Raw genomic sequence first — 85,366 nt, forward strand, 5'->3', positions numbered from 1 at the left:
CGTTGATCGAGGCGTACGACCTCGACGACGTGGTGCTGGTGGGCCACAGCTACGCCGGGCAGGTGGTCACCGGGGTCGCCGACCGCATACCGCACCGTCTGACCGGCCGGGTGTATCTGGACGCCTTCGTGGGCCGCGACGGGGACGCCGCGATCGACCTGCTGCCGGAGACGGTGGCCGGGCACTACCGGGAGTCGGTCGCCGACCCCGGGTTCGGCTGGCTCATCCCCGTGCGCTCGCTGACCGTGCTCGGTGTGACGGACGAGGCGGACCTGGACTGGCTGGCTCCGCGCCTGACCCCGCATCCGTGGCTCAGCTACACCGAACCCCTGCGGCTCACCGGTGCCTGCGAGCAGGTCCCCGCTACCTATGTCGAGTGCACCGACTGGATGCGGGTGTTCCAACCCCACGCGGAGAAGGCGGCAGACCTCGGCTGGCCGGTGCACCACATCGCCACCGGTCACGAGGCGATGGTCACCGCGCCCAAGGAGCTCGCGGAGCTGCTGCTCACCATCGTCGCGTCCTGAGGAGAGAATCCATGGAATTCCTGGTCCGCACGCAGAACCTGATGCCGCCCGACACCCCGGACGACATCCGTGAGCAGCTCCGCAAGACCGAACGGGAGCGCGCCATGGAGCTGCGCGAGGCGGGGATCCTCAAGCGGCTGTGGCGGGTCCCCGGCCGTAACGCCACCATCGGCCTTTACGAGGCCGAAGACCCGGCCGCGCTGCATGACGCGCTGGCCTCACTGCCCATGTGGAAGTGGATGGACGTGACCGTCGAGGCACTCGCCACGCATCCCCAGGAGCAGAAGAGGTAGCGCCCGCCTGGACCGCGCACCGTCGGCGTGGAGGTCACGTCGGCGGTGCGTTTCATACCGCTTCTCGCAGAAATGTCTTGGCTCTTGCAGACGGTGGGACCGCTATGAACGAACACCCCGCAGCTCTCGTCCACCCAGCCGTCGCACGGCCCGACATCGGCCCGATGCGCGTGATGGGGATGTCAACGCGACCCCCGACTCGTTCTGGTCGGGCAGCAGGTTCGACACGACCGAGCGCGCGATCGCGGCCGGTCGACGGATGTTCGAGGAGGGGGCGTGGGCGGTGGACGTCGGCGGGGAGTCGACGCGTCCGGGCGCCGTACCGGTCTCGTCCGAAGCGGAACTCGCCAGGGTCGTACCAGTGGTGGCCCGCCTGGCGGAAGTGGGCCGCGTCTCGGTCGACACCCGTCACCCCGATGTGGCCCAGGAAGCGGTGCGGGTGGGCGCGTCCATCATCAACGACGTGTCCGGCACCCTGTACAAACTCGCCGGCCGCCTCGAAGTCGGCTATGTCGGCATGCACGCCCACACCGTGCCCGTCGCTCCCGGAACGAGTCCCGTCTACGCAGACGTCCAAGCCGACATCGCCTCTTACCTCCAGGCACTGGCGCGCGCCGCCGCGACAGGCGGTGTGCAGGAGACGTGGATCGATCCCGGGATCGGCTTCGGTAAGAGCACCGCCGACAACCTGGCGCTTCTGCGCCACTTGCCGACCCTCTGCTCGCTCGGTGTCCCCGTGCTCCTCGGCGTCAGCCGGAAGTCTTTCCTCGGCGACGTGACCGGCCGCAGGGTCGGCGACCGTCTGGCGGGCTCGCTGGCCGCCATTGCTCCCGCCTGGTGCGCGGGTGTCGACGTCATCCGAGTCCACGATGTGACCGAGACACTGGACACGATCGCCCTGCTGGAGGCGATTTGGGGACGGGCGCGCTGAGGGACGCGCCCACCGGCGTCTCTCAGCAAAGAAGCGCGGCTTCTGGCAATGGGCCGCAAGCCGTCGGGGACATGCTTCGTGGCGATCTCGGATCAGAACCGAACGGCGCATGCGTTCGGGTCAGCCAGCACGTGGGGACGGCCCGTGTCTGACCTCCATGTGGATCTGGAATTGTTCCTGCCCATCGAGAGGCTCGCTGAACAACGTCCCCGCCGTAAAGATCGAACCCTGGCTGCGGCCCCGACCCCTGCGGCACTGGGTGCCCACGGGCCCAGTCCCGTTCAACACTCGATCACGGTAAGACGATGACTCATGACCAACGCAGCTAGTTATAAGGACGGTGTGCGCTCGATGTTCAAGAAGGACTCGGTGCGGGGAGTCCGGCGGCGGTGGGCGGTTGCCGTTGCCGCGGTGGCGCTGACCGGGGTGGAGTTGGCCGGAGCGGGAGCGGCGGTTGCGCGTCCCGTCCCGGTGGTGGTCCGAAGCGGCATCCATTCGGCCAACTACACGGGCACGAACGGCGAAGCCAAGATCCGAAACGACATCAACCAGCAGTGCAAGCGGATCGACGCCCGCTCCACCGGTGGGAACTTCCACTACGCATCGGCAGTGATTTCTCCGCCGGCTCCGGCGACTGCGTTCGCTGACGTCGTCAACCACTGAGGTTGCGGGGGTTCAGCACAGGCGCTCCCCCGCTCCCTCTGCCGGTGTGTCCGCTGGGCGGCAACTGCAGCCGGGCCGCCACGACCAGTACCCCGACCGCCGTTGCCGCCGACGCCGGGATCTGATGACGGGTATCAGTGCATCAGCCCGCCACCGTCGCAGACCAGTGTCTGTCCGGTGACCAACGCTGCGTCCGGCGACGCCAGGTAGGAGACCAGCCCGGCGAAGTTCTCGGGCGTTACGAACTCCTGGATCGCCTGGCGGCGCATTGTCTCGGCGAACACCTCTTCCCCTGAGTGCGCCCTGGTGCCGGGGGTGGCGACCTGTGCGGGAGCAACCGCGTTGACTGTGATCCGGTGCTCGCCCAGCTCACGAGCCATCACCCGGGTCATCCCGATGAGCGCGCCCTTACTGGCGACATAGGCGATCTGGCCCGGCGCCCCCGTGAAGAAGGTGCGCGAGGCGACGTTGATCACGCGTCCGCGATACGCGCTCTCCTTGAGCAAGGGCAGACACGCCTGGACCATGAGCAGCGGACCGACAGCGTTGACGTCGAAGAAGCGGTGGAGCTCCGCGGGTGTGGTCTCCAGCAAACTAGAGCGGCCGGACAGCAGCCCGGCGTTGTTGACGAGGACGTCGACTGCGCCATACGCCTCGCCGATCTCCTGGACCGTGCGGCGTGTCGCCACGGGATCGCTGACATCGCATAGCCAGCGCCGCACGCCGGCGGACTCGCCCGAGGCCTCGGTGCCGACAGTGTCGGCGATGTCCAGGGCTGCGACGGTGAACCCGTCACCCGCCAACCGGCGCACGATGGCGGCACCGAGACCACCACCTGCACCTGTGACCACGGCGACGCGCGTGCTGTGGCCGTCCAAAACGATCATGTCGTCTTCTCCTGCTGAGGCGTGGTCGATCGACAACGGGTACGGCCACGCTATGCGCCGGGAAGCACCGGGATCATCGGACAGATGACTTCCCTGGGCCGGCGCGTTGTCGTGATCCCAACTCGTCATCCGTCCCGCTCAGGCGGCAGCTCCTGTTCGGCCCAGATGCACTTTCCGTCACCGAGGAACCTGGTTCCCCACCGCTGGGAGACGGCCGCCACCAGCTGCAGGCCGCGGCCGCCTTCATCGCCAGCGCCCGCGCGCCGGATGCGCGGGGACGTGAGGCTGCCGTCGTAGACCTCGCATATCAGTGAACGGCTGCGCAGCAGACGCAGCCGTATCGGGCCCTTGGCGTGTCTGACGACGTTGCCGACCAGCTCGCTCGCCACCAGTTCCGTGGTCATGACGAGATCGTCCAGATCCCAGAGTGCGAGCTGCCTGCGAATGTACTCGCGGGCCTCAGCGGCCGCCCGTGGATCCTCCGCTAGCTGAAGTGAGGCGACGTCGCCGGCAGGTGTGCTCCGCGTGTGAACGACGAGAAGTGCCGCGTCGTCCGTGGTCTGGTCGCTGTCGGGCAGCAGGGCGGAGACGACAGCGTCGCACAGGCTGTCGAGGCGGTTGGCGCCGCCGTCCGACCGTTCGCAGGAGAAGTACGACATGCGGGTCACCGTGTCGGCCAGGGCGTGCCGCAGCTCGGTCAGTCCCTGGTCGATGTCGCGGGTGGCGGATTCGACGAGGCCGTCCGTGCAGAACACGAGCAGGCTCTCCTCCGGGAGCTGCAACTCATAAGTGTCGAAAGGCGGTTCGGCGGCGCCGAGCGGTGGGTTGACGGTCACGTCAGGGCAGCGGACCGTGCCGTCGGGGTGAACGACCAACGGCGGTGGATGACCCGCCACCGAGAAAGAGCAGATACGTGTCACCGGATCGAAGACGGCGTACAGGCAGGTGGCGTAGTAGTCGTACCCGAGATCAGCGACCAGGCCATTGAGTTGGCCGAGCAGTTCCTCGGGATCCATGTCCAGGTCGGCGAGGGTCCGTACCGCCGTTCGCAGCCGTCCCATGGTGGCGGCTTCGGTGATGCCGTGCCCCATCACATCGCCGATGACCATGGCGACACGACCGCACGACAAGGTGATCACGTCGTACCAGTCACCCCCCACCTCATCGCCGCTGCCTGCGGGCAGGTAGCGGGCCGAGGCGGAGACTGACGGCAGGGGCGGCAGGGATCTGGGCAGCAGGCCGCGCTGCAGTCCCTGCGCCCGCGAGTGCTCCGCGTCGTACAGGCGTGCCCTCTCGAGCGCCTGGGCCACCAGACCACTGAGTGCGGTGAGCAGGACGCGTTCCTCCTCGCTGAAGGAGTGCGGCTGGGAGAAGGAGACGACACCGCACCCAATGAGGTGTCCGGAGGCGATGAACGGCAGGAACGCCCACGCGTTCTTGGGTGACAGCGTCGCCAGATGCTTCACGTCGGGATAGATACGGACGAACTCTTCAGGTGACTCGACGAACCGCGGGGTGCGGGTACGAAGCACGTCGGTGGCCGCGCTATTGGCGCTGAGGGGAATCCTGTCGATGTGGCGCAGGAATTCCTCGTCGTACCCCACAGCGTCGACCACCCGTATGTGTCCGCCCTCGATCGCCTCCACCGCCAGTCCGTCGGCACCGAACGTCGGCAGGACATGATCTGCGACGGCCCGTACGACGTCCTTCGAGGTCACCGCCTCGGACAGGGCCATGGTCAGCTCGCTCATCCGGCTGGCCAGCTCGGCTTCCGTCTGCCCTGTGGTCGCTCTCTGCGCCTCCTCCTGCCGCTGGTTGGTGACGTCGGAGAACGCGACCGTCAGCCCGCCGTTGCCGACAGGAACGGCACGCACCCGCCAATGACGTCTGTCGCCCGGCCAATGACGATCGAACCCGACGGCCCTGTTCTCTGCGGACGCCCGTCGGCACTGGCCTTCGAGTCCTGGGACGCGCGCTGCAGAAACGTCCCAGAGGCCACGGCCGAGCAGTGGACCGCCAGAGGCGAGGAGTCGCTCGGCTCCCTCATCGGCGTATGAGATCCGCCAAGCGTCGTCGACGACCAGGAAGGCGTCACTCACCGCGTGCACCAGGACCAGCGCCGCCTCGTAACCGGCGTCCGTGGCGGGAGTGGTGTCGCGTTCCAGGCGCCCACCCGCCCACTCGGCTACCGACCCAAGGAAGGTCTTTTGCGCGGTGCTCGGCTCGCTGTGCCCCGCCGTGATCACGGACAGCGCGCCGACGGGGCCGCGGTCCCCGGGGAGCGGCACAGCGGCCACGCCGGCAACCCCAACCGTCCTACCTTCGCCCGGAGCCCAGACGAAGCCGCCTAGGCTCACGGCCCGGGCAGGCGCCGCGGACCCGTCCTCCAAGAGTACGGCCCATGGGTCGCAGGCCGTAGGCGCAAGCCCACACGTTGTGACGAGATGCAGCAGACCGGAGCGAGGATCACGCCAGTGGGCAAGGCCACCGAGCCCGCCCAGTTCCGCTGTGGCCTGCTGAAGTGCCAACACCAACGCTTGGACACCGGACAGCTCTTGGCCGGCGGACGTCAGAAGCCCGAGCCGCCGCGGCCCGAGCGCGTCGGCGCCCTCCTCAGGCACCGCATGTCCGATGACCACCCTGCCTCCTGCTCGTACGCAGGTCTGCGTCGGCCGCCCGGCGCTCGGTGCGACCCGAGCGACGATGGCGAACGCCGGCTCCGATGCAGTCCACCGCCACCTCCACACTAGTACTCCAGCAGGATTTCGCTGCCTGACCTGGTCTTTTCGCCGGGTGGCGGAGTGTAGGGGACTTCGATCGTGCGGGGGTGGTCTCACGGAGAGCACCCCTCGATCATGCGACAGCGCCGCAGGTAGTGACAGCGGCGGGCGACTGCTTGGCGTCGGCGGCGCCAGTTCGACCAGCTCAGCGCGTGGTGTCGTCCCTGATGTCCGCTCAGGTGCGGGGGCCGGGCACGACAAGCTGCCAGGAGTCGCCGAACCTCCGCCACTGTGAGCCCGATGGCCCCGGGGGTCTCACCTGTTCCGCCCCTTTTTCCCAGGGCTGGTGTGCCGTAGCGGCCAGGAAAGCGTGAGCGAGCATGGCCAGAGTGATGTGCCGATACCAGCCCACGTAGCGGCGGAGCGGCCTGGTCGGGTAGGACCGCCGCATTGCTGCGGCGGTCCCCCCTCAGAACCGTGCGGGCCCGTTGTCCGAGCACACGGCTCAAGCAAGCCCTGATGGCTCGCGGGCGTATGCAGGTGCTGGGTTGTGTTTGCGACGTCGTTCGGCCCAATAGTCGACAAGGGCTGGGTCGTCGACGGACGCGTGATGGAAATCAATGGCGGTCGAACGCCTGAACAGTCGCCTGTCGCCGGGTTCGCCAGCCTGGCCCGGTGACGATAATGGGCGGCGCGCAGGGGCCGTGCCGACCGCGCCGACCGCGAGAAAGGGGCGCAGGTCGGTGTCCGGGTCGACACCCTCGCGCTCGGCGAGCTTGCGCGCGAGACGGTCCTCGATCGACAGGGCGCGCTGGAGGTAGGCGGCCAGCAGCGGCGGGGAGTTCTCCAGCAGCCACACGATGCGCGTCAGCATCTCTGAGCTCGACCCGTCACACACATGCTCGTGGCGTTCATCGACGAGCACAGGGGCCGCATCGGCGGCGTCGAGCCGATCTGCCGCGTGCTGACCGCACACGAATGCTGGATCGCCCCGTCCACATGAACGCCCACAAGCGCCAGGTGATGTCGGCCGCCCGCACCGTCCGCGACAGCGACAGCGAGTCAAGACCGCAGCACCGAAGTCGCTCCTGGTGATGGTCGATCGGCTCGGCGTCCTCCGCCGATCGGCGGAGGCGGTCCGGAAGCTTGGCAGAGGCGTCAGGGCGTCCGGACCGGCGACGTTGGGCGCATGACTCAGATCGAGATCTCACACGAAACGTCACCTCCGCGGCACGGGGCACCGGCTGAGCCCGCCGCCGTGGTCGAACAGCAGCCGTCGGTGGGGCGGTTGGTCGGGGTGGACCTGGCCCGTGCGCTGGCGGTGTTCGGCATGTTCGCGGTACACGTCGCCCCACCTGCCGAGGACGTGGGTGGCTTCGGCGGCTGGCTGCTGGAACTGACCGAGGGCCGGTCGTCGATCCTGTTCGCCACCCTGGCCGGGTTCTCGCTGATGCTGATCGCCGGCCGTCGGGAGCCGAAGACCGGCCTGGCCGGCCGGCAGGCGAAGGTCCGGATCGTGATCCGGGCTGTGGTCCTGCTGGCACTGGGCACCGCGCTGACGATGCTCAAGACCGGGATCCTGGTGATTCTCGCCTTCTACGGGGTGTACTTCCTGCTGGCACTGCCCCTGATACGGCTGCGGGCCAGGACCCTCGCGATCATCGCGGCCGTGCTCGCGGTCGTTGGGCCGCAGGCGGCGTTCGGCCTGAGGTGGCTGCTGGGGGAGTCGACGGCGAAGAGCATCAACACCTACGACCCGATCGCCCGGCTCGGCGGCGACGGACTGCTGGGCCTGCTGCTCGACGGTTACTACCCCGCGATCACCTGGATGCCGTTCGTGATCGCCGGCATGGCACTGGCCCGGCTCGACCTGGCCGCCGGCGTGGTGCAACGCCGACTGGCCGCGCTCGGCCCCGCGCTGATGACGCTCGGATACGGCACCGCCTGGCTGACGGCAAGGCTGTACCCGCCCACTCAGGCAGACAAGTCCGCTCTGAAGGAAGCCTTCGCGAACGTGGATCCGAAGTCGATCGAATCCCTGCGACCGGGATCGCCGGCCTTCGACTACATCAACAACAAGGTTACGGACAGCGCGAACATGGCCCAGTCGCTGCTGGGAGCCGAGCCGCACAGCGGTACGACCTTCGAGATCATCGGCGGCCTCGGCGTGGCGATCACCGTGCTCATCTGCGCGACCGTGGCCATGGCCCGGTTGGCGTGGCTGCGCCGGCTGGCGAGCCCGCTCATCGCCGTGGGCACCATGTCCCTGACGCTCTACGTCGCCCACGTCGCTGCCTACGCCATGCTGCCCGATGAGACCACCGGCACCTTTGTGCCACTGCTCGGGTTCATCGCCGGGGCCATCCTGTTCGCCACCGTTTGGTCGCGCTTCTTCAGCCGCGGACCGCTGGAGTACCTGCTCAACAGCACCACCAAACTGGCGAAGTTCGTCCGGTGAGACGCGGCGTGTCAGGGCACGTTCGCCCTTCGCTCGAACGAGGTCGGCCCTGGCTGAGCCCGGATACGATGACCACGGCCCCCGTCCTCGGGTACGGTCGGCGCCCATCACGGGCTGCCAATCATCACTGCACTGCTGTGGCTGGTGACCCCGGCCAGCGTGGCCCGGACGCGGCTGCGCTCACCGGTCGGGCGACCGCCCGGCTCGGCGGCCACCGTCATCGTCGTGGAGGTGCCGTGGCTCGTTGGGCGAAACTCGCCGAGGTCGTCACCGCCGAGGCGGTGACGACCTGGCAGCACCTGGCACGACAGGGCAGGTTGCTGTTGGCATGGTGGTTGTTCCTGCCTGCCACGGCGATCGTCACGGCCGTCATCAACGTGCCCGGGCAGCCCGCAACGGCGATCGGCCTGCTGGCCGCCGCTGTTGCCCTGCTCTGCCGATTCACCTGGCCGATCACCTCGCTGCTGGCCGGGACCGTCGTCGCGGCAGTGGCGTTGATCTTGCCGAGCACGACTTTGTCGGTTTTTCTCTGGCCGGTGAGCGTGATGCTCGCCTATGCGGTGGGCCGCCAGGTACCGGACACCCGCCGCGCCGTGGCCGCCTTGGCGCTCGCCACCGGCGTGCAATCCGCGGCCAACCTCGTCGACCTAGCCGGGCTGACGGTTGACCTAGAGGATGTCGGCCGCATCGTCGTCATCAATGTGCTCCTGGTGGTGCTGCCGGGCGCCATCGGCATGCGGCAGGGGGAGCGAGCCCGGGCCATGGATGCCCTGCACGAACGCAACGCCCTGCTGGAACGCGCCAACCTGCTCGGCGAGTCGCAGGCCCGGATGCAGGAAAGGGCGCGCATCGCCGGCGAGATGCACGATCTGCTCGGGCACCGGCTCAGCCTGATCGTCCTGTACGCCGGGGCCCTGGAGATGCGCACCCGCACCGCGGCCCCCGAGATCAACGAGCAGGCCGACCTGCTACAGACCACCTCCCGGACCGCACTCGAGGAGCTTCGCACCGTGCTGGGCATCCTGCGCCTCGACGGCGCCGAACCACCGGACGGCACCGAATCGGTGGTCGGCACGCGCGAGGATGTCAGCAACCTGGTCGCCGAAGCCCAGCATGCGGGCCTGCCCATCACCCTGTCCTGGCGCGGCGGCGACCTCACCGACGCCGGCATCGGCATCCGCCGAGCGGTGAACCGCATCGTGCGCGAAGCCCTCACCAACGTGCACAAGCACGCCCCGGGTGCGCCCACGCGGCTCACCGTCACCGTCCACACCGACAAACTCACCATCAGCGTACGCAACGCCGCACGCCCGCCCGCCGTCCCGCCCCCCAGCAGCGGCCTGGGACTGGCAGGCCTGCGCGAACGCGCCCGCCTGGCCGGTGGGGACTTCACCGCCGGCACCGACCCGATCACTGGCGACCACGCCCTCACCGCCGAGCTTCCCCTGCGCCATTGAAGCCCGGGCACAATGAGCCCCACCATCGATCAACCCGCCCTGGCCGACGCGCAGATGCTCCCCTCCCGTGCCCGGGCCGAAGACGGGCCCTTCCACGACGCATCACGAAGGAAGACCAAGACGGCCTTCATCGCCCTCGCCGGAGTCGCCATCGTGGTCTGCGGCGGCCTCGGCTCAGCGTCTGCTACTACTTCGAGTTTGGCGTCTCGCCACAGACCTACCAGCAAAGCAAGATCGGCGACACCCAGGACAGGGTGCGCGAGCTGACCGGCGGCGACAGCATGACCGCCCGCACAGCGGGCCAGGCTGAACAGCCGACGGCGCCGGCCGGCACCACGTGCGACTACGCGCTGGCCGAGGGCTTCGGGCACGTGTTCCGGTTCTGCTTCAACGACGCCAAGCTCGCGCAGAAGGTCGAGATCCGGACGCCGTAGGCGGAACCCGGCAAGCCGACGCTTCGCGTGGGCTCGACGAGGCGGATCAGGAACGGCTGCCTGGCGGAAGAACTCCGGCGTCGTGCGCCAGGATCGCCGCCTGAACCCGGTTGGTGCAGCCAAGGACGGAGAGGATGCGACTGACGTGAGACTTGGCGGTGCCTTCGCTCATCAGCAGCGCCTTGGCGATCTCAGCGTTCGAGCAGCCCTCACGCAGCAGGCACAGCACGTCGCGCTCACGGTCGGTCAGAGCCGCGACACGGCGCCGCGCCTCGTCGGCCTGGCTCACGTCGCGGTTGACGTGGCGATCGATCAGCTGCCTGGTGACCCGAGGCGAGAGGATGGGATCACCAGCGGCCGCCACCCGGACAGCCCTGATCAGATCGTCGGGCGGGGTGTCCTTGAGCAGAAACCCCGCAGCGCCACAGCGCAGCGCCCGGGTGACGTACTCTTCCTCACCGAAGGTGGTCAGCATGACCACACTTGTCCGCGGTGCCACCTTCCCTATCTCGACGGCCGCGGCCAGCCCGTCGACACCGGGCATGCGAATGTCCAGCAGCGCCACGTCAACGAGGTGTTTGCGAGCGAGCTCGACGGCGCCGGCACCGTTGTCCGCCTCGGCCACGATCTCGATGTCATCGGCGACCTCAAGCACGAACCGGATCCCGGCGCGGATCAACGCCTCGTCGTCTGCCAACAGCACCCGAATCACCCTGCCACCCCACTCAGTCAGCCGCGACGCCCCTGACGGCCAACGCGCGAGCCGACTCCGGTCAGCACGCGGCGAGTCCCGCGGACGTTGGCGCCTCAATTATCAACGGACGGCATGGCGGCGCACACCGAACGGTAAGGTGAGGCGTTTCAGGCTGGTCTGACGGTAATTTCCCCGCCTCCGGGTCACGGTCAGCCCGGGTGGCTGATGTCGAGTCGGTCACCCGGAACGTGATGATTGCCCCCGGAGCGGCGTGCGGCCGCCGTTGGTGGCCGAAGCGGCGGAATCGGCGCTGGTGAAGATGACTGCTGCCGCTGGCGGCAGGGACGGTGTGGGTCGAACGCTGTCAGGCAGCCAGCAGGTAGCGCACCGCTGTCTCTGCCGGATCGGCGGTGAAGGCGTCGTCATCGACGGGTACCGGCCTGGCGAATCGTGGACCGTATGCGACACGGATGACCGATGCGGCGAGGACGGTGCTGAAGCAGTGGCGAACCGCGGTCTCGGCGTCCGGGAGCATGATGGCGTCCACCGCCCTCAGGACCACCCCCTGGCGCGACAGCCAAGCCCGATCAAACGGACAACGGAGAATCAAACGCTCACTCAAGTCCTGGCTCATCTTCCGCAGAGCACGGTGCAGCCCGAACCGATTGTCGCCCAGCGCCGCAGCGATCCTCACGCTGGAGTAGCAATTGAAAGAGCGCGGTCAGTAAGTTCCTGCCCTGGCATGGTCGGCATGCTGGTTGGCGCGCACGGCCAGGTAGACGGCGTGCACCGCGAGAGTCCGTTCGACTTCGTCGATGATCGGGGCGAAGAAATCCTGTCGATGGTTGGCGTCGGTCATCGAGGTGATGGCGAAGAACATGCCGCCGAAGGCGGCGAAGAGCGTCGCGTTGCGCAAGAGAGCAATCGGAACGCCAGGGAGAACGACCGAGACTGCGGGCGTACTCCCGATCCACTGTTTCGCTGTTTCCGGTGTGACCACTATCAGGCCCAGGACGAGGAAGAACGTGAACAGCGCGAAACCGAACACCATCGCCTGAACCAATTGGCGGACGGCGAACAGCAGCAACAGGTTGCGCACCTGACGCCTGTTCAGGGACACAGGTGCAAGTGAACAGCGGTGTGTCAGCTCGCCGATGTCCACAACTTCCAGGGGTGTGCCTCGGCATGCCGACGACAACAGGGACGGTGTGAGGTCCTGCTCGACCCGCCCGATCTCGTCGTGAAGACGACCGGCTGCCGCAAACACGGTGACTCCCACGAAAAGTGCGACGAACAGGGCGACCCTCCACGACGAGAGCCTGTTCATCACCTGCCACAACTCGCTGGTGAAGAAGAGGAAGAGGGTGACGAACAACATGGGCGGCAGCGCCCGGCCGAGTACGAGCGGGCTGTTGCGCAGGTCGTGGACGGCGTGTCCGATCGCGCGGCGCATCAGTTCACCGAAGCCGTATGTCGTGGCTACGAGCGCGATGACGAAGACAACGGCGAAGAGCACGGCGGATGCCAGGAGGCCGATGACGTATGCGCCGACAGGTGTGACGGGATCCTCGACGGCGAGTTGCAGCTCAGGTGTCACAACAAAAATCACGGCAAAGCCGGTGAGGAGCGCGACGGCGGCCGGCGGCGGGAAGCGGCGTAGCCGCCGGACAAACACTCTGATAGTTGTCCAGACGGCCAGTGTCGCCACGAGCACCGCGCCGAGCAGGACCCATTGCAGCAAGCCCGCTTCCAGCGGTACCAGCCAGGTGAGGCTGGCCATGCTCACGAAGGACAGTGTAGGCAGCATCCGGGGCAGGACATTCCTTATGACGCCGTATCCCTCGATCATCGTGGGGGTGCCCTGACGGATGAACCAACGTTCCGTCCGGCGCAGGACGACTGATGAGGCAGTGATTCGCATACGGTGATGACGCCTCGCGATCGAGTTCGAGTAGACAGCGATTCGGAATCGCCACAATGTGAACAGAAATCTCCCCGCCACGTCGCCGTGGCCGGGGAGGCGGGCGGCCGGGCATGCCCGGCCGCCCGAGCCGGTCAGTTGCCGGGGACTGCGGTGTGCGGTGCCCGTACGCCGTCCGGGACCGCGGTCTCGGGTGCGGCGGAGGTGCCGCCCGAGGTGGCGCGGGTGAACGCAGCGGTGCCGCCGAGAAGCGGGACGTGAACTGACGTACGGGCCAGGTCCAGGGTGAGCGTCGGGGTGGTGGACGGTGGGTCGATGAGGTTCTTGTCCGTGCCCGCGACGATCAGGGTCAGGCGGTGGCCCTTGGGGACGACGTGGTCGGTGGCCGCGAGGTCGAGCGTGATGGTGTAGGCCTTGCCCGGGGTGAGCGGGACTCCCTTGTGGTCGGAGGCGTGGTTGCCGAGGTCGGCCCACCCGCGGCTGAACACGGTGTAGTCGACGGACTTCTTCTTCACCCGCGTGGCCTTGAAGCAGGCGCTGTCCCGCTTGGTGCTGCTGCCCCAACAGGTGCGGTTGGTGAGGGTGGTGATGCCCTCGGCCTTGTGGGCATAGTCCCGGATGGTGGCGGGGCCGAGGTCGACGAGGACGGCGGACAGGTGGGCCGTCGACGTGGTCGGGGTGGCGGTGACGGTGACCTTGGTGGAGCCGGACAGACGCAGGTCGCTGGTGAGCGGCTTGGTCAGGAAGCCGGCCTTCTCGGGCGTCGTGCTGCCGATCCGCGCCGCCCAGTCGGTTTCGCTGCGCGCCCGGTTGTCGGTGAACCTCTCGGTGCCGGTGCCCTTGCTCAGGCCGAGGGTCCCCACGCCCGGCCGATTTCCGGTGGCCGGGTGGAGGGTGGTGGTGTGCGTGGCGCGCGGCGGCCAGAGCTTCGAGGTGACCCACTGGTCGGGGTGGCGCTCGATGTCGGCCATGGGCTCGCGGTCGATGCCGTTGGCGTAGCCGAGGAGTTCGTGGTCGAACCAGCGGTGCAGGGTACGGACCCAGTCGGCGCGCCGGAAGTCGAAGGGGTCGACGTGACCGGTCTGGGAGAGCCAGACCTTGCGCTCGACACCGTGCTTCGCGAGTGCGTCCCACCACTGGCCGACGTGCTTGGCGCGGACGTTGAGGTCCTGCATCCCGTGCACGAGGAACACGCTCGCGCGGACCTTCGCCGCGTCCTTGACGTAGTCGCGCTCGCTCCACAGAGGCGTCCAGTCACCGCTGCGCGGAGCTCCGTCGATGAGCTTGCGTTCCATGGCCGCACAGTGCCTGGAGGCGTCGTCGCTCTGCACCGCCCAGGACAGCCAGTCGGGGCCGAACTCGGAGAACGGAGCGCCCTTGGCGAAGTAGTAGTCGTACCAGGAGGAGATCGCGCTGATCGGAACGATCGTCTTCAGGCCCTTGACGCCGGTGGCGGCGACGCCGCCCGCGATGGTGCCGTCCCAGCTCTTGCCGATCATGCCCGTGCGGCCGTTGGTCCAGGTCGCCTTGACGGCGGTGCCGCCGCGGCGGCTGGTGTAGGCCCTGGCGCGGCCGTTCAGCCAGTCGATGACGGCCTTCGCGGACCGGATGTCGTTGCGGCCGCCGACATCGACGCAGCCGTCGGAGCGGTTGGTGCCGGCGAGGTCGACGCCGACGAAGGCGTAGCCGCGGGGAACGAAGTAGTTGTCGTAGAACAGCGGCATCCGGCTGACGCGACCGCGCGTGTCGTACGTCTTCTTCTGGTCTTCGTTGCCGCGCCCGCAGCAGGAGTAGTACGGGCTGGCGTCCATGATGACGGGGACCTTGCGGCCCTGCCGGGCAGGTTCGCGGGGCCGGACGATGTCGGCGGCGACGCGGTCGTTCTTCCCGTCACGGTCGCTGTCGAGGCCGGTGTCCACCCAGACGGACTCACGGACGGCATGGGCGTAGGAGTAGACCGGTTGGCTTTCCTTCGGGGCGGGGCGGCCTGGGCCGCCGCCGGGGTGAGGAAGGCAGCCAGCAGGGTGGCCACGGAGGCGGTCGCGTACGTTCTGTAGATCGTGAAGCGCGTGCGTTTCTGTATACGCGGAGGCGGCCCAACGACTGCGGGCACGGTCGCGATGATCGCGTGCCGTGGAGGTGGCGTTTCGTGCGAGAACTCTGTCTGAGTCATGCGCACAACGTCGCCGGTCCGGACGCCCTGACGCCTCTGCCAAGCTTCCGGACCACCCCCGCCGAATGGCAGAGGACGCCGAGCCGATCGACCATCGCCGGGAGCGACTCCGGTGTCGCAACGGGAACCGAGATGAGCCTGCATCGTGTCCCTGCAGCTCTCCGTCCGGGCCGCGTTCTACTTGAGGATCAGGGGGTCTGTCAAACGATTTACAGTCCTGCGGAACGGCATCTCCGGCCGGCCTCCCGGTCCGCGACCAGCACGGGCATGCCTATGCCAACCTCGCGACAGACGACAAGCCGGGCTTGTGCCGCTGACCTCCACATCCGTCTACGCGAGGCTGATCCACAAGCGAGTGGCCCGCGGGCAGCGCAAGGTGGTGGCGGCCAGTCGGATCGTCCGTGGCCGCTCCATTCGAGGCGTATGGGTTTGGGTTTGGTGGTCAGGGCGATGCCTGCGGCGTTGTCGTGGGCGGAGGCGGGCAGGACGACGCAGTCGATGACGAGGCCCAACATGTCCACGGCCAGGCATCTCTTCCTGCCCGGTACCGCGGCGTCCCGGCCCGTCGTCGCGGCCGGGACTCCGACGGAGGCGTGGATGCTCTGCGTGTCCAGGACCACCAGGCTCGGGTCGGTTAATCGTTTCCGTTTCTCCCGCAGCTGCCAGCGCAGCAGGTCGTGGATGTCCTCTGTCCCCTCGTCGCGCCAGAGGTAGAAGTAGTACTTCACCGCTCCGGGCGGGGGCATGTCGTGGGGCAGGAACTCCCACTGACAACCCGTGCGGTTCTGGTAGAGGATCGCGTTCACGATCTCCCGCATCGCGTACGTCCCCTGATGGCCGCTGACCGGCGGATGCCGGGCCTTCCATGCCGTGATCACGGGCTGCACAAGCCCCCACTGCTCGTCGGTGAGATCGCTCGGGTACGGCTTGCGCATGTCCATGCCACATCCCCGCGAACCCCGAACGCCCGACCGGCAGCGATGCCCCAACGTCACACCATCGAGCGATGACAAGGCCGACGGAACGCCACATCCCGCACTCTCACGATCGAGTCCCGCTGGCACCGACCGTGTCATGGGACTGAAACAGCCTCACTGACCCCATCGAGCGGTGATGGCCGATCGGCTCGGCGTCCTCTGCCATTCGGCGGGGGCGGGTCCGGAAGCTCGGCAGACGCGTCAGGGCGTGCGGACCACGCATGATCCCATCAACAACACAACGCCCTTGGAGGCACCATGCGCACTCGCACAGCCGCCTGCGTCGTACTGCTCGCCCTCACCGCCTTCACCACCGGCTGCGGAAGCTCCGAGAGCACCAGCAAGCCGAGCAAGTCCAGCAGCCCCCCGACCACCGCCGGCACCACACCGGCAGCCGCCAGCGCCGAAGACCTGAAGGCCTGTACGAAGGCCCTTAAGGCCGCAGTCGATGCGGACTCCGAGGACGAGGAGTTGAAGAAGACCGCCGAGTGCGACGGCCTCAGTGAGAGCGACTACGAGAAGGCGGCGGCTGGAGTCCTCGAGGACCTGAAAGGCTGAGACGCACTGCAGGACGCCATCGGCGAAGCCTCCCCGACCGCCCCAGCTCTGGCCGACCCCGACGAGGCCGTGCACGAGCCGGACCGACCGTCGCGGGCTGAAGGCCCCTGCGTCGCCCACACCTTCCGTTCTAGTGGTCGTCGCAACACCCCAGTTCAGGGGATGCGATGAACTTCGAGATTCGGAAGGTACGGAGCCCTCAGGGCCGCAAGAAGCTCTCTGCTGAGCGAGCTGCATACGTCCAGCTCATGCGGCAGGGTGTGAGCAACGAGGACGCGTGCCGAATCGTCGGGGTGAACTCGAAGACCGGCAGGCGCTGGCGCAATGGACGCAGACCGTCCGGCCGGAACAAGGCGGCATCACCGGTTCGTCCGGTGGTGCCGCCGTCCGCTTCTTCGTCCCGCCGAGGCCGAAGACCGGGCCGTCCCCGGCCACTGGGAGGGTGATCTCATCATCGGCAAGGACGGCGCTTCGGCGATCGTCACTCTCGTCGAACGCGCCACCCGCTACGTGATGCTCCTGCACCTGCCCGACGGCCGCAGCGCCGAACACGTCCAGGACGCCCTGGTGGACACCGTCCGGACGCTGCCCGAACACCTGGTCCGCTCTCTCACCTGGGACCAGGGCGCGGAGATGGCCACCCACAAGAGCTTCAGCACGGCCAATGCGGACGCCCGGCGACACCGTCCAGCAGGGCGATGCCTGCGGCGTTGTCGTGGGCGGAGGCGAGCAGGACGACGCAGTCGATGACGAGGCCCAACACGTCCACGGCCAGGCCACACCGCAGCCCAGGCCCCCGCCCCCTCCGGACGCTGTTGGCACGATGAGTTCCCTCGGCTCAGGAAGCGGTGAAGTCCTGCGGCTCAAAGCGACCGACCTCGGCGCGAAGCCGGTCGGTGGACCAAGGCCAGCTGAAACTGTTGCGGCCGTTGGCGTCGAGGTAGTAGCTCCTGCACCCACCGGCGTTGTAGACGGTGCCGGCCAGCGCGGTCTGGAGCCGGGCGTTGTACGCGGCCTGCACGTCGCCGCGTACCTCCAGCACCGCCCAACTCTCCTCCCGTGCGGCCTTGATGGCGCCCAGGACGAGGTCGAGCTGTGCCTCCAGAATGGCGAACGCCGACGAGTGCCCGGTGCCCAGGCCGGGGCCGAGGAGCAGGAAGGCGTTGGGGAAGCCCGTGACGACGGTGCCGAGGTACGCCTCGGGGGAGCCCTGCCAGCGGTCGGCGAGCGAGTGGCCGGCTCCGTCTCGGACGAGGCCCGCGAGCGGCATGTCGAGGATGTGGAAGCCGGTGCCGAGGATGATCGCGTCCACCTCGGCGGCGCTGCCGTCGGCGCCGTGCACGGTGTTGCCTTCGACGGCGTGCACCGCGGCGGCGTGCACGTCGACATTCGGTCGCCTCAGCGCGGGGTAGTAGTGGTTGGAGAACAGGATGCGCTTGCAGCCGATGGTGTAGTCGGGGGTCAGCTTGCGGCGCAGTTCGGCGTCGCGGACCGTGGCCCGCAGGTGGGCCCGTGCGATGGCCTGGACGCCACGCATCAGCCCGGGGCGCCGGAATCCACGTCCGAGCGTCTCCATGGCCCGGTACTCCAGCCCTGCCACCGCGGCTCGCGCGCCCGGCAGGTGGCGCATCGCCCACCGTTCGGCCTTCGGTATGTGATGGTCCAGCTTGGGCAGCACCCACTGGGCGGTGCGCTGGAACACATGCAAGCAGGCGACGTCGGGTGCGATCGCCGGGACGAACTGCACGGCCGAGGCGCCGGTGCCGAGCACCGCGACGCGCTTGCCGCGCAGGTCGTAGTCGTGGTTCCAGCGCGCGGAGTGGAACACCTCGCCGGGGAAACCGTCGAGGCCGGGGACGTCCGGGACGAGGGGCTCGTTCCACGGGCCGGCGCCGGCGATCAGGAATCGGGCTGTGAACTCACCGGCGTCGGTACGGACGAGCCAGCGGGCCTGGCCGGGCTGCCATCGCGCTTGGGTCATACGCACCCCGAACCGGGTGTGTTCGCGCAGCCGGTACGTGTCGGCGACCCGCCTCACGTACGTGAGGATCTCCGGCTGATGCGCGTACACCCGCGTCCAGTCCGGGTTCGGAGCGAAGGAGTAGCTGTAGAGGCGGGACGGTACGTCGCACTGGCAGCCGGGATAGGTGTTCGCCCGCCACGTGCCGCCGAAGTCGTCGGCCGCCTCGATGATCAGGAAGTCGCGGATACCGGCGCCGCGGAGTCTGGCCCCGGCGCCAACCCCGGAGATGCCGGCGCCGACGACGATGACCTCGACGTGTGTGCTCATGCCGCGATGCTCCTGTCGATGGCTCGCTTGACGCGGTCGGGTGCGGTGCGCAGGGAGACGTCGAGCGTGGCCGTACGCCGCCGTGGGTCCATGAAGTTGGCCCCCATCACGGCCAGTTCCTCCACCCCGGGCTCGATCCGGACGACGCGGCATCCCGCCGCACGCAAGAGGCGTTCTTCGGCGTCGACGGTCCGGGTCATCCAGCGGCGCAGGATCCGTTCGAGACGGCTCAGGCCGGTGGCGGGTGCGCCCCCGGAGGTCGACATGGGAGCGACGATCACCACCTCGTCCAGCCCCAGGGGTACGAGGAGGTCCGCCGAGGTCGGGGACACGGCGCCGCCGTCGAGGTAGGTCCGCCCGTCGATCCGCACCGGCGGGAACCAGCCCGGGATCGCCCAGGACGCGGCGATCGCGCTGCCCAGGTCCGTGGCCGGAGCTCCCGGCGCGCCGAACGCGACCCGCCGGCCCGAGCGCGCGTCGGCCGCAACCAGCCAGGTGTGCGTGGAATCCGGCCACGGGCGGCCCTCCGCCAGCGCGGCACCGAATCGGTGCAGCCAACGCGCATCACCCCGGCCGCGCGGCAGCAGCCCGACCAGTCCCGACCCCGGCGAGACCTGGCCGCGTACGGCAGCGGTCACCAGCCCCGACCCCGGCAGCCCGGGCCACGGGAGGGGAGGCAGTGCACCCGGGTGGGCGTGGACGTGTCCGAGGAGCACCGGGTCCGCGCCAGTCTCTCCCCGTGCCGCCGCGAGCAGGTCGGACACGGACCGCCCGGAGCCGAGAGCGGACACGACTTCCGCCCCGGCGGACGTCCCCACCGACACCTCGGCGGTCCGCACGTCCCAGTCCAGCTCCGCTTCCACTGCGGTGAGCGCGGCGACCGTCCAGGCGAAGCCGAGCGTGCCGCCGCACCCGACCACCAGTGCACGCCGTGGAGCCACAGATCCCCCTGGAATTCAGATACCAATGAAATCCGGAAGCTAGCGGTATTCTGCGGGCGTGGCAAGACTTACCCGGGCCGAGAGCCAGGCCCGCACCCGCGAACACGTCCTCGACACCGCGCACGACCTCTTCCTGCACGATGGCTTCACGAAGACATCCATCGAGCGGGTCGCGGAGGCCGCCGGCTACTCGAAGGGCGCGGTGTACTCGAACTTCGCGACCAAGAACGAGCTTTGCCTGGCCGTCCTGGACCGCATTGCCCTGCAGCAAGTGGCGTACATCGCCGCCGAGATGGGAGACGCGCCCCGCCTGGAGGACAGGCTCGCGGGTTTCGCCCGGTGGGCCGAGCAGCACATAGGCGACAGCTTGTGGACCGCGCTGGAAGTCGAGTTCGCCACCGCCAACCGCCGCGACGCACACGTCTGCGAACAACTCGCCCACCGACGGCGCGCCGTCACCGAGGCCCTCGCGGACCTCATCCGGGCTCAGATGCAGGAACTGGGCGTCACGCCCCACATGCCCGCGGACACCGCCGCCTTCGTCCTTCTCAGTCTCGGGATCGGCATCGGCGTCCAGCGCGCGTTCGACCCCACCGTTCCCGTACAGCCGCTCGTGGACCTGCTCCGTCAGGTCATGACCGACTGACCCCGCCCCGGATCGCATCAGGCACCCGCGCTCGCGCCGGGTGCCTGATGGGAGCGTGCGCCGAGACAGCGGACTCATGTCCTCAGTCCGTGGCGAGTCCCGCGACCTCGGTGTGGCGCATGATCTTGCCGCCTGCTCCCCAGGTCCGGTCCGGCTGCTCATGGATGAGCACCCGCACCCGGAGCGCCTGGTCCGCGCCGAGCCCCGCGGCGGCCGGCACCAGTTCCGTCGCCTCTCCGACCAGAAGCGCGGGCGTCATCGGCTGCGGTGACCAGCGCCCCAGCAGGCAGCACATGCAGGTAGGACCACAGCAGGGAACGGAATGTCTCCCGGTCGGGTGCGCCCTCCCCACGTGAGCAGGGCACGCGCCAGGTCCCGTTGGATGCTCGCCGCGCCTTCCTCGGTCAGCGCACCCACGGGCACAGTGAGATCGACCTGGGACATAGCCCTTGCTCTCTCTTCCGCCAGGTCCTCGGCGAGACGAGCCTGGTCACCTGTCGACGCCGCACCCCGGCCCAGGGCACCTCCAAGCGGATGTGTTGGCCCGCCTAGGTGCTACGGCGTAGTGGGCCGGTGTGGGGAGCGGAGCACGAGCAGGGTGATCTCGCCGGGGGCGAAGACGCGGAACGGCGGGCCCCAGAAACCGGTGTGCCGCGGCTGGTGTAGAGAAGGGTGCGGGTGCCGTGGTGACGGAGACCGGCGAGGGCGGGCTGGTCGAGGCGGACCAAGTGGTGGAAGGGCCAGATCTGGCCGCCGTGGGTGTGGCCGGAGAGCTGGAGGTCGATGCCGGCGGCTGCCGCCCGGTCGATGAACTTGGGCTGGTGTGCCAGGAGCAGGACGGGTAGGTCGGGGTCGGCGCCGTCCAGGGCTCCGGCGAGGTGGGCGCCATGGCCTGCCAGGCCGGGGGACTCGGCGGTGACGTCGTCCACGCCGGCGACCACGAGGGTGTCGCCCCCGCGTTCGAGCAGCAGATGACGGTTGCGGAGCGGCTCCCAGCCCAGCTCGTCCATCAGGTCGACCCAGCCTTGGGCTTCGCTGTAGTACTCGTGGTTGCCGGTGACGTAGACACGGCCATGGGTGGCCTGCACGGTTGCGAGTGGGGTGGCCTGGGCGCGGCGGCGTTCGGCCGTGCCGTCCGCGATGTCGCCGGTGTGGCAGACCAGGTCGGCTTTCAGGGTGTTCACCGTCTCGCATACGCGTGCCGACCAGCGGGCGCGATCGAGCGGGCCGTAGTGGGTGTCGGTGATGAGGTGCCCAGGAGCGCGCCTGCCAGCCTGGGATTCGCCGAACCAGCTTCCTGGGCCAACCGTTCAGCGAGGCGAACTCGCGCCCTGACCTGCCCTGCGGGCATGTGACTTGCTGATCGGTGGGCCGACCGGGAAACGACATCGACGGCTTCCGCCGCAGCCGCCTGGACCCCACCCAGCGCATGCTCACTCCTGCATGCCGATGCCGAGACCCGCCAGACCTTGGACACCTACCTCCGTGAGCAATGCAGCACCACGCGCACCGCCGAGCGGCTCTTCACTCACCGCAACACCGTGCTGCGCCGCCTGCCCCCCGCCGACGACCTGCTGCCCCGCCCCCTCGCCGACAACGTCACCGCCGTCGCCGCCCCGAAGTGATCCGCTGGCGCGGTTGACCGGGTGCGTCGTCGGCGAGGGTCGGGAAAGCATCGGCGTGCTCAGAGATAGAGACGTTCGTTGATCTTCAGACCGTTCTCCCGGCAGTAGCTCTCGTAGTGATCGATGAACCAGAACACGTCCACCGTCTCCATCACACGGTCCTCCTCGTCGAGGAACTCCAGCGGACCGTTGAGCCAGAACATCGTCTTCATCCCGTGCTCGGAGTAGAGGGTATGGCTGCGCCCCGGGCTCTCCCGGACGAAGTCCCCGGGCTTCCCGACCCAGTCGTACTCCAGGTAGCGCCAGCTGCCTTCGAGGACGTAGCCGGAGACCGGGCCACGATGCCGGTGGCGGCCCAGCGTGCCGCCCTCCTGCACCCACAGCACGTTGGCGGCGCTGCTGCCGCGGACATCAAAGGTGAGGTGCTTGATGAACACGTTAGGCACGAACGGCACCCACGGGCTGCTGTCCTCGCTGATGTACCCCTCCTCCAAGGCGTACTTGTCCCGCATGCGGTCCACGCGCGCCTCGGTCGCGACGTACTGCGCCATGATCTCTTCGGACGTAGTCATGTCACCTTGCCTCATTGCCTAGGTGGGTGTGTGGGTGCGAACGTACGGGCCGACCTGCGGCGGGGGCTTGACTGAGGCCGCACGGTTACTTGAATCTGAGCGCACCCACGACCGGGTCCCCGGAAGGTGCGAAGCAAGGTGGCACCGGTATGACGCTCGACTTCTCCACTGCGCCGCTCGAAGGCCGAGCTCGGCTCGACTACTGGCGCGAGGTGGTCTGTACGACGTTCGTCGAGTACGAGATGGACGTGCCGCAGCCCACGTCCGCCGGGTTCCGGGGCAGGGTCACGGCCCAGACGCTCGGCGACCTGGGCGTCGCGAGGGTGGTCTCCGACCCTCACACGGTGTTCCGGTCCCCGACGCTGATCCGGAGATCGGGCGAGGACGACCTCCTGGTCAACCTGGCCGTCCAGGGCTGTGTGACGGTCTCCCAGCAGGAGCGGGACGCGGTCTTGCGCCCGGGCGACTTCACCGTCTACGACAGTGCCCGGCCCTGCCGTATCGTCTGCGCCGACCCGTTCGAACTGCTGGTGCTGAAGGTGCCCAGGCCGCTGTTCGACGCGCACTGCCCGCTGGCGCGGGATGCGATGGCGACCCCAGTGCCGGGCGACCACGGTGTGGGCGCGCTCTTCGCGCCCTTCCTGCACGCACTGACCGTTCACGCTCGGGGTCTGGCTCCCGACACAAGTGCCCGGATCGGCGGCACGCTGCTGGAGCTGCTGGCCACGGCCCTGTCCGACCGGACCGCCGTCGACAGCCGACTCAAAGCTCCCGGCACGGTCCACATGGTCCGCGCCCGCCGGTACATCGACGACCACATCGCCGATCCCGACCTGTCACCGCCTGTGATCGCCCAGGCGCTGGGCATCTCCGTCCGCTACCTCCACGCGATCTTCCGAGCCGAGGACACCTCCCCGTCGCGCTGGATCCTGCGTCGGCGCGTCCACAGGGCCGCCGGGCTGCTCGCCGACCCGGCCCGGGCAGACCGGAGCGTCACGGACATCGCCTACGCGGTCGGCTTCAAGGATGCCTCGCATTTCACCCGCGCCTTCAAGAGCCACCATGGCGTCAGCCCGCGCGGGTACCGCAGCAACCACACCGCTGCTGCCCAGGGGCCTGCCGCATAGCTCTTGAGAGTCCTTCCTGTCGCAACAGACCTTGCCGTGGCTGGTGAAGACGGTGGCGCCGCACGGATCTTCCGGCGCCCTCAGATCCCGTCGCCGGCGGGGCCATGTCGTTGCGGGACGGCCGCCCAAGCCCGCTCTTCGATCCGATGCACCGCGGCCCGCAGGTCGTCCAGGTGGCGTCGCGCCACTTCCTGCGCGGACATGACCGTCTTGCGCCAGGTCACGTTGACGCATCCCAGTACTTCGCCATGCAGGCGGATCGGTACGGCGATCGAGTTGCGACCGTCGAAGTTGTACTCCGGTGCGCGCACGCTGTATCCGCGGGAGCGGGTGGTCGCCAGCAGACGCCGCAGCCAGCCCGGGTCGTGGGCGTATGCGTTGCCCGGAGCGTCGTGCTCGCGCAGGCGGCGCAGGACCTGCGGGTGCCGAAAAACCCATCCATGGCCTGTGACGTGCAGGCTCTCGCGAACGGTCGTTGGCTGCTGGACAGGCGTGTCAGGCTGATCGATCGTGCTGCTGCGACTGCCCTACCTCGCCGTGTCGAGCGTGTTCGCCTTCATCCGGCTGCTGCCCGTGAGCGCTGTGGACAAGGACATCGAGATATTGACGCTGCGTCACCAGTTGGCTGTCCTACAGAGGCAGATCGACAGGCCGCGCGTCACCCCCGCGGACCGCGCTTTCCTGGCCGCGCTCCTCCACAGGCTCCCTAGGCCCAAGCTGCGGCAGCTGCACCTGATCGTCTCGCCGGAGACGGTCCTGAGGTGGCACCGCGACCTCATGCGCCGTCGTCACGCTGACGCCTCCCGACGCAAGCGGTCCGGCAGGCCACCGACCCGTCGCAGTATCCAGGCCCTTGTCCTGCGCTTGGCCCGCGAGAACAGCTCCTGGGGTATCGGCGCATCCACGGCGAACTCGCCGTGCTCGGCATCAAGGTGGCATCCTCCACGGTTTGGGAGATTCTGCGAGCGCACGGGATCGAGCCGGCGCCCGAACGTGTCCGTCAGACCTGGGCCGCGTTCTTGCGCGGCCAAGCCCACGCGATCCTGGCCTGCGACTTCTTCACCGCCACCACCCTTAACGGACCGGCCCTTTATGTCTTCGCGGTCATCGAGCACGCCAACCGTCGCCGTCGGAACCCCTGTATCAGCCACAGGTCGGCGGTCCGGTCATGGCGGATGCAGCCGCGCCGCAGGGAGAGCACTACTGGTGCAGGGGTGTTATCCCGACCATGCGCAATCCTCGCCCAAGGCGGATGCGCCAGCGCGCTAGTCGAGGCCGTGGGCTCACACCACCCCGAACGTCCGCTCGTGCCGATGAGCGAGCGTAACCTTATGGTGCCGAAGTACGTGCACGACCTCGACTCCCCGGCCCATAGCCCTAAGCTGATCAGGTGGCGGATAACCTGCTCATCCATGGCGGCAACGAGAACGCACTTCGTACCCTGAAGGACACCGGCCAGTATCGAGGCAGGGTCAAGTCGGCATATCTGCGACCGCCGTGGGACACGCAATGGGGGTTCGAGCACCACGAGGCTCCTGGCCGCGCCTCCTGGCTCGGCATGATGCAGGTACATCTGCGTCTGGTGCGCGACCTGCTCGCCCCTGACGGCTCTGTGTGGGTGCACGTCGACGACCAGCAGTTCGCTGACTGCCGTGTGCTAATGAACAAGGTCTACGGCCGATCGAACTTCGTATCTACAGTCGTCGTTCAGAAGCCTGCACGGAATGACTCCCGTCACTTCACGGTCAGCCACGACTACCTACTTGTCTTCGCGAAAGACGCCTCGACATGGCAGCCGAACCCTCTCCCTCGTACAGCCGAATCAGAGCCGAGTTTCCGCAACCCTGACAACGATCCCCGCGGGCCGTGGCGAGCAGCCGACCTGTCCTCTCCCGTTCTTCGTGAGAACCTGCGCTACGAGGTGGTAGGTCCGTTCGGCACGGCCATACAGCCACCTGCCCGACGTTCTTGGCGATTCACCCAGCAACGTTTCGAGGAACTCGATCGCGACGGACGTATCGCATGGTCGCCCGGCGGCCGTCCGACGCTGAAGCTCTATCTATCGGAGGCCCCTGACAAACCGCCCACCACGGTATGGAGCCCGGCCGACGTGGGGACAAGTTTCCAAGCGGGCCAGCACCTGCGCGGACTGCTCGATGACATGCACCAGCCGGCTCCACCGCCGGAACAACTGCTGCAACACATTCTCACGATCGCGACCAACCCCGGTGACCTCGTGTTCGACTACTTCGGCGACTCAGGCACGGCCGCTGCGGTCGCGCACAAAACTGGCCGCCACTGGCTCGCTGTCGACAGCGAGTCGCACGTCGTCCGTGACCGTCTGGACAAAGTGATCAGCGGTAACGACTCAGGCGGCATTACACATGAAGTGAACTGGATAGGCGGCGGTCACTATGACGTAATTGCGGCGGCGAGACCCGACGAAGAATCCGGACCCCCTGATTCGGGCGCCGACGAACATGTGCGGATTCAGGTCGTCACGTACCGCAAAGACGGGAGCGTCGTTCCCGCATTGGACTCGACCGAGAAGGATCACCGATCGGCCGAGCTAAAGGTCATCAGGCAACGCCGCGAACTGCTGCAGGAGCTTCGGGAGGTCGTCAGCGACAGAAGTGCGCCGGAAGCCGCAGTTCAACGGATAGTCGGACGTAATCACTGGATCTTCGGGGGTGAGTACACAGAAGCCTCGGAACGACGTGACCTGTTGCCCCTCGACCAGCACGACATTCTTCTCGTGCGCGCTGACCGCAGCGTTCACGTCGTCGAACTCAAGAAGCCCGGCGCCGCACTTGTCAGGTGGCACCGCAACGGCCTGATCATGTCGAATGAGGTGCACGAGGCGGTGAGTCAATGCAGGAACTACGTTCAGAGAATGGATGACGCTGGACCGACACTGGAAACAATCCACCGGAACACACTTGACCCTGACCACGATTACCTTCGTACACGGGGAACTGTTGTGATCGGGAATCCTGATCACGTGGAGGTACCTGGAGTCACTCAGCAGATGGTCGCCCGTACCATCCGTTCCTTCAACACGGACCAAAGCCGAGTTCAGGTACTCACCTACTTGGATCTGATCGAACACGCGGAAGAAGCACTCCGCTTCGTTGAGGACGACCTCGAAACTCCTGGTATTGAGAGCGAACTTTGATGAGGTACGCGCTGGTCTCTCTGGCGGACAAGTCGATGCACTCTCATGCCGCCGAGCGTGTGTTACCGGCCTGAACTCTGCTCGTGGTCTTGTGTAAGGCGGGCGGCGAGGTAGTCGGCCCAGTCTCGGCGGGCGTAGGTGACCCAGCGGAGGCCGTGTTGACGTGGAGGCCGAGGAGGTCGGCGAGAATTGCGGCGGGCAGGTCGGCGGCAAGGGCCATGAGGGCGCCGTTGCGGGCGGGGCGAGCGCTGATGCCGTGTCGGTTGAGCAGTTGTTCCGTGATCGAGTTCATGCGTGGCATGCGGATCCCGCTGAGCACGACCTTGATGTCCGCTTCCTTCAGAGCGCTGTCAAACAACTCGGGGAACGTCCCGTCCCGGTCCCGAATCATGAAGCGAGCCCGGCAGTCGGCGTCTTCCAGGTCCATGACGAGACAGTTCGCCGTTAACTCTCCGGTATCCCCAGCCGGGATTCTCCCGGGCCAGGCGCAGCACCAGGACGCGGACGGTGCGGGGTCGGCCCGCACGCTTGGGCCGGGAACGGGCCGCGTGGCGGCGCGAGACCAGGTCACGGTGCCGGCGCAGCACAGTGTCCGGGAGCACCAGCAGCCGTGCCCGGCGCAGCACACCGCACGGGAGCCGGTGCAGCAGCGCGGCCGCCAGGAACACCCGGTCACTCGGGGCGAACCGCACCCGATCCCGGCCGAGTTGGCGTTCCAGCACCGTGATCTGATGACGCAGCGCGAGGATCTCGGCGTACTTGTCCTGGTTGCTCACTGGCAGCAGCCGCAGCAGGGCGAACACGTTCGCCACACCCAGATAGGCAAGTGGAAGCAGCACGACAGATCATCCTGCCGGGGCACTCACCAGGTGCCCGGAGCACCCGCCCGAGCGCCCGCGCTCGACACCACCCGTACACCAGCCCCCACCAGGACGGATGAGTTTTTCGGCAGGCGCAGGGTCCCGCTCGTTCGGCCGACAGCGCGGGCAATGCCTGGCTCGTTGTGCGGGCGTGGACGACGAACGGAGCGTTCTGGACCGGTCGCCGTACGGGGCGGCGCAGCACCGTCGCGCGCTGAGGTTCCGCACCGAGGCCGCCCTCGCCCGGCGCCTGGGGGTGATGACAAGGCCGTCAGCGTCGCCGGCCCGGCGAGCTCCGGCGGGACCAGGCGATGCGACGGCTGGTGCCGGCTCGTAGGCTGCCGCCATGACCGAGATCCAGAACCCGACGCCCCGCGACGCCTTCGAGCTGCTCATGGCCGGTAACCGGCGCTTCGTGTCAGGCACCCCGGAGCACCCGAACCAGGACGCCACCCGCCGCACCGAGATCGCACCGGCCCAGCAGCCCTTCGCCGTGGTGTTCGGGTGCTCCGACTCCCGGCTGGCCGCCGAGATCATCTTCGACCGCGGCCTGGGCGACCTGTTCGTGGTGCGCACCGCCGGGCATGTCGCCGGTGCAGAAGTCCTCGGTTCCATCGAGTACGGCGTGAGCGTGCTCGACGCCCCGCTCGTCGTCGTGCTCGGCCACGACTCGTGCGGGGCCATCGCAGCCGCCCGTGCCGCAGCCGACGGGGGCAGGGTGCCCGGCGGCTTCGTCCGTGACGTTGTCGAACGGGTGACCCCGAGCGTGCTGGCAGCCCGCGCCGCCGGACGCGACCAGGCCGAAGAGATCCTGGCCGAGCACGTCGAGCACACCGTGGACCTGCTGCTGGAACGCTCTCGCGCCCTGGCCGAGCGGGTGGCCGCCGGCCGTCTCGGCGTGGTGGGGCTGTCCTACCGGCTGGCCGACGGCAGTGCACAGCTCGTCGCCTCCCGCGGCCTCGATGCGGCGGTCCCCGCCGCGTCCTGACCGCCCCGCCTGTGGCTGCCCCAGCGTGATTTGCCCCGGTCGATGGAGACCCGTATACGTGGAGGGGGAACCCACCGAGTTCACCGCTCGATCACCCCCGGAAGGGCACCGCCCGATGGCTCACGGAGCCGACCACGCGCCCAGCACCGCCCCCCGCGCCGACCTGGCGCGGGCCGCGGGCTGCGAGGTGTGCCTGGGATGGGGAACGGTCGTCACCGACGACGGGCGGCACGAGCTGTGCCCGGCCTGCCAGATGGGCGGGCGCCCAGCCGATTCCGCCACGGATCAGCCCGGCCCCCGCACCCGGGAGCAGTAAGGGCACGGGCACGGCGTCGGTAGTGGTCACACGGTGGGCCGGGGCCCCGCGGCGCGGCGGAGCCGGTTGGCGATCGCCAGGCCCAGCCCCTCCTCCGCCGGCACGGAGGCGACGATGAGGTCGCACCCCTGCTGGTCGAGATCGCGCAGGAACCCGTACAGCCCGCGTGCGTAGGCGGCCATCGAAGCGGGGAGCGCCACCACGGCATGCGCCTTCACCGGGACGTCGGCGAAAGAAGGAGGAAGAAGGACGCCCACCCGGTGCCCCAGCTCCTGCGCCAGCTCCGCTTCGGCGACGACCTTCTCCGGCTCGACCAGGACGACCCGAGCACGCGGCGCGTAGTGGGACGGATGCTGGCCCGGCACCCGCACCCGGCTGGTCGACGGGACCGCGAGCGGGCACCCCAGCACCACTTCGAGGTCCTCACGCGTCACCCCACCGGGCCGCAGAATGCACGGGATCTCCTCCGTGGCATCGACGATGGTCGACTCGACACCGACCTCGCAGGGACCGCCGTCCAGCACGAAGTCGACAGCGTCACCGAGCTCGGCACGGACATGGTCCGCCGTGGTGGGGCTGATTGAGCCGAAGCGGTTGGCAGAAGGGGCCGTGACACCGCCGCCGAACGCCGACAGCAGCGCGAGCGCGACGGGGTGGTCGGGCACCCGCACGGCCACCGTCTCCAAACCACCGGTCGCCTCCAGGGGCACGCGGGAACCGCGCCGCAGGACCAGCGTGAGTGGCCCGGGCCAGAAGTGTTTGGCCAGCAGTCGCGCGGTGGCGGGCACGTCTTGGACCCAGTCGCCCAGTTGCTCCGCGCCGCCGAGGTGGACGATCAGCGGGTGGGAGGGCGGGCGACCTTTGACCTGGAAGATGCGCGAGACGGCGGCGGGGTCCTCGGCGTTGGCGCCCAGACCGTAGACGGTTTCGGTCGGGAGGGCCACCAGCCCTCCGGCGCGCAGCACACCGGCCGCCTTCTCGATGTCACTGGTTCTTGCCGTCACCCGAACAATCCTCTCACTGTCCTCCCCCACACATTCCGTGGTCTCGTCGGCACTAACGACAAAGGTGCACGTCAAGGACCGGCAGCGACCGTGATCAATCTCAGCGCCACCCACGGGTCCGTTGATCCCCGGGGCTGGCGTCAGCCAGTCAAGGCTGACGCAGCGGCCGATCGTTGACGCGATGCGGCACTCATGCGAGGGAAGGTCTCCGGCGCTGGCGTGGGCTTGCTGGAGGATCGATAGGCTCAGGACAAGACTCCGCCACGCTGTCTGTTGCTGAGACTTACGGAGAACGTTGTGGCTGATCCCTCGGTCGAGACGACCACCTCTGGCCGCTGCTTGGTGGCGACGGTCAGCGGCGAGATGGACTACCTGACCGATCCGGTGTTTCGCCCGCAGTTCAAGGAGCTGATCGCCCGGGGCGAACGCTTCATCGTGCTGGATCTGTCCGGGGGGTCGTTCTGGGACTCGGCCGGGCCGAATGTACTGCTCGGGGCATGGCGGCAGGCGGAATTCAGGCGGGGCGGTGCTGGTGCTGGCCTGTGTGCCCGAGCCGCTGCGGCGGATCCTTGAGATGACCGGATCGGATCACGTCCTGCGGGTCTTTGACACCATCACTGACGCAGAAGCGGTCTTCGGAGGCTGAGCCACTTTCCCGTTCTCGTGGTCGACCGCAAAGTCAACGAGGGCGCGGAGCGTGACGTCGGCTTCCGCCGGATGCCTCAGCGGCTGGTCGAGGCTGAGGGTGTACTGGTTGCGCCGTCCGACCCGTTGCCGGTGCAGATAGCCGGCTTCTTCGAGGTCGGCGATGATGGCCTGGACTGCTCGTTCGGTGATGAGGCAGGCGGCGGCGATGGTCCGCAGCCGTGCATCCGGGTCCCGTGCGATGGCCAGCAGCACCCTGGCGTGGTTGGTCAGGAACGTCCACCGGTGCTCCTGGTGATCCATGGAGTCAGCAGCCATTCCCACCCCCGTCTCCCGCGGTGATGTCCGATGAGGAATACCGGAAATCCTCGTCACCCATTCTGTCAGGGGCGAGCATGATGGGGATGCCGCGCGTGCGGGATGCGTGTACATGCCGGTGCACGAATCGTTGACCCGATGCAGCACGACGGTATGCACTTGTGGCGGCGGCTCCGCGACCTGCTCTCCCGCGCGGGCATGGGCTGCCTCCTCTCCGGTGAACCGGCCGGCTGGGCGGCTCCGGGCATCCCGCACCGACATGCCCGGAGTCGGCCCGGACGTCAGGCAGCTGCGGCGCGTTTGGCCTGGGCCTTGGTGTGGGTGAGGCGGTAGGACTCCGTGCCGGTCTGGGTGATCGCGCCGTTGAAGGTCAGCCGGTCGACGATGGCCGCGCACAGCCGCGGGTCGGTGGAAGGTGACTTCCGCAGCCACCTCGACATCCACCCTCGGTTACAAAGCCAGCGGCTCTTGGGGACGCGGGGCGCGCTGCGATCCGAGGTGGCGTTAACCTGATGGTCGGCTGTGGCTTCTGGTCGCAGCGCGGCGGTGGGGCTCGCCGTACCCGAACCGCGGCACCGGTGCCGCCAACAGTCCCTACTTGCGATGGTGTGTGCCCGCCTGCTTGTGGGCCCCGGCGAGTAGGAGACGTACGTTCATGACAGCCCCGAAGTCCCAGGCGGTGGACGAACCCACAGATCCCGACGTCGATCTGCACGTGCCCGCCCAGCGGCAGCAGTCCTGGCGGGCACAGGGACCGATCGTGGCGGTGGTGGCGCTCGGCGGAGCCATCGGGGCTTGCGCCCGGTACGGGGCCTCGCTTCTGTGGTCGGCCTCGGCCGGGGCGTTCCCGTGGACGACCTTGTGGATCAACGCTGTCGGCTGTGCGGTGATCGGCGTCTTCATGGTGGTGATCACGGATGTGTGGGCGGCGCACCGGCTGGTGCGGCCGTTCTTCGGCACCGGTGTCCTGGGCGGCTTCACGACCTTCTCGACGTACGCCGTCGACATCCAAAAGCTCGTGGACGCCGGCCACGCCCGCACCGGGCTGGCGTATCTCGCGGCGACGCTGCTGGCGGCGCTCGCCGCGGTATGGCTCGCGGTGACGGCGACGCGCCGCGTTCTGGCATGGAGGTGGAGGCAGTGATGACGAGGCTGACGGGCAGGGCCCTGCGGGTGACGGTTTTCATCGGGGAGAACGACACCTGGCATCACAAGCCGCTCTACAGCGAGATTGTGCACCGCGCCCACAAGGCCGGGCTGGCGGGAGCGAGCGTCTTTCGGGGTGTCGAGGGCTTCGGCGCGTCGTCGCTGGTCCACACCTCGCGGTTGCTGTCGCTGAGCGAGGACCTGCCGGTGGCGATCGTGATCGTGGACAACGAGGAGCGGGTGCGCGCCTTTCTGCCGCAGCTCGATGAACTCGTCGCCGAAGGGCTGGTGATCCTCGACGACTGTGAGGTCATCCGGTACGTGGGCAGGGGGAGCAACGCGTGAACTGGCTGCTGGTCATCGTCGGTGGCGCGATAGGCGCCCCGCTGCGCTACCTGACCGACCGGGCCGTGCAGAAGCGGCACGACACCGTCTTCCCCTGGGGCACCTTCACCGTGAACGTCGTGGGCTCCTTCGTGCTCGGCCTGCTGAGCGGGGCCGTGGTGGCCGGAGCCGCCTCCTCACAGGTGCAGTTGCTGGTGGGCACCGGTCTGTGCGGGGCGTTGACGACGTACTCGACGTTCTCGTACGAGACGCTGCGGCTGGCCGAGGACGGGGCGCGTTTCTTCGCCGCCGCCAACGTGATCGCCGGCGTGGTCGCCGGCCTGGGCGCGGTGTTCGTCGGGGTGGCCTTCGCCGAGGCGCTGTGGGCGTGAGCAGGGATTGCGCCCGGCAGCCGAACATGATGGGGCCCTGGCGGTTCGTCGTCTGGTTCGGCACGGTCAGCCTGCTCGCGGACTTCGTGTACGAGGGCGCCCGCTCGATCACCGGTCCCCTGCTGGCCTCGCTGGGCGCCTCGGCGCTGGTGGTGGGCGTGGTGACGGGCGCGCGTGAGGCGGCGGCGCTGGCGCTGCGGCTGGTGTCGGGGCCGCTTCTGGGGCCTGGCGATCGCCGGATACGCGCTGACGGTGGTCGCCGTGCCCCTGCTGGGCGTGGCCGGCGTGCTCTGGGCGGCGTGCGCGCTGGTGATCGCCGAGCGGGTGGGCAAAGCGGTGCGCTCGCCGGCGAAGGACACGCTGCTGTCGCACGCCACCGCCGCGACCGGGCGTGCGCGCGGCTTCGCCGTGCATGAGGCGATGGACCAGGTCGGCGCGCTGGTCGGGCCGCTGATCGTGGCCGGCATGCTGGCGATCACCGGCGGCGCCTACGGGCCGGCGCTCGGCGTGCTGGCCGTGCCGGGTATCGCGGTGCTGGGGCTGCTGGTGTGGCTGCGCGCGAGGGTGCCCGACCCACAGGCGTACGAGCGGCAGGCGACACCGGACACCGGCCAGGCGGCGCAGACCGACGGCCGACTTCCGGCCGCGTTCTGGACGTACGCGGCGTTCACCGCCGCCACCACCGCCGGATTCGCCACCTTCGGCGTGCTGTCGTACCACTTGGTCGAGCGGCATCTCATGGCGGCGGCCTGGGTACCGGTGCTCTACGCCGCGGCCATGGCCGTCGACGCCGTCGCCGCGCTCGCGACGGGCTGGCTGTATGACCGCCACGGTACACGCGTGCTGATGGCGCTGCCGGTCCTGACCGCCGCGGTCGCGGTGCTGGCGTTCACCAACACGGTCGCGATCGCGGCGGCCGGGGCCCTGGTGTGGGGCGCGGCCATGGGGATCCAGGAGTCCACCTTGCGTGCAACGGTGGCGGACCTGGTGCCCAGCCCACGGCGGGCGACCGCTTACGGCGTGTTCGCCGGTGTCGTCGGCGCGGCGAGCCTGGCCGGCGGCGCACTGACCGGCGCTCTGTACGGCTACTCGATCCCCGTGCTGATCACGGTCGTCGTCGCCGTCCAGGTCCTCGCCGTGGCGCTACTGGCCGCCACACGAGCCACCCGGCGCTGACCTCAGGAGCGTCCCGGGTTGGGGGCACGCCGCCCGGCGGGTGGCGTGCCCCCAACCGTGCCCTTCGCCGCGACCGGGCGCGCGGGTGGTCGCCTCGGTGGGACCCGCGGCAAAGGGCTGAGGCCGGAGCCGCGGGAGCCCGCCACGGGCGCGGTCCAGCCTGTCCAAGGAGCCTCACAGGCACACGTGCCTGAACGATCGGCAGCAGGTCGCGGGACATGCCGGCACAGAGGTACGGGGAGCGAGGTCCTGTACGGCGATTCCACCTGCGCACCTCCGGGAAGGCATGCGTTCCTGACCAGGTCAGGAACCATCAGCCCGGTCAGGCGGTTCGGACCAGAGCGGTCCCGGCGGGATCCATCGCCACCAGCGAGTGAACAACCGCGCGGGCCCGTGGTCAAGGTGCCCGGCTCCCTGAACCACCGCTCTATGCCACGGCTTTACCCGACGCGCTCGTCAACGGCTCAGCCCATACGGCAGGCAGGGCTCGACCCAGGCCGTCGCCGACCAACTGGACGCTGTTGCCGAGGCGTCCGGTCAGACGGGCCCGGCCCTCCCAGTCGTCCTCGCCGAGGCCGTCGGCCAGGATCTCTCCGGTGCTGATTGGCGGTGGCATTCCGTTAATCGGCTCCTGAAGCGGCGGAAGAGGTTTCGGGCCACGTACACGCCCGGGCCGCCGAAGCCGACGATGTCGACGCGTCCGTCACCGGTGATATCGGCAAGGAAGCGGGGGTGGCGGTCGATCCGCCAGCCGCCTGCGTCATCGTTGTACCCGAAGCCGCGGCACACCAGCTGGGCCTGCTCGAACCGGCCGCCGCCGCGGCTGTGTGACACCCAGACCCCCTCGTCGCCGAATCCGACGATGTCCGGGTTGCCGTCGCCGGTGACGTCGGCGAGGAGCCGAAGGTGCTTCCCGCTTGTCCACCCCTGGGCGAGCCCGAAGTCGTTCAGGACGAGCTTCGAGGGCTCGACCAGCAGTATGCGCCGCTGGACGAGGACACACGGCAAGGCCCGTGCAACAGCGCCGTCGCCGCCCGCCGCGGCCCTGCACAGGATGATCAGCGTGGCGGGCGCTCGCGAGCGACGTCTCAGCCGCCGTAGCGCGACGAGCCGAGCGTCACCTGGTGACCGACGAGGCTGACCTCGATGCCGTCCGCCGTGGCACGCGCCGCCGTGAAGCCGACGCCCGCAGGCAGACTGACCCGCCAGACGGTACTCGCCCGTTCGGCACCAGGAACGGTCAGGGAAAGCTCTGTTCCCTGCGCCAGGAGCGTCCCCGTGGTGTTCAACGCCCGGCCCCCGGCCGTGCCCGAGACCTTGACGCGTGCCGCCTGGCCGCTCGATCCCGCCGCCTGCGAGACCTGCAGCGGACCGCCATAGCCCGCGAGCCGGGTCACCACGCCGGACAGCTCCTTGTACGACAGGGACAGCGTGCCGGTGGCCAGGTTCGCTTCGGCGCTGCGCGCTGTCAGCGACGTCACCTTCACATCGCGCAAGTCCAGGTGGAGACGGTCGATGTGGAGATAGCCGCCCTGCGTATTGGACGTGGTGTCGATGGAGAAACCGCCCGCGGTCAGTGTCACGTGACCGAAGTCGCGGCCGGCTGCCTGCGTCAGGAACGGAAAGCCTTCGATCGCCACGTCCAGGTAGCCGTCGGTGGTGTTGCCGTAGCCGTACTTCTCCTTCGCGAGTTGCTCGGCTTCGCCGTTCGCGTAGTGCACGGCGATGCGATCGACCGCTGTGAAGAGTGCGGCGAGCACCACGACCGCGATGACCAGGACCTTCACCCATCGTCGTTTCATGTGGATCCCCCGTGTTGTTGTGTTGTCTCCACGGCTCGGTGGGCCGCATCGCTCGCGTGTCCGGGTGAGACAGGAGCCTGTCAGCGGGAACGGTGTGCCGGTCGGCGACGGAGGGCGAGGACGATGCCGCCGCCGGCCACGACCAGCGCGGTGGCGGCACCGGCGATCACGGTGGTGCCGGTGCCCCCGCCGGTCTCGGCCAGGTGGCTGCCTGCGGGCGATGCGGCACTGCTCGCCTCCGGCGCCGGGGCCGCGCTGCTGCTCTGCGCCGGGCCCGGCGCTGTGGGCGAGTCCGTCGAGGGCGTCGGGGAGGGGTGCGCCGACGCCGACGAGGGCCGGCCGGAAGGGCTGGCCGGCGCCGAGGAGGAACCGGCGGGCGCGCAGGTTTCGTCCGGCACGACGACCAGGGGCCGGATGTCGTCGTCGACCTGGTCGCCGGCCTTGACGTGGACCCGGAAGGTTTCCCCGGCATACCAGTCCAGGGGGACGAGGTCGACGGTGGTGCCCTGCGCGGTGGGGTGCTCGATCGTCTTGGTGTCGACGTGCCGTTCTTGGCCGGGTGTGTTCAGCTGCACGTACAGGCTGACGGTGGCCAGGGTGCCGGAGGCGTCCTTGTCGGTGACGCGGATGACGCCATGGCCGCCCGCGTCACAAACGGCCGCTGCCGAGAAGTCACCGATGCTGCACGCGAGCGCGGTGTGGGCGGCTCCGACGGCGAGTGCGGCCGCGGCGGCCGACGTGCCTATGACGCGTGCCGCTCTGGCGGTGTGCTGGGACAGGGACATGCTTGACCTTCCATGATGATGGGGACGCGGTGGTTGATCCCCTGGGTCGGCAGGCGCCGTCCCAGGAGCCGAGACGCAGACGGGGATGCTCATGCAGCCGCGTGGCGGTGCGTCAGCCGGTGATGGCGACGGGTGCGTCCCACGCGTCCCGGTCGACGGTGATCGTGTAACCGCCGCGGGTCTCCTTGCTGTTGACCATGTACTGGTGGCCGCGGCTGTGGTTGGTGAACTGGGTGGAGCCCCACGGCCAGTCCGCCGTGGTGGTGTACTGCTTGTCCCACAGCGCGTACCAGAGGTTGCCCGGCAGGTCGGTCTTGTTGGTCGCGGTGGCGATGGCCTTGGCGCTGGAGCTGGTGAAGCCGTAGAAGCCGGCGCGGTAGGTCTTGGCGCGCAGGGTCTTGGTGAAGGAACGCACATACGTCAACACGGCGTCGTTGCACGCCTTGTTGGCGATGTCGTACGGCTCCATGTCGAGGTAGATCGGGCTACCTGCCTTCATGCCGAGCGCCGACGCCTTGGCGACCGCGTCCTTGGCGTCGCTCGCGCCGAGGGAGGCGGCGGTGGAGGCCGTCAGCTTCTCCGGGTTGGAGCTCTTCTGGCAGGGCGGCTGGGCGCCGACGTAGATCGGGATGAGCTTCCAGCCGACCGCGCTGACCGACTTCACCCAGGACGCGGTCAGGTTGGGCTGGGCACAGCCGCGATTCCTGCCGCCGACGTAGACGGCGGCGGCGCCGTAGAAACCGGTGTGCCACGCCTTCATCGCCTTCAGCGACGGCGCCGTGCAGGTGTCGAACGCGCGGCCGGTGTACGTCTTCTGGGCGGGCCAGGTCGTGGCCGCCATCGAGGTCTGCGCCGCGATCCCGGCACCGGCGACGACGGCGGCGCCTGCCGTCGCCCAGGCGATGTAGCGGCGCTTCTTGGACAGCCGATGGCTGGACATCCCCACCCCAATTCGCGATTACGGCACACAGCACGCGGACGGCGCACCGGCCGAAGACGATGTGTGCTCCGACACGGCAAGACCGAGGCGCTGACGCACCAACCGTCACCGCCCTCGCCCGCACGTGGCGCCACGGGTTCTTCACGGCACCCTGGGCGTCCGGAGCGGGTCGCACAGTAATCGGCATCGGCACTGGGATCGGGAAACCTCGCCCCTTGATCGCCACAAGATTCCCTCAAGGCACGGCAAATCTTCGAAAGAGGCAGCTATTTTGACCAGGCTTTGAGTAAGTGGAGATCAGCTCGTGGCCAGGCGTCTTCTAAGGTCTGCGGCGGGTCAATTGATCTCTCCTGGCCCCGCCCGCCCAGCTTCCGGACGCATGCGCATTTCCGTGGCACACGCAGTACGGCCCCCACCTCGGCGCGGCGCACTGTGCGACTTTCTCTCAAGGACACCCATGCGCATCCCGTTCCGTGCCCTCAAGGTGCTCGCCGTCACGGCACTCCCGCTGGCCCTGGCCGCCTGCACCTCCGGTTCCATCACGACCTCTTCCACCGACGCGACCGCAGCTGCCGAGTCGGCCAAGGCCAAAGACCCCAACGCCGGCCTGATGACGGGTACCCAGCTGAAGAAGGCCCTGGCTGACGCGTCGTACTTCTCGGCCGGCTTCGCTGCCGACCCCAGCGCTGCCCGGGACACCGGCGACACCTACCAGGCACCGGCCACCAAGAGCGCCGACAAGCCGCAGTGTGCCGGTCTGGGAGCCACGAGCTGGATCAGCCTCACTGGCGTGGAGGGTGTGTCCTTCGCGCAGAACTCCTACATCAACAAGAACACGTCCGCCGAGCTTGACCAGGAGATCGACGTCTACCGCGGTACGACGGCCGCGGATGTGATGAAGGACGTGGCGCAGGTGGTCGCCGCGTGCCCGAGCTATACGGACGCCGGCACCCACAGCACCGTGAAGGTCACCGGCGCCTCCACGGCAGGGCTCGGGGAGGAGGCGTACACCATTACGCTGACCGACAGCGCATGGGAGAGCGGCACCACGCTGATCGCCGCCCGCGCGGGCACGGCGGTCGTCAGTGTGCTGTCCACCGACGGCAGCGACAACGGTGCCGCGAGTGCGAAGAAGCTCGCGGAGCACGTCCTGGCCTCTGTGAAAGGCGTGAGTGGTTCGGTCGGCCGGAGCTGACCGCCCCCGGCGCCGTCCGGTGAACCGGGAGGGAACTCTTGGTCATGGGTTCCTTTGGACGGCTGTTCGGGCGCAGCCCGCTGCCTAGCATGACGCGGTCATGAACGGTACGACCCGGGAGGCCAGGATGGTGTTGTCCGGCCTCAGGCGGAGGCCGCCGCGTCTGTGGGGTGTCGTCGGGCTCACTCTCGTGTGCCTGGTGGCTGGGGTGCTGGCCCTCGCGCACGGGGGCCGCCGGGCCCGCGCGGCTACGGACGAGCTGCCGCACACGCCCGTGGAGGTCTCGCCGGGCCACTGTGGCCGCGGCTGGGACCATCCGGTGTCCGGTGTGCAGGTCTTTGATGTGCGCAACACCTCCGACGGGCCCGCCGAGGTGTATTTGGAGGACCCGAAGAGCCAGGCCGTCTACGGCGAGCTGGAGGACATCGGCCCCGGTACGACCCGGCCGCTGACCGTGCGTCTCGGCAAGGGCGCGTACGCGTTCAAGTGCGTGCCGGACGACGCCGACGCGGTGACCGGGCCCACCGTCCGTGTCACCACCGGCCACGGCGGTCCGGCGGCGGCTCCGGTCACCGAGCACGACCTGATCCCACCCGCGCTTGCCTACCAGAAGTGGGTGGGGAGCGGCCTCGACGACGTCGTACGGCTGACGTCGGCACTGCGCGATGCGATCGACCGCGGCGACCTCGCCGGGGCACGGGCCGCCTGGCTGCCGGCGCATCTGGAGTACGAGCGGCTCGGCGCCGCGTACGAGGCGTTCGGCGACGCGGACGGGGAGATCAACGGCACGGACGCCGGACTGGCCGGAGGCGTGCAGGACAAGGACTTCACCGGCTTCCACCGCATCGAGTACGGGCTGTGGCACGGCCGGTCCGCCGCCGGACTGCGTACCCCGGCGGCCGATCTGGTCAAGGCCGTCACCGGTCTGCGCGACACCTGGGCGCAGGCCCGTATGGACCCGGCCCAGCTCGGGCTGCGGGCGCACGAGATCCTGGAGAACACCGTGCAGTTCGAGCTGACCGGGCGCACCGACTACGGCAGCGGCACCAACCTCGCCACCGCCCGCGCCAATCTCGACGGCACCCGCGAGGTCCTGTCCCGCCTTCACTCGCTGCTGACCACCCGGTACGCCGATCTGCCGGGTCTGGAGTCGGAGTTGGACCACGCGCAGGGCACCCTCGACGGCTTCCGCCACGGGGACGAGTGGACGCCCCTGGCCCGCTTGAGCCGTGCCCAGCGGGAGGTCGTCGACGCCGCCCTCGACGACCTGGTGGAGCGGCTGGCGTCGGTCGCGACGCTGTGCGATCCGCGGAGGACGGTGTGAGCAGCACGGAACAGACCGGGGGAGTGGCCCGGCGCGGATTCCTGCGCGGCGCGGCCCTCGCGGGCGCGGGACTGGCCGCAGGCGGTGCCGCCGCCCCCGGCACGGCCACCACCACGGCCGCCGCGACCCCCGCCGCGACCCCCGCCATCGCCCCCTTCCATGGCACCCACCAGCAGTCGGTGCTCGCCGCCCCGCGCCGAGTCACCGCCTTCGCCTCCTTCGACGTCACCGCCGAGACCCGCGCCGAGCTGACCGACCTGCTGCGCACCCTCACCGACCGCGCCCGTTTCCTGACCTCGGGCGGCACTGCGGAGCCCGTCGGTGTCACCGGCCCGCCCGCCGATTCCGGCATCCTCGGCGACCAACTGCCCGCCCGCGCGCTGGCCGTGACCGTCGGCGTCGGCGCCGCCCTCTTCGACGACCGCTTCGGGCTCGGCAAGCTCAGGCCGCGCCGCCTGACCGCCATGCCGTCCTTCCCCGACGATGACCTGAAGCCGGACTGGTGCCACGGCGACCTAAGCCTCCAGTTGGACGCCGACGACACCGACACCGTGCTGTACGCCCTGCGCGACATCGCCCGGCACACCCGCGGCGGCATGCAGGTCCGCTGGCGCCTGAACGGGTTCAGCAGCCCGCCCCGCCCGGCCGGCACCCCGCGCAACCTGATGGGCTTCAAGGACGGCACGGCCAATCCGGACGCCACCGACGCCCGCGAGATGAACCGCCTGGTGTGGGTGGGCCAGGGGATGGGCGAGCCGGAGTGGGCGGTCGGCGGCAGTTACCAGGTCGTACGCCTGATCCGGATGCTGGTGGAGTTCTGGGACCGGGTCTCGCTCAGCGAGCAGGAACGGATGTTCGGCCGCGCCCGGCAGTCCGGGGCACCGCTGGACGGGAACGCCGAGCACGACACCCCCCAGTACGCGAACGATCCCAAGGGCGACATCATCCCGCTGGACGCCCACATCCGGCTCGCCAACCCGCGCACCACCGCCACCGACGACCAGCGCATCCTGCGCCGCGCCCACAACTACGACCTCGGCACGGACAGCAACGGCAACCTCGACATGGGACTGCTGTTCAGCTGCTACCAGCAGGACCTGGCCCGCCAGTTCGAGACCGTGCAGAAGCGACTGGCGGGTGAGCCCCTCGTCGACTACATCAAGCCGTTCGGCGGCGGCTACTTCTACGCGCTGCCCGGTGTCCGCGACTCGGCGGACTGGTACGGGCGCGCCCTCCTCACCACCTGAACCTGTCTGGACAACTCCCGCGTCCGGCCGGTCAACAAGCGGTCAAAACTCGGCCTTCTTACCCTGACCCGGTGTTCACTCCCCCGCCACCGTTCCTCCGTCGGTATGCCGTGCGACCGGCGGAGCATCCATGGCCGTATGGCTCAACAACGATCCCGCCCGGAGGGTGAACGAGCATGGCCAGCAAGGCAAGCAGAACAACGATCCGGAGTCTGGGGGCGCTGGCCGGCGCCGCCGCACTCACCGTCCTCGGGGGAGCGGCGCCCGCATGGGCCGCTGTGCCCGCCGGTCACCACCACGGTCACTCCGGCCACTCCTCGACGGCCACGCCCATCAAGCACATGGTCGTCCTCTACCAGGAGAACGTCTCCTTCGACCACTACTTCGCGACGTACCCGAAGGCCGCGAACACCGACGGCACGAAATTCACCGCGTCGAAGAAGACCCCGAAGCACATCGACACCCTCGCGCGCGCCGGGCTGCTGACGAAGAACCCCAACCAGTACGCACCCAAGCGGCTCACCCTGTCCCAGGCGATGACCTGCGACCAGAACCATTCCTACGGGCCGGAGCAGTACGCCTACAACGGCGGCAGGGCCGACCAGTTCGTGCAGAACACCGAGGTCGACAAGTGCAGCGGCGGCCTGTTCGGCGAGCCGGGCCTGGTGATGGACTACTACGACGGCAACACCGTCACCGCCCTGTGGAACTACGCCCAGCAGTACGCCATGAGCGACCGCTCCTTCAGCACCGTCTACGGCCCCTCCACACCGGGCGCGCTGAACCTGGTCTCCGGCCAGACGCACGGCGTGATCTCGGTCGACCCGTCCTCCGGCACCGAGAACCCGAAGCAGACGTCGACGCCGGACTCGTACACGGTCAAGTCGCCGGACGTGACGGGCGTGGGCACGGTCGTCAACGACCCCGACCCGGCCTACGACGACTGCGCCGGCAAGGACCACACCAGCACCAATGCGCTGGCCGCGATGCGGGGCGAGAATATCGGTGACGTCCTCAACGCAAGGAACATCACCTGGGGTTGGTTCCAGGGCGGCTTCCGTCCCTCCACGGCGTGGGACGGCCGGCAGGGCCACTACGCCAAGTGCGACACCACGCACACCAACGTCGGCGGCGCCGCGGTGGTCGACTACAGCCCCCACCACTCGCCGTTCGAGTACTACAAGTCGACGTCCAACCCGCACCACCTGCCGCCGAAGAACGTCGACGAGATCGGCCACAACGGCCAGGCCAACCACAACTACGACCTGACCGACTTCGACGCCGCGCTGAAGGCGGGCAAACTGCCGGCCGTCAGCTTCGTCAAGGCCGCCGCGTACCAGGACGGGCACGCCGGCTACTCCGACCCGACCGACGAACAGCACTTCCTGGTCCAGCAGATCAACGCCATCCAGAGCTCGCCGGAGTGGAAGTCCACGGCGATCGTCTTGGCCTACGACGACTCCGACGGCTGGTACGACCACGTCTACGCCCCGCCGCGCAACGGCTCCACGGACACCTCGCTCGGCTCCAACGGCAAGGCCACCGACAGCGCGGCCTGCCAGGCCGGTCCCGAGGCGGCCGGCGGCTACCAGGACCGCTGCGGGCCGGGCACCCGCCAGCCACTGCTGGTGATCTCGCCGTACAGCAAGGTCAACAAGGTCGACCACACCCAGACCGACCAGTCCTCGATCATCCGCTTCGTCGAGGACAACTGGCACACCGGCCGCATCGGCGACGCGTCCTTCGACGCCACCGCCGGTGCTCTGTCCGGCATGTTCGACTTCCGGCACCCCCACAACAAGCGGGTGCTGCTGAACTCGGACGGCTCGGTCAGGTCTGTCGGACCGATCCGGCACGTCCGGGCCGCCTCCACGAGCATCACCCCGGGCCCGGCCATGCAGAACACCGCGGTGACCACGGACGCCTCGTTTTTCCCTGCCCTTCCGGCGGGCATCGCCGCGGGCGGCCTGCTGGCAGCGGGCGCTGCGGGGACCTACCTGAGCAGGCGCCGCAGGCAGCGGGCAACCGTCTGACGTCACCGGCGTGACTCGGCGCGGCGCGGGCCCGAAGGACCGCGCCGCGCCGAGCCGTGGGCGAGTTCAAGGCCGCCGCTCGCCCAGGGCACGTATACGGTGGTCTGGCGGGTGATCTCTGCGCAATCCGCAGGCGTACGCATCGCGCGGCTGCCGCCAGCAGGACCAGCCGGGCCAGCAGTGCGACGCCCGTCTGGCTCGTGACCGTCTCCGGCAGCGAGGTCGCCTTCGGGCCGCTGACCTGTTCGTAGGGGCCGCGCAGCAGCAACGCCGGCGTGGACACCACCAGGACCCTCCACCCCACGGCGAGCGGCCGCCTCAGGGCTGCCGTACGGCCGAAAGCCGCCACGCCGAGGGTCGCCAGTCCGGCGCCACAGCGAGCCCTCCGCCGAGCAGCGCCCGCGCACGGCCACGCACGCTCGACGAGGAAACAGGGAGATGGGCGGGGAGATCGGGCCGCTGGTCACGTTGCTGAAGCGCGCGTCAGCTGGCAGCACCTGGCCCACTGCGGGTCAGATGCGCAGGGTGGCCGCACAGTTCCCTCAGAGGCGGTTCTTGGCGACGCCTTTGGTGAAACTTGGTTGTTGTCGTTGAATCTTGAGGGAAGTCTGTGAACGCCACCCGATCAAGCGTGCTGGTCGGTGACAGCGAGACGGTGAGGGCGTCCAGCACTGCATGACTCTTCTGTGGATGGGCCTCCACTGCACGGATTTTGCCCAGATTTGCTACGTAAAAGGATGGTCATGCTCGGGCGGGGACGCCTGTCGAATTCTTCGCGATCTCAGTGCGGGGCGGGCAAATACCGACGGTGAAGCCCAGCTCGTCGTGGAGATCGTGTGCCGCAGAGATTACTGCGGAGCATCGCGCCACCGGCACTTCTGCGTTGCTCCGCCGGGGAGGGGAAAATATGAAGGACAAGTCGGCACGGAAGAGACTCGCCGCAGCCGCAACCACACTCGCCGCCGGCGCGGCACTTCTGTTCAATGCCGCACCGGCGCAGGCGGCAACAACGTTCTACGTCAGCGACAACTGCGATGTGCCGTGGATCAACTGCTCCGAGGGCGACCTGCACCTGAACTACAACTCGATGCAGTACGCCGTCGACTCGAGCGGCAAGCTCCTCACGAGCTATGCCTCGTTCTACGGGGACGTCTACGACTACGCCGGCACCAGCCAGTACCAGGGGTCCACTCTCTACACCTACGTGTACGTCTTCGGCAACGGCGGAAACGGCAACGGGCAGCGGGTGAAGAACAATGCCGCCTCGGTCTGGAACTGCGCCCCGGCGGACAACTACCGCGTCTACTACAACTCCGGGTATCTGGGGCACTCCCAGTACTTCCAGCATGCCTACGCCTACGACTGCTACTGGGCCGATCTCGACTCCACGCTGAAGAACGAGAACGCCTCCGAGCACTTCGCCTGACCGCACCCGGACGTGTAAGGAACCCCGTGATGAACCGCCACGCCAAAACCGCGTCGATCGTTCTGGCCGCCGTCACCGCGGCCCTGATGACCGGCTGCTCCGCCTCCACGGCCCACACCTCGAACAAGGCGAAGGACCCAAGAACCGAGCCCATGGCTCAGGAGTCCTCCACCGTGGACAAGGCCAACTGGCCCCCCGCCACCCCGCGCAGCGGCCTGGCCAAGGGCTTGTCCCTGCCCCTGGAGGACTACATGCAGACCTATCAGGACACGGTCACCCTCGACAACGCCGCCCGTCACATCCAGAAGCAGTGCATGGCCGATTACGGGTTCACCATCACCCTGCCGCCCGCGGGGAACACTCCGCCGCCGAATGACAACGACGCCAATATCGAGAGGCGTTACGGCATCACCGACCGCGCCACGGCGCAGAAGTACGGCTATGGCCTGCCGGATGACCTCCAGCATCAGCAGGGCGCGACGCTGCCGAAGATGACCAAAGAGGAGACCGAGGTCTTCTCCGGCCACACCAGCCTCAACCTGCGCGATCCCGACCGGGCTCCGGCGCCCTCCACCTACAAGGGCAAGAAGATCCACAAGAACGGCTGCGCCGGATGGGCCGACGACCAACTCGGCACCCGCAGCCTCGACTTCTCTCTCGTCTCCGAACTCGACGGGCAAAGTCTCACCCAGTCCCAGAAGACGCCCGCCGTCCAGGACGCCATTACTGCCTGGTCCACGTGCATGAGTGCCAAGGGCTACACCGTCGATACTCCCTACAACGCGGACAAGATCGTTCCCCACACCGACGGAACGCCTTCCCAGGATGAGATCGATGTCGCCCTCGCCGACATCGACTGCAAGAAGTCCACCGATCTCGTGAAGATCTGGTTCGACGCCGAGAGCGCCATCCAGAAGCAGCAGATCGCCGATCACCGGGATGAACTCACCCAGTCCAAGGCGCGCAATACAGCCGCACTGGCTGCGGCGAAGACAGCCCTTGAGAGCTAGCGCCATGCCGGCACGACGTGTCGTGATCGGTACCGCTGTGGCCGCCTCATTCGTCGGCGCGGCGGTTTACGGAACGGTCTCCTTCGCCCAGAGCATCAACGATGACTTGCGCACACCGGCGGTCGCTTCTCCCCGCGCCGGTGACGTGCCCGCGGTACCTGATCCGCTGCGCGACGCCTGCGCCACCGACGCGCCAAGAAACCGCCCACCCGCCAACAGTGCTGTTTCAGCCGCGGATTCGACGGGAGAGGTGAAGCTGTACCGGGTCCGGAGCAAGGACCACGTCGTGACCGTACCGGTGTCCGTCACCAACACCGGCGACACACGCGCCCTCTACACGGTCACCGTCTCCGTCACCCTCACCGGGGACAACGCAGGCGTCGACGTCGACAACGCCGTGGCCGTTGACGGAGCAGTCCCCCCGCACACCACCACCTCGACAGAAGTCAGTTTCACCGGCATCGGAAGCGTCCCGCTCACCGACATGGACGTCACAGTCCTTGACGTTCGCAAGCAGAGGTGCCCGGCCACCTGAGTCGTCACCCGGACGCGACACCGGTGGACGGGCGACGGCAGGCGCGAAATCCCTGCTGCGCGGAGCGCCTGCAGCCATCAGGCTGCCCGCCGCGCTCACCCGGCGCGTGATCGAGTTCCTCGCCGGGCCGTATCCGGCCCTGCCTGTGATGCGGGGCGGGACCAGGAGCTCTCCGTCGCCTGCGCCGCCACACAGGACGGTGCGGCTGCGGAGTCGGTTGAACGAAGGAACGTCTAGGAGGATCATGTTCCACCGCAGAAGACACTCCATACGGCCCGGCAGGGCCGTCATGCGGAGATGGCCGAGACTCGGCACACCGGGAGTGCTGCTCCTTTCCGGCGCCCTCATGGCGGGCGCCATCTCCCCGGCGGCCGCGGCAGTCAAAGACACGACAGCCACGGCGTCCAAGCCTTTGTCGTTCTCCTCGTCCCCCCAGGACGCCACGGGTCCGGCCGCCGACGTGATGGTCAATGGCTGGGGTGACGGCTCCGGCTACCACGTCGACGTCGCCACCGGAGCGGGCAGCTACAACTGGCGCGAGCTGGCGGTGCTGCGCCCGGCAGGCATCGACGACGCGTCATGGACCGGCTACCAGTGCGTGTCCGGCGACGGCCGATACGCGGCGGTGGCGATCCTGCCCGCCGGATCGGTGAACCTGGCAGCGGCACGGGACCACGGGGCGTTCGCCTACACCGTCAACCTGCGCAGCGGTGCGGTGAAGCCCGTGGCCGGCGGCGTCGCGCTGAAGTACCACTCGCCGGGCTGCGGCCTCGGGCACACGGCTGAGTTCACGGTCAACCCCGGTGAGAATCAGCGCCGTACACAGGTGCTGACCGTGGACATGCCGTCGGGGAAGGTCAACAGCAGCGTCACCGTCGACGGCCAGGTCACCAGCGTGGTGCCCACCGCCGCCGGCCCGGTCGGCGTGCAGGGCGGCTCCCTGGTACGGCTGCCCGCCAAAAGCACGGGCAAGGCGGCCGCTCGTCCGATCCACCTGGCCGACACCGGCGGCATGGCCTACGACCTGCGGCCGACAGCCGGCGGCGGTGTCGACTTCGCGGTGCAGCGAGACAGCCACAAGTCATCGCTGATCATGCGCGAGCGGTCGGGGAAACTGTCCAAGCTGGGTGAAGGCAAGCACGCCCAACTACGCCTACTGCAAGGCCGATCCGGACACGCCATCGCGATCGGCGCGACCGCGCTGCCCGCCAAAGCCGGCATCCGAAGGATCGACACGCACGCGCTGCCCCACGGCGCGAACAGCGTGTCGGGAGTCTCGCTGGACGGCGGCGCCGTGATGGGCCTCGCAGGCAAGACCAAGGCGTCCGCACCGCTGATCCTGGCCACCCACAGCGGAAAGCTGATCAAGAGGGGGCCACCCGGCACGTCCGCCCGCACGTCGACCGACCTTCCCAAGGCGGCGCCCGCCGCCGGTGGCACCTCCCCGGTGACCCAGTCCGCGTACACCGCCCCGGCAAGCAGCAGTGCCGCCTCGGCAACGGCCGCCGTCGCACCGCTGAAGAAGACCGCCACCGTCTCCTCGGGCACCAAGACCGGTACCACCGGCTCCCTGGCGACGGCCACCACCGCCTCCTCCACGACCCCGAAGTGCTCGGTGGGCCGCAACGAGGAGAACCGGCAGGTCATGCAGCCGGGCACCGCGCAGGTGTCCTGGGCGGTGCAGATGGCCGAGCAGGGCCTGCTGACCGGCTCCGCCTACCAGCGGCCCGCGAACTACGCGAACCTGGGCCTGGTCGCCTACTCCCCGAACGACGACTTCGGCAAGGTCGCCCTGGAGCACCCCTCCAACGACACCTGGGACTCGGTGCCCCGCTCGGTCTACCAGGCGATCGTGGCGCAGGAGAGCAACTACAGCCAGGCGTCCTGGCACGCCCTGCCCGGCATCCCCGGCAACCCGCTGATCGCCGACTACTACGGCGCCGGCGGCTCCATCTCCCACATGGACTACTCCAAGGCCGACTGCGGCTACGGCCTGGGCCAGGTCACCACGGGCATGGCCAACGGCGACACCAAGTACTCCGCCCACGGCCAGTGGAAGATCGCCGTCGACTACCAGGAGAACGTCGCCGCCGGCCTGCAGATCCTGGAGCGCACCTGGAACCAGCTCTACGACGCCGGCATCACCGTCAACGGCGGTGACCCGCGCTACCTGGAGAACTGGTACTTCGCCGCCTGGGCCTACAACTCCGGCATCCAGCCGACCGCCGCGTTCGGCAACACCACCGGCTGCACCCCCGGCCCCGACTGCACCGGCCCGGACGGCACCTGGGGCCTGGGCTGGTCCAACAACCCCCGCAACCCCGACTACCCGCCCACCCGCGCACCGTACCTGCGCGACTCCTACGCGGACGCCTCGCACCCGGCGAGCTGGCCCTACCAGGAACGCATCATGGGCTGGATGGGCCAGCCGATCCTGCGCTTCAACGAGCCCGCCTACGCCACCCCCGACTACCACGGCGGCAAGACCTGGCTGCAGATCCCCCCGGTCGACGCGTTCTGCACCAGCGACAACCTGTGCGACCCGACCGGCGCGCAGAGCTCGGACTACTGCTCACTGTCGGACTACGAGTGCTGGTGGCACCAGCCCGTCACGTTCATCTCGGACTGCTCCACGACCTGCGCCACCAGCGACTACAGTGCGGGCGCCGGGTCCAGCGAACCCGCGGTCGTCAAGCCGCATCCGCATCCGCCGTCCTGCTCGCTGGACACCACGCACGTCCACGACGAGGGCCACGGCTCGCCGATCATCGTGGACGAGTCGCAGAGCCAGCCACCTCTGAACCTGGTCGGCTGCGGATCGTCCAACTGGTCCCAGAACGGCACCTTCACCTACACCCCCGGCACCAACAGCGACGGCGACCCGATCGGCGCGATCGACACCCATCAACTGGGCGTCGGATTCGGCGGGCACGTGCTGTTCACACACACCGAGGACGGCTCTAACCCCGACGAGATCAACACCGGCACCTGGACACCCAACCTGCCGAAGCTGCAGTACTACAAGATCAAACTGCACTTCCCGTCCACGGCGGCCAGCTCCACCAACGTCGTCTACACCATCAACCCCGGCGGCGGCGCCAGCCCCTGGAAGATCCGCGTCAACCAGGACTGGGGCTCCGAGGAATGGGTGACCATCGGCACCTTCGCCATGGAGGACGGCGCCACGGTCAAACTCACCAACAAGAGCGACATCACCGGCTCCGGCAACATCAACTACGCCGACTACGACGTGGCCTACGACGCCATCGCCTTCATCCCGGAGGGCGGCACCCCGGGCAAGCCGATCGGCGGACCGCCCGGCATCAAGGACGCCCCCAAGGGCAGCAACCCCGCCTGGGTGCAGTGCGGTTGCGTGCGGCGCACCGCCGGTGACCCGGTCGACACCAGCACCGGCACCTTCGGCGACACCTTCACCGACCTGTCGACGCCCGGCCGGGGCATGCCGCTGAACTTCACCCGCACCTACGCCTCCGCCCTGGCCAGCCCGGACGGACCCAACTCGGCGCTCGCCGAGAACGGCCCGTTCGGCTGGGGCTGGACCTACTCGTACAACCTGAGCGCGAGCACCGACGGCACGACCGGCGACGTCACCATCAAGCAGGAGGACGGCTCCCAGGTCACCTTCACCGACTCCTCGGGCACCTACACGCCGAGCGCCCCGCGCTACGACGCGACCCTGACCAAGTCCGGTTCCGACTACGTCTTCACCCGCACGTCGAAGGAGATCTTCACCTTCGACACCGCGACCGGTCACCTGGTCTCCGAGACAGACCTCAGCGGCAGCAAGGCCACCCCGCCGTACGCCACGACCCTGGCCTACGACGGCAGCGGCAACCTGCACACCATCACCGACCCGGGCGGCCGCGTCTACACACTGACCTGGACCGGCAGCCACATCACCGCCCTCACCGACAGCGCGGGCCGCAAGGTCACCTACGGCTACGACGCAAACGACAACCTCACCGACGTCTACGGCGTGGGCACCACCCGCTCCCCGAGCCTCGAGGACGACGACCACTACCAGTACACCTACGACGCGTCGCACCTGATGAAGACGATGCGCAAGCCGGTCCAGTACGGCAGCACCGCCTCACCGACCCCGGTGACGTCGATGACGTACGACACCTCCGAGCGCGTCACCACCCAGACCGACCCGACGGGCAAGACCACCACCTTCGCCTACGGCCCGAACGTGGACACGGGCCTGACCGACGGTCAGACGCTGGTCACCGACCCGGCCGGCCACAAGGTCCTCTACACCTACGCCGACGGACTGCTGCAGTCCGAGACCCGCGGCTACGGCACGCAGGACGCCGGCACCTGGACCTACACCTACGACCCGATCAGCCTCGGCATCACCTCCATCAGCGATCCCGACGGCAACCTGCAGACCTTCGCCTACGACGACCACGGCAACCAGATCTCCGCCAGCGACGCCCGCGGCTTCACCACCACCCACTCCTACGACGACAACGACAACCTGATCACCACCATCGATCCGTCCGGCCTGCGCACCGACTACACCTACGACGAGGCCGACCACATCGCCGCCTCCGGCAGCGGCTTCGGGCTGCTCACCAGCACCACCCAGCAGCCCGTCGACGGCACTGCGGCCGCCCGCACCACCAGCACCTATTACGACGACACGGCCCACCCGGGTGACGCCACCCGCACGGTCGACCCCCGCGGCAACACCACCAGGACCACCTACGACACAGCGGGGGACCTCACCAGCACCACCAACCCGGAAGGCGACAAGACCCAGTACGGCTACGACACCGACCGCGGCCTGCTGACCTCCCAGGTCTCCCCGGCCGGCACCGCCGCGGGCACCACGCCCGGCTGCACCCCACCCGCCAAGGGCTGCACCACCTACGCCTACGACGCATGGGGCAACCGGACGAGCACGATCGACCCCCTCGGCCACACCACCAAGGCGACCTACGACGCCAACGGCAACCGCACCTCGACCACCGACGGCAACAGCAAGAAGACCGCCTACGGCTACGACGCGGACGACCGCAACACCAGCGTCACCCGGCCCGACGGCAGCGTGACGAAGACCGCATACAACGCGGACGGAACGGTCGCCACGACCACCGACGGCGCGGGTGCCGACACCACCTACGGCTATGACGCCCAGGGCCGGCGCACCACGCGCACCGACCCGGACCAGCACACCACCACATCCAGCTACGACACGGCCGGCAACCTCACCACGGTCACCGACCCCTCGAACCGCACCACCACCTACACCCACGACCCGGCCGGCAACGTCACCGGCATCGACTACTCCGACACCGGCACCCCCGACGTCACCGCCATCGACTACGATCCCGCCGGCCACCGCACCTCGATGACCGACGGCACCGGCACCAGCACCTGGACCTACAACACCTTCGGTGAACTGACCGCCCACACCAACGGCGCGGGCAGCACGGTCACCTACGGCCACGATGCAAGCGGCAACACCACGTCAATCACCTATCCCGACGCGAGCGCACACACCGTCACCCGGACCTTCGACAAGGCCGACCGCCTCACCGGCGTCAAGGACTGGAACGGCAACTCCACCACCTTCGGCTACACGGCCGACAGCCAGTGGAACACCACCACCTACCCCAACGGCACCACCGCGACCACCGATTACGACGATGCGGACCGGGCGGCCACCGACACCCTCACCAAGGGCACGACCACCATCGCCTCACTCAGCTACACCCGTGACGGAGCGGGCCAGCTCAGCGGACAGACCCCCACCGGGGTCCCCGGCGACACGCAGACCTACCAGTACACGGACCGCGAGCAACTGAAGTCGGCCACCGCCGGCTCGACCGTCACGTCGTTCGCCTACGACGACGCCGACAACCCGGTCCAGGTCGGCACCACCGGACAGAGCTTCGACGCCGCAAACCGGCTGTGCTGGTCCACGACCAACACCATGCCCGCCAACCCCGACTGCGCCACCGCACCCACCGGCGCCACCGCCTACACCTACGACGACCAGGGCAACCGCACCAAGAGCACCGACGGGAGCAGCACCACCACCTACACCTACGACCAGGCCGACCAGCTCACCACCGCCGGCACGGGCTCCACCACGGCCACCTACGCCTACGACGGCACCGGCCTGCGCGCCTCGAAGACCGTAGGCGGCACGACGGCGTCCTTCACCTGGGACGACGGTGACGTCCCCGCCCTGTTGTCCGACGGCACGACCGACTACCTGTACGGGCCGGCCAACATGCCGGTCGAACAAATCGACTCGAACAGCACTCAATGGTACTTCCACGACCAACTGGGCTCCACCCGGGCACTTACCGACAGCAGCGGCACCGTCGACTGCACCTACGACTACACCCCGTACGGCGCGATCCTCGGCCACACCGGAACGGCGTCAACGCCGTTGCAGTACACCGGCCAGTACACGGACGACGAAACCGGCCTGGTCTACCTCCGAGCCCGCTACTACGATCCCGCCACCGCTCAGTTCCTGACGGTGGACCCCGAGGTCGCTACCACCCTGGAGGCGTATGCCTACGTCGCAGGCAATCCGCTCAACCTCACCGACCTGACCGGCTTGTGCTGGTCCGGATTCAGCGCGGTGTGCAAGGCGGCCTCGGCGACGGACCATTTCATCCACAAGCACGCTGCCGTCATCTCGCACGTCAACGCGATCGCTACGGTGGTCACCGCGGTCGCCGGAACCGTCGGAGCGGCCTGCACCATCCTCAGCGCAGGCTTGTGCGCACCTATCGCCGCCGCCGTGTTCTGGACGGCGCTGACGGTGACCACGGTCACCCAGGCCGCGCTCACTGTGGACAAGTGCCACTACGGTTCGGGATGGGACTGCGCCGAGTCCTCGCTCTACCTCGGAGCCGACCTGGCGACTGTGGGCGGCACGAGCTGGGCGACAGGCAAGCTCCCGGGAATGCGGTCAGCGCCCATCGACCCGCTGATCAGCAACCTGCGGAAGATCTGCGGGCGGTGAGCATGCGAGAGAGTGAGAAAGGTCCGTTGTCACCGAGGGAGCACCGTGGGCCAGACCTGGTTGTCCGGCCCGCCCTCCGGTTCGGCCTGCTGCTGGTCGCACCCGGCCTGCTGCTTCTGCTGCCCCGGGTGGCTCTCAGCCACGGTCTGCAAGGCCGGTTGCTGTGGGGCGGTCTGACTGCCGCACTGCTCGCAGTGCCGCTTCTGACCCGGCTCATGCAGATCAAACTGGACCAAGAGGGCGTTGCCGTGCGCTTCCGCGGACGTACGTCGCGGATCCCCTGGACCGAGCTCGTCTCGGTCTCGGTCATCGCCAACGGGACAGGACGGTCGAGAAATACCAGCCTGCTCGTGCTGGAAGGCAACAAGGGCCAGCGAATGGAGATGCCGCTGCTGCTGGTCCGCCTGTCCGACCGGCAGCGGCTGCTGTCCGCCCTGGAGCAACGGACGGCACCGGGCACACTCCACGGTGACCTGTAGGGGAGCCACGGGAGCACGGGGAGCGGAGGCAGGTCGGTCACCTCCGCTCCCTCGACGGTGCAACGGGCCACCTTCGCCGCGAACGCCCGGAAGCGGATCCACCGAGAGCAGCAGACTTCATCGCCGCTCCTGCCTGGCCTGTCCGAACCCGTGCGGCCGCCCTGACAGCGGCGGCCGCACAGGCCGCACGACGCACCCGTCGTGGCGGCGGCGACAGAGTGTCAGCCTCCCCGTCAGACGCCTCGAGCGAGCCTTGTGAACATGACCTCAGACGTCGTTACCGTCCGCCCCAGCTTCTGGCCCGGGGCGAAGGTCTTCTCCCTCTTCATCTCGTTCCTCGCATTCAAGGCGGCCGTGTCCGGCAACACTGTTGACCGATGGATCCTGGTCGGTGGCACGGCGTTCGTCCTTGCCGCCCTCGTGATCCTTCGCCGACTCTTAGTCGTCACCGTCACCGCCGACACGGTCACCGTGCGACAGCCACTCCGCAACGTCTCGATCAGCACGGACCAACTCCAGTCGGTGTCGGCAAAGGCGCTGAGCAGACGCCCACCCATGTGGGCACTGACGCTGGTCGGCGCCGACGGGACACACATCACGACCAGCATGACGCTCGTGGCCCTGGCCGACCGCAGGCGGCTACTCGCGGCCATCGAACAGCGAACGGCACCGGGCGTGGTGCACCGGGACGACGCCCTGTTGGCCATGATCGCCGAGGAGGACTCTGTGCGTGCCGAGAATCTCGTCCGCGCAGGTCATCCCGCTTGCGGCCGCTGCCAGTTGCCACGGCATGATGACCACTCGTGCTCCTGCGTCTCGCCTATCTGACCGTGTCGAATGCCTTCGCCGCGCTCTGGCTGCTCCCGATGAGCGACCGCGCCAAGGACGCTGAGATCCCTGGCCCTGCGCCACCAGATCACGGTCCTTGAGCGCCAACTCGGTCCGAAAAGGGTGAAGTTTGCCCCCGAGGATCGGGCCTTCCTCGCCGCGCTCCTGGCACCGCTGCCGCGCCAGGTGCTGCGTCGTCTCCGGCTTCTGGTACGTCCGGACACGGTGCTGTGGTGGCACCACAACCTGGTGAAGCAGCGGCACGCCCGCATCTGCCGCCCCGAGCGGCCCGGACGGCCGCGCACCGTCCGCTCGATCCGGGCGCTGGTCCTGCGCCTGGCCCGCGAGAACAGCGGCTGGGGCTACCGCCGTATCCACGGGGAACTGGCCGTGCTCGGCATCACGGTCGCCCCGTCCACCGTCTGGGAGATCCTCAAGGCCGAGGGCGTCGACCCGGCGCCGGAACGGACCGCCACCACCTGGGCCGGCTTCCTGCGCTCCCAGGCCGACGCCCTGCTGGCCATGGACTTCATCGAAACCATCACCCTGACCGGGCAGCGGCAGTACATCCTGGCCGTCATCGAGCACGCAACCCGCCGCATCCGCGTCCTGGGCACCACCGCGCACCCCACCGCGGGCTGGGTGACCCAGGCGGTCAAGAACCTCGTCATGGACCTTGAGGACGTGGGCGCGCACGCCGCCTACCTGATCCGCGACCGCGACGCGAAGTACCCTGCCCTGATCGACGAGATCCTCGCCGACGTCGGCATCCAGAGCGTGTTCACCGGCGTCCGCATGCCAAGGATGAACTCGATTATGGAGAGATGGGTGCTCAGCCTCCGCCGCGAGCTCCTCGACCGCACCCTCATCTGGAACGCTCACCACCTGCGCCATGCCCTGAGCGAGTACGAGCGGTTCTACAACGAGCACCGCACCCACCGCTCCCTGCAGGCAGCCGCGCCGCTGCGCGCACTCCCCGAAACCATCACCGACCCCAGGGAGATCGCTCGCCTCGACATACGTCGACACGACCGCCTCGGCGGAGTGATCCACGAGTACCAGCACGCCGCTTGACCTGCACGGACATGATTCTCGGCACGCACAATCTCGAAGGCATGCTGGGTTGTGAGCAGGACCTCGGTGGCTCGTCCGTCGTCTTCCCTCAAGGTATTGAAGGCTGTGACTGCGCGCCTAAGTGAGCACTCGGCCTTGGCCTTGAGGATCTTCGTTTCAGCTCGCAGCCTCACGACACCACCTCCTCCCGTCGCGCGGAGTGGCGGCGGCCGGAGCCCCTTGCGCCGCCTGTCGGCGGGCAAGAACCTCTGATTCCAGGGTAACCGTTCCCGCAGAGCCCTCTCGCGCCGCGCTCGGACGGGATCCGCGCGTGGCGCGAGAGGGTTGGCTGATCGGATCGTGATGCGCTTGCCGCCGAGGTTGTGGTCCAGCTGTTCGCGGGCGAGGTCGACCATGCGCTCTCGGCGCCGGATGTCGATCGCGTCGACCTCGCGGAGGATCGTCATGACCCGCGCCGCCGAGCTGGGCGGCGCGGGCCATGACGCCGCGGATGTCCTTGGGCAGGCAGCCTCTGCCGTTCGCTAGCCGGTCTGCGCGTATGGCTCTTGATCAGTTCGACGGGGCGGACGACAGTCCGGCGAACGGTGTGCTGACTTTGGCTCGCCTCAGTCGCCCGCGCCGAGCGGGCGGAGATGGAAGGGGAGGAAGGCCAGCCTGACTTCGCGGGAGGGGTCGCCGTCGACGTGGAAGATGAAGTCGTGTCGGGTTCCGAAGTCGTCGGTGGAGCCCCGCCGCTTGAAGTTGGGGTGCGCCTCCAGTCGGTCCAGCGCCTTGGTGACGATGTCCGAGAACGCCTTGTCCCGGACGAACAACAGCACGGCCGCCTTGGTGTCCCGCCAGGTCAGATAGCCGAGCAACTGGTTCAGCGTGTCGGTGATGGTCTTCGGGCCCAGGGGAAAGCCGGCCCTCCCGTGCATCTGCCTCGTGATCATTTTGGTGCGGGTGTTGACGCCTTCGGTGCGGCCGTTGTGGTACGGCAGGGTCAGGCCTGCGTCGACGGCGCCTCGGTCGAGTTCCAGCCCGTTGGCGAAGGAGTGCAGGTGGGGCAGGTCAGTGGCACCGGCCTGGGCGATCCACTTGGTGAGCTTGGCGTCGTTGCCCTGGGCCGGGGAGAGGAGTTGGGCGAACTCTCCCGCGAGGCGGGCGAGTTCGCCCAGCTCGGGGCAGGAGGAGGTGAGTTCCCGCAGGAATGCCGCGTCCTTGTCACGGAGGTTCTCCGGGCGGGACAGGAGGAGGCGGGTAAAGCGCTGCGGGGTGGTGACCGGCCGTTTGCCCTCGATGCAGCCTGCGTGACGTACTTGTAGAGGAGGTTGAGACTGCCGGTGTAGCCCTGCTCCCGGATCTCGCGGAAGAGTTGCTGGACGGGGACGGCGGGGCCTGCGGCGCGGCGGGCGCGGAGGTGGTCGCGGGGTCGACGAGCGTGGGCTTGTGGCGCGGCGCGTTTCCGCGGCGGCGCGTGCGGCTATACGCGGCAGCTGTCGGTGTGGGTGACCTCTCGGAAGTCGGCGATGAGGGGGCTTGCCATCGACTCGCGGTAGACGACAGCGGCGCGACCGTAGGGCCAGGCGATGTCGTCGTGAAAGTCCTGCTGGGCTTCTGCGCAGCTGCCGAACATCAGACCGCGGACGATGTCGGTCCAGGCGGCATCGTCCTGGTAGCTCTGCCCTTCGGGGTAGATGCCAGGGCCAAAGGTGACGAACATCGTCTGTGCCGAGGGATTGAACGTGACGGTCACCTGGTCGCCCATGTACTGCTGCCCTTGAAGGACGGGAGCTGCGCCATCGCGCAGGCGCTGCGCGGCGGCTTTCTCCGCCTGTGTGGCCGGCACTCGGGCGGCGGCCCATTCCTTAACGGTGGGCTGAGTGCTGTCGCTGTGGGTGTAAGCGGGGGAGGGGGCAGTAGAAGAACGAGGGCTCGGCGAGGAGGACGACGGTACGTCGGAGGCGGTCAGCGCGGGGCCGGTTTCAGGGCTGGCGGAGTGCTGCGCTGCAGGCGTGAGGCCGGCGGCCGGGGTTCCCTGACCACCGGGTGCGGAGGCTGGTCTCCGCGCGGCGGTGGATGACTGCGTGGCGACGAGGACGCCGCCGAGGCTCCCCACGAGGGCAGCGGCTGCGACGACCGCCAGGTACAGGCGAGTGCGGCTGGTGCGTTTCGAGGGGGCAGGCCAGATCGGCTCGTCGGACGGCAGATCCCAGTTGAGTCCGACCAGGTCGGCTATCAGCGTCGGCTGAGGCAGACCTGCGGGCCCGGTGACGGCCGTGGTCTGGCTGGCAAGCAACTCACCACACACTTCCGAGAGTTCGGAGGCCGCTGGCCGACCGGAGGGTTCCTTCGACAGGGCCCTCTCCACCAGCTGGCACAGATCATCGCCCATGCCGTCGAGGTCGGGCTCGGCGGACAGGACACGAAAGGCCACGGCGTCGGCAGCACCGCTGCCGAAGGGAAGACGCCCTGTTGCCGCGTAGGCGACCAGGGCACCCCAGGCGAACACATCGCCCTCTGGTCCGACCGTGCCGGTGCGGTAATGCTCAGGGCTGATCCAGCCCGGCGTGCCCGTCATCACGCCAGTGCGGGTGACGGAAGTACCGTCCAAGGCATGTGCAATGCCGAAGTCCAGCACCATCGGGCCGGAAGGGGCCAGGATGACATTCTGGGGCTTCACATCCCGGTGGACGACGCCGGCTTCGTGGACCGCAGAGAGTGCGGCTGCGGTACCGGCGGCCAAGGCGTACAGGCGGGCCCCGGCCAGGGGACCGCTGGCGGCCACGTACTGGTCGAGGGTGGGACCGGGTATGAAAGCGGTGGCAAGCCACGGACTGGGCGCATCGGGGTCGGCATCGAGCACCGGGACCAGGCAGGGTCCCGCTACGCGCTGTGACAGCTGGACCTCCCGCCGGAACCGAGCACGGAACTCGTCGTCTGCGGCCTGCGCCGGATGCACGACCTTGACAGCCATCCGCTCCCCAGCACCACTGAGCGCGGCATACACGGTGCCCATGCCGCCGGACCCGAGCCGCCCCACGACGCGATAGGGGCCGACACGACGCGGATCACCTTGCTGCACCGACTGAACACGGCTGGACACGGATGCTTCCCCCTGGTGATCGACAGCACGCATACGCCAAAAGTGGTGCTCAATCGTATCGACTCACCTGCGCAGCCAGAGGCGATGGCAGGCTCTGCCCGCTGATTCACGATCCAGGAAGCGGACGGCACGGTCGTCGTCGGATCAGCAGATCCAAGTCAGGGCTCCTGGTTCTGCTACTGATAGCTGGTGGTGCCGATAGCGGCATCCGGATCCCCCGCATGAACTCCATCGTGGAGAGATGGGTGCAGACCTGCCGCCGTGAACTGCTGGACCGCCCCCTGATCTGGAACCAGCACCATCTCATCCACACACTGCGGGAGTTCGAGCAGTTCTATAACGAGCACCGGCCGCACCAGGGCATCGCGAACGCCCGCCCGCTGCACCCGCTCCCCGAACCGATCACCGATCCGGACGAAAGCGCCTGCCTCGACATACATCGAGCCGACCGACTCGGCGGCCTCCTTCACGAGTACCATCATGCTGCGTGACCAGGCCGGATGAGGTTTCCGGCAAGGGCACTCCCGGCCGTCAGGCGCGCAGCAGGGTGACGGTGCGCCCGGAGGGCGTGGTCTGCTGCGAGAAGGCGGTGCGCTCGTGGACCGGGGCTGCCTGCGGGCGGGTGTCGAAGACGACGAGGGTGCCTGTGGGCAGCTCCATGCGGTCCAGGTAGTCGTCCAACTGTGCCAGTCCCTCGGCGAGGGGGTCGGTGCGGCCCTGGCGCCACACTTTCAGCTCCAGCGCCTCGCGCTGCACCGTCCGCGAACCGTCGGCAGCGGTGTAGGGCTGACGGATCAGCAGGTCGACCCGGCGGCGGCCGACCCCGTACTCCCGGTCGATGAAGCCCGCCCCGTTCACGATCCGGTGCAGGTAAGCCATCAACACCAGCTGCGCCGCGGCCTCCGGGTAGGTCGAGGCGGTGGCCAGGATCTCGCCGTTCTCCCGCCAGAACTCCGCGAACGAATGCAACAGCTTGTCCATGTCGATCCGGCCGTCCGCCAGCCGGAAGCTGCTCGGGGCGTCGACGACCTGGCTCTCCGTGTTGTTTCCCAGGACGCGGACGATGACTTCCTTGTAGATCGGGTTGGCCACCCGCACCGGCGTGTCCGGGGCGACAAGGCCCAGGTCGCGCACGTAGGCCAGGTCGTCGTCGTAGGTGTCCGTCGGCAGCAGCAGCTCACCGGCGATCAACGGCTGGACGATCCGGCGCACCCGGTCCTCGCCCAGGCGCGCGGCCAGCGAGTCCAGATGCGTCGCCCGGGCCAGGATCAGCCGCTCCTTCGCCTCGTCCACGTGCTCGGGCGTGACCGGCTCCGACAGCGAAACCCGCATCCGACTGGTGATCTCATAAGCCAGCGCGTTGACCAGCCAGGGCTGGCCCTGCGTGCACCAAAAGGCGCGCCGGACCGCGTCCAGGGTGAACTCCTGACCGGTCTCCGTGGTGTGCTGCCCGTACAGCTCGGCGACCTCGGCCTCGGTGAAGTCACCCAACCGCAGCGAAGCGACCTTGATGTTGAACGGACTTGACGTCCCCAGCCTGCCCGCATCCCCGCCCGAGGCCGCCTTGTAGTCACGCACGTCCCGCAGCCCGCACAACGCCACCGCGTGCGGGAACTGATCGCGTACGTCGGTATAGCCGTCCCGCAGCTGACGCAGCACACTGCGCAGGCTCTGCCCCTGCAGCGCGTCGATCTCGTCGAAGACCAGCACCAGCGGAAGCGGACAGCTTCGCGCCCACTCCATCAGTCCCCGCTTGAGCCGGGCCCCGGGCGCGTCATCCGGCCACGGGCTCGGGGGAGCCAGCTCGTCCGGCAGCCCGGCCGCCTCGGCGGACTGCCGGATCGCGCTCAGCACCAGCAGCTCCGCCCGCTCGATGTCCTGATCCGCGGCCTCGGCCATCTCGCAGGAGAAACGCAGCGCCGCGTACCGGCCCGAGGCCGTCAGGTCCCGGGCCATCGCCGCCAGCGCCGTGGTCTTGCCGGTCTGCCGGGGCGCGTGCACCACGAAGTACTGGCCTTGGTCCACGATCTCGCGGGCCTGCGGCAGCCGCTCCTGGGCCGACAGCATGTAGTGGCGCGTGGGGAGGCACGGCCCTGCCGTGTTGAAGTAGCGCATACCTCGCACGCTAGCCGACGGCACCGACAACCTTCAGGCGCCGTGGGACGTCGGGGGTCTGCCACGGCGGAGCCGTCGCGAATCCACGGCTTCCGTGTTCCGGGCTCGTCGACGCGGTCCGAGGCGTGGTGACACCACCCCACGCGTGCGCGGGTGATATCCGCGGTACGGATCAGAGCCGACGCCGGTCCGGCTCCTGCGGACACGTCCACCGACACCGACCGTGCGGAATCAGTGCCTCTTGCGCTTCTTCTTCGACCGTTTCCCGGCCTGCGGCCTGCCTCGCGAGGCTGTCTTAGCGCCCTTCGCCCGGCCGGTGGGCCTGGCGTGCGCCTCGGCCCGGAGGGCACGCAGAGCACGCCGCGCCTCCTCGGCCACTGTCGCGTCGACATGACCGGAAAGCTCCTCGAGGACTGGCGGTGTGGCGTACGGATCGGCGACGGCCAGAGCTGCGACCAGGGCCTGGCCGCCTCCGGGCCACCCGGCCGCAGCCTCGTCGAAAGCGGCGCACAGCGCGGCGTTTCGTTCCGGCGGCTGCGCTCCCTCGCCGTCACCGTCATCCGCCGCGTCGGGACGGACGGCCATGCGATGGGTGAGGGCGGCGGCCAGGCGGATCTCCTCGAACCGGTCGGCCAGGTACGTCGCGCGGGCGGCCTCGGGTACCCGGGTGGAGTCGGCCCGGTGGCCGAGAGTACGCAGGGGCGCTGTCACGTTGTTGAGTGTGTGGGTCTCTGATGGCGTGTCGGGGCATGGTGGGGCCTGTGCTCAGCCCATGGTGGACAGACCGGCGGTGCATGTGACCTGCTGCCAGATGGCGAAGCGGATGCTCATCTCGGCTCGGTAGTCGGGGGCGGCCATCAGGTGGCGGCGGGGCCGGAAGTGCGGTGAGATCCCGCTGAACGCGGACAGGAACCGCTGCGCCCCTCCAGCGGAGCGGAAGCCCTTCATCGCACGTTCACGCTGCCTCGTTGGCTGGTGGCTGTTCTCCGCCCGGTTGTTCAGCCCCTTGTGCGAGCGGTGCTCGACCGAGGGCATGACCTCGCGGTGAGCGGCGCCGTAGGAGCGGAGCTTGTCCGTGACGACCACCCGCGGCACCGTACGGGTCCTCTTCACCAGACGACGGAAGAATCGCCTGGCCGCGGTCTTGTCCCGCCGGTTCTGCACCAGGATGTCCAGCACCATGCCGTCCTGGTCGACAGCCCGCCAGAGGTACTTCCGCTCGCGGTTGATCGTGACGAAGACCTCGTCCAGGTGCCACTTGTCACCAGGCCGGGGCTGGCGGCGGCGCAGCGCATTGGCATACTGCTGCCCGAACTTCACACACCAGCGGCGGATGGTTTCGTAGGAGACGATCACGCCGCGCTCCAGCATCAGCTCCTCAACCTCACGGAAGCTGAGCGGGAACCGGAAGTACAGCCACACGCAGTGGGAGATCACCTCGACCGGGTACCGGTGACCCTTGTACGACGGCGACGCGCTCCCCACAGACGATCCCCCTCCACCATGATCAACGCGAGATCATCCCACCCGCTCAGCCAACGTGACAGCACCTCTCGTTCACCTCGCTGCCGGGGCTGGATCAGATGTTCGATGGAGCCGGACGCAGCGACGCCACCTTCCGCGTGACGAACTGACCCGACAGCGACAGGGATGCCGGCCCTCCCCTTGAGGCGCCGGCATCCCTTTCCTTTGCTCCCGGGCCCTCCGCATGGCCCTTCCCCGTACGCCCGAGTTCGCCGCGGCGACGTTCGCGAACCTCCTCAACGCTCGACACAGCGAACCCGGAAAAAAGTACCGTGCTCCTCCACCATCTCAGGGTGTGGTTGACCGGCGCCGTGGCCCTGCTCACGGCCCTGGCCTTCGCACAGGGGCCCCGCGTCCGCAGTGGACGGCCGCCCGTATACGAACCCGCTCAAGTCGGTGAAGGGCGCCGATCCCTGGTGGAGTACTACGACGGCAACTACTACCTCGTCACGACGACGTCACCGGTGTCCTGGGCATGCGCAAGTCGCCCACCCTCGCCGGCCTCGCCACCGCCCCCAGCGTGCAGATCTGGTCGGACACCACTCCCAGCCGCAACTCCAACATCTGGGCCCCGGAGATCCACTTCTCCGACGGCCACTGGTACCTGTACTACTCCGCCGGGCAGAGAGGCATGCCGTACTGCGGGGCGAACGGCACCCAGCAAGCTGACGTTGAGACCCGTGAGTTCGTACGTCAGTGAATCGCGGCGGTACGAGTGGCGCAGTGCGTCACCGAATTTGCGCCGGGCGTCCCGTTCGAGCGGGGTCCACCATGCTGGCTGGGCCCGTACCAGAGGGACTGGAGTTGGAACCGCTCGGCCTCCACATCGCCGACCATGTGTTCCCGCATCCGGGCCATGAAACCGATTCCTCGCTCCGCGTGCCTCCGACCCAGTCTCGTAGAACCGGTGGTGAACGTCCTTTGCTCGGGGCCTGCTGTTCGGGGGACCGCGGGAAGCCTGCCCCGAGGAACCTGAGGATTCGGTGAGGCGTTCCCACCAGGGCACGGGCGCTGCGTCAGGGCCGCTTCTGGCCCCGGACGGGCACGCTCAGGAGGAACCGGGACCCGCCGCGGGCACTGGGGACGACGGTGAGCGAGCCGCCGTGCGCGTGGGCCACCCAGGCGGCGATGGACAGCCCGAGGCCGCTGGAGCCGGAACCGCTGTGGAAGCGTTCGAACAGGGACTTCGCCTGGCCTGGCGGTATGCCCGGGCCCGCGTCGTCGACCGTGACGGTGCCGTCCACGGTGACGGTGATCTCGACGTCGGCGGGCTCACCCGGGGTGTGGCCGTGGGTGAGCGCGTTGCCCAGCAGGTTGGCGATGGCACGGCGCAGCAGTCCCGCGTCGGCGAGGACGACCACGGCTTCGGCCCGGACGGCCACCCAGTGCCCGTGTGCCGGGGTGTCGGCGACGACGGCATCGACGAGCTGGTCGAGCCGCAGTGGCTCCCGATCCAGCGGGACGGCGCCGGCCATCAGCCGGGCGCGGGTGAGCAGGTCGTCGACCAGCTCGCTCATCCGGGTGGACTGGCGCAGTGTGCGGCGCAGCACTTCGTGGCTGTCCGCCTCCCCGCGCAGGCCGGTCTCGGCGAGCAGCCGCATCGAGGTGACGGGGGTGCGCAGGTCGTGGGCGGCGTCGGCGAAGAAGGCCTCTTGCTGGTCGAGTGCCGTGAGCGCCGGCCGGACGGCGCGTCCGGCGAGCCAGCGGCCGGCCATGGCCGAAACGGCTACCAGGACCGCACAGGCGATGGTGAGGAACAGCGTCAGCCGCCTGTGGCTGTCCAGGTGCCCGGAGGTGTCGACGGCCGCGACCACCACGGCGTCCGTGGTGCCGGCCGGTCCGGTGACGGGCTCGGCGGACAAGCGCAGCCGGCGGCCCTCCGGTGTGGTCGCGGTGCTCATGGCGCCGTGTTCCTCCCGGGCGGCCTCGGCAGCGACCTCCTGCAGGGCCTCGGCGGGGACGGCCAGGCAGGGCCGGCGCGGTGGGACCACGCGGGACAGGTGCCCCCCACCAGCGGTGAACAGGGTCACCGGGGGACAGTCGTACCCACCGTCCTTCGGGGCCGGGTATGCGAGGACACCGTCCTCATCAGGGGTGAGGCCGGCGGCGATGTCGCTGGTCCGCGTCTGCAGGTCGGAGTCGACCTGGTCGCGCCAGGACGCGCCGTCAGCGTGCACCGCGAAGACCGTCATGCCGATCAGGCCGAGCGCGCTTACGAGGGTGAAGAGCAGGGTGATGCGTCGTCGCATCCGGTGGATCCGGCCGGTCGGCGTCGGCGGCGTCCGGCGGCGTGCCCGGCCCGCTGCGACGCGCAGTCTCATGCCGGGGGCTCCAGCCGGTACCCGATCCCGCGCACGGTGTGGATCAGCGGCGGATCGCCCAGCTTGCGACGCAGCTGGGAGACCAGGACCTCGACCACGTTGGAGTTCGGCTCGGTCAGCTCGTCCCAGCAGCGCTCTATGAGCTCGGTGCGCCGTACGGCCTCGCCGGGCCGGGTGGCGAGGATTTCCAGCACGGCGAACTCCTTGACGGTGAGCGTCAGCAGGACGTCGTCGCGGTGGACCGTGCGTCGGGCCGAGTCGACCTGCAGTCCGCCACAGCGGACCACCGACGGCCGGACTACGGTGGTTCGCCGGCACAGGTTCCGCACCCGGGCGACCAGCTCCGGGACGGCGAACGGCTTGACCAGGTAGTCGTCGCCGCCGGTGGCGAAGCCCTCGACGCGGTCGGCGACGGAGTCGCGCGCCGTGAGGAAGAGGACCGGTACGGTGCTGCCGTCCGCCCTCATCCGGTGCACGTACTCCGCGGAGTCGCCGGACGGCAGCATCCGGTCGAAGACGACACAGTCGTAGCCGGTGATGTACAGCGCCTCGTCGGCGGCGGGGAGGTCCCCGGCCTCGTCGACGGCCAGCCCCCCGCCGCGCAGTGCGGCAGCCACGGCGAACCGCAGGTCATCGTCGTCCTCGACCACCAGTACGCGCATGTCGGCCAGGATAGGCGTCGACAGGTGCTGAGGCGTCGGCGAGGACATGAATGCGCTCACAGGCTCCGGTGGCTTCCTGTCGTCACCGCTGAACCCTGTCGTCGCCGCTGAACCTCTCCACCATCGACGGGTCTCCCAGCCCACGTCGAACCCTGGGGCGGGGTGGGCAGTGCCTCTCCGATGACCAGGGGGAACGTCGCATCGGAAGGCACCGCCACTCATCGGCCCACGACCGCCAACGGCTCCGGACCGAAAGTGCCGGCGGCGCGACTCTCCGTCCGTGGGGGACCGGAGGCCGCTGCTACCGACACGCACGATCATCACAGGGGAAACCTGAGCATTCGGTGAGCTCCGCCGCCCTCGCCTGCCGCCGCCCTGACGCCGGACCCACCGGGTTCGTCGCGCGACTCGCGTCATCCGGGCCGGGGAGTGTGGTGAGCTGGTGGTGCCGCACGCCCGAGTCCGCCGCTGCCCGACCGCGGTACCGGCCGCCAGGGTCGCCGCCAGTGCGAGAGCCGGCAATCCGGCCCGACGAGCCTGGGGCCCGACCCGCTGCCGAAGCATGGCTCCGCAGCCCGGCCGGATCAGGTCCCGGTGGACCGCACCGGGTCATCCCTGGCCACCACTACTCGCACGCGGCTGTGCGTCACAACCGGGCCGCGGACGGCGCCCGCGGTCCGCCCTCATCAAATCCTCAGGGTTCCTCAGCAAGTATTCAGGGCCGTCATGGAGTGGAGCCGAGGAGGGGCGCGGATCGTGCAGTCGTTTGTGCACGAGTGGAGCACGCAGGGTGGGGAGCGGGCGTGGTGAAGGCCGGAGGACGGAGGCGACGGGCGGTACATGGCAGTGGGGCCGGTCACCGCACTCGCGGCGACGGGCTCCACTGCATCTCGGGCCTTGGATCTTGCTTCCACGGGCCACTGCTGTGCCTGACGCCAGGTTCGGCCATGCCCACCCGGCCCCGGGGCGTGGCTTAGATCAGTGGTCCAACCTGGGGCTTATTGCTCCCCATTCAGCAGGTACACCCAGAGAGGAATAGTTTGTTGACCGCACGCTCGACCGCGAGTCGATCGCCCATCGCCCGCCTCGGAGTCCTCGCTGTCGGGGCCACTCTCCTGGTTTCCTGCCTCGCAGGCTGCGTGGGCGCAAAGCCAAACTCAGCGGCCAGTGGAAGAAAAACAAACTCGGCGGCTGGCAAGCCACTTCCGACTACCAAACAGCAGGCGGCTGGAATGGTTCCCGGAGCTGCGCTGGTGGAACCGCCCGACCTCAACACCGCAACCCCCGGGGATGTGACGGTTCAGCTGACGGCGGCCCAGAAGGAGGTGATGATCTCGGGCAAGAAGGTGCTCGCGCAGACCTACAACGGAAGCCTCGTCGGGCCGACCCTCCATGCGGTCCCTGGCCAGCGTGTCACTTTGAAACTGAAAAACAAACTTGATACGTCAACTAATTTGCATTACCACGGGATGCACCTGTCCCCGAAGGGAAGCGCGGACAACATCATGCTGTCCGCCAAGCCTGGCCAGACTCTGACCTACCATCTCGACATTCCCGCGAACCAGGCACCCGGGACTTACTGGTACCACGACCATGAAATGTGCACCAGGGACGGCAAGCCGATGCCAGGGATGAAGATGTCCTCCAAGGACGGCGAGTCGATGCCGGGGATGGATATGTCCTCTGCCCCAGCGAAGGCTCGCTGCAATGGAACCGAGAGTCAGATCGGGGCGGGGCTGTCGGGAACAATCATTGTCGGGGACAGTCGCACAACATTGCCGCCGGCCTACCGCGGGATCACCGCTCATACCCTGGCGCTCAAGGACGCCCAGATCAGCGAATCCAGCTCGATCGTCTACCCGGACGGGGTCCTGGAGCCCGCATCGCCGACGGTCCGCCTGGTCAACGGTCAGTACCGGCCCACGCTGAACGTGAAAGCCGGTGAAACCCAGTTGTGGCGAATAGCCAATGAAGGATACGCCATCGTCTACGATCTCCAGCTCGGCGGCGGCACCTTCACCGTCATCAACCAGGACGGGACTCCCTCCGCGGCGCCGACCCGGGTAAAGCACCTTCTGGTTCCGCCCGGCGGACGCTTCGACGTCCTGGTGACCGCCGGAGCCCCCGGATCAACCTGGCTCAGAACCCTCCACCACGAGGCCGGGTCGCCGGACGACGGCGACGTCTACCCCGACACCCCCCTCATGAAGGTCAATGTCCATCAGGGCAGCGGGAACGCGGGGTCGGCTGCCACTGGGGGACCGTCGGGCATGGCCACCTCGCCTCAGATCGCCGGACCGCTTCGCGGATCCGAACCCGATCTGTCCGAAGACCCCATCGCCCAATCCCGAAGCATTGCCCTGAGCGACGACGGCGGCAACAACTTCTGGATCAACGGCAAGCTGTTCGACCACAAGACGCCGACTTTCAAGAAACCGGCCACACTCGGAACAGTCGAAGAATGGACGCTCACCAACACGAGTGGCCACGATCATCCGTTCCATCTCCATGTCGCACCGTTCCAGGTCCTCAGTGTGAACGGCCGCGCCCAGCCTCCCGCCGACTACATGGACACCGTGAGCGTTCCCCACGCGGTCGATGGAAAAGCTGGCAAAGTAGTGATCCGGATCCGCTTTACGGACTTCACCGGGATATGGATGTTTCACTGCCACATCACTGGACACGAGGACAACGGAATGATGGGCTACGTGAACGTCGTTGCCGCCGGCCGCACTGGATGAGCCTGCGCGTTTGATCCAGCCTCGATCCTTCGTGACGGCCCGTCGGTTCTTTCGGCGGGCCGTTTCGGTCGTCCGGGTTGGGGATGGGCACGCTGATGGCCCAGCTGTCGCGTAGTGCGGGCGCCGGATTTCAAGGGCCCCGGCACGGTGGTGCTGCTCGCGGGGACGGGAACGTGCTGGTCGGGGTTCGGGAGGGCTTCGAGCCGTGCCAGGTCGTCTGTGGCACCCAGCTCTACAGCAGCAGCGGCATCAGCGAGGCCATGGGGATGACCGTAATCCTGGTCTTCAGAGTTGAGCGGTGCGGAGGTGTCCGCGGGCCCGGCGTGTGGTGACGCACTGTGCCCGTAGCCGTTGGTCGTCGGCGTTGCGAAAACCGAAGGCGTTGGGAGCGACGAGCTTGATGACGCGGTTGATGCCTTCGCTCTTGGCGTTGCTGTGCCCTGTGTCGATGAACGCCCTTGTTGCTGTTCACGGAGAATCGACCGCTCTCGTCGCCGCAGAACGGGCAAGTTCCCCGGAACTCGCGCCCGGCCTTGCGGAGCGGTACGTATGCAGAGATGACGTCGTTGAGCGGCACCGCCGCCTTCAGGGCTGCAAGGTCTGCGGGTGCCGATAAATCATCTGGCCTGGTCACGCGGCACGTCGGTACTCATGAAGGATTCCGCTGAGTCGGTCTCGTCGGCGGACCTCCAGGTACCTGCTCTGTGCTGGCACGCTGATCGGTTCGGGTAGCGATCGGAGTGGTGCGGCTTGGTTCAGCGCTCGGTGCGGCCGATGGCAGTTGTAGAAGGTCTCGAACTCGCGGAGCACATGAAGGAGGTGGCTCTGGTTCCAGATCAAGGTGCAGTTCAGGAGCTCGCTGCGGCAGGTCTGTATCCAGCGCTCCACGATGGAGTTCATTCGGGGTATTTGTATGCCGGTGGTGACGACTCTCAGTCCGGCGTCGGCCAGCAGGGCGTCGAAAGCCTGCGTGAACTTCGCGTCGCGGTCGCGGATCAGGAATCGGGCCTGGCTGCCCGCGTCCTCCAGGTCCATGAGGAGATTGCGTCCGAGTTGCACGACCCAGTCCGCGGTGGGGTGCGCGGTGGCGCCGAGGATCCGGATGCGCCGGGTGGAGTGCTCGATGACGGCGAAGACGTACAGACGCGCCCCGGTCAGGGTGCGGGTCTCGAAGAAGTCGCAGGCGAGCAGCGCGCCGGCCTGGCTGCGCAGGAAGTGGGCCCAGGTCGTGCTCTGCCGTTCGGGCGCAGGTGGGATGCCGTGCTCGCGGAGAATCTCCCAGACGGTGGAGGCGGCGACCTTGATGCCCAGCACCGCGAGCTCGCCGTGGATCCGGCGATAGCCCCACGAGGAATTCTCGTGAGCCAGGCGCAGGACCAGGGCGCGGATGGATCGGACCGTGGGTGGGCGTCCGCGCCGCTTCGGCACGCAGGTGGCTGCGTGTCGTCGCTTGAGCAGGTTGCGATGCCACCGCATGATTGTGTCCGGGCGTACCAGCAGCAGGAGCTGGCGCAGCTTCTCTCTCGAGAGGTGATGGAGCAGGCCGGCGAGGACAGCGCGGTCGGTGTCTGTGAACGTTGGCTTGCCGACCTGGCGTTGCAGTACGAGCAGTTGGTGCCGCAGGGCAAGGATCTCGATGTCTTTGTCCCGGTCGCTCATTGGCAGCAGGCGCAGGAGTGACAGGGTGTTGGTCGCAGCGAGGTAGGCCAGGCGCAGCAGCACGACAGATCATGATGCCGTCCGAGTCTGTCCACGTGAAGACATCGGAGTTGTTGGCGAGCGCGGCCTGAGGGCCAGTCGATCAAGGCCTCCACCTGGGTGGATGATTTATCGGCACCCGCAGTGCCGTGGGCCACCTCGGCGACCACCTCGGCGGAGTTCACCGACGTCCTGGCCGGGATGCCCAAGGTCGCGGCCTGGCTGGACGCGCTGCTGCACGACCTGCGGGGCCGCGTCGGCGATCCGGCGGGCACCGCGGATCCGCGGTTCTCCCCGCACCTGGTGCTCGCGTTCAGCACCCCGGAACTCGTCGGCCCCGGGGCCCTGAAGGGTGAGCAGATCCGCTACGTGGGACCGTCGATCGCGCATCGTCCCGCTGCCGCGGGCTTCCCCTGGGACTGGCTCGATGCCTCCCGCGCCACTGTGCTGGTGACCCTCGGCACGGCCAACACGGACGTGGGGGCCCACTTTCTGGGCGAGTGCCGGAACGCGCTGCGCGCCCGCGCGGACCGGGTGCAGGCGGTGATCGTGGATCCGGCGGGGGTGCTCGGTGAATCCCAGGGCGGAGACGACAAGGACGTACTGATCCGCCCGTCCGTCCCCCAACTCCCGCTCCTGGAAAGGGCCGACGCGGTGGTCTGCCACGCGGGCCACAACACCGTGTGCGAGGCCCTCTGGCACGGCGTCCCCCTCGTGGTGGCGCCCATCCGCGACGACCAGCCCGTCGTGGCCGGGCAGGTGACCGAGGCGGGGGCGGGCATCAGGGTCAGGTTCGGCCGGGTCACCGCCGCGCGGCTGGGCGCGGCCGTCGACGCCGTACTCCACGAACCCGGTTACCGCACCGCGGCCGACCGTGTCCGCACCGCGTTCCGCACGGCCGGAGGCGCCTGCGAGGCGGCGTCCCACCTCGAACGACTGGCCACCGGCGCGACCTCCGAGGAGCCCCAATGAGCGACGAGCACGAGCCCACCTCGGCGTCCCCGACCCGCGCCGAGCAGGTCGCGGCCCTCCGCCCGACCTACCAGGCCGACCTGGCCCGCGGCCTGGACCGCTTCTTCGCACCGCGCCGGACGACCTGCCCCTGGTGCGACTCGCCCCGGCTGACGACGCGCCTGCGCACCACCGACCTGCTCCAGCACAAGCCGGGCCGCTTCGTCCTGGACCAGTGCGAGGACTGCCGGCACACGTTCCAGAACCCGCGCCTGAGCGACGAGGGCCTGGAGTTCTACTACCGCGACTTCTACGACGGCTTGGGGGAGAAGCAACTCGGCAGGACCTTCGCGGGCCGGACGGCGATGTACCGGCAGCGCGCGGAGTCCCTGCTCCCCTTCGACCTCACCCCCAAGAACTGGCTGGACGTCGGCACGGGCCACGGCCACTTCTGCGAGGCGGCCCGCACCGTCCTGCCCGGCACGGCCTTCGACGGCCTCGACTTCACCGACGGCGCCGAACTGGCCCAGCGCGCCGGCCGCGTGGAACGCGGCTACCGCGGCAGCTTCACCGCCCTGGCCCCGGACCTCACGGCCCACTACGACGTCGTCAGCATGTTCCACTACCTGGAGCACAGCACGGATCCGGACAGCGAACTGAGGGCCGCGCACCAGGCGGTACGCCCCGGAGGGCACCTGCTGATCGAGGTCCCCGACCCCGACAGCCGCTACGCCCGCCTCCTCGGCCGCTGGTGGCTCCCCTGGCTCCAGCCCCAGCACCTGCACTTCGTCCCGGTCGGCAACCTCAGGCGGCGGCTGACGGACCTGGGATTCACGGTGGTGGCGGAACAACACGCCGAACCCCACGACCCCGTGGACCTCCTCGCCGCCACCTGGCTCGCCCTCGACGCGGCCGCTCCGCACGAGGACCTGCCCTGGCTGCCGAAACCGCCGAACGCCCCGCAGCGCGCTCTGCGCGGCGCGATGGTGCTGGCCACGGTCCCGGCCCTGCTCCTGAGCACCCTCCTGGACCGCTACGCGATCAAGCCCCTCTCCCAGCGCCTGGGCCTCTCCAACGCGTACCGCGTCGTGGCCTGCCGTGACTGATGCGCTCGCTCCGGCGGTGAGCGTCACCTGTCCCTGACGCTGTCCCTGCCGAAAATCTCGTCCGTGCAGGTCAGGCCGCATGCTGGTACTCGTGGAGGGTGCCGCCGAGGCGGTCGCGTCGTCGTATGTCGAGGTGGGAGACAGCGTCCGGGTCGGCGATCGGCGGAGGCAGGGGGTGCAGCGGGCGGGCGTCTGCGATGCCTTGGTGGGGCCGGTGGGAGTTGTAGTGCTGTTCGAACTCGCGCAGGGCGTGCAGCAAGTGGCGCTGGTTCCAGACCAGGGTGCGGTCCAGCAGTTCGCGTCGGCAGGTCTGCACCCACCGTTCCATGAGCGCGTTCATCCGCGGCATCCGGATCCCGCTGAGTACGACCTCGATCCCCGCATCCTTGGGGACGGTGTCGAACAGGGCGGGGTACTTCCCGTCGCGGTCGCGGATCATGAACCGGGCCCTGCAGCCGGCACCCTCGAGATCCATGACGAGGTTCCTGGCGGCCTGTGCCACCCAGGAGGCGGTTGGCTGCGCCGTCGCGCCCAGGACGCGGATGCGCCGGCCGGCGTGCCCGATCACCGCGAACACGTACAGCCGCGCCTCGGACAGGGTGACTGCTTCGAAGAAGTCACACGCCAGCAGGGTATCGGCCTGGGAGCGCAGAAAGTCCGTCCAGGTGCTGGAACCCCGCTCGGGTACCGGGTCGATCCCCGCCTCCTTCAGGATCTCCCACACCGTGGAGGCGGCCACCTGCACGCCCACAACCAGCAGCTCACCGTGGATGCGCCGATATCCCCACCCGGGATTCTCCCGCGCCAGACGCAGCACGAGAACGCGGATCGAGCGCACCGTACGCGGCCGACCCGCACGCTTGGGCCGGGAACGGGCCGCGTGGCGGCGCGAGACCAGGTAACGGTGCCAGTGCAGCACAGTGTCCGGGCGCACCAGCAGCCGTGCTCGGCGCAGCACCGCGCGGGAGCCGGTGCAGCAGCGCGGCCAGGAACACCCGGTCACTCGGGGCGAACCGCACTCTCCGGCCGTCGAGTTGGCGCTCCAGTGCAGCACGGCGTAAGCCGTCCTTGAGGTGGCTGTGAAGGCTGGCCGTGACGAATTCGCGGCGGGCGCGTTCGCGCATCCACTGTTCGCTTGCCGGGACGTCAGGCCAGGCGCCTACACTCGGGGGCGAGGATTGAGTTGGCGCTGTTGTGGGCGTCGGAGTGGGGATCGGAGTAGGCGCCGATCCCTTTCTCGTGTGCGCATCGGGATCCGTTTTGCGAGGCGAGGCGGGAGGGTGCCCCCTGCGGTCAGGGCCGCTGCGCGAGTGGATAGGGGTGGTGGCCGCGCCCCGCTCTGGGCGCGGCCGAGGTCGTCAGCCGGTGGCCGGTCCGGCCGCCTGGTGCTGCAGGAGTTCGAGTTCGGCGAGCGCGTTGATGAGGGCGCTTCCGCATACGCCGTCGATCTCGGTGTCCGGCCCGACGGGTGCCGCCCCGACGACGGCGTCATGGAGGATGGCCAGGTCGTCGGTCTCCAGGTGCGTCACGCCGGCTGCTGCCTCGCGGCCGAGCCGTGCGTCGCGTTCCTCGTCGTGGAGGCGCAGTACGTAGATGGTGAGCAGCATTTCGAGGGCGCGCACCTTCGCGACGCCGGACAGTTGCGGCCACACCTCGTGTGCGATGAGGGCGAGGGCGTAGCCAGATGGGTGTTCGCGCTGCAGCTTGGCCCGCGCTTCGAGTACGGCGGGGTAGAGGCTGCCGGTGGTCGAGATCGCCGAGATGATGTCGTCAAAGTCGCTGCTGGCGTCTGCCGTAGTGGTGGGGTCCTTTTTTGTTGGGGCCCGGTCGCTGGCGAGCGAGAAGCCGGGCCTTCGGCATGTGCGGGATGGGCTGGCCCCTGTCGGTCTGGTGCTGGAACACCGGCCTGGTGGGGGCCGCTTCTCGGCGGCGATCGGCTTCGACTCGGTCGGCTTGCGCCGGAGCAGGGCTTTCAGGCGGTCCCGCTGCTCGGGGGTGAGTGGGGGCGCCTGGTCGGCCAGTTCCTGGGCGTAGCGCCGAATGTCGGCGATCTCCGCAGCGGTCAACGCCATCAGTGAACTCCTCACCAAGGCGTACATCCCCAACGAAGTCTGGCGTGGAGGTCATCCAGACCAGCCCGGCCTCTACGGCTCTGCCTGCGCCAGCCGCACCGTCCTTTCCGCCAGCTCGCTGATGCGCACCCCGTCGAAGCCGAACACCGCGCTGCGGACCGTGTCCTCCAGCGGCTCCTTCCACTGCGTCGGAATCGCGTCCGCCCCGGTCAGCACGCCCGCCACCGAGCCGGCCGTCGCCCCGTTGGAGTCGGTGTCCAGGCCGCCGCGGACGGTCAGCGTGATGGTGCGGGTGAAGTCGCCGTCGCCGTACAGAAGCCCCGCGGTGAGTACGGCGGCGTTCGGGATGGTGTGGATCCAGCCGAGCCCGGCGGTCTCCTCGGCGACCGTGGTGAGTGTGTCCTCCCAGGTCATCCGCGTGTCGTGGAGGGAGACGACCCGCCGCACGGTACGGGCGAGCCGGCTGCTCGCCGGGATGACGGCCAGGGCCTGGTCGACCGCGTGCCGCACGGTGGGCGCGGTGAACGCCGCCGCGATCAGCGCCGCCGCCCACGTCGCGCCGTACACACTAAAACCCCGTTCTTAGAGCTCGTAACAGGATCATGACCGGTGCTTCTTCAGTCGCCTCCAGCAGATGAGGGCGCACGCCAATGAGACGAAGGCGCCGTGGAGTTCGGTGCGGCGTTCCCAGCGGACGGCGAGGCGTTTGAACTGGTGGAGGAGCGCGAAGGTCTGCTCGACGACGTAGCGGAGTTTGCCCAGGCCCTTGATGTTGGGGGCGCCCTTGCGGGAGATGACGGGCAGGATCCGCCGCTTGCGCAGCTCGCGGCGGTTGGGGTTGGAGTCGTAGCCCTTGTCACCGAGCAGCGTCTCGGGCCGGCGGCGCGGGCGGCCGGTCCGCCCGGCCACGGGCGGGATGCCGTCGACGAGAGCGAGGGTCTGGGTGACGTCGTTGACGTTGGCCGCAGTGGTGATGACCCTGAGCGGGGTGCCGCGTCCGTCGCAGATCAGATGGTGTTTGCTGCCCGTCTTCCGCCGGTCGACCGGCGACGGACCGGTGTCGGCTCCCCCCACGCGCGGATGTGAGAGCCGTCCACGCACGCCCGGGACCAGTCGAGTTCGCCTGTCGCGTTCAGTTCGGCGAGCAGGATGCTGTGCAGCCGGTCGAAGACCCCGGCCTGCTGCCACCGTTCCAGGCGCCGCCAGCAGGTCTGTCCCGAGCCGAACCCCAGCTCCAGAGGCAGCAGTTGCCAGGCTATGTCGTTGAACAGGATGTACAGGATGCCCTGCAGGCACAGCCGGTCCGCCACCGGCCGCGGCCCTGGTGCCTTCTCAGGTCAGGGCGGCAGCAGCGGCTCGATCAGCGCCCACAAGTCGTCGTCCACGATCCACGGCCGAGTCGTCACACATCACGAACGGCCGAATCATCACACCGGTCACGCTCGACCAGGACACTTCAACAAGATCCTGTTACGAGCTCTAAGCGTTCGCGTGAGTGTTCCCTGCACGGGCGGGCGTTTCCCGCCGTGCGTGCGATGTTCATCGTGTGGATGCGGCGCCTGGACGGGGCTGTATTGCAGGCAGCTGCCTGAGCTCGCGCTGGGGTACGTGCGAGCGTTGGGCGGCGGCCTTGGCGCTGCACGTGTTCGTGGATGACGGGGTCCTCGCGCCGCCGACGCCTTCGGTGATCTCCTTGTCAAGGCGTTCATCCTCGACGACGACGGCCATGATGCTGGACCGCGGCGTCACTGGGCCGGGCAGTTCGCGGCATACATTCCGGCGGGATCGGCCAGCAGGGGAATGAGGCGGCTCCGGGGGCTCCGACGGCGCCGGCCCATTGTCCGGTTTCCCGGGGACCGAAGGGCCCTCTGGTGAGGGCATCGGCATCCGTGCGCTGTGCGGCTATCGAAGCGGCGACGGCGCCCCCGGTTTGGATGGCGAGTGCGGGGATCGGACGGAGGGCGACAGCGGCCGCGGCTGCAGTCGGTGAGTTGTTCAAGCGCTCGGCGGGTGTCGCAGGGTCGAGACGGGTAACGGTCCTTGATGAACGCTGTGTGTCGTCCCTGGGCGGAGGGCCACGGCGGATGATCGTGCGCCCGCCACACGGCCGCGCGATCCCGTCAGGCAGTTCTGCCCGTGGCATCGTCGGGCGCAACCCGAACGAGGATCTTCCCGCGGCTGTCGCCCCGGAAGATGCATGCAAGCGCCTCCGGCGCGTTCTCCAGACCGTCCAGGACGACTTGCTCGTGCCGCAGCCGACCGTCGCCGAGCCGGACGGCCAGTTCCCCTCAGTGTGGACACCACGGGCCCTGCCTCACCGAGTCCTTCCACCGCGACAGGGTCTGGACCTCACATTGCACCTGCCAAGGGTTTACCTCCATGCTTCCGCGACTGAACACGGCAGTGCGTCCGGGGCGGTCCGAACGTCCTGGCCCGCTGCTGTGTGAGCGCGAGGAACCCAGTGCAACAGTCGTGTCCAGAAGAACTGGACATGGTGCTAGCGTGAGAGGGTGACCTCGACCGCTGACCAACTACGCACTTTGCTGGGCGAGACGGCGTTTCACGCGCTGGAGTCGCTCGCCGGTTCCAGCACCCCGGTGAGCGGTCGCGCCTTGGCGCGCGCGCTCCGCGTCGCGCCCACGACTGCGACGTCTACGCTTCAGGTGCTTCAGAAGGCCGGTTTCGTGGTTGCGAGCGCCGAGGGCCGCTCAAAGTTGTGGCGTATCGACGCGAGCAACCCGATGATGCACAACTGGCTGCACGAGCCGACCGGGGCGGCGGAGCGAGAGGATGACGGGTACAGGGTGCGCCCCCGTCTAACCACGGTGATTTTCACCGCGCTTCAGCTGGAGTACGAGGCGGTGGTCTCTCACCTGCCCGATCGGCGGTCCAGCCGTGTGCGCACGACGCGTTTCGAGGTGGGGGACTTTGCTGGCGACCATGCGGACTGGAGCGTGCACGTAGCGGAGTTGGGCGCAGGAAACACCCGCACTGCCATCGAGACCGCCACGGTGATCACAGCGCTCAATCCCCACTTGGTGCTATTCGTGGGGATCGCCGCCTCGGTCAAGCCCGATGATCTGGTTCACGGCGACGTCGTCGTCGCAGACCGGGTCTACGACTTGCACAGCGGCAAGGACGCCTGGGAGGAGGCGCAGGGGTCGGTCCACCTGACGCGGCCGCTGTCCTACCCCGCCGCCAACGGCGTCGTGCAACTCGCCAGGGACGTGCGGCGCAACGACTGGGCAGATGAGTTGACCGCCGACCAGGCCGCCCTTAACTCCTGCGGCACCGCACCGAGGGTCGAGGTCAAGCCGATCGCCGCAGGCGCGGTCGTGCACTCCGACGGCCGCTCTGCGCTGATGAACAAGGTACGCAGGGACTTCAATGACGTGGCAGCGGTGGACATGGAGTCGCTCGGGCTCTACGAGGCCGCGCACAAGGACGGACTTCCCGCACTCGCTGTACGCGGGATCTCCGATTGCGTCGAGAACAAGACCGCTGACGCCGACCGCGAGTGGCAGCCGAGGGCAGCCCACCACGCGGCCGCCTTTGCGTTCGCCTTGCTGCGCCGGGCCGAGGCGGAGGATCTGCCAGGGCCCGGCACCTCGACGGTCTCGGCTGGCAGTCCTCCGTCATCCACTGGGCTGTCGCCGGTCCAAATGCTGCTGCGCGTCGCCCCACCGACGGCGCTCGCCTACGAGTGGGCCGAGCCAGTGGCCGGGGCGCGCGCGACTGCTGTCCTCAAGGACCTGGTGGCATTGGGCGGTCAGCCTGCCACGTGGTTGAGCCGATTCAAACACCGGCCACCCCAGGAGTTCCGCAGTCAGGGCAGCGAGGCATTGTGGGTCCTGGTTGCCGAGTTCGCCGCCTCACATAAGCATCCGGCCACGTCCTGGTTCTTCGAGCAGGCCGCGCAGCGCTGGCAGGGCGACCTGCTGTCGGCGTACTTGTACTGCGAAGGTGCAGTCGCAGCTGCACAAGACGGCGACCCGGAGAAGAGCGAGCTGCTACTGGCTCGCGCTGAAGCTGCCGAGCCCGCCGGCAGCCCACTTTGGGAGTTCTATCGCGTCGGCCTTGGCGCCGACAATAATGCGCTGGGCCCGGCGCTGTTGGCCGTGGCGGGAGCGCTCGAACTTCCGTTGCCGAGGCCAGTTCTGGCTGGCCTGGGCGCCGAATCGGCACCCTCTCAACCGGATGATGCGTTCCTGGCGTTCGTCGAGGAATTCGCCGACCTCTATCCGGCCTTCTTCGAGTCCATGAGGCTGACCGCCACACTGACTGCGGCTGCGCTCCTCCGTGAGACCCCTGGCCAGATCGACGCCGCTCAGATCCTCTTGGACAACATTGCAGCTGGGTTCCCGGCGTACCATCACAACCCCGCGGGCGCATCAGCGGTCGCTGCGCTGACCGGGCCGAGAGCCTCCAAGGTAGAGCTGGAACTGGCGAGGACTCTGTGTGCGAAGGCAGCTGATTCCGTAAGCCGAATCTCAGGTTTCGACCGAGACACCGCGTTGACCCGTGCGGAGGACCTCGCGCTCATCGCGCGCGGTCGCAGGCACGACTGGGGCGGCACTACCGCCGACGCACTTGTGCTCGCCGCGCAGGCACGGGCGCTCAGGGGCGACTTTCATGGCGCCCTGGCAATGCTTGTACCACCGCCCACAGGGACCGCTGAGGCCGTGGAGGCGACGTCCGGTCCGGTGGTTGAAGTAGCAGCGGGACTGGCCGCGCAAGTCGGGGACATCCGCTTGGCGCTTGAGCTTGCCGAGAAGATTGACGACCCCGTGGACCGGAGGCTGGCGACCGGCCTTGCCCTCACCGGAAGACAGGACACGCACCCCGAGGCCGCCACCGAATTCCGTGCAGCGCTCGACGAGATTACTTCCGACACTCGCAGTGACCAAAAAATCCGAATTCTGCTCGGTTTGTCGCTTGTTGCGACCCTCGATGAAGACGAACTTGCCCAGCTCGATGCGCTCGATCCAGAGAACGCCGATATGTACCGCGCTCATTCGCTGCTCTCCGTCGGGGACGTTACCCAGGCACAGATCCTCGCCCGCCGCTATCCCGACTCCGATGTGGCACTGCAGATCCGAGTCCAGGCACTCATTCAGCAGGGCAAGACCACTGACGCCGTCAAGGCTTTGGAGCGCTTCGCCGTGCGCCACGGCCACGACGAACGCCACCTCCTCCAAGCGGCGCACCTAGCGCTCACCAGCGGAAACGTGGATGACGCGGAACGTCTGGCGACCGGGCTTGCGTCCAGTACTGATCCTTCACGCCGACGAACCGCCCGGGAATTCCTCCTTCAGACAGCGTCTCGCCGAGAGGACTGGGACGCGGTCTTGGACCAGGCGCGCCGGCTCACCGCCGACAACGAGATCGCCGAAGGTGACCCGACCCGGGACGACAGCCTGATCAAGTACCGGTGGGCTCAGGTACACGCCCTGCATCAGCTTCGCCGGATGCAAGATGCCTACGAGGCCATCCGGGCCGAGCCGCGCTTGGAGCCAACGGACCGAAACAGAGCACGGCTGATCGCCTCGGTGCTGCGCACGATCGCGCCGTCAATAAGCGAAGGAGGCGTTACCAGCAAGGCCAGCGGAACGGAGATCACGCAGGCGGAGATCCTGACCGCTGTCGCCCAGGCAGCGCAGGCTTTCCCAGACGATGAAGAACTGGTCGCCACCGCCGTCATGACCGCCTTCTTGATGCCAACGGGCGAACAAACTGACTACCGTCTGCTGACCCAAGCTCGCCAACTGCACCAGCAGTTCTTCGAGCACTTCCCCCACAGTAAGCTGATCGAGCAGGTTCCGATCGACGATGCGCTCAAAGGCTTGCAGGAATTTCTCCGAGCCCGCCTGGCACCAGCGTCTGACGCCGTACAAGAGATGCAGCAGGCGGCCATTGCTGGGAAGATCCCGATCAGCGCTTGCGCCGCCGCGCTCGGCCGCAGCCACGCCGACATGCTGATCCGTAACACTATCGGTTGCTATGTGATCCGCGATCCCGATGAGGACGCCTGTACCCAGGAGACCGCTGCAGCCCGGCGCGCACTGGACACATCGGTTGTTGTGGACACCTCGGCATTGTTCTTCTCTCCGATCGTGCTGGAACCCACGACGCAACTGACGGTCCACTTCGAGCAACTCCTCCTCGCCGCCCCCCAACGCGACGACATCCTGCAGACCCGGTCCGCGCTCGGCACGCAAAGCTCCGGTTGGCTCGGGTGGGATTCGCGAACTGAGCAGCCCACTTTCACTGAGTACTCTGAGGAAGTCACCAGGTCGTGGAGCGATCGAGCCCATGCCCTGGCCGCTGCGATCGACGCGTGTGACGTCCTGCCCGACGCGCCTCCCGACTACGACGACGAGAGACACCGGGTTTGGAGCGCATCGATCCGTCTCGCGCGAGAGCGCGGGGTCAGCCTGCTCGCAGATGATGCCGCGCTGCGTGCCCTCGCCCGCAGCCAGGGAGTATCCGCTTTCGGTAGCCTGCACCTGTTGGAGGTCCTCGTCCAAGACGGAGTGCTACGCGTAGACGCCCTTGAGCAGTCCTACCGCCGGCTCATGGAACTGCCTGTGGCCGAATTGCCCGTGCGCGATCGCTTGATGTCGATCGCCCGCAACGAGCAGTGGAATCCGAACGGTTACGCAGCCTTCCTCTTCACACGCCCCTCGACATGGCAGCCACTGCCAGATGGGTGGCGCACCTACACCACTTTGATCAAAGCGCTGCCCGAGAAAGATCCTCAAAGCGCCGCGAGTTGGTGCATCGCCGCACTCAGAGGTCTATGCCTCGTCGCTACTCCACAGACTGTGCCCGCCGTCGCCGGCATGATCGTGGCATGGACACTGTTCGAACTGACCGATGGTTCAGCTCTCCCCGTGCTCCTTGATGAAGCACAGCAAGTAATCCGGCGCTTCGCTCCAGAGGCGGACCTCTTGCAAGAAGTCGTACAGCGTGTGGTGACGACAGTGCGGCGTATCACCCCTCCGGAGATGGTTGGCTCAATCGTCCTGCGGCTGCTGGGCGGCCTGGACGGCGAAACACGTGTGAAGGCTCTCAAGATCTTCTTCACCATGCCGTGACCTCCAGGTGTGAAACGGGCGAGCAGTGGCGCGCCCGTAAGCCTGTACCTGACTGCTGGGTCATCTCGGCATCATCCGGGCCCACGAGATGTATTCGGCCTGGACCGCTTCCTTCGCTGTGCGGAGACGTTCCACGTCTCCGTCGAAGAGGCCTTCTTCGAGCAGAGGGTGCAAGTCTCCGTGCCGGTCCGGCTCGTGCGTGAGCCAGACCGCTGGCGCGAGTTGGTGTCCGTCGTATCGGTCGCTGCGAATATGGGGCCACTCGATGTTCATACCGGCGTCCTGCTGCACGATCAGGCGGAGGTATGCGAAACGTTCCCAGGCCTCAAGGTAGGCCGTGTCGCCGAGTATGAGGTGTTCCGTGAAGACGGGACGGAGTTGAGCGTGCAGACGCTCTGCGCCGTCGAAGTCCTTGCCGATCGTCGTCTGCGGGCCCAAAAGCGCGGCCGCAGGCAGCATCTTCGATCTGGTCAGGTGCTGAGCCTGGGGTTCACTGAGCACGCGGACCAGAGTGGGCCAGCGTTCGGCCACGAGGGCAGCAATGCCTGCCGCATAGATCATCATGGTTGCCGGGGCCTGGGCGAGCCGGATCAAGGCCAGGTCGCCGCCCCCGCTGACGGACCCGAGCTGCTCGATGTCGTGGATCCACCAGCGGTCGTTTTCGCTCGTGCCCCAGTAAGCCGTGGTGGCGACCAGGGCGAGAAGCAGTTCTGTCTCGGCTTCCAGCATGCTGAGTCTGCGGCTGTGCTCGTTGGCGTCGGAGGACTGCCAGGGGCCGCTGCGCAGAGGGAGTGCGATGATGCGGCTGACCTCGCGGCGCAGGGAGTCGTGAAGGGTGATCGCCTGACCAGCCCCGGACAAGGCGCGCTTCGCGGAAGCGACGGCGACGGCGATGCTCGCCGGATGCCGACGGCTGTCGGCGATCGCGTCCACGGCGTCGGCAACCTGGGCGAAGAACGCGTCGGCGTCGGTCTGGACGTACACGGCGCCGCGCCGGGTGAGGAGGTCCTGGGCGTGCTCGGAGAGTTCACGCGGGTCGGTCCAGTATGAGGTGAACATCCGGGAAGGGCACCGGGACAGGGCGTTGCGCAGCGCGGGGTCCCACTTCGCGGACCAGCCGGAGATGATGAGCCCGTAGTCGGCAAAGATCCGGTCGAGCAGGGTGTCGACCGCAGGCGCGTACTCCTTGAGCTCCTCGGGGGTGTTGAGCATGCTCGTGGGGTTGAGGTAGTCGCCGTGGACGTGGACGACGAGACATTTGATCGTGTGCAGCGGGGCCAGACCGGCGGCATCGGCCGGGTCGGCCGCGACGGTCGGTTCGACGCCCATCTCGCGCAGCGCGGTCTCCATGAGCCGGTCGAAGTTCGTCGTCAGCACGATGCGCACGTGTCCGTCGGCGACCAGGCGGGCGATCGCCCGGTGCGCGGCGGTGGGCTGCATCCGGCCCTCCTCGCGGTCCTCCTCACTGGGCTCGAAGTAGGCGCGCAGCAGCGCCTGCCGCTCGAGCGGCGTATTTGCCAGGCGGGCCAGGAGGTCGTCGTAGGTGGCCGTACGGCCGAAACGCTCCTTGTACCAGGCGTGCGGGTCGCCCGTCTCGGTGACGCCTTCTGCGGCCGCCACCTTCCTGATCAGATCTTGCTGGACGTCCCACGCCGACGGCATGCCCGCCGCGATCGAGGAGCCGGCCCCGAGCAGGACCGCGTACCCGCCCGGGGTGGCGCGTACGGAGAACGCGAGATTTACATGCGGTTCCATAACTGACCTCCATGTGCGACGACATGACGGAGCCTCGGTCGCACGGAGCGGCCTGCCCGCACCCCACATTACCGTCATTCTGACGACAAGTGGAATTCTTTCCAGCACGTGCTCCCTGAGGTGGCCCCACCAGCGCAGGGTGGCTGGGAATCCTGCTGCCCGCCGCTCCGCCTCGGGATCGGCGGAGCGAAGCCGGTGGGGCCTGGGCGGCACGTGGCGGGGAAATCCGGGGCGCGGCCGTCTGCGGTTTCGCTAGCTTGACCTGGTGACACCTTCGACCCACACACGTTCGGCGGATAGGCGGCCGGTATGACATCTGCGGCTTCCCTGTTCGCCTGCCGCCCTGCGGATGTGACCCTCGAGCGCGTTCGCCAGCTGGTCGCCGTCGGCCAGCCCGAAAGCCTGACCCTGGAGTACAAGGAGAGCTACGCGCCCAAGATCCCTGACTCGGTCGCGGCGATGGCCAACAGCTACGGCGGCCTCATCCTGGTCGGCGTCACCGAGCGCAACCTGGATGACCGGATCATCGGTGTTCCGGAGGACACGATCGTCAAGATTGTCAGCGGCTGCCATCAGAAGCTGGAGCCGCCCTGGGAACCGGAGATCATTCCGGTGCCTCTGCCGGAGACTGACGGCCGGATGGTCCTGGTCGTCCGAGTGGACCCGGCGAAGGCACCGCGCCCGCTTCTGATCCAGGGAGCCGCCCCGATCCGGCTGCACGGACGCAACGCGGTGGCAGACCGGGCGCGGCTCGCGCGGCTGATCAACGAGGCCGCTCCCCAGACCGTGGCTGCCGGGCTGCGGCTGCCGTCGGCGGAACTTCCCCGAGACGACCAGGGGGAGCAGGCGGCCGACTTTCTCGTGCGTACAGGGATGTTCGTTCCGGTCGACGCATCAGCCACCTGGCGCCCGCTGTCCGAACGCGGAGTGCGGGCCTTCGCCGACGCGCTGAACAACTCCCCCCTACATCATGCGCTGTTCCACTGGTGTGCGTCGATCGGCAACGGTGACGCTGGCATGTACCCCTTCCGCCGGTCGGGCTTCAACCGGGCCCGCAGGATCCGGCTGCTGTGGAACGGCGGACCGGGCAGAACACCGGTCTCTCCGGTGGAGGCCGTCGCCAAGATCGACCTGCCGGACGCCTACGGGGTCCCCGTTTCGCACCTTCAGGTCTCCCTGGAAGTCGTCGCGCGCTTCCAGCACGCCTTGGGCAGCAGCGCACCCCTCTCCGTTGCCCGTCTGCACGAACTGGTCGAGGCCCTGACGGCCACGCTTGTCGATGACGCGGTTACCGGAGCGCTTGCTGCCTTGGCGGGCATCGACCCTCTGGTGATGCCCCAACCGCTTGGCCTGGACTTCCTCAGCAGCACCGACGTACCGGACCTGCTCGCGGGAAACGGTCTGACCCCGGTGCCGGACGCCGGCACCTCTCGAGGGGCCAACCTGCTCGCTGACCCAGGCATCGACCAGCGCGACCCCGCGGAGCGCCGCGCACTCATCGACAACTGGCTCCAGCAGATCAGCCTGGACGCCGGCTTGCTCGGCATGGAGAAGGTCCTGGAGCAGTTCCACGACACCTCCCGCGAACAGTAACCGCGACGTCCTCGCCGGACAGATGTCCTGTAGGAACGGCGAACACCGCGCGCCCCGTCCGACCGTGTCGGAAGCTGAGGCGCGGCGCGCGGATCGAGCACGCCGCCCACCACCAGGGGCCTCGCCGACTCCCGCCTGCGGAAAGCGTTCCGCTCCTACACCACCGAGCGCAGCACCGCTGATGAGGTCCGTGCGGGCACCATGGCCGGGTTCCTGATCCGCCAGTACCGCATCGTCTCCGGCCGTCTGGAGGCCGAGCAGTTCAAGGTGACGAGGCATGCCTTGGTCGTGCAGGGCATCGGCGACGCGCTCACCGCAGTGGGCACCGCCGCGACCTGGGGCGTGCTCGTGCTCCTGGTGGCCACGGGCCGGATGGAACTCGCCGTCGCGGGGACCGCCGCCCTCGCCGTACGGACCTCCGGCGCCGCGCTCGCGACGACGGTCCGGGCAGGAGCCCGGCTGTTCCGCACCTCGCTGTCCCTGGACGACTGGGCCCGCTTCCTCACGGTGGCCAAACCGTGGACGACCCGCCGCGGCACCGCCGCTGTCGCCGAGGACGGGCCGCAGGTCATCACCGCCGAGGATGTCTCCTTCACCTACCCCGGCGCCGACGCGCCCGCGCTCGACGGCATCGATCTGGATTGTAGACCGTATGTAGCGGCCGTTCTGAGCTGTGGCTGAGGTCGGCTGCCGCGCCGAAGGCCGATGCCCCGCTGGG

63 protein-coding genes, 18 pseudogenes and 1 riboswitch (1 of these 82 only partly in view) are annotated in these 85,366 nt (G+C 68.5%); of the genes and pseudogenes, 40 read left to right on the forward strand and 41 right to left on the reverse strand.

Features of this window, described 5'->3' with window-relative positions:
- From ACP4J3_RS11535 to ACP4J3_RS11550, 4 genes are all read left to right on the forward strand, one after another.
- Window positions 1-527: the 3' portion of an alpha/beta fold hydrolase gene (locus ACP4J3_RS11535; RefSeq protein WP_426533124.1), read on the forward strand. The gene continues 181 nt to the left of window position 1, outside the view; only the last 527 of its 708 coding nucleotides appear in the window; its start codon lies beyond the left edge, outside the window; its stop codon occupies window positions 525-527.
- A gap of 11 nt (window positions 528-538) precedes the next feature.
- A complete protein-coding gene (locus tag ACP4J3_RS11540; RefSeq protein WP_426533126.1) occupies window positions 539-820 on the forward strand; it encodes a muconolactone Delta-isomerase family protein in 282 nt (93 codons plus the stop codon).
- A gap of 241 nt (window positions 821-1,061) precedes the next feature.
- Window positions 1,062-1,751 carry a dihydropteroate synthase gene (gene folP / locus ACP4J3_RS11545; protein ID WP_426533244.1) on the forward strand — a complete coding sequence of 230 codons (690 nt, stop codon included), beginning with the start codon at window positions 1,062-1,064 and terminating at the stop codon, window positions 1,749-1,751.
- Between the two features lie 312 nt (window positions 1,752-2,063).
- A complete protein-coding gene (locus tag ACP4J3_RS11550) occupies window positions 2,064-2,414 on the forward strand; it encodes a hypothetical protein (protein WP_426533128.1) in 351 nt (116 codons plus the stop codon).
- A 134-nt stretch (window positions 2,415-2,548) separates the two neighbouring features.
- Here the strand turns inward: ACP4J3_RS11550 and ACP4J3_RS11555 are convergent, their stop codons facing one another.
- The 4 genes and pseudogenes from ACP4J3_RS11555 to ACP4J3_RS11570 all read right to left on the reverse strand — a co-directional run bounded on the left by ACP4J3_RS11555 (window position 2,549) and on the right by ACP4J3_RS11570 (window position 6,895).
- Window positions 2,549-3,337, reverse strand: coding sequence for an SDR family NAD(P)-dependent oxidoreductase (locus ACP4J3_RS11555; protein ID WP_426533130.1), 789 nt, complete (start codon window positions 3,335-3,337; stop codon window positions 2,549-2,551).
- A gap of 89 nt (window positions 3,338-3,426) precedes the next feature.
- Complete coding sequence (locus tag ACP4J3_RS11560; protein ID WP_426533132.1) at window positions 3,427-6,147, reverse strand: SpoIIE family protein phosphatase; 2,721 nt, start codon at window positions 6,145-6,147, stop codon at window positions 3,427-3,429.
- Window positions 6,148-6,256: 109 nt separating this feature from the next.
- Window positions 6,257-6,445, reverse strand: a pseudogene (locus tag ACP4J3_RS11565) (IS701 family transposase); the annotation flags it as partial.
- Between the two features lie 81 nt (window positions 6,446-6,526).
- Window positions 6,527-6,895: a hypothetical protein gene (locus ACP4J3_RS11570; protein WP_426533134.1), complete on the reverse strand. Its 369-nt coding sequence runs from the start codon at window positions 6,893-6,895 to the stop codon at window positions 6,527-6,529.
- Window positions 6,896-7,210: 315 nt separating this feature from the next.
- On the opposite strand from ACP4J3_RS11570, the gene ACP4J3_RS11575 reads away from it, so the two are divergent.
- From ACP4J3_RS11575 to ACP4J3_RS11585, 3 genes are all read left to right on the forward strand, one after another.
- Window positions 7,211-8,479, forward strand: coding sequence for a DUF418 domain-containing protein (locus tag ACP4J3_RS11575; RefSeq protein WP_426533136.1), 1,269 nt, complete (start codon window positions 7,211-7,213; stop codon window positions 8,477-8,479).
- Between the two features lie 281 nt (window positions 8,480-8,760).
- Window positions 8,761-9,936, forward strand: a complete 1,176-nt coding sequence (locus ACP4J3_RS11580) for a sensor histidine kinase (RefSeq protein WP_426533138.1) — start codon at window positions 8,761-8,763, stop codon at window positions 9,934-9,936.
- A 254-nt stretch (window positions 9,937-10,190) separates the two neighbouring features.
- Window positions 10,191-10,370 (forward strand): hypothetical protein, encoded by a 180-nt coding sequence (locus ACP4J3_RS11585; RefSeq protein ID WP_426533140.1) that lies wholly within the window; start codon window positions 10,191-10,193, stop codon window positions 10,368-10,370.
- A gap of 46 nt (window positions 10,371-10,416) precedes the next feature.
- On the opposite strand, the gene ACP4J3_RS11590 is transcribed toward ACP4J3_RS11585, so the two are convergent.
- The 5 genes and pseudogenes from ACP4J3_RS11590 to ACP4J3_RS11610 form a co-directional block, all read right to left on the reverse strand.
- Entirely contained in the window at window positions 10,417-11,082 is a 666-nt protein-coding gene (locus ACP4J3_RS11590) for a response regulator (protein ID WP_426533142.1), read from the reverse strand.
- 346 nt (window positions 11,083-11,428) lie between these two features.
- A complete protein-coding gene (locus ACP4J3_RS11595; RefSeq protein WP_426533144.1) occupies window positions 11,429-11,698 on the reverse strand; it encodes a hypothetical protein in 270 nt (89 codons plus the stop codon).
- A gap of 87 nt (window positions 11,699-11,785) precedes the next feature.
- Entirely contained in the window at window positions 11,786-12,850 is a 1,065-nt protein-coding gene (locus ACP4J3_RS11600; protein ID WP_426533146.1) for a hypothetical protein, read from the reverse strand.
- Between the two features lie 269 nt (window positions 12,851-13,119).
- A pseudogene (locus tag ACP4J3_RS11605) lies at window positions 13,120-15,068 on the reverse strand (Xaa-Pro dipeptidyl-peptidase).
- A gap of 533 nt (window positions 15,069-15,601) precedes the next feature.
- A pseudogene (locus ACP4J3_RS11610) lies at window positions 15,602-16,099 on the reverse strand (transposase); the annotation flags it as partial.
- A 294-nt stretch (window positions 16,100-16,393) separates the two neighbouring features.
- On the opposite strand from ACP4J3_RS11610, the gene ACP4J3_RS11615 reads away from it, so the two are divergent.
- Both ACP4J3_RS11615 and ACP4J3_RS11620 read left to right on the forward strand, forming a co-directional pair.
- Entirely contained in the window at window positions 16,394-16,693 is a 300-nt protein-coding gene (locus tag ACP4J3_RS11615) for a hypothetical protein (protein ID WP_426533148.1), read from the forward strand.
- 396 nt (window positions 16,694-17,089) lie between these two features.
- A pseudogene (locus ACP4J3_RS11620) lies at window positions 17,090-17,350 on the forward strand (IS30 family transposase); the annotation flags it as partial.
- Between the two features lie 19 nt (window positions 17,351-17,369).
- Here ACP4J3_RS11620 and ACP4J3_RS11625 read toward each other — a convergent pair.
- From ACP4J3_RS11625 to ACP4J3_RS11635, 3 genes and pseudogenes are all read right to left on the reverse strand, one after another.
- Window positions 17,370-17,486 (reverse strand): annotated as a pseudogene (locus ACP4J3_RS11625) (IS5/IS1182 family transposase); the annotation flags it as partial.
- 45 nt (window positions 17,487-17,531) lie between these two features.
- Window positions 17,532-18,983 carry a flavin-containing monooxygenase gene (locus tag ACP4J3_RS11630; protein ID WP_426533150.1) on the reverse strand — a complete coding sequence of 484 codons (1,452 nt, stop codon included), beginning with the start codon at window positions 18,981-18,983 and terminating at the stop codon, window positions 17,532-17,534.
- Window positions 18,980-19,924, reverse strand: a complete 945-nt coding sequence (locus ACP4J3_RS11635) for a patatin-like phospholipase family protein (RefSeq protein WP_426533152.1) — start codon at window positions 19,922-19,924, stop codon at window positions 18,980-18,982. Before ACP4J3_RS11635 ends, ACP4J3_RS11630 begins: the two co-directional genes overlap by 4 nt.
- A 58-nt stretch (window positions 19,925-19,982) precedes the next feature.
- On the opposite strand from ACP4J3_RS11635, the gene ACP4J3_RS11640 reads away from it, so the two are divergent.
- Entirely contained in the window at window positions 19,983-20,570 is a 588-nt protein-coding gene (locus ACP4J3_RS11640) for a TetR/AcrR family transcriptional regulator (RefSeq protein WP_426533154.1), read from the forward strand.
- An 82-nt stretch (window positions 20,571-20,652) separates the two neighbouring features.
- Here ACP4J3_RS11640 and ACP4J3_RS11645 read toward each other — a convergent pair whose 3' ends face one another.
- Window positions 20,653-20,829: a hypothetical protein gene (locus ACP4J3_RS11645; protein WP_426533156.1), complete on the reverse strand. Its 177-nt coding sequence runs from the start codon at window positions 20,827-20,829 to the stop codon at window positions 20,653-20,655.
- A gap of 296 nt (window positions 20,830-21,125) precedes the next feature.
- Window positions 21,126-21,820, reverse strand: a pseudogene (locus tag ACP4J3_RS11650) (metallophosphoesterase); the annotation flags it as partial.
- 219 nt (window positions 21,821-22,039) lie between these two features.
- Here ACP4J3_RS11650 and ACP4J3_RS11655 point away from each other — a divergent pair.
- Window positions 22,040-22,195, forward strand: a complete 156-nt coding sequence (locus ACP4J3_RS11655) for a helix-turn-helix domain-containing protein (RefSeq protein WP_426533158.1) — start codon at window positions 22,040-22,042, stop codon at window positions 22,193-22,195.
- A gap of 59 nt (window positions 22,196-22,254) precedes the next feature.
- On the opposite strand, the gene ACP4J3_RS11660 is transcribed toward ACP4J3_RS11655, so the two are convergent.
- Window positions 22,255-22,767: a 2,4'-dihydroxyacetophenone dioxygenase family protein gene (locus ACP4J3_RS11660; protein ID WP_426533160.1), complete on the reverse strand. Its 513-nt coding sequence runs from the start codon at window positions 22,765-22,767 to the stop codon at window positions 22,255-22,257.
- Window positions 22,768-22,916: 149 nt separating this feature from the next.
- Here ACP4J3_RS11660 and ACP4J3_RS11665 point away from each other — a divergent pair, with 149 nt between their 5' ends.
- Entirely contained in the window at window positions 22,917-23,894 is a 978-nt protein-coding gene (locus ACP4J3_RS11665; RefSeq protein ID WP_426533162.1) for a helix-turn-helix domain-containing protein, read from the forward strand.
- 80 nt (window positions 23,895-23,974) lie between these two features.
- On the opposite strand, the gene ACP4J3_RS11670 is transcribed toward ACP4J3_RS11665, so the two are convergent.
- Window positions 23,975-24,205, reverse strand: a complete 231-nt coding sequence (locus ACP4J3_RS11670) for a hypothetical protein (RefSeq protein WP_426533164.1) — start codon at window positions 24,203-24,205, stop codon at window positions 23,975-23,977.
- Window positions 24,206-24,404: 199 nt separating this feature from the next.
- On the opposite strand from ACP4J3_RS11670, the pseudogene ACP4J3_RS11675 reads away from it, so the two are divergent.
- Window positions 24,405-25,027, forward strand: a pseudogene (locus tag ACP4J3_RS11675) (integrase); the annotation flags it as partial.
- A 257-nt stretch (window positions 25,028-25,284) separates the two neighbouring features.
- Entirely contained in the window at window positions 25,285-27,069 is a 1,785-nt protein-coding gene (locus ACP4J3_RS11680) for a Shedu anti-phage system protein SduA domain-containing protein (protein WP_426533166.1), read from the forward strand.
- A gap of 271 nt (window positions 27,070-27,340) precedes the next feature.
- Here ACP4J3_RS11680 and ACP4J3_RS11685 read toward each other — a convergent pair.
- Window positions 27,341-27,908: pseudogene (locus tag ACP4J3_RS11685) on the reverse strand (hypothetical protein); the annotation flags it as partial.
- Between the two features lie 367 nt (window positions 27,909-28,275).
- On the opposite strand from ACP4J3_RS11685, the gene ACP4J3_RS11690 reads away from it, so the two are divergent.
- Window positions 28,276-28,917 carry a carbonic anhydrase gene (locus tag ACP4J3_RS11690; RefSeq protein ID WP_426533168.1) on the forward strand — a complete coding sequence of 214 codons (642 nt, stop codon included), beginning with the start codon at window positions 28,276-28,278 and terminating at the stop codon, window positions 28,915-28,917.
- Window positions 28,918-29,032: 115 nt separating this feature from the next.
- Window positions 29,033-29,233, forward strand: coding sequence for a hypothetical protein (locus ACP4J3_RS11695; protein ID WP_426533170.1), 201 nt, complete (start codon window positions 29,033-29,035; stop codon window positions 29,231-29,233).
- Window positions 29,234-29,259: 26 nt separating this feature from the next.
- Here ACP4J3_RS11695 and ACP4J3_RS11700 read toward each other — a convergent pair whose 3' ends face one another.
- A complete protein-coding gene (locus ACP4J3_RS11700) occupies window positions 29,260-30,237 on the reverse strand; it encodes an L-threonylcarbamoyladenylate synthase (RefSeq protein ID WP_426533172.1) in 978 nt (325 codons plus the stop codon).
- A 297-nt stretch (window positions 30,238-30,534) separates the two neighbouring features.
- Here ACP4J3_RS11700 and ACP4J3_RS11705 point away from each other — a divergent pair, with 297 nt between their 5' ends.
- Window positions 30,535-30,810: an STAS domain-containing protein gene (locus ACP4J3_RS11705; RefSeq protein ID WP_426533174.1), complete on the forward strand. Its 276-nt coding sequence runs from the start codon at window positions 30,535-30,537 to the stop codon at window positions 30,808-30,810.
- Between the two features lie 15 nt (window positions 30,811-30,825).
- Here ACP4J3_RS11705 and ACP4J3_RS11710 read toward each other — a convergent pair whose 3' ends face one another.
- Together ACP4J3_RS11710 and ACP4J3_RS11715 are read right to left on the reverse strand one after the other, a co-directional pair.
- Window positions 30,826-31,185: a helix-turn-helix transcriptional regulator gene (locus tag ACP4J3_RS11710; RefSeq protein ID WP_426533246.1), complete on the reverse strand. Its 360-nt coding sequence runs from the start codon at window positions 31,183-31,185 to the stop codon at window positions 30,826-30,828.
- Window positions 31,186-31,481: 296 nt separating this feature from the next.
- Window positions 31,482-31,610 (reverse strand): annotated as a pseudogene (locus ACP4J3_RS11715) (IS21-like element helper ATPase IstB); the annotation flags it as partial.
- A 245-nt stretch (window positions 31,611-31,855) separates the two neighbouring features.
- On the opposite strand from ACP4J3_RS11715, the gene crcB (ACP4J3_RS11720) reads away from it, so the two are divergent.
- The 4 genes from crcB (ACP4J3_RS11720) (at window position 31,856) to ACP4J3_RS11735 (ending at window position 34,238) form a co-directional block, all read left to right on the forward strand.
- Window positions 31,856-32,344, forward strand: coding sequence for a fluoride efflux transporter CrcB (crcB, locus tag ACP4J3_RS11720; RefSeq protein WP_426533176.1), 489 nt, complete (start codon window positions 31,856-31,858; stop codon window positions 32,342-32,344).
- Window positions 32,344-32,691: a DUF190 domain-containing protein gene (locus ACP4J3_RS11725; RefSeq protein ID WP_426533178.1), complete on the forward strand. Its 348-nt coding sequence runs from the start codon at window positions 32,344-32,346 to the stop codon at window positions 32,689-32,691. The genes crcB (ACP4J3_RS11720) and ACP4J3_RS11725 overlap by 1 nt, the downstream gene beginning before the upstream one ends.
- Window positions 32,688-33,062: a fluoride efflux transporter CrcB gene (gene crcB / locus ACP4J3_RS11730; protein ID WP_426533180.1), complete on the forward strand. Its 375-nt coding sequence runs from the start codon at window positions 32,688-32,690 to the stop codon at window positions 33,060-33,062. Before ACP4J3_RS11725 ends, crcB (ACP4J3_RS11730) begins: the two co-directional genes overlap by 4 nt.
- 174 nt (window positions 33,063-33,236) lie before the next feature.
- Window positions 33,237-34,238: an MFS transporter gene (locus tag ACP4J3_RS11735; protein ID WP_426533182.1), complete on the forward strand. Its 1,002-nt coding sequence runs from the start codon at window positions 33,237-33,239 to the stop codon at window positions 34,236-34,238.
- 297 nt (window positions 34,239-34,535) lie between these two features.
- Window positions 34,536-34,612: riboswitch (Fluoride riboswitch) on the reverse strand.
- Between the two features lie 53 nt (window positions 34,613-34,665).
- On the opposite strand, the gene ACP4J3_RS11740 is transcribed toward ACP4J3_RS11735, so the two are convergent.
- From ACP4J3_RS11740 to ACP4J3_RS11760, 5 genes and pseudogenes are all read right to left on the reverse strand, one after another.
- Complete coding sequence (locus ACP4J3_RS11740; protein WP_426533254.1) at window positions 34,666-34,854, reverse strand: hypothetical protein; 189 nt, start codon at window positions 34,852-34,854, stop codon at window positions 34,666-34,668.
- Window positions 34,855-34,862: 8 nt separating this feature from the next.
- Window positions 34,863-35,207, reverse strand: a pseudogene (locus tag ACP4J3_RS11745) (FG-GAP repeat domain-containing protein); the annotation flags it as partial.
- Between the two features lie 119 nt (window positions 35,208-35,326).
- On the reverse strand, window positions 35,327-36,025 hold the full coding sequence (locus ACP4J3_RS11750; protein WP_426533184.1) for a DUF2993 domain-containing protein: 699 nt from the start codon (window positions 36,023-36,025) through the stop codon (window positions 35,327-35,329).
- 95 nt (window positions 36,026-36,120) lie between these two features.
- Window positions 36,121-36,825, reverse strand: coding sequence for an LAETG motif-containing sortase-dependent surface protein (locus ACP4J3_RS11755; RefSeq protein ID WP_426533186.1), 705 nt, complete (start codon window positions 36,823-36,825; stop codon window positions 36,121-36,123).
- Window positions 36,826-36,937: 112 nt separating this feature from the next.
- Window positions 36,938-37,765: a glycoside hydrolase domain-containing protein gene (locus tag ACP4J3_RS11760; RefSeq protein WP_426533188.1), complete on the reverse strand. Its 828-nt coding sequence runs from the start codon at window positions 37,763-37,765 to the stop codon at window positions 36,938-36,940.
- A gap of 457 nt (window positions 37,766-38,222) precedes the next feature.
- Between ACP4J3_RS11760 and ACP4J3_RS11765 the strand changes: the two genes are divergently transcribed.
- The 11 genes and pseudogenes from ACP4J3_RS11765 to ACP4J3_RS11815 all read left to right on the forward strand — a co-directional run bounded on the left by ACP4J3_RS11765 (window position 38,223) and on the right by ACP4J3_RS11815 (window position 55,928).
- Window positions 38,223-38,960, forward strand: coding sequence for a hypothetical protein (locus tag ACP4J3_RS11765; protein ID WP_426533190.1), 738 nt, complete (start codon window positions 38,223-38,225; stop codon window positions 38,958-38,960).
- A gap of 100 nt (window positions 38,961-39,060) precedes the next feature.
- A complete protein-coding gene (locus ACP4J3_RS11770; protein WP_426533192.1) occupies window positions 39,061-40,284 on the forward strand; it encodes an EfeM/EfeO family lipoprotein in 1,224 nt (407 codons plus the stop codon).
- Window positions 40,281-41,531 (forward strand): iron uptake transporter deferrochelatase/peroxidase subunit, encoded by a 1,251-nt coding sequence (gene efeB, locus ACP4J3_RS11775; protein ID WP_426533194.1) that lies wholly within the window; start codon window positions 40,281-40,283, stop codon window positions 41,529-41,531. The genes ACP4J3_RS11770 and efeB overlap by 4 nt, the downstream gene beginning before the upstream one ends.
- A gap of 176 nt (window positions 41,532-41,707) precedes the next feature.
- The gene (locus ACP4J3_RS11780) at window positions 41,708-43,564 is read left to right on the forward strand and encodes a phospholipase C (protein WP_426533196.1); all 1,857 of its coding nucleotides are present in this window, start codon (window positions 41,708-41,710) and stop codon (window positions 43,562-43,564) included.
- Between the two features lie 907 nt (window positions 43,565-44,471).
- The gene (locus tag ACP4J3_RS11785) at window positions 44,472-44,990 is read left to right on the forward strand and encodes a hypothetical protein (protein WP_426533198.1); all 519 of its coding nucleotides are present in this window, start codon (window positions 44,472-44,474) and stop codon (window positions 44,988-44,990) included.
- Between the two features lie 29 nt (window positions 44,991-45,019).
- Entirely contained in the window at window positions 45,020-46,000 is a 981-nt protein-coding gene (locus tag ACP4J3_RS11790; protein WP_426533200.1) for a hypothetical protein, read from the forward strand.
- A 286-nt stretch (window positions 46,001-46,286) separates the two neighbouring features.
- A complete protein-coding gene (locus tag ACP4J3_RS11795; protein WP_426533202.1) occupies window positions 46,287-46,535 on the forward strand; it encodes a hypothetical protein in 249 nt (82 codons plus the stop codon).
- Between the two features lie 322 nt (window positions 46,536-46,857).
- Window positions 46,858-53,547 (forward strand): RHS repeat-associated core domain-containing protein, encoded by a 6,690-nt coding sequence (locus ACP4J3_RS11800; protein WP_426533204.1) that lies wholly within the window; start codon window positions 46,858-46,860, stop codon window positions 53,545-53,547.
- Window positions 53,548-53,741: 194 nt separating this feature from the next.
- On the forward strand, window positions 53,742-54,026 hold the full coding sequence (locus tag ACP4J3_RS11805; RefSeq protein ID WP_426533206.1) for a hypothetical protein: 285 nt from the start codon (window positions 53,742-53,744) through the stop codon (window positions 54,024-54,026).
- A 261-nt stretch (window positions 54,027-54,287) separates the two neighbouring features.
- Window positions 54,288-54,854 (forward strand): hypothetical protein, encoded by a 567-nt coding sequence (locus ACP4J3_RS11810; protein ID WP_426533208.1) that lies wholly within the window; start codon window positions 54,288-54,290, stop codon window positions 54,852-54,854.
- Window positions 54,830-55,928, forward strand: a pseudogene (locus tag ACP4J3_RS11815) (integrase core domain-containing protein). The gene ACP4J3_RS11810 and the pseudogene ACP4J3_RS11815 overlap by 25 nt, the downstream one beginning before the upstream one ends.
- Window positions 55,929-56,533: 605 nt before the next feature.
- On the opposite strand, the gene ACP4J3_RS11820 reads toward ACP4J3_RS11815, so the two are convergent.
- The 3 genes and pseudogenes from ACP4J3_RS11820 to ACP4J3_RS11830 form a co-directional block, all read right to left on the reverse strand.
- On the reverse strand, window positions 56,534-56,845 hold the full coding sequence (locus ACP4J3_RS11820; RefSeq protein WP_426533256.1) for a hypothetical protein: 312 nt from the start codon (window positions 56,843-56,845) through the stop codon (window positions 56,534-56,536).
- Window positions 56,819-57,381, reverse strand: a pseudogene (locus ACP4J3_RS11825) (transposase); the annotation flags it as partial. The pseudogene ACP4J3_RS11825 and the gene ACP4J3_RS11820, both read right to left, overlap by 27 nt.
- Before the next feature lie 9 nt (window positions 57,382-57,390).
- The gene (locus ACP4J3_RS11830; protein ID WP_426533210.1) at window positions 57,391-59,013 is read right to left on the reverse strand and encodes a serine/threonine protein kinase; all 1,623 of its coding nucleotides are present in this window, start codon (window positions 59,011-59,013) and stop codon (window positions 57,391-57,393) included.
- A 221-nt stretch (window positions 59,014-59,234) separates the two neighbouring features.
- Between ACP4J3_RS11830 and ACP4J3_RS11835 the strand changes: the two genes are divergently transcribed.
- A complete protein-coding gene (locus ACP4J3_RS11835; protein WP_426533212.1) occupies window positions 59,235-59,504 on the forward strand; it encodes an integrase core domain-containing protein in 270 nt (89 codons plus the stop codon).
- 40 nt (window positions 59,505-59,544) lie between these two features.
- Here ACP4J3_RS11835 and ACP4J3_RS11840 read toward each other — a convergent pair whose 3' ends face one another.
- The 3 genes from ACP4J3_RS11840 to ACP4J3_RS11850 all read right to left on the reverse strand — a co-directional run bounded on the left by ACP4J3_RS11840 (window position 59,545) and on the right by ACP4J3_RS11850 (window position 62,613).
- On the reverse strand, window positions 59,545-61,128 hold the full coding sequence (locus ACP4J3_RS11840; protein ID WP_426533214.1) for an ATP-binding protein: 1,584 nt from the start codon (window positions 61,126-61,128) through the stop codon (window positions 59,545-59,547).
- A 231-nt stretch (window positions 61,129-61,359) separates the two neighbouring features.
- The gene (locus ACP4J3_RS11845) at window positions 61,360-61,839 is read right to left on the reverse strand and encodes a hypothetical protein (protein WP_426533216.1); all 480 of its coding nucleotides are present in this window, start codon (window positions 61,837-61,839) and stop codon (window positions 61,360-61,362) included.
- 54 nt (window positions 61,840-61,893) lie between these two features.
- Window positions 61,894-62,613 carry an IS6 family transposase gene (locus ACP4J3_RS11850; protein ID WP_426533218.1) on the reverse strand — a complete coding sequence of 240 codons (720 nt, stop codon included), beginning with the start codon at window positions 62,611-62,613 and terminating at the stop codon, window positions 61,894-61,896.
- A 338-nt stretch (window positions 62,614-62,951) separates the two neighbouring features.
- Here ACP4J3_RS11850 and ACP4J3_RS11855 point away from each other — a divergent pair.
- Window positions 62,952-63,310: pseudogene (locus ACP4J3_RS11855) on the forward strand (family 43 glycosylhydrolase); the annotation flags it as partial.
- Window positions 63,311-63,668: 358 nt separating this feature from the next.
- Here ACP4J3_RS11855 and ACP4J3_RS11860 read toward each other — a convergent pair.
- Both ACP4J3_RS11860 and ACP4J3_RS11865 read right to left on the reverse strand, forming a co-directional pair.
- Window positions 63,669-64,973: a sensor histidine kinase gene (locus tag ACP4J3_RS11860; protein WP_426533220.1), complete on the reverse strand. Its 1,305-nt coding sequence runs from the start codon at window positions 64,971-64,973 to the stop codon at window positions 63,669-63,671.
- A complete protein-coding gene (locus ACP4J3_RS11865; RefSeq protein WP_426533222.1) occupies window positions 64,970-65,635 on the reverse strand; it encodes a response regulator transcription factor in 666 nt (221 codons plus the stop codon). Before ACP4J3_RS11865 ends, ACP4J3_RS11860 begins: the two co-directional genes overlap by 4 nt.
- A gap of 1,253 nt (window positions 65,636-66,888) precedes the next feature.
- On the opposite strand from ACP4J3_RS11865, the gene ACP4J3_RS11870 reads away from it, so the two are divergent.
- Window positions 66,889-68,376, forward strand: a complete 1,488-nt coding sequence (locus ACP4J3_RS11870) for a multicopper oxidase family protein (protein ID WP_426533224.1) — start codon at window positions 66,889-66,891, stop codon at window positions 68,374-68,376.
- 285 nt (window positions 68,377-68,661) lie between these two features.
- Here ACP4J3_RS11870 and ACP4J3_RS11875 read toward each other — a convergent pair whose 3' ends face one another.
- The 3 genes and pseudogenes from ACP4J3_RS11875 to ACP4J3_RS11885 all read right to left on the reverse strand — a co-directional run bounded on the left by ACP4J3_RS11875 (window position 68,662) and on the right by ACP4J3_RS11885 (window position 70,098).
- Window positions 68,662-68,826: a transposase gene (locus tag ACP4J3_RS11875; protein ID WP_426533248.1), complete on the reverse strand. Its 165-nt coding sequence runs from the start codon at window positions 68,824-68,826 to the stop codon at window positions 68,662-68,664.
- A gap of 10 nt (window positions 68,827-68,836) precedes the next feature.
- Window positions 68,837-69,010, reverse strand: a pseudogene (locus ACP4J3_RS11880) (CHC2 zinc finger domain-containing protein); the annotation flags it as partial.
- A complete protein-coding gene (locus ACP4J3_RS11885) occupies window positions 69,007-70,098 on the reverse strand; it encodes an integrase core domain-containing protein (RefSeq protein ID WP_426533226.1) in 1,092 nt (363 codons plus the stop codon). The gene ACP4J3_RS11885 and the pseudogene ACP4J3_RS11880, both read right to left, overlap by 4 nt.
- Before the next feature lie 120 nt (window positions 70,099-70,218).
- On the opposite strand from ACP4J3_RS11885, the pseudogene ACP4J3_RS11890 reads away from it, so the two are divergent.
- Both ACP4J3_RS11890 and ACP4J3_RS11895 read left to right on the forward strand, forming a co-directional pair.
- A pseudogene (locus ACP4J3_RS11890) lies at window positions 70,219-71,046 on the forward strand (glycosyltransferase); the annotation flags it as partial.
- The gene (locus tag ACP4J3_RS11895; protein ID WP_426533228.1) at window positions 71,043-72,131 is read left to right on the forward strand and encodes a class I SAM-dependent methyltransferase; all 1,089 of its coding nucleotides are present in this window, start codon (window positions 71,043-71,045) and stop codon (window positions 72,129-72,131) included. The pseudogene ACP4J3_RS11890 and the gene ACP4J3_RS11895, both read left to right, overlap by 4 nt.
- A 70-nt stretch (window positions 72,132-72,201) precedes the next feature.
- On the opposite strand, the pseudogene ACP4J3_RS11900 reads toward ACP4J3_RS11895, so the two are convergent.
- From ACP4J3_RS11900 to ACP4J3_RS11915, 4 genes and pseudogenes are all read right to left on the reverse strand, one after another.
- Window positions 72,202-73,177: pseudogene (locus ACP4J3_RS11900) on the reverse strand (integrase core domain-containing protein).
- A gap of 312 nt (window positions 73,178-73,489) precedes the next feature.
- The gene (locus tag ACP4J3_RS11905) at window positions 73,490-74,203 is read right to left on the reverse strand and encodes a hypothetical protein (RefSeq protein WP_426533230.1); all 714 of its coding nucleotides are present in this window, start codon (window positions 74,201-74,203) and stop codon (window positions 73,490-73,492) included.
- Between the two features lie 72 nt (window positions 74,204-74,275).
- Window positions 74,276-74,779 (reverse strand): annotated as a pseudogene (locus ACP4J3_RS11910) (ADP-ribosylglycohydrolase family protein); the annotation flags it as partial.
- A gap of 24 nt (window positions 74,780-74,803) precedes the next feature.
- Window positions 74,804-75,609, reverse strand: a pseudogene (locus ACP4J3_RS11915) (IS5 family transposase).
- 1,104 nt (window positions 75,610-76,713) lie between these two features.
- Here ACP4J3_RS11915 and ACP4J3_RS11920 point away from each other — a divergent pair.
- Window positions 76,714-81,300, forward strand: a complete 4,587-nt coding sequence (locus ACP4J3_RS11920; RefSeq protein ID WP_426533232.1) for a PIN domain-containing protein — start codon at window positions 76,714-76,716, stop codon at window positions 81,298-81,300.
- A gap of 60 nt (window positions 81,301-81,360) precedes the next feature.
- Here ACP4J3_RS11920 and ACP4J3_RS11925 read toward each other — a convergent pair whose 3' ends face one another.
- Window positions 81,361-83,055 (reverse strand): SIR2 family protein, encoded by a 1,695-nt coding sequence (locus ACP4J3_RS11925; RefSeq protein WP_426533234.1) that lies wholly within the window; start codon window positions 83,053-83,055, stop codon window positions 81,361-81,363.
- A gap of 351 nt (window positions 83,056-83,406) precedes the next feature.
- Between ACP4J3_RS11925 and ACP4J3_RS11930 the strand changes: the two genes are divergently transcribed.
- A complete protein-coding gene (locus ACP4J3_RS11930) occupies window positions 83,407-84,648 on the forward strand; it encodes an AlbA family DNA-binding domain-containing protein (protein WP_426533236.1) in 1,242 nt (413 codons plus the stop codon).
- Between the two features lie 201 nt (window positions 84,649-84,849).
- Window positions 84,850-85,329: a hypothetical protein gene (locus ACP4J3_RS11935; protein ID WP_426533238.1), complete on the forward strand. Its 480-nt coding sequence runs from the start codon at window positions 84,850-84,852 to the stop codon at window positions 85,327-85,329.
- The last annotated feature ends 37 nt before the right edge of the window (window positions 85,330-85,366 follow it).

Origin of the sequence: Streptomyces sp. UG1 (assembly GCF_049974585.1) — a bacterium.
Taxonomy (GTDB): Bacteria; Actinomycetota; Actinomycetes; order Streptomycetales; family Streptomycetaceae; genus Streptomyces.

Excerpts from the sequence above, each read along its gene's own strand:
- ACP4J3_RS11540 (WP_426533126.1), top strand. The coding sequence starts at position 539 with ATGGAATTCCTGGTCCGCACGCAGAACCTGATGCCGCCCGACACCCCG.
- ACP4J3_RS11550 (WP_426533128.1), top strand. The coding sequence starts at position 2,064 with ATGACCAACGCAGCTAGTTATAAGGACGGTGTGCGCTCGATGTTCAAG.
- ACP4J3_RS11570 (WP_426533134.1), bottom strand. The coding sequence starts at position 6,895 with ATGCTGACGCGCATCGTGTGGCTGCTGGAGAACTCCCCGCCGCTGCTG.
- ACP4J3_RS11575 (WP_426533136.1), top strand. The coding sequence starts at position 7,211 with ATGACTCAGATCGAGATCTCACACGAAACGTCACCTCCGCGGCACGGG.
- ACP4J3_RS11595 (WP_426533144.1), bottom strand. The coding sequence starts at position 11,698 with ATGAGCCAGGACTTGAGTGAGCGTTTGATTCTCCGTTGTCCGTTTGAT.
- ACP4J3_RS11615 (WP_426533148.1), top strand. The coding sequence starts at position 16,394 with ATGCGCACTCGCACAGCCGCCTGCGTCGTACTGCTCGCCCTCACCGCC.
- ACP4J3_RS11630 (WP_426533150.1), bottom strand. The coding sequence starts at position 18,983 with ATGAGCACACACGTCGAGGTCATCGTCGTCGGCGCCGGCATCTCCGGG.
- ACP4J3_RS11645 (WP_426533156.1), bottom strand. The coding sequence starts at position 20,829 with ATGACGCCCGCGCTTCTGGTCGGAGAGGCGACGGAACTGGTGCCGGCC.
- ACP4J3_RS11660 (WP_426533160.1), bottom strand. The coding sequence starts at position 22,767 with ATGACTACGTCCGAAGAGATCATGGCGCAGTACGTCGCGACCGAGGCG.
- ACP4J3_RS11665 (WP_426533162.1), top strand. The coding sequence starts at position 22,917 with ATGACGCTCGACTTCTCCACTGCGCCGCTCGAAGGCCGAGCTCGGCTC.
- ACP4J3_RS11690 (WP_426533168.1), top strand. The coding sequence starts at position 28,276 with ATGACCGAGATCCAGAACCCGACGCCCCGCGACGCCTTCGAGCTGCTC.
- ACP4J3_RS11695 (WP_426533170.1), top strand. The coding sequence starts at position 29,033 with ATGGCTCACGGAGCCGACCACGCGCCCAGCACCGCCCCCCGCGCCGAC.
- ACP4J3_RS11710 (WP_426533246.1), bottom strand. The coding sequence starts at position 31,185 with ATGGATCACCAGGAGCACCGGTGGACGTTCCTGACCAACCACGCCAGG.
- crcB (WP_426533176.1), top strand. The coding sequence starts at position 31,856 with ATGACAGCCCCGAAGTCCCAGGCGGTGGACGAACCCACAGATCCCGAC.
- ACP4J3_RS11725 (WP_426533178.1), top strand. The coding sequence starts at position 32,344 with ATGACGAGGCTGACGGGCAGGGCCCTGCGGGTGACGGTTTTCATCGGG.
- ACP4J3_RS11740 (WP_426533254.1), bottom strand. The coding sequence starts at position 34,854 with ATGCCACCGCCAATCAGCACCGGAGAGATCCTGGCCGACGGCCTCGGC.
- ACP4J3_RS11755 (WP_426533186.1), bottom strand. The coding sequence starts at position 36,825 with ATGTCCCTGTCCCAGCACACCGCCAGAGCGGCACGCGTCATAGGCACG.
- ACP4J3_RS11760 (WP_426533188.1), bottom strand. The coding sequence starts at position 37,765 with ATGTCCAGCCATCGGCTGTCCAAGAAGCGCCGCTACATCGCCTGGGCG.
- ACP4J3_RS11765 (WP_426533190.1), top strand. The coding sequence starts at position 38,223 with ATGCGCATCCCGTTCCGTGCCCTCAAGGTGCTCGCCGTCACGGCACTC.
- ACP4J3_RS11770 (WP_426533192.1), top strand. The coding sequence starts at position 39,061 with ATGAACGGTACGACCCGGGAGGCCAGGATGGTGTTGTCCGGCCTCAGG.
- ACP4J3_RS11780 (WP_426533196.1), top strand. The coding sequence starts at position 41,708 with ATGGCCAGCAAGGCAAGCAGAACAACGATCCGGAGTCTGGGGGCGCTG.
- ACP4J3_RS11785 (WP_426533198.1), top strand. The coding sequence starts at position 44,472 with ATGAAGGACAAGTCGGCACGGAAGAGACTCGCCGCAGCCGCAACCACA.
- ACP4J3_RS11790 (WP_426533200.1), top strand. The coding sequence starts at position 45,020 with ATGAACCGCCACGCCAAAACCGCGTCGATCGTTCTGGCCGCCGTCACC.
- ACP4J3_RS11810 (WP_426533208.1), top strand. The coding sequence starts at position 54,288 with ATGACCTCAGACGTCGTTACCGTCCGCCCCAGCTTCTGGCCCGGGGCG.
- ACP4J3_RS11820 (WP_426533256.1), bottom strand. The coding sequence starts at position 56,845 with ATGCACGGGAGGGCCGGCTTTCCCCTGGGCCCGAAGACCATCACCGAC.
- ACP4J3_RS11835 (WP_426533212.1), top strand. The coding sequence starts at position 59,235 with ATGAACTCCATCGTGGAGAGATGGGTGCAGACCTGCCGCCGTGAACTG.
- ACP4J3_RS11840 (WP_426533214.1), bottom strand. The coding sequence starts at position 61,128 with ATGCGCTACTTCAACACGGCAGGGCCGTGCCTCCCCACGCGCCACTAC.
- ACP4J3_RS11860 (WP_426533220.1), bottom strand. The coding sequence starts at position 64,973 with ATGAGACTGCGCGTCGCAGCGGGCCGGGCACGCCGCCGGACGCCGCCG.
- ACP4J3_RS11865 (WP_426533222.1), bottom strand. The coding sequence starts at position 65,635 with ATGCGCGTACTGGTGGTCGAGGACGACGATGACCTGCGGTTCGCCGTG.
- ACP4J3_RS11895 (WP_426533228.1), top strand. The coding sequence starts at position 71,043 with ATGAGCGACGAGCACGAGCCCACCTCGGCGTCCCCGACCCGCGCCGAG.
- ACP4J3_RS11905 (WP_426533230.1), bottom strand. The coding sequence starts at position 74,203 with ATGGCGTTGACCGCTGCGGAGATCGCCGACATTCGGCGCTACGCCCAG.
- ACP4J3_RS11925 (WP_426533234.1), bottom strand. The coding sequence starts at position 83,055 with ATGGAACCGCATGTAAATCTCGCGTTCTCCGTACGCGCCACCCCGGGC.
- ACP4J3_RS11935 (WP_426533238.1), top strand. The coding sequence starts at position 84,850 with ATGGCCGGGTTCCTGATCCGCCAGTACCGCATCGTCTCCGGCCGTCTG.